The organism is Paenibacillus aurantius, assembly GCF_032268605.1.
In the GTDB taxonomy this organism is placed as follows: Bacteria; Bacillota; Bacilli; order Paenibacillales; family NBRC-103111; genus Paenibacillus_AO; species Paenibacillus_AO aurantius.
The window spans coordinates 4,089,265-4,204,607 of sequence record NZ_CP130318.1 but is presented as its reverse complement, the minus strand read 5'-3'; the positions used below and the strand labels follow the sequence as shown (position 1 = coordinate 4,204,607).

The following is a 115,343-nucleotide window of genomic DNA, read 5'->3' as shown; positions in this document are numbered from 1 at the left end:
CCTCGAGCATGGCGTCCATCGTTTCCTCATTCTCCTGGCGGTTGAAGGTGCAGGTGGAATAAGCGAGCTCTCCTCCGGGCTTAAGCATCTTGACCGCCTCGCGGAGAATATCCCGCTGCCGGGCCGCGCACATGACGACATGATCCGGCGACCATTCGCCGATCGCAGCGGGATCCTTCCGAAACATCCCTTCCCCGGAGCAGGGGGCATCGAGCATAATTTTATCGAAGAAGAGCGGGAATCTTGAGGCCAGCCGGTCGGGGGAAGCGCTGACGACGACTGCGTTCGCCGCTCCCATTCTTTCGATATTTTCCGATAGAATCTTGGCCCGGGCCGGATGAATTTCATTCGCCACGAGCAGGCCCTCCCCGCCGAGCTTCCCGGCGATTTGGGTTGACTTGCCTCCAGGGGCGGCCGCCAAATCCAGCACGATCTCTCCCGGCTTGGGGTCGAGCACCTCGACGGCCGACATGGCCGACGGTTCTTGAATATAGTACAGGCCGCCCGCGTGAAAAGGATGCTTCCCCGGGCGGATCTCCTCGGGATAATAATAGCCGGAGGGGCACCACGGAACCGGGATAAGCCGCCACTCCATTACAAGACGTTCCCTAACGGAATCGGGAACAGCCCTTCTCAGCGGATTGAACCGCAGCCCCTGGGTGCGGGGGTCTTGGTAAGAGGCCAGGAAGGCGTCCGTTTCGGGTCCTAAGAGGCTCCTCATTTGGTCGAGATAGGATTCGGGCAATTGCGTCATGACGGGCAAACTCCTTTGCAGCCAACAATAGTCCTCCTATTATACCCGCTTCCCGCCAGGCCTCCAACCCTCCAAGCCTTAGCCCTCTCATTAGACCGTTCCGGAAAGTTTGGCTATAACGAAGAAGTCACGGGTCCACCCCCGCTTCCTCGGTCTATAATAGTAAAAGATTGGACAGAGCGGAAAGGAAGGGATGCCGAATGATTGATCAGTGGAATCCGAATGCAGGTAATCCGGCAGCAGCCGGCTGGCAGCGAAGAAGAACGAGGAGGAACCGAGTTGGACCTTATTACTTTGGGATGGAACGAAGCCTTTGCGAAAGCCTTTGAGCCCTATGCGGCCAAAGGCCATCAAGCGGGGCGGGTGTATTTGGAGCATAAGCATCTGTATCGGGTGTATACCGAGCAGGGAGACGTGCTGGCTGAGGTGACCGGCCGGCTGAGGCACGAAGCCATAGGACGGGGGGATTTTCCTGCGGTCGGCGATTGGGTAGCCCTGACCGTACGCGAGGGGGAAGGCCGGGCGACGATTCACGGCATTCTCCCCCGCTTCAGTAAATTCTCCCGCAAGACAGCGGGGCAGGTGACCGAGGAACAGATTGTGGCGGCCAACGTCGATACGGTCTTTCTGGTGAATGCCTTGAATCAGGATTTTAACCTCCGCCGGATCGAGCGGTATTTGCTGCTTGCCTGGGAAAGCGGAGCCCGGCCGGTCATCGTGCTGAGCAAAGCGGATCTATGCGCGGGAGTGGAGCAAGCGGCTGCCGAGGTCGAGGCCATTGCGCCCGGCGTTCCGGTGCATGCCGTGAGCTCGCTCAGCCTGGAAGGCGTCCTGGAGCTCGCCGCCTACGTCACGGCGGGCCGGACGGCCGCTCTCCTCGGCTCTTCGGGTGCGGGCAAGTCGACGCTTATCAACCGGATGTTCGGCAGCGAGATAATGGCGACGGGCGGCATCCGGGAGGGAGACGACAAAGGCAAGCACACGACGACTCACCGGGAGCTCGTGGTTCTTCCCCAGGGCGGCCTTCTGATTGACACGCCCGGTATGAGGGAACTGCAGCTGTGGGAAGGAACGGAGGGGCTCGAAACGTCCTTCCGGGACGTGGAAGAGCTCGCCGAAAGCTGCCGCTTCCACGACTGCAGCCACCGGAAGGAGCCGGGCTGCGCCGTACAGGAGGCGCTTCAGGACGGCACCCTGGATCAAGCGAGGTTCGACAGCTACGTCAAGCTTCAGAAGGAGCTCGCTTACCAGCTCCGCAAAGAGGACAAAGCTCTGCAGCTGGCCGAGAAGGACAAGTGGAAGAAGATTCACCAGGCGGCTAAGAGCCAGCGGAACCGCCCTTAGGGCTAAGAAAGCACACCGCATGCAAAGAATAAGGTAAGCGAAACCTACCGACGTCAGGGGTAACCTTGCGCGGTGGGTTTTCTTTTTGTGCCGCTTCGCTAATCGATTTTTGGAACGGGAAGGAACATTATGGGTAATCATTCGTATATCTTTTTAGGAGACGTGTCCGTTTGAGGAGCGCCAAGCAAGCATGCGGCAGACAAGGCCGGCGGGGAAGGAGGCGATGGCAATGAACCGACAACGATTACCCGTCCGCTGGATAGCGGGGACGGCCGTCGCGGCCGCCCTGTTCTTATTCCCGTCCGTCCCGCCCGCTCATGCGGGGGTCATCGACACGGTCAGAGGAATCTTCGAGCTTCCGGCGGAAGTGGACAAGCTTAAAGAGGATTACGACCGGGTGCAGCAGGAATATGCCCGGACGAAGGAAGAGCTTAACGAAGCCAAACAAGCAGCCGAGCAGGTGACACACGACCAGAAAGAGCTGATGGACGCCAACCGCCGCCTTCTGGAGCAGAACCGGCAGCTGAGCGATATGGTCGGGCAGCTGCAGAGTGCGGAGCAGGCGAGAATCCGGAGCATGAAGCAGCTTCGAACCGTTCTTTTCACGCTCATTGGCCTGGTAATCGGGTATTTCTTGTTGTCCCGTATTCTGAGGGTGTATTTGCGAAGCCGCTTGTGACGGCAAGGAGGGGGAAGAACCATTGGAAATCAACTATAACGAGAAGAGGGGAGCCAGCCGGCCTAATGGGGCTCATTTTTCCCTCGCCGAAGGAGAGAGGCTTCATGTGCTGCATCCCAAATCCATCGTTGCTTTTCAGGGCGTACCGGCAAACCGGGAGGACCGTTTGCTGGACTTGAGGGGAATGTACCGCAAAAGAAAATGGATCCGCGCCGATCTGACCGGACCGGCGCATTTTCTTATCGCCCTGCCGACCGGCTACTCCCTCCAAACAATCCCCGTAGACGAGGGGGATGATTTTTTGTATGATATGCGCAACGTGCTCTTCTATTCCCATGGGATCGAGATGAAGCCGGTGTTTCTGAAAATCAAGAACATGCTCATCACCCGCGATATCGTTCGAATGAAATTTACCGGTTCAGGAACGATCGGGCTGCTTTCTCATGGCCCATTGCACGAAATGGCCCTGGAACCGACCATTCCCCTATACGTCGACACGGGAAGCCTGGTGGCCTATCCCCATAATGCGGAACTCGATTTGTCGGTTTACGGCAATCATTTGGCCAGCCAGCATATGAATTACCAATGGAAGATAACGGGGAGGGGCCGCGTCCTGCTTCAATCGAACAAAGCGGACCGTCAGGTGGAGGAAGCGCGGGACGATGGCTTCGTCCGCCGCTTGCTGCGGGAGGCGCTGCCTTTCGGGGGCGTGTTTATCAAATAACAGGAGCCAGCAGGCTCCGGGGAGACGATTCATGGAAAGGGCGACGAGGGTTCCGCTCCCGGTGCGGAGCCGGTTGGTACATAGCTTCATGCAGCTGCTTCATTTTGGTTACCAGCAGGCCGTTTCGTGCCTGTTCGCCGTGTGCGTCTTTGGAACGCTGGCTCTGTCGAAGCTTCTTACGCTTCCGGCCGGGCACCGGTATGATTTTATTTTGGTTGTCCTTCTGCTTGTTCAAGTCATGATGGTGGCAAGCGGATTGGAAACGAAGGATGAGCTGAAGGTCATCTGCGTGTTTCACCTTATCGGTCTCGCTCTGGAGCTGTACAAGACCCATATGGGGTCCTGGACGTATCCGGAGGCCTCCTGGAGCAAAGTCTTCGGGGTTCCGCTTTACAGCGGGTTTATGTATGCGAGCGTGGCCAGTTACCTTTGCCAGGCCTGGCGCCGGTTTAATCTGTCCATGACGGGCTGGCCGGCTAGAGGAAGCGCGGCTGTTCTCGGAACACTGATTTACTTGAATTTCTTCACGCATCACTTTCTGCCCGATTTCCGCTGGGTTCTGATGGTCCTGGTTTTTGTTGTTTTCTGGAAGACCTGGGTAAGCTTCACGGTTCGGGACCGGACCTACCGGATGCCGCTCTCCTTGTCTTTTCTGCTGATCGGTTTCTTTATTTGGGTTGCGGAGAATATCGCCACCTTTTTCGGGGCTTGGCAGTATCCGGATCAAGAGCAGAGCTGGCACCTCGTCGGCATTCAGAAAATCGGATCGTGGTACCTGCTCGTCATCATCAGCATTATTCTCGTGGCTCAATTGAAGCGGGTAAAAGAGGCAAGGGAGCCGTCGCGTCCGTAGGAGCCCAGACAGCCTTTCTTAGGCTCCGATCGGGTCCCGCCGGCATCAGGGGCGCGAATCGGCTTCGACTTTGTGCTTCCAGAACAAGGCCGTCAGCACTCGCTCCACCCATTCTTTGTCCGTATCGCTCAGAACCAAGCCGTCGAATTGAATCTCGTTCTCCCTCAAGAGCCTTCTCAGGTTCACGGGGGCGGCGGGCTTCTCTTCCTCGGCTTTTTCCGGTTCCAGGTAGCCGGCATGCTGCATCAGCTCCGAATAGGAGGCGTTCAGCCCTTCGGACAGCTTCATCAGCACGTCGGGGGACGGAACCCCTCGGTTGCCGTTCTCGAGCTGGGAGATATAGGCGGCGGAAACGCCGGACCGGGTGGCCACCTCGCGGATGGTGAAGCCTTTTTCCTTGCGGAGATCCCTTAATTTATCATAGAACAAGAGGCGATGCTCCTTCCAAAAGCCTACAAAAGTAAGCGATAGTTAACATTTGTATCATAGCTGATTTGCATCTGTAAATACAATCCTGCCGACCCATAACATTCGTTAACAAAAATGATTGCAAAAGTAAAATTTTACCGATATAATGGGAACGAAAAGGCGAACGCAGGAGGGATTACTGTTGAGGATCATGGCGAAGCCGGGCGTATTCTCCCGGTCCAGAATAATGAAGGGGCTCACCCAAAGGGAGCTCGCCAAACAGTGCAAGCTGAGTCATGCGTACGTCAGCCTGCTCGAACGCTCCGTCAAATCGGTAGGACCCGCTGCGGCCAAGCGGCTGAGCGAGGTGCTCGACATGCCCATGGAGGAACTCTTTACCATCGAATAAAAACATCCTTTTCACTGCTTCCCCCACCCGTTACAATAGAATGGAGACTAACACGGCTAAGGCAGGCCAACAGGGGGCAGCAGATGAATATTTTACAGGCGTTGTTTTTCCCTCCCGAACAGCCTGGAGGGGTCTCTTCGATGGTACCGTACATCCAGGAGCGTTTTACGAAGAAGGGATGGGACATGGAGCTCTTCTCCCTGCCGAAGAGGATCAGGGGGAAGGGGACGGAGGAAGTCGCCTTCAGCACCTTCGATTGGAAGCGATATGCCGGAACGCCGGTCGTGGATAAATACATTCAAACATACAAGGACTATCTGTGGTGGACGAGGATGCGCATCAAGAAGCGGTACGACCTGATTCACGCCCACCATCCGATTGCGGCGCTCGTTATGAAGCAGCTGTTTCCGGACACTCCCCTTCTTATGACCATTCACTCCAGCTTCGAGAGAGAGCTGATTCTGAACGGAAGAATCGCCGAAGGCGGGCCGGAGCACTCGTTTCTGACCTCGATCTACCGAGAGCTCGAGGATAAAGCCAACCAGATCATTACCGTATCCGCCTCCTTCAAGCAGTACCTATCGGATTATATGCAGGACCCGGACAAAATCGGGGTTATCCCGAACGGCTTCGACGAAAGACGCTTTAGGCCGTCCAATCATGAGAACGCCGTGCCCCAGCTGATCAGCGTGTGCCGGCTTGTTCCCGCCAAAGGGCTGGATACGCTGCTCCAGGCCTGCTCCGAGCTAAAGCGGAAAGGCCATACCTTCGTCCTTCACCTGATCGGGGACGGCCCGAGCCGGACGGAGCTGGAGCAGATGGCCGTTGATTTGAACATTTACGAGGAGACGATCTTCTACGGCTATATGCTTCATCCGGAGGAGTTTATGCCGTTCTTCGATATTTTCGTGCTCCCTTCCCGTGCGGAAGCGTTCGGCTCGGTTTTTGCCGAGGCGGCTCTGTGCCTGCTGGCGCTGGTCGGAACGAATGTCGGAGGGATTGCCGAGCAGATCGAGAACGGACGCAACGGGCTGCTGGTTCCTCCCGGAGACGCCCACGCGCTAGCCGGAGTGCTCGAGAAGCTGATGCAGGACCCTTCTTACCGCTATAACCTGGCCCGGGCCGCTCGCGACAAAGCGAAGAAGACCTATTCCATGAACCGGGTCATCCAGCAATTGACGAAGGTTTACGAAGCTTACCGGGTTCACGCCTAATCACGTTCTCCTAAGGAGGAAAGAGGAATGGATAGCCTCATCGATCGGCTGACGCAAAAATACCGCCAGATTACCAAGAGGTGGCTCGATGCCGTCTCCCAGCTTACGGAGGAAGAGCTTTATTGGCGCCCGACGCCGGAGAGCAACAGTATCGCGAATCTGATGCTGCATGTGGCAGGAAATGTTCACCAGCGGATTGAAGCGGAGATTCAGGGGCTTCCCGACCACAGGGACCGGGACGGGGAATTCCGCCCGGACATTCCGTACACCCGGGAGGAGCTTATTGAGAAGTTTCAGTGGGCGATGGATCTGATTACCCGAACGGCCGAGGGGCTTTCGGAGGAAGATCTTCACCGGACGATGCGTTCGCAAGGGCGGGACCAATCGTACCTGCACTTCTTCCTGCAAAGCACCAATCATTTCTCGGAGCATTTGGGGCAAGTGCTCTATATCGCCAAAATGAAGCGGGGCCGCGATTATCGCAGCACCTCGATTTAACGCCGGCGTCCCCAAGGAACGAAGTCACCGCAGCTCCCGCTTGCGAGAGCGAGCGCGTCAACGCCCGGTAACCGGGCGTACCGAAAGAAGAAGCTCCCGGCCTTCACCGGCCGGGAGCTTCTTTTTCTTTGGCAGGAGCGGCCTGTCGCATCTTCCGCTACCCGAGCAGCCTTAAGCACAGGACACCGGCAAAGGTGCACAGCACGCCGGTTAATTCGAGGCGCGACAGCTTCTCCTTCAGGAAGACACGGGCATACAGCAGAATCATCAGCACGTTCATCGCAATGACGGCGGAAACAAGCCCGGTAATGCCAAGCCGGAACGCCGGAAGGATGAGGATCATGCCGGCGATGTTGGTGAGGCCCACGGTCATTCCCCAGAAGAAGGTCTTGCCCGGCGGCCAGACGGCTTGCGGGGAGTCCGGCTCCGGCTGAGCGGCCGGACCGGTAGTGCGTTTTCTTCCTTTAAGCCACAGGAGGAGAAAAAGCAGAGAGCCGGTCGTATACATAAGGGCCAGCGTAGGGAACGTGTTGCCGTTCAGCAGGGTAGCCTGCTTGGACGAAACGTCGGTGAACGCAAACGTGAACATTGCGAGAATCCCCCATTGGATGCCGTTCAAGCGGGACAGCGTGAAATCCCCGGACCAGCGCAAGAGGACAAGCCCGGTGAAAATGACGCCGAAGGCCGCCCACTGGCCTCCGCTCAGTTTCTCGCCCCAGAGCAGGTAGCTTAAGGCGACCACGACAATGGGCGGCATCCCGATCAGCATGGCGATCAGGGACGTTTTGCCGACGGCAAAGCCTTTGTACATGGCGGCGTTGGACGTGAAGGAGAACAGGCCCATCAGAAGGCCGAGAAGGGCACCGGCGGTCCAAGCCTGCCCGAGGAACAGATTAATGACGAATGAGATCAGTGCCCCGCATAAATAAACGCCCAGGAGCAGAAGATTGCGGTCGATCGGTCTTCGGGAAGTCCATTGGTAGAGAATGCCGCGGAAGCCGAAACAAACGGCCGCCGCAGCGGCGTATACAAGCCACATAACAGATGATGTCTCCTTTTGCGGGGAAGGGCCCTTTATTCTTCGTAAATCATTTTGACCGTCATGCCTCCGTCGATGACCAGGTTCTGGCCCGTAATGAAGCCGGTTTGGTCGGAGGCGAGGAACAGGCAGGCGTCGGCGATGTCATAGGGGACCCCGACACGCCCGACAGGATGCTGGAGCATGTCCCTCTCGGAATGCTCCGGCTTCTTCGCCCGGGGGGAGTACTGCCAATCGGCCGTTTCGATCCAGCCCGGGCTGATGGCGTTTACCCGGATGCCGTAGCCCCCGAGGCTGACCGCCATGGCATGGGTAAGCGACAGAATGCCGCCCTTGGAGGCCGAATAGGCTTCCGTATCCGGCTCCGACATAAGAGCGCGGGTGGAAGCGATGTTGATAATGGAGCCTTTCCCTAAGCTCTTCATGATGCGGGCGGCCTGCTGCGAGCAGACGAACGTCCCCCGAAGGTTGACGGCGATGACCCGGTCGAATTCCGATACCGGCAGCTCGAGCATGCTTCCGTTTGCCATAATGCCGGCGTTGTTGATAAGCACGTCCACCCGGCCCATGTCCTCATGGGTGAGCTGCATCCAGCGGCCGACGGCTTCTTCATCCGCTACGTCAATGCACATGAACATGGCGTTTCCGCCGTATTGGCGGATGTGGCGGATTACTTCCAGTCCCGCTTCCTTGTCGCGGTCCACCAGGGAGACGGCATAGCCGTCTTGGGCGAACCTTAAGGCGAGCGCGCGTCCGATACCCTGCCCGCCTCCCGTGATCAAAGCCGTTTTCTGCATGCCTATCCCTCCAGGAATTTTCTCTAATTATACCTTATAATGGGCTTGGTTTGAAAACACGCATTGCTCCCTCCGGGAACTTTCGCATAAGATGGGGATAGGCCGTTACGGAGGGGGGAGCCGGTCGGAGGTCCCGGTCCGGTTTCGGACGAGAATCCACCCCAGCCACAGCAGGCTGACCATCCCGAAAAGCGGATAGAGAAAGCTGAGCAGCGGGCGAAACCCCACGAGGCTGAGTCCGTAGGACAAGGCCAGGATGCCGAGTAGAGCGGCCTGCCGGCTGATCCGGAAACGCTGCTCGATCTGCAGAATCAAGCCGAACACATCGGCAATGAAGGTCGTAAAGATTTCCCCAAAGATGACAAGGACATAGAGAAATTGCACAACGGCCCCGAGCCGCCGGATAATATGGCCCATCGGGATCTCATATTGCAGAATGCCGGGCATTTGCGCGGACAGGGCGAAATGAGCCGCCAGTAAGAGAAGCCCGATCCCCGCGCCTCCCAACACGCCTCCCCATATAAGAATGCCCCGGTCCCGGATGGCGGTGCCGAGCGGAACCAGAACCGCCTGCGCCGTCGCGAGGTTAAAGGCCGAATAGAGGAGCGGGGCCGTCCAGATCTGAAGGAGCGGATAATCGCTCGTCAGCCAGAGCCAGTTGGAAGCATTGGGAAGTGACCAGGTGGAGAGGGCAACCACAGCCGTAAACAGGAGCATGAACGGGACCACGACGGTGTTGACCGCAAGAATGCCATGCATGCCTTTGGAGAGGACGAGGTACCCGAGGACAAGGGTGATCCACAGGCCCGTCTGATAGGACAAGCCCAGTTGTTCGGCAAAAAGCGTTCCCGCTCCGGCCAGCATGACCCCGGCCGTGCCAAGCAGAACAATCATCAGGAAGAGGCTGAAGGCCTCCCCGATTCCCGGACCGAACAGCGTCCGGTTCAAATCTTCGTAAGAACGGGCGCCGGTTTTTTGGGCAAGCAGCATGAGCTTGATCCCGAACCCTATAAACAGCACGGTGGCGAGAGCGATGGTGGCTGTGGCGATCCCGCCGTATTGGGTAAAGAATTGAAGGATCTCCTGGCCGGAAGCAAAGCCGGCTCCCACGATCGTTCCGATATAAGTAAAAGCCACTTGAACTATCCTGCCCCATGGTCTCATTGCCGGTTCCGCCTCTCCCGTTTTAATCCTGCCATCCTTATAGCACCTGTGCGGGCAGGAGATAAGGACAGGCGGGCATTAGTACACAGTATGTCCGGGAGGAGCCTTCCATGACTGGGACAGACAGGGAGCGGGTGCCGGGAAAGCGGGAAGACCCATTAACCGAGGGAGGGAGAGGCATGCTTCAGGAAGCTTTGCAGGAATTTATTGTGCGTTACGGGTACTATGCCATGTACGGGCTGCTGGCGGCCGGAATCGTCGGACTCCCCGTTCCGGACGAAATTCTAATGACCTTCGTGGGGTATTTGACCTCCTTAGGACTCTTTAATCCCTATCTCGCGGTAGCCGTAAGTTTCGGTGGGGCCATGACGGGGATGATCGTCAGCTACTACCTGGGCAAGAAAGTTGGGAAGCCGTTCCTATGGAAATACGGCAAATGGGTGAAGCTGACCCCCCGCCGGCTGGAAAGGGCGGAATCCTGGTTTCGGAAGTACGGGTTATGGACCGTCAGCTTCGGTTACTTTGTCCCGGGGGTCCGCCATTTCACCTGTTACCTGGCCGGCGTCAGTCAGGTTAAGCTGTGGAAGTACTTGCTTTTCGCCGGAGGGGGAGCCTTCGTCTGGTGTACGCTGTTCATTACCTTGGGCCGGGTTGTCGGACAGGGGATGGAGCACCTCTTTCACCTGATCCACACGTATGTGGGGTGGGGGCTGTTCGCCGTCATCGCCGTTTCGGCCGCCGTCGTTCTGAGCGCGATCCGGTTCCGCAAAAAGACGCCGCCCGAGCATTCCTGACGGAGCGCCAGATGCGAAGCCAACCCAAAAAAGCCCACTCGGGCTTCTTTGGGTTGAGACGGCTATCGTCGGAATCCTTTCGAAAGGCTATTCGGTCCGGGCAAAAAGCTTAACGGAATGGACCGTTTTGCTTTCGGGATCCAGGTCGAGCTTAAGGATAGTACTCTTCGTCCGGTACGTCAGCACATACCCCGTATCCGAATCCGGCTTGCCAAGCGCATCGACCGCCTTGGCGGCCGTCTGGCCGAGCCGGAAGCCGTGCAGCCCCGGGTCAACCAGGTCCGTGCGCAGCTCGACATATTGAACCTGCTTCTTGGCGTTGAAGCCTACGGAAAAATCCTTATATTCGTACACGGTAATCGGGTCGGTTTCGTCTTTCATGACATATTCGCTGGAGGGTTGTCCATATCGCTTCGTGACTTCCTCGACGGATTGGGTTAAGGTAACGGCCATCAAGGAAGGGCGTTGGGTGCTGTAGGCTTCCGAGGCGTCGATGGTCGTCTGGCTTAACGTTTGGGTGGTCTTGCCGGGTTGAGCCTCACCGTTGTCCCCGTTCTTCAGGGGAGAGGTCACGGCCGGCTTGGCCGGGCTCAGTCCGGAGCTGTTGGGAGCGGGTACGGGAATCCAACCCGTAACGAACCCGATGACGGCGGCCGTACTGACGGCTGCGATGCAGCCCAGGATGACGGTAGGCAGGGATTGCTTCATCTTGGCTTCCTTTCCGTTCCCGCACAGGAAGAGGGACCCTTCCCCGGGAACGTTTCCTCTCGTATTATTATAGACCATTTGGAGCGCCTAAAAGTTTCAACATTTGATGAATTTTTACCTTATCTTTTCCTTAACCCCGTTCTCTGCTATGATATTACACAATGAACCGAGCAAACCGTTGGTTTGACTAAAGCTTTGGAGGTTGATCCGGTCGATGGATATGTTAAAACAGCGGATCCTGCAGGAAGGAATTGTTCTTTCGAACGAAGTGCTTAAGCTTGATGCCATCCTGAACCATCAGGTGGATCCGGAACTGATCATGGAAATGGGAAAAGAATTCGCCAAGCGCTTCGAGAATGAAGGCATTACGAAAGTGGTCACAATCGAATCCTCCGGTATCTCGGTTGCCTTTGCGACCGCCTATGTACTTAAGGTTCCTCTCGTGTTCGCCCGGCGCAAAAAAACGCTGACCACCGACAACGATTCCTACTGCGAAAGGGTGCCCTCGTTTACGAAAGGGATTGTCACCGACATCATGGTGTCCAAGCAGTTTCTTACCCCTCAAGACCGGGTGCTGATCATAGATGATATCATTGCGAACGGGGATGCCGCAAGAGGCATTATTCGCATTATTGAAAGATCGGGGGCCGAGTTGGCCGGATTCGGGATCGCTGTTGAAAAAAGCTTCCAGCAGGGGGCCCAGACGATTCGCGACCTCGGCATCCGGGTGGATTCCCTCGTCCGGATCGGACGGCTGCAGCCCGGCCGAATCGAGCTGGAGGAATAATTCCTGCTTCCCTGGAAAAGGAATTTGGCTTATAATTGAGGTAAGGCTTTAGAGAGAGGAGGCACACCCTATGGGGACCGAGAATATTCCTGTTGATTTCCTAATGACCAAACTCGCCGATGCCAAAACCCATTTCGAGCGCGCCTTGGACTGCAAGCATACGGATTTCGACGATCTGTATCCTTATATGATAGAACATCCCCAGTTTTTCTGGTATAAGCGTTATGTCGCCTGGTCCGAGCTGCTTACAATCGTAAAGCTGTGCCAAGAGCTCGAGGTGGATTGGCATCCTCAGTTCACCCAACCTCAGATCGAATACATTTCGAAGCGGGTCATGTCCAGCACCGTATTGGACTGCTGGTACGAAACGAACGATTCCAAGGAACATGTCAGCTGACCATTTAACGAGGAGTTTCCTTTAGCATATGCACAAGACCCAGCCGCTTGCGGCCGGGTCTTTTTTATGAAAAGCTCAGGTTCCGTTAAACGAGTCCAGGATCTTCATGCTCTCGATGTGAGCCTTGGTTTCGGGGGTGCCCAGCTCGTAAAGCATCCGGTACAGTTCCTTCAGGTTGTGGTCATACAGGTCGTTCTGCTCGTCATGGCCTTTGTCACTGAAGGGGAGCATCGCCCAATGGGCATTGCGGGTTTCCGCTTCATCCGTATCCTCGAACAGCTCCTGCAGCTTATCTAGCTCGTCGTCCGTCGCTTCAATCTCGAAGTTGTATTCCATGGTGCCTTTGTCCGCGATAATGTCTCCCGGACCGACGGCCACATAATAGGTGCGCTTATCCACAGCGATCTCTCCTTACGGGTAGGGAATGGAAATCCGATGTCCAACTTTTTGTAGATTTCCCGGCAATCGCTTAAACTATGTAGGAAAGCAAGGAGGGATGGACCATGATTACCGATGATCAGCTAGACGAGTACCGGCAGGCCGGAACCAAGCTCCGGGTGATCCGGGACGCAGACGTTGCCAACGATGTAAAAGGAATCGTTCTGGCTTGGGATGACCGGCACGTGCTCATCCGCAAGCAGAACCGCCGGGTGCTTAAGCTCGACAGAGCGTATACGTATAAGCCGTGGGAGCAGGAACGATGAGCGGCCTCTGCGGAATAGGAAGCCGAATTGTAGAGAAGGGAGGCGAGAGCTGGCTGGAGGTTACTTCGCCGGAGCCTCTCTATGTATTGAATTCTTCCCTATGGGGCGGAGGCTTCGGCTGGCGAACGGGGCTGGTGAACCGGCAAGTAGACAAAAGCTACTCGTGCGACGACCCCGGTGCCGAAATGGAATGCTTCCTGACGCGGAATGGATACGAGCCGGATCGGACGGCGGGTCTCCTGACGGCGGCCCGCGTCCAAGATGGAGGCTACGCTTCCGCGAGTCTGCAGGTGGAAGAAGGAGGCAGGGCGGATAGGCTCGAAGTGAGGACATGGGTGACGGTTGGCCTGAGCAACAAGGCGAGAGCCGGGTTACCCCAGCTGGAGGATAACTTATTCCCAGGGACGATTAACATCATCGTGCTGCTGGACGGCCAGCCGACCGAGGCGGCCATGGTCAATGCGGTGATCACCGCAACGGAAGCCAAGGCGGCCGTCCTTCAAGACTTGAATATCCGCCTGGAGAGCGGCGAGGGGGCAACCGGCACGACGACCGATGCGGTGCTCATCGCCGCCACCGGGGGAGGCCGCAAACTGTCCTACGCGGGAACTGCCACAAGGCTCGGCTACCTAATCGGACGAACGGTGTATGAAGCGACTAAGGCCTCCGCGCTGCACTACCTCCGTTATATAGAAGAGAGAGCGGGTTCCGGATTTCGCAGCTGAAAAAGAAAAAAGAGACGACAACAGGGTCGTCTCCTTGTCTTACTCTTCGTCGAAAGATCCCGGCTTGGCGCCGATTCTTACGAGGATCGCATGAACCTCCATTTCCGCTTCGCCGGAGGAGCTGCACACCGAGGTGATATATTCGGTGTAGGTTCCGGTCGCTTGATGAACTCCCTCTGCGGATTCCCCTGTGGGATGGATGCGGATCAGCTTGCCGATGACATGGCCATCGTCCGTCTTGAGGAGGTTCAGGAAATGACGTTCGTCGATGACTCTGCTTTCGATGTATACCATAATAAGATCGCCTCCTGGGTTAGTTCGTAGCCGTGCTTACTAAACATGTAACTCAATCCGGCCGATTCGAAACAATTGTTGCCCGGGAGGCGGGAATCTATCCATCTATCCATCCATCGTTAACGGCTGGCCGGTTTAACGGGCATCCACATACTGGCCGGCAAGCAGGCTTACTTCGGCCTTGACCGAATCTCGCGACATCGTGAAGGATTCGTGGTAGCCGCGGCATACATACTTGCATTGGATACCCTTGGCATTCTTTTCCTCGGTGTAGATCCGGATCCCGGCCTTCCCGAGTCCCGAACGGACGCGCGAAAGATCTTCCCGGACCGTATCCATCATCCTCTGCATAATGACGATATAAGGCAGGCTCACCTTCAGAGCGGAACGGGTAACGGCATCGATATCCCTCTGAAGCATGGTGAGCAGAACAGGCAGCAGGACGTACTTGCGGACGAGAGCGGCTTCGGATTCGGTCGGCTGGGGCGGCTTGCGCAGATCAATCGCGTTCATGGCCATGGTATGCGAACCTCCGTTCGTATGTTCTATTCCCATTGTATAACAGTTATTGACATTTGGCAAGCGCAATGATATGACTCCCGCCCCCAAATTATTCCTTCCACCGAAAAAGTTATTTTTGGCGTTTGACATTCCCGTAGGGGACGTGGTATATTATTTTTTGTCCGCTGATGAAGTGCTTGCTAAACGGCATGGAACTCAGGACATTAAGCGGTCGTGGCGGAATTGGCAGACGCGCACGGTTCAGGTCCGTGTGGGCTAACCCCCCGTGGAGGTTCGAGTCCTCTCGACCGCACCACTACATAAACCTAGAGCACCCCAACCGGGGTGCTTTGTTGTATACTGACTCTATAAGCCGAAAGGAAGACCGTAATGATCGACTACAAAAAGCTGATAGCCGGAGCGTTGGCCCCTCACCTGCAGGGCTTGGACGAAGAAGCCGTACTCGGCCTTCTCGAATACCCTCCCAACCCCGAGATGGGGGACCTCTCGCTTCCCTGCTTCAAGCTTAGCAAGACTTTGCGGCAGTCCCCCCAAGCCATCGCGGACAGCCTGAAGGAGAAAGTCTCCCACGAATCGGTGGAGAGGGTCGAATCCGTTTCGGGCTATTTGAACGTTTATCTGGACAAGAAGCGCTATGCGGAGAATATCATTTCGGAGGTTTTGGAATCCGGGGCTTCTTACGGTTCTTCCTCGGACGGCAGCGGGAAGACGATCGTCATCGATTTCTCGTCTCCCAACATTGCCAAGCCGTTTCATATCGGCCATCTTCGTTCCACGATGATCGGGAACGCCCTTTACCACATTCTCCGCTTCCGGGGCTTTGACGTGGTAAGGATCAACCACCTGGGGGACTGGGGTACCCAGTTCGGCAAGCTCATCGTCGCCTATCAGAAATGGGGCAGCGAGAAAGCGGTCGAGGAGGAAGGCATCGAGGAGCTTCTCCGCCTGTATGTCAAATTCCATGACGAGGCCGATTCCGCTCCCGAGCTGGAGGACGAGGCACGCGGCTGGTTCACCCGGCTGGAAAAAGGGGACGAAGAAGCGCATCGTTTATGGAAATGGTTCGTGGAAATCAGCTTGAAGGAATTCAGCAAAATCTACGATCTGCTCGGGGTAAGCTTCGATTCCTATGCCGGCGAAAGCTTCTACATTGACAAAATGGAACCGGTTATCCGGGAACTCAAGGACAAAAACCTGCTCGTCGAGGACCAGGGTTCCCAACTCGTGCGGCTGGACGACTATAACATGCCTCCGGCCCTTATGCTCAAGAAGGACGGAAGCTCGCTTTATCACACCCGTGACGCGGCGGCGGCGGTCTACCGGAAAGAGACCTATAACTTCGAGAAAGCCATCTACGTGACGAGCTACGCTCAGAATCTACATTTCCAGCAGCTGTTCAAAATCATGGAACTGATGGGCTACGAATGGGCGAAGGATCTCGTTCACGTGCCGTTCGGCCAGGTCAGCCTGGAAGGTGCGAGCCTTTCCACCCGTAAAGGCAATGTCGTCAAGCTCGAGGATTTGCTGAGCCAGGCCATTGCCAAGACAAGAGAGATTATCGAACAGAAGAACCCCGCTATGGAGAACAAGGACGAAGTCGCGAGGCAGGTTGGGGTAGGGGCCATCGTATTCAATGACTTGAGCAGCAACCGGATCAAGGACATCGTGTTCTCCTGGGAGGAAGCTCTTAATTTCGACGGGGAAACCGGGCCTTATGTGCAATACACGCACGCCAGAGCCTGCAGCGTCCTCCGCAAGGCAAACGGCTCGGACAGCATAGAGCTCCCCGCGAAAGGCTTCGATGCCTCCTTGCTGCTGGACTCGGCTGCCCTTGGAGTGGCGCGGGAGCTCTACCTGTTCGGCGAGAAAGTCGGACAGGCGGCCGACAAGCTGGAGCCGTCCATCGTCAGCCGGTATCTGGTCGACGTGGCGCAGGCGTTCAACCGGTTCTACCACGAGTGCCCGATACTCGTTGACGATCAAGCGCTTCGGGGCGCCCGTCTCGCTCTCGTCAAGGCGGTCCAGATCACGCTGCGTAACGGCCTGAAGCTGATTGGACTGGAGACACCAGAGAAAATCTAAAAAAACTACAAGCTGGCAGGGGCTGTCCCTCCGGTCCCATCAGGGCCGGGGAGGCGGTCCTTTTTTTGCCTGCGAATCTAAAGGAAACCGTTCTTGGTGAATGCAAGCTTTGGAGGTTAAGGGGAGAGAAAAGGGGGCAAGCTGGTAGAAGAAACGATTGCCGCCTGTTCAAGAATCGGAAGAAGGAGGCTGCGGATGGCCAAAAGCGATGAACTGGTGAAATACATTACTCAGCGTGTCGTTCAATACATGGAAACTCCCAAGGAGCAGCGAAAGCAGGTCCGTCTCGAGAAACGCGCCCGGGAGCCCTGGACCGTTCGCTGGTTCGGAATGCTGCCCATGGCGCTGTCCATGTGGGCGGATACCAAGAAAGCCAAAGGAAAGACGCCGGAGTCCCGCGAGTAGGGGGCCGGCGTCTTTCCTTTGGCTATGAGCATGGAGCAGGATGAGGGCGATGCGGCTTCTCGAAGGAGCCTAATAGAATTTACCCAGCGTGACGAGTACGGAAAGAGGAAGATAACGCGTGCCTTCCTGGTCCAGTGCCACGTATAAGGTGGCGTCCGACCATTCCTGGTAGCCGGTGACGGCAAAGGGATAAAGGGCCTGATTGTTGAAAAGCTTCGCGTTATACGTCATGGAAGAAGAGGCCGTGAGCGTCTTCTTCAAGGAAGCCGGATCCGTGACGGCAAGAGGCTGGCCGCTCACCCAGCGGACCAGGAGGAACGGGTCGAAGGCTTCCAGGCTCAGCCGGCCGGTAACTTGTGCCGGGCGGGAGGACTGGACAAGTCCTCCTTCCGGTGCCTGACGGGCTCCCGGATTCAGCTTGGTCAAGTCCAGAAGGCGGTCGCCCGATTTGGCGTCGAAGTAATAGATCTCGCTGCCGGAGGTAACCTTCCAGAAGCTTTCCGGGCCGAGCAGGTACATTCTTTCTTTGCGGTAACGGGTGCTCCCTGCGAATTCCTCATAGGTAAGGGAAGAAGGTAGAAGGGCATGCTGCATCATGGACTGATACAGCGTTCGCATGCTGAACAAGGGCTTGTCGCCGGTCCCGTATTCCCCGAGAACAAGGGAACCGTCCGCCGCCGCATGGACGACCAGATAACCGGCTTCTCCGTCGGAGCCTAAGACGGTAACCAGCCAGCTGTGCGTTCCGGGGCCCAAGGGAACCCGTTCCCACTTGGCACCGAGCCAAGCTTCGAACCCGGGCTCCGCCGAAAGCGAGCGGATCCATTCCGCCACCTGCTTGTCAAAGTCGGCCGGGGCGGGAGGAAGGAGGCTCGTGGAGGCGGCAGGCTTCTCCGTACCGGGAACCGGAACGGCTGGGGCGGCTCCGCCATTCTTCGCAGCGGAGGCGGCAGGAGCTGCCGGAACGGGGGCCTGCACAGGCTCGGAAGCATCGGTCTCGGCACCCGGGCCGGCCGGAGGAGCCCCGGTGCCGGAATCGGCCGCCGACGGCAAGTCACCTGGAGAAGCGGGAGTCGCCGGCGTTTTGGACGGGGATCCGGCAGTCTCGCTGGAAAGGGCTGAGTCGCCGTCTGCTATTATCGGCTCAGCAGCTGCTTGACGTGTCTTCGCCGCCTCCGGGGACGGAGAAGCGGCAGGAGCGGCGGCAGAAGACGAGGGTTGCTCGGGTTTTATGGTTCCTTGCCGGGCCGCTTGGGCGGGCTCTGGTTCACGGGCTTGTTCGGCGGCCGGCAAGCCTGCGGGGGATGGGGAACCCGCTTCGTTCATCGGCTGGCTGGAAGGGTGTACCTCCGCAGCTGTCCCTGCTTCCGCCGCGGCACGCTGATCCAAGCTTCCTTGTGACGTCCCTAAAGGAGCGCTTAGCAGGCTCATGCCGGCCAGGAGAAGGACGGCAGCCGTCGTCATCGCTTTGATCATAGATCCACCTCGTTAGTAAGTAAGACGTTATTCTCCCATTGTAGCTTTTAGAACAGGCAAAGTTTGTTTCTTTGTGGGAGGCAGGGGAGCGAATTGCTTTCGGAAGCGGAAGGGCTTTTTAGCGAGTTTCGTCGGCTGGCGTCAAACCGTCCCCTTTTAAGTGAAACAGCCCGCAGTTAATGACGGATACGTTGATTTGCGGCCGGTACTGCCATTCGGCTTCCCTCCGTCTCGCTTCGTACTGCTCCTGGATCTCCGGCTTCTTCTCGTCTTCCGAATGGCCGATCAGCTCCGTGTAGTAAGCGTCAATCCGCGCGAGCTCCTCCATCAACCGACGGTGGGCATGATCCGCCCAGGAATGATCGTAGTGCCCCAGCTTGATCTCCAGAAAAGCCTCCAGGAGCTGCACGGCACGCTCGGCGCTCATCCTGGCGGGCTTTACGAAAATGCTCGAAGGCAGGCGCGGGGTAAGCGGCCGGGCGGAGAGCCGGTCATGGAAGCCTTCGACGATTTCCCCGGTTCCGAGATGGATGCCCAAGGAATGCAGCTCATCCCGTTTCATGTCGCAGGCGAGCTCGACCTTGTAATTGATTCCGAGCCAGGTGGTGTATCCCGTCGAGAGGCCTGAGCTCCGGGGGGCCGCCGGTGCCGCGTGCTCTTCAAACAGACGGACGAAGCGGCCCTTTCGGGAAACCGCCCCGATGATCTGGTCGAGCCTGCGGCTTCCGAAGGTGACGTTGTCGGTCGGAATTCTTCCGGCAAGACCGGTCGGGGATACCCCGCTGATGCCAAAATAGCGTCCGAGAATGCTTTCCTGCCCTCCGGGAGACGTCCCCTGTCCCGATGGGGCAGAAGGAGCCGTAACGGAGCCGGAGACGGCTCCGTGCTGGCCCTGGCTGCCGGCGGGGAGGAAAGTCCCCCCCGAAACAGGCTGGCTGCCGAACGGGGCGCCGGGAGCGGAACCCGGCCTGCCGTGGGCGGCCGCTCCCGAGGGAGGAGCCGGAGGGCTGTACGCTTCCTGGTCGAAGACGAAGGTAAAGGTCATCGTCTCAGGAGGGGCTCCGGTCCGCTCGACGAAGTTCCAATAATAGGAGCGGCCGGTCAAGTCCTTATCCGCCTCAGGAGAGAGCTTAACGGTGAGATGCGCGGGACTCCGCTCCAGGATGCGGCAGCCCATCGTTTCCAGGTAATCGGTCACAAAACGGCTGATCTGCTCCGTATTCACTGACTGGCCCCCTTGGTGCCGGCGGAGGCGGTTCCCGTTTCCGGCAGTATATGCAGAAGGGAGGGGGAATCCGTCTCCTGGTCCGCTTCCTCCCGAAGCTCGGCCAGCGTTTCGCCGAAGCTGTCCAGCCGCTCTCGAATTTCCGCGTCGCTTCCGGATTCCAGCACCATTCTCATGAGCGAGGATTCGATGGAATTCTTCTTGTCGAATTTCTCCAGTATCGTATCCAACCCACCGATCACCATCTCGAACATATTAATCTTCTCATGCAGGAGGGAGAGGATATGCTCTTCGATCGTTCCCCGGGTCGACAGGTTGTAGATTTTCACATCATGCGTCTGCCCCAGGCGATGGACCCTTCCGATCCTCTGCTCCACCCGCATAGGGTTCCAGGGAAGGTCGAAGTTGATCATGTGGTGGCAGAACTGAAGGTTGATTCCTTCCCCGCCGGCTTCCGTCGCCACGAGCACTTGAGCCCGGCTGCGGAAGAGATCCATCATCCAGTCCTTCTTGCCTCGGTTCATGCCGCCCCGGTAAGGGACGGCCGATATACCGTGATCCTTAAGAAACTTCAGCAGGTATTCCTGGGAGGCGCGGTATTCCGTAAAGATAATGACCTTATCCCGGATGTCCTGAACGAGCTCCATTACCTTCTCCGCTTTCGTGTTGGCCTGGATGCCCTTGATCAGCTGGACCAGGTCCCAAATCTTCGCCCGGACGGGGGAATCCTCCGCCGTTTTCTTGAACAGGTTGACGAGCGTAAGGAACACGGCATCCCGGCTGGAGCATACTTCCCGCTGAAGCGTGACCAGGGACAGGACGCTCTGCACGTTCCGTCCGGACTCCTCGTATTTATGCTTCACGAAGTCGGTGACGCCGTCATACAGGGCCTTCTCTTCCGGAGATAGGGTGAGGGGGATGTTCTTGACGATCCGTTTCGTAAAATTCACCCCTCCGTCGCTTCGCCGGTTCCGCACCATCACCTTCGACAGCTCCTGCTGGAGGATGCCTTCGTTTTTCGGCACCCTTTTGTCCACTACGAAGTTGCTCTGGAAGCTTCCGTGGCCTCCAAGCTGGCCGGGCTTAAGCAGGGTGATCAAGTTGTAGAGCTCTCCGAGGTCGTTCTGGACGGGTGTAGCCGTAAGGAGAAGGCAGTATTTTTTGCGCAGCTCGTTGACGAACTGGTAGTTGCTCGTTTTCTTGTTCTTCAGCTTATGGGCCTCGTCGATAATCAGCATGTCGTAGTCGATGTTCATCACGATATCGCGATGGGGGGCCCGCTTGGCGGTATCCATGGACGCAACGATCACGTCACAGCCCGCCCACATGTATTCCTTCTTCTGCGCCGCCGCCGGAATCCCGAACTTCTGGTTGAGCTCCCTCACCCACTGGAGGACCAGGGAGGCCGGAACGAGAATAAGCACTTTGCGGATCAAGCCGCGGATCATATATTCCTTCAGCACCAGCCCCGCCTCGATCGTTTTGCCAAGTCCGACCTCATCGGCCAGAATGGCCCGCCCGCGCATCTCGAAAAGCACCTTCTTCGCCGTCTCGATCTGATGGGTCATCGGTTCGAGCTGGGGAATATGGCGCAGGCACTGCAGCTCGTCGAAGCTTTCGACCAGACGGGACTGCTCGGCTTCGAGCGCGAGGCGGTAGAGCGTCCAGTCGTCCCAGGGGCCGTTTTTATCCGAGCGGGTGTTCCATTCCGGTAACCAGCTCCGGTCAAAATGAATGGACAGCCGGTCATGAATGGGCCGCACCAGTATAGGATCTGTTGGCTGCATGGGGCAGACCTCCTGCGGGTGTAGGGTGGTGGATGAGTATAATAGAAGAAAGGGGTATGCCGTTTATCCTTGTAGTATGAACCAAAGGCTGCCATTTCATAACCCGCCGTCCCGCAAGGAGAACGTCCTTAGACGCTGGACCCGAATCGCTTTCCCTAGCAAGAGATTGTTGCTATACTTAAGATTCATGCTTTGCCGCATCCGACTCAAGAAAGAAGGGATACCATGACGGCCCAATGGAGATGGATCCGGTCGGGGAAGGCTTCCCCGGCCTACAATATGGCGTTAGACGAAGCGATTCTCACCGCTCACAGCGAAGGGGCGGCACCGCCCACGGTGCGTTTCTACGGCTGGGAGCCGGCGGGTCTCAGCATCGGCTATTTTCAAAAGTTCTCCGAGGTGGATCGGGAGGAGGTCCGCCGGCGCGGAATCGGCTTTGTCCGACGGGCGACGGGAGGAAGGGCCGTTCTGCATGACCGGGAGCTGACCTACAGCATTATCGTCTCGGAGAAATACCCGGGGCTGCCAAGCGGGGTGACGGACGCCTACCGGGTGCTGAGCGAAGGCCTGCTACAGGGCTTCCGCAACCTGGACCTCGATGCCAAGATGGTTAATCTGGCTACCGAAGAGGAGAAGACCAAATACGCGTCCGCCGGCTCGGCGGCCTGCTTTGATTCGCCTTCTTGGTACGAGCTCGTCGTGGAAGGACGCAAAGTAGCCGGAAGCGCCCAAACGAGGCAGAAGGGCGTGGTGCTGCAGCACGGCTCGATTTTGCTCGATCTTGATGTGCAGGAGCTCTTCTCCCTGCTGAATTTCCGCACGGAGGCCCTCCGGGAGCGGATGATGGCTTCGTTCGTTCAGAAAGCGGTAGCGATCAATGACATCAAGCGGAGCTTGGGCAGAGACCGTGTGGAGCTTCCGGAAGTGGAGGCTGCCTTCGTGAAGGGGATAGCCGCCGGGATGGGCATTGAACTAAAGGAAGAGGAGCTCACCCCCTATGAGCGGGAGCTGGCGGAACGGTTAGCCCGGGAGAAGTATTCGTCGGACGAATGGAATTTGCGGCGATAATTCTCGTAGGACAAGCTTAAGCCCCCGGGCGGCTGCATTAGGCCGGCGGGGGCTGGTAGGGGGAAGGTATTACCGGTTATGAAGAGGCAACACTGTGCTTAGCTTGGGTTAGTCTTTGAAACGTTTAGGCATGGGTGTTTCGGCTTAAGTGGCTAGGCCTGAGTGTTTAGGCTAAGCCTATTCATGCGTGATATCCTTTTCGTATGCCTTTTAGTTAGGGAGCCGGCCGGTTTGACGGGCGATTTCTTGAACGAAGCGTTCCTGGAGGAGGCGGGTGACGGGACCGGGGCGTCCGTTCCCGATCCGCCGTCCGTCCACTTCGATAACAGGCGTAACCTCGACGGTCGTCCCGGTGACGAACGCTTCCTCTGCTGCGAGAAGCTCTTCGATAGAGAACGGTTCCTCTTCGACGGGGAGAGCCAGCTCTTGCGCCAGGCGGAAGACAACCTTCCGGGTAATGCCGTGGAGGATCAAGTTGTTGGCGGGATGGGTTCGGATGGCGCCATCGCGCACGATCATCAGGTTGGAGGCGCTGCACTCCGTGACCGTCCCGTTCCGATGGAGGACGACTTCGTTCACCCCGCGGTCCGCGGCTTCCTGTTTGGCCAGAACGTTCGGCAGAAGATTCAGGGACTTGATGTCACACCTCAGCCAGCGGATATCCGGAACGGTTACGGCGGTGATTCCCCTCTCCATGCCTGCTGCCGGGCGAGCCGCTTCCGTGCAGTAGGCCATGAGGACAGGCGTGCATTCGGCTGGGAAGCCATGAGCCCGGGGGGCGCAGCCACGGGTGATCTGCAGATAGAGCGTGCCTTCGGTGACTCCGGAGGCTTGAACGAGATCGTCCAGACGTCTCGTCAATTTATCGGCCGAATAGGGCAAAGAGAGCCGAATTTCGCGTGCGCTGCGGAGGAGACGCTCCTTATGGGCCTCAGGCTCGAAGAGGCGCCCGTTGTACAGACGAAATACTTCATACACGCCGTCTCCGAAATAATACCCCCGGTCCTCGGGAGAGACGGCAACTTCGTTACGCTCCAAGATGGCGTCATTATACAAGATCATGTGGTGTTTTCCTCCTTATGTACCTATATGTTGATTCTAACAGAGGCTTTTATGTTTAAAATGACATGTAGCCGTACGCTTGTCAAATCGGCCGAGAGTTAACAAATTCTTAAAATCTCTCATTTTCAGCCCCATACGGCCTTCATGAAATAGAGAGAAAGGAGGAGAAAACACAAGAAAAGAGAGACAAGATCCGATATTTTTCGGCTAATTCGCCTTTTCTTCGCTCGAAGCACTAGATGTTGTGTGGTATTATGATTTTCGCACACAATATATTGTGATACCTACATAAAATACATCAGCTGCCATTATGTACGATTATTCGATGTCCTATTATCCGAGGAGGGTGCTTGCAATGAAAACTGCACAACTGAAACGTCTGGAAGGCCTTAGCGAGAAAATATTCCTGGATCGTTATGCCATGAAGGATGCGGATACCAACAATACCAAAGTAGGCGATACGGTTCTGGTTCTGACCAAGGATGATCCTAAATTTCCAGCTAAGGAAGTAGGAGAGATCGTCCGCCGGGAAGGCAAGAACGTAACGGTCAAGCTCCGCAGCGGAGAGCTGTTCGAGTCGACGATCGAGAAGCTTACCTTAAATAAAGAGAGCACGCCGGAGCAGCTGTGGGACCGTTTGGCCAAGGCCATGGCATCCGTAGAAGCTACTCCCGAGAAGCAGAAGGAATGGACGGAGAAGTTCCGTTACCTGCTGGAGGACTGGAAGCTCGTTCCCGGCGGACGGATTGCCGCAGGAGCCGATGCGAGCGACGAGCTGACGCTCTTCAACTGCTATGTCGTTCCGTCTCCGCATGACAGCCGCGGCGGCATTATGGCCACGCTGTCCGAGATGACGGAGATCATGTCCCGCGGCGGCGGGGTGGGCATCAACCTGTCTTCCCTTCGTCCCCGCCGGGCGGTGGTAAAAGGTGTGAACGGGTCCTCCTCCGGTGCCGTTTCCTGGGGCGGTCTGTTCAGCTACACGACGGGGCTCATCGAGCAGGGCGGAAGCCGCCGCGGCGCGCTCATGCTGATGATCAACGACTGGCACCCGGATCTGCTGGACTTCATTACCGTTAAGCAGACCATGGGCCAGATCACCAACGCCAACCTGTCCGTTTGCGTAAGCAACGACTTCATGAAGGCCGTTAAGGAAGATTTGGAATGGGAGCTTGTTTTCCCGGATACGAAGGACGAAACCTATGACGCTACCTGGGACGGAGACCTCGCGAAGTGGAAGGCTGCCGGCAAAGCGGTTGTTCCGTTCCGTACGGTTCGGGCCCGCGAGGTTTGGCATACCATTATCGAGTCTGCCTGGAAATCGGCCGAGCCGGGCGTCGTGTTCATGGAATACTACAACCAGATGTCGAACTCCTGGTACTTCAACCCGATCATCTGCACTAATCCGTGCGGAGAGCAGGGACTTCCGGCTTGGGGCGTCTGCAACCTGTCGGCGGTCAACCTATCGAGATTCTATGACGAAGAAAACCACGATGTGGCCTGGGAGGAGCTGGGACGTGCGGTTCGCTACTCGACCCGCTTCCTGGACAACGTGATCGATAAAACGCCTTACCACTTCGAAGAAAACCGCATCAACCAGCAGGGAGAGCGCCGGATCGGCCTCGGAACGATGGGTCTTGCCGAGCTGATGATCAAGCTCGAGGTCCGTTACGGCAGCCCGGAATCGCTGGACTTCCTGGATAAGCTGTACGGGTTCATGGCGAAGGAAGCCTACCTGGCTTCGGCAGAGATCGCCGAAGAGAAGGGCTCGTTCGAGCACTTCATCGCCGATAAATTCCTGCAGTCCGGCTTCATGAAGAACATGGTCAGCGTGTACCCCGAAGTCGGCGCCGCCGTTCAGAAGAAGGGCATGCGCAACGTGACGGTCATCACCCAGGCGCCTACGGGAAGCACCGGAACGATGGTCGGAACGTCGACGGGGATCGAGCCTTACTTCGCGTTTGAATACTTCCGTCAAAGCCGTCTCGGCTTCGACAAGCAGTATGTGCCGATCGCAAAGGAATGGATGGACCAGCATCCGGGTGAAGAGCTTCCGGCTCACTTCGTCACCTCCATGGATTTGTCGGCGGAGAATCACATCCGCGTGCAGGCCGCTATCCAAAGATGGGTCGACAGCTCCATCTCGAAGACGGCCAACTGCCCGGCCGACTTCACGGTAGAAGAGACCGAGCGTCTCTATGAGCTGGCCTTCGACCTCGGCTGCAAAGGGGTCACGATCTACCGTGACGGCAGCCGCGACGTCCAGGTTCTCTCCACCGAGAAGAAGGAAGAGAAGAAGACGGAAGCCGCCGCTCCTGCCGCTTCGTCCGAAAGCGACGATGCCGCGATCAACAGCCTAACTGAGAGCCTGCCGGTAAACGTGGACGCATCGACGAAGCAGGTCTTCGACAAAGAATACAAGAGCCGTCCGCAGGTTCTGCGCGGCGCCACTTATAAAGTGAATACTCCGTTCGGCATGGCGTACATTACGATCAACGACCTGAACGGCACGCCGGGCGAAATCTTCCTTAATGTGGGCAAAGCCGGCTCCGACGTCTTCGCTATGTCCGAAGCACTGGGCCGCGTCTGCTCCTTGTTCCTCCGCTACGGAGACCACGGCAACAAGGTGAACCTGCTGATCAAGCACCTGAAAGGCATCGGCGGCTCCGGTGCGATCGGCTTCGGCGTCAACCGGGTGGAATCCATTGCGGATGCCGTAGCCAAAGCACTCGAGACGCACATCGAAGCTACCGCCGCCGGCGATACGCAAGCCACAGCGCTTCCGGAGCTGAGCGTGAAGATAACCGAACCGGCTGCACCGGCTCCTGCCGCAGGTCACCAAGGCCACGGGGCAGCGGATACGGGAAGCAAGGATATCTGCCCTTCCTGCGGCTCGATCTCGCTGATCAACTCCGAAGGCTGCAAAAACTGTGCAAACTGCGGATACAGCCGCTGCAGCTAATGAAAAAGACCCCTTAGGGGGTCTTTTTTTGCTTGTGTGGTGTCATATTTGTTGAGAATTTCTTCCACCTTAGTGATAAAAATTAATCATAATTTGTGATAATGCATAAATATACTTGAGTATACATTTTGGATTTTTGGCAAATAAATAATATTGTGTAGGGGCTATTCTTAAAAATAAATTGATTAGCCCTTTTTTGTTAATTTGCATGTCAAATTGAACGATTGCAAGGTGTTATTTCTTAAATGTCTAAATTTCTAATTCGCCCGCGTCCAGAACCTGATGAGAGTATAAGTAGTTTTCTTATAAGAGTCTCTCAAAGCAACCAAATTCAGCCTCAGTTCATCTATAAATTATTGAGCATTTATGATGACTCGAGTATAAGTAGTTATTTTCTTGATACTATTGAAATTTCTAAAAAGGATTTAAGTTTATTAGAAAACTTAGTATGTTATGAAGAAGAAATTCTTAAAAAAATGTTTATATTCCCATTTGATAAGTCGGGTAATGAATATATATACTTCGATGCTAATGTAAATATAAGTTCAATATGTACCAAAAAGTTGAAAGTTTGCTCTTATTGCTTAAAAGAAAACAATTACTTCAGGAAAATATGGAGCTTAATTAATTTAACTTCTTGTCCAGTGCATTCTAGTATGCTTATTGATGATTGCCAACAATGCTTAAAACCTATTACCTGGTGGTCTCCAGATATATTTCGTTGTAGTTGCGGACATGAACATAAAAATTCTAAATTAATAGCCGCAAATGAAGAATGCTTATATTTGTCTGAGGTGATTTTCGAAAAATGTGGCACTAAAACAATTGATTTCTTACATAAAAGATCAAGCGTTTTAGATCAGATGAATTTTCAATCATTAAATAGTAGTATTTTGTTCATTGCAAAGTTCTTGGGTGAATGTAGAAACATCTCTCATTTTTCTAGTTTTAATTACAATCTAGAAGAGTTTTCAAGTTTACAAAGTAAAGTCATCAAAGTATTTTCTGATTGGCCAAATGAATTCTATAAATTTTTAGAGAAAGTAAAAGTAACTAATTCAAATAAGAAATACACTAATATAATGGGGGATTTTGGGCGGTTTTATATTGAGTTATTTGCTTCTAGAAACGATAATTTAGTGATATTAAGGAAAGGATTTATCAATTATCTTTTAGAAAACTTCAACTCCTATTCCAATCCCAATTTCCCTAACATTGTTAATATGTATGAAGAGTTAGTTCTTACGGGGTCTCCGGCAGCGCGATATTTAAAAACATCTAGAGAAAAACTCATTAGGTTAATAGATAATCATGAAATTAAAGGCCAAATTTCCAAAAAATCAACAGGCACTTCCATAATTGTGATTAAAAAGAGTCTTGAGGAGTATAAGACTAATAAAGATAAAAATGATCAGCAATTTCTCAGTTATCAGGAAGTTCAAAAATATTTGAATGTAGGGTTCGGGATAGATGACATCGAAAAATATGGATATATTGAGTATTCATATAAGGACAACTACAACTCGAAATATTTTGAAAAACATTCAATTGATAAACTAATTAACAGTTTGAAAAGTAAGGTGATCTATCAAGTTACAGATGAAAGTTCAATGATTAATTTTCAAAAAGTGGTTAACATTGGGCAGGCGAATAAACTTTGCTCCTCCGGAAGGCTTGTTGAAATGATTGTTAATGAAGAACTTCTACCATGTGCAATTGGGACAGGGATTGGCTTAAATGCATTAATGTTTAATAAAATGGATGTCAAGGATTTTTTTAGACAGAAAATCATTGAGATTCAAGGCGAAGACTTACGAACTGTAGAAGTTGCACGCATGTTTAGTGTGAAGGAGCATTGTGTGAATTTTTGGGTGAAGATTGGGATTTTAGAAGCTACAAACCATGGGAAATTTCCTTTTAAAGTCTTCAATAAGATGTCTATTCAAAGATTCCAAGAAACATATATATCAAAAAATGGAATAAAGAATGAATATTTATCTAATCTGAAAATTTCAATTCGGAAATTAGAGGAATTAGGTTTAAAACCGATAACAGGATATAAAATTGATGGTGGCTTTAAATATATGTATTTGGTGAAAGATGTGAAAACTCTTTTAAATAACGTAGTGAATTAAGTAGCATGTATTGGATAGTTGCCTATCCCTTTTTGTATCGCACGAATTATTTGGCAGTGAGACTAGATGAGTAATAGAACTAGTCACTGCCTTTTTTGTTTTATCCTGAGTAAATCTCATGAAATTGAGCTGAAGATTGCAAACCCATGTTTGTTTAACCTGAAAAAAGTCAATACTTTATCATAAATTATGAAAGGGACAGAGGCGAATGAGAGATGCCATACAAACCAGCTCGAGTAATTAAGCCCAAAAGAAAAGGCTTCCGCGGGAAAGAACCATTTCTTAAAACAGGCGATATGATCCATTGGGAAAGTTTCCTTGAAAGGAATTTCATTAGATTAGCTGACTTTGATCTGCAAGTTGATGAGATTTTTTATCAGCCAGTCTGTATCCATTATTCTCTAAATGGTAAGAAGCATAAGTATTTTCCGGATTTCAAATTAATCCTAAAAGATGGTCGTGTTTTCATTATTGAGGTGAAAGCTCTTCGATTTAAGAATTCCTCCAAAAATGTTATTAAGTATGAAGTTGGCCGTAAATTTTGCGAAGCTCAGGGGTGGCATTATGAAGTTTTCACAGAAGTGGAAATAAATCCAGGGCATTTGCAAACCAACCTTTCATTGCTTCGTCACCTTGGGACTCAAGAAGTGACGGACAAAATTATGGATGATATTTTGGATCAATTAAAGTTAAAAACCGCAATGTATCTTTTTGACTTGCGGGAGTCTTGTGCAGAAATTGATGAGGAGAGCTTCTATAAGGCCGTTTATCAATTGATATATCTACAAGAGATTTCAACAGATCTAATTAATGTAAAGCTTTCTGACGATTCAATATTACGATTTTCAATTGAGGAGGATAGAAGTTCATGTTCATAGATTTCAAGTATGGGACGCAATTTCGAATTGGAACTAACCTATTTGAAGTGCTTCGGCACAGAGATGATGACGTTGAACTGCTTAATATAACGCATGACACGAAGGAATTACTGTCTATTAATGAGATCTTGACTGCTTACAACGAGAAAAAGTTAACTGTTCTGCATGAAGGTCAAGACTCTGATGTTATTGAATACAGTACAAAAGATTATACTGATGCTCAAAACGATATTATGGAGAAACGTTATAGGGCGATTGAGCCTATCATTAAACGAACAATAAGGCCATCACAGTTTCAGGATTATGTTGATAATTATCCTGAGGAATTAAAGCCCAATGGCTCGATTTCTCTCGCGTCGATTTATAGATGGTTAGATTTATGGTATAAGCGGATGAACAAATTTGACTTAATTCCAAAAACGAGGGGACCAAAAGATCATCGAGTCTCTGCAGAAATAATGAACGAAGTTTCTCGTATTATTTTTAAATATGGAAGCAAAGCGGAGTATGTTACGATTAAAGACGAATTTGATGTGCTTGATGCTGAAATAAAAAAAATTAATTTGACAAGGGCGGGCCATGAACAGCTAAAGAATGTTTCGGAATCGACATATAGAAGGATACGGAAAGAAACAGTAGATACATATGAGCGTGATAAAGAGCACATGGGGGCAAACCAAGCGGATTTGAAACACAATGGTGTACATTCAAATGCAAGAGCAACACGTCCACTTGAATGTATGGAATGTGATTGGACGCCAATTGACTGTTTAATCGTAGACTTTGAACTTGACGAGTTATTTCGTCCGGTTATTATGTACGGAATTGACCAGGCAGTGGGCGAGCCGATGGGATTTAATATCATCTTTAAAAAGGAGCCTGATGCCGGTGATTGGAAACAATTAATTTTACATTGCATTCTACCGAAGACTGGATTTAAAGAGTTGTACCCACGGGTTGAAATGAATTGGACGGCATATGGTGTCCCTCAATCGATACTTTTGGATAATGCAAAAGTGAACGACGCGAAAGAAGTAGAAGAGATTTGTTCGGCTCTTCGAATCGGCCTTAGATATTGTGAAGTAGCATCCGGGCATCAAAAAGGTCAGGTTGAACATGCACTAGGAGATCTAAATCACAAAGCATTTCAAGGATTAGTCGGTTCACTCTTTTCAAATCCTACAGAAAAAGGACAATATAACTCAGCAGCGAAAGCGGTGGTCGATATTAAAGGACTGTATCATATCGCACACATAGCAATTGTTGACATGGTCGCTAACAATTTTAATAGAGGGCAGAACATCCAAGGGGTTCCAGAGCATTTATGGTCTAAAGGCTTAAAAGAAATGAAGATACATCCTCAATTACCTGCAAAACGGCAGTATTTAGAGTTACTTTTCTCTTCAAACAGTGATACACGTACGATTGGTCCTCGTGGAATAGAACTCAGGGGTCATCACTTTTTTAGCGATGAATTAAATGAACTAAGAAAGCGATTGGAACGTGAAGGTAGAAGTCGTGAAGTCTTGATTCGCTGGGGCTCTGATTTAAGGGTTATTTATGTAAAAGACGAATTTAATAAACGTTATATTGAAGCCTGTATTAAAAGTGGAGGCCTGGAACGGAAAAAGATGGATAAGAATCACATGATCCATGCGGAGTTGCTGGAATATCTGACAAACAAAGATGGTAGTGCATTTAATGACTACGATTCATCTCTGCAGGGTAGGGCTAGACTAGAAATAGAAGAAATTCAAAAAGAATGTAAATTGGAGTATCAAGGGATTCGTAGAAGAAAAAGTAGGGAAGCAGCAGCTAATGAGACTGTAGCCAGTGCAACTAAAGGTGTTCCTATCGAACAACTTCCTGGACTAGCAGAAGCTATGAATATATCGATGCTGAATCCTGAGGAAAGTCGCGGAGGTATAAAACCATCCAAATCTGCTAATAATCAGAATGAATCTATTATTGAGCAACCTAAACCTGGTGCCTTGCATGTTGACATCGTAGATCTAGATAAAATTGCAGACAGTTGGGGGAGTGGTCGAAAGGAGATAATTTAGTTGGAGTTTGAACGGTTAGAAGGAAAAGCACCTGATTCGAAGGAATTGAAGAGACGTGTTGAACATGTTAAAAAGATCATTGTCCATCACCCAAAGTATGAAATTCTGCTTGAGTAATTGGAAACGATCCTAGACTTGTCAGAAGGCTCAGTAAGTCCAGATGGCCTATTCATTTTTGGGCCAACTGGAGCTGGCAAAAGTACTGTGACTAAGGAATTTACAGCTAGATATCCTCGTGAAGTTAAAGAAACTGATGATCGAAAATATACGCATATACCCGTATTAAGGGTGGTCGTTCCTCCAAAAGCTACACCGAGGATGCTGGCATCGAAAGTACTGGAAGATATGGGGGATCCCTTCAGCCATAAAGGATCCGAATCTGAGTTGACCAGTCGTATCCATCACTTTGTTAAGGAACTTGGGATTAAAGTCATTATTTTTGACGAGTTCCAGCATCTAATTGATGCCGACACCGAATATGTGTTAGCGACAGCATCAAACTGGGTTAAAACATTTACTGAAGAAATTGGAATTTCTGTTATTCTCTGTGGAATGCCAGAATCAGTAAAAGTTTTTATTAGCAATCCCCAATTGGATCGAAGATTTTGTAACAAAGTTGCGTTAGAAGCTTTCGCATATGGTACCGTTGAGGAGATTCTTACTTTTAGGGTATTTCTTCAAAAAGTTGATAAATTACTTCCTTTTGCTGAATTGGCGAATCTAGCTGATCCTCGAATGGCAGATAAACTGTACTTTATTTCGATGGGGATACCTTTTTATGTAATGAAGTTACTTGAATATGCAACCTATATTGCAGCTAAGGCGGGCGCTGATAAAATAACTGAAGCACATCTGGCGAAGGCGCTTATGAAAGTAAAACAAGTGGCTAGACCATTTGTTGCAAATCCCTTTACTGACCCAAATTTTGATTTAGAAACAGCGCTTGGAATTGAGAATGATGCGATGAATAAGTACAAAGAGAAACTGATGATTAAAAGGAAAAAAGGAAGAAAATCAAAGATAGCTCAAGGAACTTCGCTAAATGTATAAAAGGTTAAAAAACGGCGGCCCCCAGGCCGCCGTTTAATTTTTATCAAAAACTTCCATCAATATGTTCTTCGCTTTTTTCAATTCTTTGGGACTAATCGAAAGAAGAAGATCAATGATTTGTTCTAAATCAGAAGATCTCCCTTTTGTTTGGTTGTTTATCCTAGTATAAGAGAAGAGTTCAATTACCCCAACATTTAATGCATGTGCAATCTTTGTAAGATTAAGCACAGAGATATTTGTTTCCGCTCGTTCAACTCCGCCAATATAGGTGTAGTTTAAGTTCGCCAACTCACCTAATTGCTCTTGTGACAATCCCTTTTCTTTTCGTAAGTCCCGTATCCGTTTACCAATTAATTTCAAAATTGATTCAGACATTAGCTACACCTCTAAGTGAAGTGTAGTCAACCAAAATACAGATAAACACGAGAGAAAAATGGTATTTACAAGTCAATACTATATATATGTATTATCAATCTATCATTTGGCAATAATAGGACTAATAGAATAACAGGAGGTGTAACTAGTGTGGAAAAATTAATCGATGTATTTCCAACTGAGCAAGCTGTGATAACAGAGAAAGGAATATTATATAAAGGAAACACTTATACCTGCAGTATTGCAATACGTGAACAGTGGTATGGTAAATTCTCAGGAGATATACCTATTTTCGTTGATAATTTCGACGAAGGTTACATTTTAGTCTTGTTGAGAGATGGAAGTTTAACAATAGCATTACGTATTTCCAATCATATGGATGCCAATGAACAAAGTATCGAAAGTTTTCAAGCGCGAATTCGTTCACTTAAAGACCAATTAAAGAGTCGTAACAATAGAGGCTGGAAACGATGAAAAATGAAATGCATAAACAATTGCTAATTCGACCTTTTATCGTAAGTGATGAGAGTATATCAGGCTTCCTTTACCGAGTATCTATAATGAATAGATACCGATTTTCGTACCTCTATAATTATCTGCACTTATCGATCTATGAAGCACAGAATAATGAATTTAATCAAGAAGCATTACAGATGTTTGCAGCATTAGTAGATAGAGAAAATGGTTTTATTAATGAGAGGAACGGATACAAATTAAAAAGTTTTTTAGGAGCAGAACTATACACGAAAATTATTATGAAAAATAAAGTCAAATACTGTCCTATATGTATCCAAGAAAAATACTATCATCGAACAGCTTGGTGTTTTACTCCATTTCATCTATGTATCGTGCATAAAGTAAAGTTGGTTGATCAATGCCCACAGTGCAGGCAAATGATTAGTTTGTCAGCTTTTATGAATCGCGAGTGTGAAAAGTGTTTCTTTAATTTCGAGATCATACAGCCCGACGTGTGTGATAATTTAATTTTTTTTGAATCACAAACAAATATACAAAATGCCTTATGGGAAAAAGATAGATTTGTTATTGCGAATTGTAATTTTAATAAGTTTTTTCGATTGGCATACTGTAGTTTTCACTTACTTATTGGTGGGATCGATTATACCGCGATGTCTGCAGAACATTTATCGTTTTTTCATAATCAGTTTGAGGGTGTGAGAAGTGGGCTAAAGTTAGCAATTGGACTAGCCAATGTATATTGGATGTATTTAGATTTTCCAAATAACTTCTACATGGTTCTGAATGACTTTTTAAAGCGAAATGTAGGAAGTCAACGATATGAACGACTTAGTGCTTTCGGAATTATACTTGAGGAACCCGAATTTTATATGATTGCTGAGGCATATAACGCTTACTTTATAAAACAAATTGATAATGGGAATGTCCGGAAAGATTTTTCTGTATTCAAAAGAAATCCTAACTTACTAGAGCATAGAGGTAGAGTTCGAAGGGAAGAAGTAAGACAGACTACAGGTATTGCTTATGAAAAATTGCATGAATTGAACGATTATAACGAGTTACACATCGAAACAAAATATACAAACGGCCAGCAAAGATATTTAGTTGATAAATCAAAGTTAGATAGCTACTTGAGCACCAAACAGAATCTGATATCAAAAAAAGAGGTGGGTTTAATTTTTGGAATCATACCAAATTCTGTTCAAAAAATAGTTGATGCTGGCTACCTAACTCCAACGCGTCTGGCAAATTCTCCAAAAGTAAATTATCAATTTCAAGAAGTTAATAAGTTGGTTGAGGATTGTCTTGGTGTGGTCGTGGAAGAAATAAGTCCCTCTATGGTTAAATTCCATCATGTTTTATCTAAATATGCTAAGCATTCATTTACAATTCTAGAGATTATCTCTTTTACATTATCAGGACAACTTATGCCATATAGACTTAATGAAAGTAAAACTTTGGTTGAAAACTACTATGACGAGGAACAGCTTAAGGATTGTATGGAGCTAATTAAAAAAAGAAAGCAAGAAAAAAACGGAGTTTGCTTTAATGATGTAATGAAAATCTTGAAAGTTGGAGAGAAGAAATTATGGAAAGTGTTGAATGATGAAGGGATCAAGGCCGATTTTACATTAATTTGGAAGGACGGTAGGAAAAGGTACTATTTTAAAGAAGAGACCATTTCTAGAATCCAGGAATGCTTAAATTATAGGGGAAGGATTAGCTAAATGGGACTAGAAAAAATTAAGAAATTTATTAATGATGGTCGATATTTGGAACTTAGAATGGAAAAGGAGAAGTTACATATTTTAAAAAACACTATTCGTGAAGAACAAGATCAATTAAATATAAAACGAATGGTTTGGGCTGAATTAGGCGTTGTTGGAGAGTTTCAAATCTATAAGCGATTTGATTATAACTCAATTGAAGTGAAACACATACTTCATAATATAGGATTAATGCCGCTTGTTTCTTACATTAGAGGTAACAATCTAACGGATGAGGAGTTAGATATGATAGATCATATTTTCCCTAGAAAGAAACGATATTTGAGGTTTTATCCAAATCCAAAATTTAAGCAGTGTCAGAATGTTCCGCTGTTCAATACTGAAATTAACGACTTAAACTTAATTGAGAAAGTTGACTTGTGGAGACAAAGTTATCGTAATTTCGAGCAACTAAATAATAGTTGGAATAGAGAAAGAAAAATAGCTCTTACTTCACCAGAGTTAAGTATAAACACTAAATTTCCTTTAGAATGCGGTACATTTTCAATTTTAGAATCTCCTCCGATATATAGAACTGATATTTTGATTGGATTCCTTGATACTGAGACTATCTTGAAAAAGGCAGTTGTAGATATTGTCAAACTTGAAGATTTCGCGGCAAGAGGCTTTATAAATTTTAGCGATTTAAAATTGTTTAGGAAAGTTGTTGATGTTCAAAGGAGATACTGGCTGATAACTTTGCAAAAAGAGAAGGATAAGAAGGTTTATTTGGAAAATAGACTAAAAAGGTTATCCATGCTTAGCCAAATTTAAGAGAGCTCAGCGATTGCAACAAATCGTAGGTTAGATTACATGCGACTGCCTGTATACAATTGCAATAACACCGGAGGCTTTTTAAAGAGCCGGTTGTGGCAGGTTGTTATTCAATGGCAGTAGCAGCGAACTGTAAGCTACGAAGATTACGAGAAAATTGAATCGCAGGTGAAAAGTGATGATAATATCGTGTTAGAGAAAATAAAGCCGTTTATATTCGCCATAAGCTAGAAAATTAATAATTGAAATTTAAAGTTCGGAAAATTTCCATGATATTTGGATTTAACGAGGAAATGAGAAAAAAATAATGCAAGGGGATAGTAGCAAAGCGGTAGATGTGACAAATGCAAAAAAAGCATGAGATGTATGTGGACATGAATTGGATCTTTCAGAGGACTTTTTATAATTGGCTAAGCTAATATTGAATGCGAGCAAGTCTTTTAACTGACGGCACGAGAACTGACAAAACAAACAGTTGCAGATCTGTGCTGAACTCCCTCGGTACAATGTAGTTTTCTCGCGAATGCTCGCTTATTCGCAGGATCTCTCCAATGGATAATTTACTCTCTGGACAAAGAAGGCTTGTACCGTGAAAATGGGCAGCCGAAGGGCATTCGGGAACAGAAGGGGCGAGGTTTCGCTCCTTTTTTGTTGGTCTGCTGCACGCTGCTCCACGTACCTCCGAAGGCTTTCACTCCCATTTCTCGACGGGTCAATGCCCTTTCCTTTCATTCCTTCGTTACGCCTATCCGGTGGCTGGAGGCCGGTTATCGTAACGGTACGGGTCTTGGCCATTTTTGTTCAACGCAATCCGGTACTCCGTGCAATTTGAGATCCTGCGAACAAGCCAGTTTTCGTGCTAACTGAGAAGCGGTTAAGCAGTTTGTTTCATGGGAAGAGATCGATGTAGGCTTCGCCGCTCTGTGCCATGGCAACCAGGAGGCGAGCCAGCTTGGCACAAAGCTTCATCACGGAGCGCATCGGCTTCATGCCTTTCGTCTTTACATTCACTTCGTGCTGTCGTTTAAATGAATGATCGTTCAAGATGAGGGCCATGGTTGCCATGAACAGGGCATGCCGAAGTCTGGGTCGGCCCCGTTTGCTGAGGGACATCTGGCCTTTCCACTTGCCTGAGCTCGCTTCAGCCAGGTTGAGGCCGGCATGCCGCAGCAAAGCATTGCCATGTGCATAGCCGCTGAGGTCGCCAGCTTCACCCAGTATGCCGGCGATTGACAGGATGCCCATGCCCTTCATTGCCAGCAGCGGCTTGGCCAGCGGGATCCGAGCCAGTGCAGCCGCCACTTCATCCTCCATCACTTGCAGTTGCTCAACAGCCAGATAATATTCGGCCAGCAGCTGTTGTAGATGAAGCTTGTAGGCTTTCCCGCCATGCTTGGCACCGACTGAGCGCGTTGCCAGTGCTAGCAATTCGGCAGCTCTCCGTTCACCGCATGCCGTTTCATGACCGTTTTCCAGCCGTCGATTACCTGGCGAACGGTGAGCTTTTGAAGATGCGCAGGCGAAGCTCAATTGGTAGTGCATAGGACTGAAAACCTTAGTGTCTGCGGTTCGATTCCGTCCAAGCTACCAAAAATTCTCTTTACCAATACAGGTGGTAAAATACAATTGCATCTGAAACATGTCTGACAAGATAATTTTGGCCTATCGCGACGCCATAACCGAACTTAAGCAAGTATTTACATCTATGCGAGGGAAGGCAAGATGCTTCCCTCGCCCGAGACGATTTCCTCCATCGAGTTGGTGAGCTGGACACGTACAATCTGGCGAAAGAGTACTCCATCTCCCGCCACTATTGGGAATAGAGCGAACCCTTCCGGGTTATCCGGAAGGGTTTTTTGCGTGGAAACCTCAACCGGACTAAAAGCCTGTGTAAAAATTAATCATTGACATATATAACCAACTAAAGGTAATTTAAAATATATAGTTAAATTTACATTTAATCATTGTGATTGTTATTAAAAATTATTTAAATAGGAGGGATAATTAGTGTGAGCTTCTCAACTTCTTACAAAATAGCTTTTCAATTTAACCCGCTTTTTGAGTTTGCCAGCGCAGCTTCATTTGTCGCTAATAAAGATCAATTCATAAAAATATTCCATGAGTTAGGGGAAGATCTGGATTCCATTGGCTTTATTGAACAGATGGACGGTCAGCTCTCTCGTTTTCTGAGAAGCGAACTAAACTTCTTTTTCGTCCATCCCTTCAAGCAAACGTCTTTAGGATATGAGACGATCGTAAATATGGCTATTATCAATACGTCACCGATAACTGTCACAGAAGGCATAAATACATTAGAACGAATGGCTTCAACTCAGCTTGTTGCCCGAATGGTTAAATCATCATTAAAGGAGCAATTCGATTCCTTTTTATCAGGTCATCAATGGAGTGATGTTCAACGTGACAGGGATCTAATGATTAGACAATTAAACAAAATAGATGGGGCAAACAAAGAAATAATTGAACGATTGCTGGAATGCACGATGTACCCGGACGAAGCCAAGCAGAGATACCACACACTTTGTAAAACTTTTTATAATTCCATATATAGTCCTCTTGAAGAACAGATTGTATCCATTTCAAGAGGAGGGGCAGAAAAATATTCTGAGCAATATAAACAAAACCCATTAAAATTCATTGATAATTATTTAGTAGAAGCTACAGAAGAAAAACTGAAACAACCAACTCAGATTCACGTCAGCATTTTTGATCAGGCATGCAGCACTTGTAATTCAGGCACTTCGAAAGATGAACTATTTAACTGGATACGATTAGGCATCCATCTTGATCGACTGTTAGAAAACAAGCCTTTAAGAAAGCAGGCTGACTTATTTTTAAAATTGCTATCAGATTCAAAGCGAATCTTAATTATTGAAGCGCTCGCCGAACGACCATGGTATGGTCAGGAGTTATCCAAAAAGTTGAATTTGACTCCAGCTGCTATCTCCTATCATATGGGCTTCTTCTTCAGTCTCGATCTGGTGAGAGTATCCAAATCAGACCAAAGACATTATTACTTGTTAGATAAGGAAAAGATGAAAACTTATTTCTCCCAAACACAAGAAATCTTGTTGAAAAAACACGATTAGGAAGATGGGGGAGTACTTGTGAAACGTGAGAAGTCTGTCTTTTATCATTTGCTGCCCTATGTTAAACGTTTTCGATGGATATACATTTGTCTTACCGCCATGCTATTTGCTGGCATTGCCGATGGACTTTTGTTTACGTGGTTTTTGCAGAGCATTACGAATGGCGCAATCGCTGGTGATGTAACAAAAGTACAAATGTTTTTTCTTTTCGGTGCTGGTCTTGTTTTGGTTATGATGATTGTCCAATTTCTAAACGTATACTTCGAATCACTGGCGACTAACAAAGTCAAAACAAGCTTAGCCGATGATTTGTTTGACCACCTCTTAAGGCTGCCGACACGTTATTACACAAGCAATCATTCGGGAGATATGGTCGCTCGAATAACTCAAGATGTTAATAGTATTGGCGGTGCAATCGGAAGCAATTTGATTAATCTAATACGACAACCTTTATGGGCCGCGGCGGCATTTATTTACTTAGTAACAATTCATTGGGTGTTAGCTTTGCTAGCATTAATGCTCGGACCTGCAACTACTTTGTTGGCGAAATTATGCGGCCGGTTGTTACGCCAAAACGGACAATGGATACAACAGTTAACGGGAAAACTTACTGAATTTGTTACCGACTCACTCGCAGGGCATTTAATTATTCGAACGTTTGGACTCGAAAGTGATTCCTCTCAGAATTTCAAAGAACAAAATGGCCGCATTTTGGAACTCCAATTAATGGAGGGAAGGCACAAAGCCGGGCTGCAGGCAGGAACGATAGGGGTCAGCCTCGCAGCTCAAATAGTCGTAATAGGTGTCGGATCCCTTATGGTGATACATAAGCGAATTTCTATAGGTGAACTGATTGCTTTTATTTCGCTTACCCAGGGCTTGATTAGTCCGTTCACAAACATTGCTAATACATGGGGAGGATTTCAACGATCACTTGCTGCGGTAGAACGAGTATTTCAGGTTTTGAAGGAGCCGACAGCCTTACAAACCTTGCCTACTGGAGAGGGAGTGGAGGTTCCGAATATAACGGATGGAATTCGATACAAAAATATTATTTTCTCCTACAAGAATAATCACCCGCTTCTAAATGATTTTAATTTAGAAATCCCTGCCGGCAAAACTGTTGCATTCGTCGGGCCAAGCGGATCCGGAAAAAGTACCATCTTTAATCTGACATTAGGGTTATATGAGCCAAACTCAGGAGAAATTGAAGTGGATGGGAAGAAACTCAATGAAGATGTAAATCAAATGAGAAAATATATGTCTTTAGTGCCACAAGAATCCTTTTTATTTAGTGGCACTATTCGAACAAATATTGCATTAGGCAAGATCGGATCATCCAATCATGACATTATGGAAGCGGCTAAAGCTGCGCAAGCCCATTCATTTATTATGGAGCTTCCATTAGGATATGAAACAGAGGTTGGTGAAAAAGGGATCAGACTATCCGGAGGGCAAAAACAGAGAATATCCATAGCCCGTGCGATTTTGAGGAACGCCCCCATCTTGTTACTAGATGAAGCAACTTCCGCTTTGGACTCTGAATCGGAGATTTCGATACAAATAGCTTTGAAAGCGTTAATGCATAACCGGACAACGTTAGTCATAGCACACCGTTTGTCTACTATTCTCGACTCCGATCTTATTGTAGTAATGGATAAAGGGCGAATAGTTGAAATGGGGGAGCATCAAGAGTTGATACAAAGAGATGGTCTGTACTCAAAAATGTTTGCTATTCAATTTAAAGAATATACAAAATTTCAAAAATTGAAGGATGTGTAGCCAATTGTAAACGCGCCTATGGAGTCGGCCGCAGACCGATAGAGGATTCAAGCTCTTGCACATAGATTAAAAACGACGCCAGTCCCTCGAGGTTGTGCTCGAATCGAAAGGTCTTGCCGCGCGGCATGCCTCGATCTGTGAAAGCCTGAGCATGACTTTCTCCTTTGGAAACATCCAGCCCAATGACAGGATTCATTGAATCACTCCTAAACGGTATTAGCCGGAACCCCTAACCTTCTTGTCGTCCACATCATCGCATGTGATTCAGGGTCTGGCCCCAATTAGCCTAATCATGGTGTAACAAGTAGGGGGGATGAACGGAATAGCTCTCGGGATCTGCGTCCCACGGGCACGTTGGTTTGATCCCCGGCTACCGCCATCTTACGACCATACAAAAACGGTCGACCAGTAAGTTCTGGTGACCTCATAATACGAACGATAGCTCAATAAACTATCAGCATAGTCTGCAGCCGTAAAGGGGCCTCTGTGCTGCCGGCAAATTAGAGACGACTAGATTCATTGAGTCAGTGGGAACAGAATGCAAGAGAGTCAGTGTTTAGGTTGCCAGCTTGCAAATAAAGAACTTGAAACGCACACAGTATATGAGAATGATTTTGTTACCTGCATTCTTGATATCGCGCCCTTAAATGAAGGGCGCATGCTAATACTTCCTAAACAACATTACCATGATGTCGATGATTTGGACGAAATCACTGCTAATGAGATCATTAAAGCATCGGCAATGTTAGCTAGGGTCTTAAAAGCAGAATTTCATCCAGATGGAATAACGGTTATACAAAATGGTGGTAAATTCAATGATTTAACTCATTATCACGTGCATGTCTTCCCACGGTATGATTTCGACGGGTTTGCATGGGTGGAACCACTTGATATCGTAAACGCAAAAGGCCGTCTAGACAACCTCGAAAGAAGTTAAGAAAGATAACCGGGACCGATTTCTTAATGACATACATCATGAGTCACCGCAGCATTGCCAGGGCAGCCTCGCTGCGTTATCGGTAATATTAGCAGAACCTACTCTTAGTGAGACCATGAATGCAATAAATTGCGGACTCGTCCTTACAGTAGTGAATTTATAATCAACGCAGGCGAGTTTCACGGACGCGAAGTCTGCTAGTGTAATTAGTTTTTGATAAATGATCCCTTTAAGTCATCTAACCATTCAAATTGAGTACCCTTTAAATTTTAAATAAGTAGCCCAGTCGCTGATGACGTTCGCCGCGATTTCACTTGTTTCAATTAGGTTTACAGCATTTATTATTAGATTCATAATTTCTTCTAAACTGTTCAGCGTTACTACATCAATTCCTAATGTAGAATATCCCTCAAATGGAGTTAACGACAAATCAGTGGTAAATGTACATCTGGCACGATTAATTTCCTGGATCTTAAGGTTATCTGTCGTTACTTGTCCTCTTTCATTTAGGTCTATATTTTCATAATCATCACCATAATAAACTTCAAATAATTTACCTCCGAACACTATGAGAGGTATCCAATAAGTTAATTCTTCAGAAGAGGGATCATCGAAAAAGATTCTATCGTCCTCTTTATTAAATCCCGACAATGATTTTATCGCGGAAAGTGCAGATAATCCTGCATTTCTTATTTGCGCATCATCGCTCTCTTTTCTGTTCAAAACAGATTGAAAGATGGATATTCTTTCTGGAGCCCAATACTCTCGGAACTGCTCAAAATTTACATCATGTTCCTCTAGTAAATCTTTCTCATCTTCCTTCAAAACCTCTAAGTCCTCATGTAGATAAGACCATATCTCCCTGTGTGATTCACGTATGAAGTAAGAATGGACCTCGGTGGGTTCTATTATGAAGGGAATTTCCATAAAAGCAGACACTTGGCTCTTTTTTTCGTCAAAGTATGGATAACGTGACATTGGATTTTGTATTGAATGCAGTATCCAATGGTTATCTTTAGATTGCTTGCACGAAACTACTACTCGTATATTTTTATGACCTGGTGGCGTACAGACAAGATCAATTTCCCGTAAAGGACTAGAAGCATCATCTTCTTTATAATGGGTGAGATGATTAACCTCCCAGCCATTCTTAGTAAAAATTTTAGAACAGTACATTTCAACCGGCATGCCAGACTTATTCACAGTTTCAATGACTTTGTTTAACAATTCATCGCTCATCATTCATAACTCCTTCACAATTAAGCCAGTCCGCATGATGTAAGGGTTTGTCCATATGGTAATTCTATCTACTTACTTAATTTTCCTTCCGCAGTAGATCGAATAATTGGCTTATTGTGATGATTTGTTTTTTGGGTACAATGTTTTTACATCCTAAAGAAAAATAATACTTGATGCAAGGAATTTGCCTCAAACATCGGATTAAACTAGCGCGGCGCGCACTATAACACAATAAACTACTCCATGAGGTTGCCTCGGCGGGTACCTGATTCCATCCTTGGGCAGAAAACACTGCACAAGTTTGATTAACGTTTATCGGATCGCAAGATAATGATCTCCAAACGTCGATAATCGATATTATTAACCCGCAGCTTTTAAACTGATCGGAACATCCGGGGGACTCGCTCCGGATGTTTTTTATTGCTGGTCGAAAAAACAATGCTTTGATTGTCATATTCCGGACTTCCGGTTATGATGGTAAAGTTAAATTTTTCATAAAAAGGGGCAAGCAACATCATGAACAAAAGGTTTTGCACGACGCTTGGAATTATGATTCTTTTATTGGTTGGCTGCGGAAATAAGCTGGACGAGAGGAGATTGGCTGACATAACGAGTGAGTTGGAAAAATCCACTCTGTCTAAATACGTCGGCGGTAATCTTAAATCTTCGGTGGTAGACAAATTAAAATTAGACGACTATAAATTTTATCGATATCAATATAGCGCAGAAGCGAACAGCGATTTTGAGGCATTGCCAAAGACTGAAAAGTACAAAATACTAAAAGATTCCTTGGATACCGCCAGGTCAGTGAGATTCGACTGTGGTGAAAAAAACATTTGTACTATTGAGGGAATAGAGCTAAAGAACGGGACCTCCAATTATTTAATGGCCACGGATCCGTTAGATAAGTATGAATTTAAAATTAACAATGCAACCTATGAACCCGAAACTACTACTGTACAACCCTCCAAAACACAAAGCAGTCCTTCTACATACACAAAAGAACAACTGCAGAAGGACCCGAAAGCTCCTTCAAAGGATCCAGCCGACTATAATAAAAATGGTGAGTATGTTCCCAAAAATGGAATATCGAATAACCCTAATGACTACAATGCTAAAGGTGAGTACAAGCCAGTCGAATCAATGACTAAGGAAGAAATTAAAAAAGAGTTAGAAGACATGCTGAAGAAATCTATAAAATAACAAAAATGAAAATGACTGTCCTAATCTAAGGACGGTCATTTTTGTTACCCTGGAAACGGACCACAAAATTCCTTTGATAAAAAACCGGTTCATTCCAAATAGGAGGAGAAAGTCTGCGTATGCGTTTTGGAAGCAGGTAATTTAATTGGATATTCAAAAAGCGTTAGAGCGTCATTGAAAATGTCATTGCTACTATTTGTAGTTGATGTGTTGCGCTAACGGGCACGAGAGTTGAATAACACCATGAAGGCTGCCGAAGCACCGATCGGAGCCGTACTTTATTCACGCGCAAATCACCGTCAGAAGACAACTACCTGGTACGTTAAGTTTAACAACGGCTGCACATTTCCCAACAGCAGGATGATGCAGCTCTCCAACCGATGGAAGGAGAATGAAGGATACGAGGACAATGAAAATGTTGTTCTTTGCAAATATGTGAAGCGATATCTGACTTAACCCAGTCTATTCCAACGCGGATAATTATCTATTGCATAGATACCTGGTTTAAACGTTATTTTACGTAATCCCAAAGGAGCTGATTTGTTGCGAAAAATTACTAACTTGCTACTCATGGTGCTATTCACGACATTTGTGATGGTTGGTTGCTCTCGTGACGTAATAAATGAAAAAGAGCCCGAATTAAAGGATGTTGTAATGGCTTTGCTTGAAAAAGAGAATGTGAAAGGCAATGTTTTTTTGATAAAAGATACAGAAAATTATCTTGTAGCATTTTTTACCGACAACTCCCTAGGAGTCGTTGGCGCAAGAAAAATAAATGGACGATGGCAAGTTGTTAAACGATCTCATACAAATTGGCAGGAGTTTGGTTTTAATGTTGCGATTGGTGACAGATTGGCACAAAATGAGAACCCGCCATATATTTATTTCGGAACAATCACTGATCCGGCAATTTCTAAGGTGACAGTCGGGGAGAATGAAGCACAGTTTTTCCGAGTTGAAGAAAACAAGAAAATTTGGTATTACATTGATGAATCTTCGCACAGCGAAGAAATAAAGGCTTTTAATCAAGAAGGACGCAAGGTATTTCCAGGTAGCTGAAATTTATTCTTTGTATTACGCTAACGGGTACGATAGTTGAACATTCCATTAAGGCTGCCGAAGCATATCGGCGGTCTTTCTGTATTTTCAAGTATTTCGTTCGATTACCGTTAGAAGGCAGCTAACTGCCACGTTAAAGTTAAAAAGCCAGCATTAGTGATGCGCAAGGGAGGATAATAAATGGATGAAACTCTTCATAGTTAAGTTTAATAATCAATCACTTATTACCTTTGCTACAGTGGTATCATTCATCAATTATTATTGTATCGTTCTATTTTTTGCTATTAGTTATGATACTAGGTATGAATTAGCAGGTGGACCAGCTTCAATGTTTTCCTTCTTTTTGGGAGGACCTGTCGTAGCCTGTCTTCTTAGCCCATTAACCTTCTTGCTTATATGGTACCTGAAGTACAAGAAGATTATATTGATCTCTGGATTGATTGTAATGTTTCATTTATTGATATTTACTTTATTGATTTTAGGAATTGGTGTTGCAATATTGATGTACGGTCATTTATTACGCTAACGGGTACGATAGTTCAACTGCATGAGGGTAGCTGAGACATATGAATCGGCTGCCTTTTCTACGTCAACGGGCAGATTTCTTTCACGAAATCCTGCGCAAATGTGGTACTATTGGGGCAAATTACAACTACGGAGGAGACTCTAGTGAAATACAAAAAACAACATTGGATTCCTCGTTCTTATCTCTCAGCGTGGTGTGATAATGATATTCCGGTGGGCTATGATCCGTACGTTTGGCTTATTTCAAAAGACTGGAGCCAGATTAAAAGAAAAGCCCCTGAAAATATCTTTTATGAAAATGACATGTATACTATTCATTTAGCAAACGGTGAAAGAAACCTTTCAATTGAGCACGGTCTATCGGGCCTCGAAGACGCAGTTTCAAAAGTTGTCCAAAACGTCATAATTAAAAATAAACGATTAAGCTTAGATGATCATATAATTCTCTGCGCCTTTGTAGCCGCCATGCACGAAAGAACACCATCACACAGAGATCATTTAAAAAAACAATGGGGTAAGGTGCTCTCAAAAATGGAAAGCATGCGTTATCAGTTTGAGAGGGCTACTCCTGAACAACAGAACGCTATGATGAGCATTGGACCGGTATCCGAAGGACCGACCTATTCAACCGAAGATGTTCGGCAGATGGCCGAAACTCCGCTTCAAACAATGCTGATGCCCTCTATTCAAACTCAGACCTCTTTGCTGTTAAAAATGAATTTATCAATTTTGTACTCAATAAGCAAAGCTAGATTTCTCACATCCGATAACCCGTGTGTATGGTTTGATCCAGAGGCAAAACATAGACCCCCGATGTTCAGAAGTGTGGGGCTAGGATATGAGACTGTCGAAATCACATTGCCCTTGTCACCTCGGCATGCGATAATCCTGAGTTGGAATAGTGCCCCAGCTTATATCGAGTTTCCAAGAAGGAAAGTAGAAGCGCTAAATTATAAAACCTGGCTTTATTCAGAGGACTATGTGGTTTCTAATGCCAACATTGAAAAACCTCACTGGCTGGGTAATTAAAAGATAAAAATAACTAAATCATGCTCTGCATAATCCCGGTTATTGTATAGTTAACTTGCATTTTACGCTATCTAAACATATATGAGTTAAGCTAACGGATACAAGAGCGGAGGCGTTACATTGCCAAATTCAAAGTGTAAATTACTTCATGTGGCTTGCCTTTTTGCCATTGTCCTATCAACATGTTTATCCGGCTGTTCGAACAATGCTAAAGGACCGGAACAAGTCATCATGAAACTAATTTTTTACTCCAGCAACAAAGAAGGAATTGAAGTGTTATTCCATTTCACGGAAGGGGGCGGTTATAGAATGTATGGCATCACAAAGCATACGGCGGAGGGTAAAGAGGAGTGGCAATTTACGGCCGTTAAACTTATCCCTATTACCGAAAAAACGACAGAAATAGAAAAGATAAAAAAACTTGCTGTTCAATATCATGTGAATGTTAACGAAGAGGAGCTTCCTCCTGAGCAATGGGGGGGGACTGAATGATTTGACAAGAACATTATCTCATTCCCAAAGTTCAGCAAAGTTAGTGGCAGCATGTGGAGGCATTCAAATAACGATTTCATTTACTCATGTTGGCAAGGAGGAATGGCCAGCTCGGCAGATGGCAGCGAGTACGATGTAAAAGCGGAAAAATCAATTCGAAAGAGGTGGTCGGTAAGGAGGGCGCCATTGTTTGATAGGGATGGAGTTTCCTAGATGATTGGAGTCCTCTTTGTACATTGGCGAAACCACAGCAGGACCTATGAAGAGGTGACTATTAAACGAGCTGACCACTGCGGCAGTCTGCTTTTTTCATTAAAGTAACGGGCAGGTTAACACAATAAACCTCTCAAATTACTTGTATGGTATCTATTAGTGTTAACTGGAAGTTAGTGAGAAATTAAAGTGGAAGATTGATACTTCAGATCAAATTGATGGAGTACTTCGTCGCAAAAGAGGAAGATCGGCCCGCCGCTCATTCCGCAAACTCCGCCAGCCCGGTTACTTCCCGCTCAAACATACGCTTTACCCAATCCTCCCGTGACAGCCTCAAGACCAGCCTTTGGTCGGTCACTTCTATTATTATGCCATGTTCTAATCCTGTCTTGAAGGATAAGGAATAGTAGAAAACGAAATTGATACCAAGTGAAATATCTATTATTGAGTAGGAAGTGAAAAATATGGACGCTATTGCCCAAAGAATCCAAAATGCGAATAGCTTCAATGAAGCGTTTACGATCTATTCTTCTAACAAAGGAAACGACCCTAAATCCAATCTTATCAATTCGGTTATCAATAAGGCCAAGTCTACAGATGATTTACTGTTCATCATGAACGAAATAAAAATGAAGCGATCTCTCTTCAACGATAATACGATGCGTGCGATTATCACAAAAACCAAATCGATGCAAGAAATGTCGTTGTTTTTAACCGAGATGATTGCAGCGAATATAGAAATCAGTGAAAAAACATTTCGGGCTATTTTGATGAAAGCCCGGAACGACCAGGATATTTTGTCTATGTTAAAGGTAATTGATTTTCAAAATCGACGATTCAACAAAACGACTTATCGTGAATTACTCTTAGGGTTAAAAAATTTCGATAATGTTCTAAAGGTTTTTGAAGAAATCAAACAAAAAACCCTACCTAACGTTGATCTATATCAAGTGGCCATATATAAATCAAAGACTTTTGATGATGTAATCCCTTTAATCAATGAGATGAAAGAAACGCAAATCCAACTTGATGATCGGATATGTAGTACGATTATCAACAAGACCCAACACTTTTCTGATGCCATTCTATTTGTATACGATATGATCGATCAAGAAATCAAGGTAAGAACTAAGGTGTATGAGACTTTGATGAAGTTGGCATCTGATCCAAATCAGTGGGCCGAGTTAAATGGTTTATATCGAAAAATGGATGTTTTCGTAAACATTGACGATGATGATGTTGAGTTCCTAACTAAATTCAGGAATAAAGACAGGGAAATGAAAGCACTCGAAAAAGTAAACAAAGTCGAGGCATTTCCGGAGCACAATAATGAGGTTTTGATACCAACTGTTCGAAATTCTATATCGAAAGTTGATCCTGAAACATTAAAGAGCCGGTATCAAGCTTTATACTCTGATGGAGCCAATGAATCTATGTACTTTATAAATTCAGATGAACCGCTGCAGGATCATATAAATTTCTTATCCGAGGAAATCAGTGTCCGCAGCATTCATATCGCCACAGGTTTTTTGTATAAGAGTGGACTGAATTTACTCGAGCCAAGTTTCAATATGGTACTAAGCAATGATGGATCTGTTCAGTTGCTTATTGGCAGCCTTCAAAAGTACTGTCAGACCTTAAAAAATGATTCAATTAAAATTTCGTCTATGGATAAACAAACTGCGGTGTTTCTAGAGGACTGGCGAGCACTTAACAAAGCGGAGATAAAAACGATTGAAGATCGGTTCTTCCACGGAAAGTTTTATCTTCATGAGGGTAAGCAAAAAAGCTGTGCTATCATTGGATCCTCGAACGTAAGCGGTTCTGGATTTATGGTAAACTACGAATTCAACCTGCTTTATATCTTTGATACGGACTCTTCCCTTCATACTCAATTTAAAGAACAATTCGATCGAATTTGGGGTAACGGAGTGCATATCGACCATATCCAAAGTGAAAAGTTTGTGGAGATGGTTACGGAACAGGATGATTTGACCGTTGTGAAAGCACTAACCAAGATGGCCGAGTCCCAGGTTCGAAGTCGAATTGAGGATCTGACAGAAGAACAAGTAAAAAAGAGGCTGCGAATGTGGGTCCAGCGTAACCCTACGAGTATCTATTCTGACCTTGGGATCGAGGCATTGAAAGGATATATACTTTTCGAGTATAAAGAATACAACCTCTGGGTCTTTGAATCCTTTGATTCTGGGAATGCGTATTATTATTTTAGAAATGTAGAATTAGAAAATTTGCTGGAGATGATCAGAAACCTTTCTAAGACAGAGATATTTCGTATGAGCGATATGCAGAAACGAGGATATCACATCAATAACGAATCAATCCTTGAGCTTGCGATTTCAAGCCTATTTATAAAACGGTATATTATACCTAGTGCTGTTTGAATGACAGTTCTTTATTCATGATGGTGTTTATGAAACGATATGATGGAATGGATCAGCAGAACACTTCTAGAATGTTAAGCTAACGTAAGAACGAGAGCTAAATATCAGAAGGGTTGCCGCGTGGCAGCCCTTCGCTCCGTTAACGGGGCAGTTTGTTACAATAATTTCCATCAGAAATAGTTAGATTGACCTCGGCGTACATTGCCCGTTTTATTCTTGAGAAAAGGGTGTTTTTCATGGGACTTGGAGTACGGATTGGCAGAGGTAACACTGCGGATATTTATGTACTAGGGTCGGAGCAGATCCTTAAAGTATTTCGCAACCCGAAACTCCTGGACCTAGAGCGGGGGATCAGCACCATTATTGAGGAGTTGGTGGCATGTGCCCCAAAATTTTATGGTATTGTAGAAACGGACGGTCTTACCGGACTTGCTTATGAGAGGATCCTGGGGACTTCCATGCTGGAGATTCTGATTGGTAATCCGGACATAGCTGCGGAATACGGTCGTCAACTGGCTCAGCTTCACGCCAGATTGCACAGCATTAAGGCAACCGGTCGTCTGCAATCCTTAAAAACTCGACTGGCTTATACAATCAGCGGCATTCATCACGCCGAATTCGAGCCGTTACGAGAGGCGATCTTAAACCGTCTGTCTGAGCTTCCAGAGGGTGATCATCTTTGCCATGGTGACTTCCATCCTGGCAATGTGCTGTTAAGTCAGCGGGGTCCTGTCGTCATCGACTGGATGACCGCAGTATGTGGTCCGGCACAAGCCGATGTAGCTAGGACGATAATGATACTTCGTCACGCCGTCTTGCCGTCAGATTTTTCAGAGGTTGTTATCCAATCATTTGATCAGCTTCGAACCGTATTATTGCAAACATACGAGGCCACATATCTTGAACTGACCGGCTGCAACCGGCAGGAACTTGCTAAATGGGAGCTTCCGTTGATGGCGGCGCGCCTAACTGAGAGCATTCCAGAGGAAGAGCAGCGCATACTGCTCGATATATTACACCGGCAGCTAAACTAGTTTTTAGAGCTAAGCTCCCTAACGGGTAATGAAAGCTCGGCGATGGAACCGACCCATCGCCGAGCTTTCATTGCAATAGTGGCTGCTCCACTAACGGGCAGGATACTTTTATAAGAACTCTCCCTCACATTCAAAAAAAAGGTGTGTGCTACAATTCAGCGTATAAATTAGAGGGGAAGGTGGTAAAAAGATGAACAAGAATAATTCTTATGCTTTCGATTGGAACTATAATTCAAACGTTGAAAAACTAAATAAGTTATTACCATTATTTAAGAAAGTGTTCGGTTTTGAAGAGTCGCTTTTAAAAGAATTTTTTGTGAGTGGATTTCATAATTCAACATATACACCATTTACCCTTTTTAATGATGAAGTTCCGATAGCTAATGTTTCAATGTTCGATATGCCTTTGCTAATAAATCATCAAAAAGTAATTATAGCTGGTATACAATCCGTTATGACTGAACCACAATATAGGGGGAAAGGGTTATTTAAGAAATTGTTTGAATTGATGTTATTTGAAATAGATAGTAGGTTCGATTCAAGTTTTTTATTTACTAGTATACCTGAGTTATACAGACCTTTTGGTTTCCGCGAAGTGAAGGAAACTTTCTTTGTAGCTTCCCTATAACTGCATCTTTTTAAATTTAATGGTTTATGTAGAAGCAGATTACTGGATTATTGCGATTCTTTTGAGTTAACGGGCACGAGAGCACAGCGATGGATTCCGGTCCATCGCCTTTACTGCGTTCCGCGCGGCAACTCGGGTAACTGGCAGGATTATGGATTAGTATTACAGAATTTCTTAATAAACCATGGAGGTGGCTAGAATGAACAATGTAATACCGATAATTGCAAGCTTTTCGGGGGCATTCTGTTGTATTATTGCGGCGATCGCTATTCGGAAAAAGAAAAAGAGAAACCACTAGACAAAATTCACAATAAAACCGTTTCACTAACGAGGAAGGCAATGCAACGACAACAAGCGGCCTACATCATGGGCCGCTTGTTACGCTCCCTCGGTACAATGTAGTTTTCTCACGAATGCTCGCTTATTCGCAGGATCTCACCAATGGAAATTCGTTTTCTGGACAGAGAAGGCTTTGTACCGTCAAAATGGGCAACCAAAAGGCATGCGGGAACAGAAGGGGCGAGGTTTCGCTCCTTTTTTGTTGGTCTGCTGCACACTGCTCCACGTACCTCCGGAGGCTTTCACTCCCATTTCTCGACGGGTCCATGCCCTTTCATTCCTCCCTCAGGATCATGTGTTTTTCTTACGTATGCTCGCTTGTTCGCAGGATTTCGCATCCCCATTAAGAGGTGAACGATAGAATCAGTTAGTGGTGGGAGTCCCCCAGAAATATGAGGGTATACGGAAACAGAGGAATAGATAATTATCCCCATATCGTTCCATATTCTGCACACTGCTCCATACTACCCTTGGCGGTTCTCCCTCCCACGACTCAACGGGTCATGTTACCCTGTCATTCCATCGTTATACCTGTCCAAGGGGGGGAGGCTGATCTGCTTCGTTCACGGGTCTGTGCCCTTAAGGAATGAAGATTCAGTACTCGGGTGCTTTCTTTGTCCGAAATCCTGCGAACAAGCCAACCTACGTCTTTTATTATCGAACTGAGCTTACTTTAGTCAAGCTGCGGGGATAGCAGTAATAACTTTCTCGGGAGTATAATCATATTCTTGGTGAACAAGTCCGACCAGAATACGCGCCAACTTTCCGCATAGTTTTATAATCGAATGTATTTTCTTCATCTTTCTTGTTAGCGTATAGTGGTGGTGAAGCGCACGAAATTCCTCATTATTCACTACTAGGTGCAGCACAGCCAAGTAGAGGTACTTTCGAAGACCGGGCCGACCACGTTTGGTAATCCGAACCTGACCTTTATGCTTGCCGGAACTTTCTTCACCTAAATGCAGCCCTGCAAGTCGCAGCACTTGTCGTCCATGGCGATAGGTACCTAAATCCCCAGTCTCCGCTAAAATACCGGCTACTGTAATTTTACCGATGCCTGGAATGGTCAGTAGGCGCTGGGCTTGTGGAATATCTTTCAAAAGGGAAATGGCCTCTTGTTCAAGCTGCGCCAAATGTGTTGATAATGTTTCATACTGATCCAGGAGAAACAAAAGGGATCGTTTAACTTGCTCTGGTGCAACATCCTGAGCAATGGATTGCTGCGCCTGTTCCACTAGTGCTCTTGCGAACGATATACTTGCCCTACGTTTCATATGGGGTCTCCATTTGTCATAGATTTCTTCTGGGGAAAGGATCTTCAGTTCGGATGGTAATGGGAATAATCGCAGCGTTACCAAAGAGGTTTTGCAGCTCCAATCTTTGAATACTCGATGGTATTCTGGAAACCAGATATCCAGCCAGCGATGAATTTGGTTCTGAATCGTGATGAATTGCTTTATGACAAACTCACGGTCGCTCATCAAAACACGGAGAGCTTGGTAATTTCCCGTGGGTAATCGCAGAGGAGAGTAATAACCATTCTTGACCATATCGGCGATGACCAGTGCATCTTTTGTATCATTTTTGGTGGGAGAATTATCTCGATTCTCCTTATTGTTTTTAACCTGGTAAGGATTAACGACTACCACTTCAAGGTGCTTTTCTAAAAGCCAACAAGCAAGGTTAAGCCAATAATGCCCCGTGGGTTCCATCCCGATAATAACCCCGGTCTTGTTGTGTTGCTTTTGTATCGATTTAATCCAACTGAGAAGTTTTTGAAAGCACAAAACGTCATTTTTAAACGAGCAGGCCCTACCTAATTCGATGCCGCGGTAAGTCACTGCCCGAGCAATTTGGGTCTCCTTGGCAATGTCGATACCGATAACAAGGTGATGACTGGTAATACGTTCGATCCGTTGATTTTGAGCGTCATGTTGTTTAAACTTCATAGTAGAGCGTCCTCCAGATAGGGATTTTAGGGCAACGACCCTGTGCATAATTCCATCTTACGAGGGCGCTTCTCTTTTTTCAAAGCGTGATATTAACGCTCTACAGGAATGCTTCGTTACGCCTATCCGGTGGGTGGAGGCCGGATATCCTAACGGTACGGGTCTGGGCCCTTTTGCTGAACGCAATCCGGTACTCCGTGCAATCTTGAGATCCTGCGAATAAGCCAGTTTTCGTGCCAATTGAGAAGCGGTTAAGCAGCTTGTTTCATAGGAAGAGCCCGATCTGGATCGTAGGCTTCACCGCTCTGTGCCATGGCAACCAGGAGGCGAGCCAGCTTGCCGCAAAGCTTCATCACGGAGCGCATCGGCTTCATGCTTTTCATCTTTACATTCACTTCGTGCTGTCGTTTAAACGCTTCATCGTTCAAGATAAGAGCCATGGTTGCCATGAACAAGGCATGCCGAAGTCTGGGCCGGCCCCGTTTGCTGATGGACATTTGGCCTTTCCACTTGCCTGAGCTCGCTTCAGCCAGGTTGAGGCCGGCATGCCGCAGCAAAGCATTGCCATGTGCATAGCCGCTGAGGTCACCAGCTTCACCCAGTATGCCGGCGACTGACAGGATGCTCATGCCCTTCATCGCCAGCAGCGGCTTAGCCAGCGGGATTCGCGCCAGTGCAGCAGCCACTTCATTCTCGTTCACTTGCAGCTGCTCAAAAGCCAGATCATATTCGGCCAGCAGCTGTTGCAGATGAAGCTTGTAGGCTTTCTTGGCATGCTTGGCGCCGACTGAGCGCGTTGCCAGTGCTAGTAGTTCAGCAGCTCTCCGTTCTAAGCTACATGACCGTCTTCCAGCCGTCGATTACCTGGCGAACGGTGAGCTTTTGAAGATCGGCAGGCGTAGGAAAGAGGCGCAGTGTGGCAAGCGATCCGGTGCCCATGAGATGCTTGTATACCTGCCGCAGTCCGGGGAACACAATGTCGACCCAGCGGTGAATCTGGTTCTTCACGCTGACCAGACGATGGACGATGGTCTCCCGGTTGGCCATAAGCACACGCAGTTCCATGAACACTTCACCGGTTTCTTTGATGAAGGTGTAGTAGCCGTTTTTGACCATGTCGGCGATAACAAAAGCATCCTTAACGTCGCTTTTGGAGGGCGTATTGTCGCGGTTTTCCTTGTTCTTTTTGACGAGATGGGGATTTACCAACACGACCTCAAGGCTTCGGTCTTTGAGCCAGTATTGGCCGGTTGGTTCCATGCCGATGATGGTGTCGTTAAGTTGGTGCGTCTTCTGCAGATCTTTCATCCACTGCAGCAGTTGATTGAAGCCGGCATCGTCGTTGGAGAAATGAAGAGGAGTGCCAAGCAGGATCCCACGGAAGTTAACTGCGCGTGCAACATGGGACTGCTGGGCAATGTCAATGCCGACGACAAGGTGCTGGGTTGAAATGCGTTCAAGTAGTTGATTTTGTTTGGCCTGAGCTTTAAACTTCAAGATTGAGCGACCTCCTTAAGATGGCTAAAGGGCTATGACCCGTGACTAACCCCATCGTACCGGAGTCGCTCGTTTTTGTGCAAAGTGCAAAATTAACGCTCTACAGGAATCCTAACGGGCAGCATTCCTATAATGCATAAATATCAGGTTTGAGAAAGAAAAAGACTCCTTGGTAAGATTGTTGGGGACTCCAGTAGCTGGCCAGCGAACGGATCCCAAAACAAAACCAAGGAGACTACAAAATGAATTCTACCCAAAACGAGCGAATAACTCAAATCACTTCTACGACTCTCATCGTCGGGGTGGACATCGCCAAGTTTAAGCACGTGGCTCGGGCCAAGGACTCCCGGGGAGTTGAAGTAGGGAAGCCGGTAACCTTCGAGAACACGTTGAATGGGTTTGAGCACTTCACGCATTGGTTTCGTAAACTCATGGCCCAGCAAGGATATACAGACGTCATCGTCGGCATGGAACCGACAGGCCATTACTGGCTGAATCTCGTTCATCATTTAAAGCGGCAAGATATTACGTGTGGTGTGGTAAATCCGCTGCATGTGAAGCGGACGAAAGAGCTCAACGACAATTCACCGACGAAGAATGACGTCAAGGATGCACGCGTCATTGCCCAACTGGTCAAAGACGAACGGTACGCCGTACCCAGCCTGCCGCAGGACGTTTACGCCGAACTGCGAGAGGCGACGAAGATTCGCGACCATCTGTCGACCGACCTGCGCGTGGTGCAAGGGCGCATGCATAACTTGCTGGACCGCTACTTTCCCGAGTTCCTGACGGTGTTCAAGGATTGGGGATGCAAATCGGCGATACAGCTTATTAAGCTCAAACCTCCGCCGGCTGAGATCGTCCACGTACCAGACGAGTATCTGAACCTTAGAGAGACTGCAAGCCGCTCTTTAGGCATTGAACAAGGCAAGGAACTGGCCAAGATGGAACTGCAGCTGCTACTTACGCAGTACGAGCTTCTTGATGGTGTCGCGTTATCTCGGATCTTGCTAAGTGGGGAAAGACATTTTGATGATATGACTCTTAAGGGGATGAGGTCAAACGTATGTATCTAACACGAAATCGAAGGAGAAGGTTGCGGGAGTTATTCCCGGCAGCCTTTTTATTTTCTCAAAGAAGTAATACTAAATGGATCAAGTAAGAATCGGTCTTGTCCGCAGTATAAGTTTTCATATACCAAGTGTGGACCCAGTGGCATCCGAACATCATTAATCAATTGCTTCACGATGATTAGGAAGTGATAATGAACCTGGCCCATCAAGGCTATGTTCCATCAAACGACGGTAATTAACCTTTAGAAGTACAAATTGGCACATTGTACCGCCCCCACTCTAATTTATCTCCACAAGAATCGTAAAGCCTGCTGACTGATGTGCTGTGTAGCAAATAGATTTGGACAGGTTACCAATTGATCCATCCTTTTTTTTACACTTCAAGTAATAAAATTCTTGATATACTTATAAATGTAAAATATAATCATATATGTACGATACTTGTTCTATCTATTCTATACAGGTTTTTGATTTTTTGGTTATAAAAGGGGGATTATAATAAAAATTATATTAGTTCTCATTCTTGCGAATATGAGGCGAGTTAAAATTAGGGAAGGAATGAGATCTGTTATTAATTGCTTCCCGTGCCTGTTTTATCTTTCAGAAAAATTTAGTTGACGGATCTATTTTATTGAAAAAATTTGTTGAAGGAATGAAGCGTTAGTTTTGATCTTAGTTTTTTATAAATTTCATTTGCATAAAATATTTTATATGAATTTGGTGAATTGTAATGCTTACATTCATAATGATCAAGCCAGATGCAGTGGAACGTAAATTAATTTACCCTATTTTGAATGTGATTTTTGAAGAAGGATTATGTGTTTGTTTCATTAGTGAAAGGATCGCCTCGTCAGATCTAATTTTCAAACACTATCAAGAACACCTAATTGCTAATAATGATATTGAAAAGAGATTACGAGAGTACTATGTGGATAAAACAGTAGTTTTAGCTATTATCAAAGGAGACAATGCTATCAATCGAGTAAGAAAACTAATCGGATCAACAGATCCAAGTTTATCCAGTAAAGAATCGATCCGTGGAAAATGGGGAATGGATTCTTTTTTACAAGCAGAGAAAGAAAATAGAAGCTGCAGAAATTTAATACATAGTGCGGATTCGTTGTCTAATGCAATTCGAGAAATTAAAATATGGTTTCCTGAATTCAACATTCATAATTTTATTGCATAAATCTGTTAGGACGTGAAGAGATGAAGATTGAATTATGTCTTCCTGACGATAGGAAGGTCGAATACATAAATCATATTTCTAATTATCTTATGAGAACGCAAAAAGAATGTAACACAAATATAAATCATCGCTACTTCCAGATTACAAACGAGTATCTCAATGAAATCCGTCTCTGCCTCGGGGAAATTATTTTCCCTGACGCCAATGAGGAGAGTATAAAAAGTTTTTCAGGTGATAGTAAAGCTCTAAAATATCTCAACATTACTGAAGCCTATCGGTTAATTAGGTATCAATATTCAAGATATAGTCAACATAAACAATCCTATACTGATGGAGTGTACTCCTCATTCATCGCTGAGATTTTACGTTACATGCATAGAAATATTGAGAAGTCAATTTCAATTTTAGATGCCGGCAGTGGCCCCTCAAGATTAGCCTATGAATTATCCAGTATTTTTACAAACTCAAAAATTGATTTAATTGACTACTCAATATTTAACCTTTTTTTCGCATGGAAGCTTATATGCAGCGGAGAAGATGTTCGAATACCTTATCGTATTTTTAGAGATATATGGGAAGTTGGAGAGGATTATAGTGATACTGAAGTTATGACTATTACATCTAAAGCAAATAACAACATATTTTTTAAGGTTAATGACTTGAACGATATTCAATGGGATAACGAGGATGGTTTTTATGATTTAATTGTCTCGAATCATGCTTTAAATCTAACCGTCAATCCGAAGAGGGTTTCTGAAAAATTAATCGATGTAACTCGACAGGATGGCTTTATATTAATCTCCGACCTGCTTGGTTGGAAAGAAAATAGACCTATTAGTCGCAGGGATTTTCCTGACGGTGCTGAGATGTTGAATTATTTTAAATTGAATAAACGAGTAAGAGTTGTTGATTATTTTTCAGGTGGACCGTACCTGGAGGAAGTCAGTGCAGAAAGATATAACTTTTATAAGAACCATCTAATAATCTTACAAAAAAGATAAAATGGGAGGATTACAAATGATTGAAACAATGAGGTTAAGTGATACTAAAATGACGAAAACTCCAACGCTTACTTTCGTGTGGCCGCAAGAACCATGGAATCCAACTAGTCTTTTCAAACACATAGTATATTTGTGCGAAACTGCAGGATATATGAGGAACTATGCTAATGTGCATATTGTTGATTTAAGCGTAACTCAAATGTTGAAAAAAGAAATTTCGAAATTATTTAACGAAAGTGACTACGTCTGCATCCCTTTAGAAGCATATACCGTAAGAGCAGCTATAAAGTTAAGAAATTTGATACGACAGACAGGCAATGCAAAGGTAGTGGTATACGGTACAATTGTACCTATGAATCCAGAGCTATTTTCCAAAGATTTCGATATTGTAGTTGCTACAGGCCACTGGTACAGAGCACTTAAAAAGCTTGTACTTGAACCGGAGGAGTTTGAAACATACGCCGTCAATGGAATATACCGTAAAGCAGAACCAATGGAGACGGATGAATGGGCTTTACCTCCTCAAGATATAATGCCAATGAATCAGTATTTAAGAATTGCTTCAAACCAATTTGATATCGGTGTACAAATTGGTTGTACGTTTAACTGTTCTTTTTGTGCTGAAAAGTCTCTTATTCCGGAGCCGAAAATATATGCTCGATCACCAGAGCAAATTCGCGATTTTATTGCGAAAAATCCTGAGGATGCTATTTATTATATTGATGCAACAACATTTACTCAGGATAAGAAATGGGCTAGAAAGGTTTGTGAATTGCTTTTAGATTTTAATCCTATTCGGAAATGGAGAACAGTAACAAGGATAGACACACTTGATCATGAAATGGTTAAACTTATGAAGCAATCAGGTTGTTACAAGATTGGATTTGGAATTGAGACACTTTCTAGACCGGTCCAAAGGTCTATTCGGAAAGTATATGATGAGAATAAGTTAAGAGAGTCTCTACTTATGGTAAAAGAATCAGGTATTATTCCAAGATGTTTTTTAATATTGGGACTGCCCGGTCAAACTGCCGATGATGTGCGTTACACACAAGAATTTATTAAAGATCTCGGCGTAGAGTATAGATGGAAGGAATATGTTCCCTTTGAGAAAATATCAAAAATAAAAGACCCCGAAGAATTTGAGTTGTTCGAGAGAACGGAATATTTCATGTACGATATACCAGGATTGAGTAAGGAAGAATATATTGAATTACTTTCTGTCGAAAGGTAATTAACTAACAATGAAAGCGTTAACTAAATACCTAGATGTGAAGAAAACTCATTTTATAGCACTTGGTGATTTTGTGGTGGAAATTCTTACAAATCGCTCTGAAGACGTTTTTGGTGAATATTTTTCTGTAGCTCAGTATCTAGAAAAAGATAGTGTCAACAGAGTTGATTATTCAATTTACGCGATGGAAATGCCATCCATCCCAGTGGAAATTTTTGAATTCGTTGGTCAGGATTGGAGAAGTGGCGTAATGAAGAAAGGATATTACGTTACGCAATATTTTGGTAAGCCTGTCGCTATGATTCATTATGACCAAACAGCATACCTTTTTGGAGAAAACTTAGATAAAATCGTCTGGCGGTACCATATCAAAATGATCCTTACCGTACTCGGTTATCAGAATAATCAACTACATTTGAAAGCAAGTACTGTAGAGTGTAATGGACATGGGTATTTGTTTGTTAGCCCTGGAGGACAAGGGAAAACAACGATTATTCATCAATTAATGGAATTAGGTGCAAAGTTCAATTGTAATACACATGTCATAGTAGATAGTAAACTATTTGCAACAGGGATAAAATCTAATATGCGATTTAGGGGTATTCCAAAAGACTCAATATTTTCATTTGAAAAAGCTATAGTGGGTAATATTGAAAAAAACGAAACCAATGTCGATCCGTACTTGTTATATGAACCTAGAAACATGCTTAACAATACTAAGATTGATGCAATCATTTTAAATCGAAAGAATTCAGATGGAAAATTTAAATTATCTGAATGTGATCGCAAAACTGCTTCTACTATTCTTTTACAATTTGCTGCCCCAATTCCAACCTATAACCTGAAACATGACTTTTATGACCATGTAGAATGTGATTATGATGCTTTTTCTGACATCGTCAATTGGACAGAAGACTATATTAAAGAGATAGTTGGCAAACTTCCTTGCTTTATTATGGATGTTGATGTATACGAAAAACGTGTCTGCGATCAACTCTTCCAAACTTTATTTTATATGAAAGGTGTGAATTAGATTGGAAAAAGTTTTATGGAACGGTAGGGATTACACGATAGAATATTTGAAAACGTCAATCTCCATTAATGCGTATGTTGGATGTTATTTGGGATGTGAATATTGTATTCTTTCTTCACTTGAGTTTCCTGAGAGACCATTGAAAATATTCGATGAAGAATCGTTAGTAGAACAATTGCTGCAAAATCAGTATTTCACTCATGACATTACCCCAATCAGTATTAATAATAAATCAGACCCCTTGTTACGCGAAGTTAAACAAAGCACAATGAATATTTTAAAAATTTTGGAGAGGTATAGACTCCAAAATCCCATCTATTTAATAAGTAAATTGGAATTGACCGATGAAGATCTGGAATATTTAGACTCATTAAATCTAAATATTTATGTTTTCTTTTCGTTCTCTGGATTGGATACACAACTAGAAAAAGTGACAATCTCATACCAAGAAAGAAGGATAAGACGTCTCGCTCAGGCGAAAAATATCAAAAAAATACATTACTGGAGACCCTTGATCGCTGGAGAGAATGACAGTGAAGAGCAGATTAGGCATATGTTAGAGGTCGTGTCTCCCGTTTTCAATGTCTCTATTGTTTCTGGTCTAAGGGTTAACGAAACTGTTAACGAAAGGTTTTCAAACTTAAATAAAAATGTGCCTTTTAATGAGTATACGAAAAAGCATAAATATGTAGAAAAAGAAGTTTTTGAACGGGTTAATCGGATACGAAATGATATATGTCCAGACTATTTACTTTTCCGACATACTTCTTGCATAACAAGTTATTGGTTGGGAAAGCCTGATTTTCTACATAATGATCGTAAACCTTTGAACTGTACCGTTTTCAACTGTCCAAATCATTTTAGGTGTTCAAATAGACAAAAACCTCCCGAATCACACATAAATGAAATGTTATTCAAAATTAGTCGGGATAATGAGTATGAAATACGGGACGATCACATTATGTTTAGTGGAGCGATGAGTCAAGAGGATTTATCGTTTCTTAACCTGAACTTAGGATTTAAAGCATTAAGTGAAAAAAAGCTTCCTACTGTTTCAGAAAGTGTAATTGAAGTAGTTTAAATCTAATAGTTCGGAGGGTCTAAAATGGAACACCTTGTTGAATTTTGCCAAAGTAATTTACATGTGTCAGGTACTAAAAAAGTAATGGATATTTTACGTTCGAAGGGTGGATTTAAAATTAAAGAGTATGACTGCATGGGCTACTGTTTTGATTGTTCTGAAAAACCATATGCCGTTTTGAACCAGAAAGTCCTGCAAGAGGAAAATGTTGACGATTTAATTAACAGAATAATGGAAAGCGTAGATAAATAATGAAATTTAATGCGGTTATTTTTGATAAAGATGGCGTTATCGTAAATACCCAGCCTATTCACTACAAAGTATTTAAAGACTTCTGCAGTGAATATGGTTGGGAATTCACTAGAGACGATTATGAATCATTCAATGGTACTACTTCCATGGAGATGTTTCATAGAATTAACACTTATTATCCGTCGGATATAACTATTGATAAGTGGGTAGAATTATTTCAGAATAGATATCTTAAAGAAATTTATAATTCGGATAAACTAGAACTGATAACTGGTGTTAAAGAGTTAATTGTTACACTTTCAAATCATGGGATTCATTTGGCAGTTGCTTCTTCTGCTAGAAAAGAAAAAATCAACTTTATTTTAAACAAATTCGATTTATCTCCTTATTTTGATGTTATTGTTAGTGGATATGAGGTGGCGAGATCCAAACCGTCACCAGATATTTTTTTAACAGCAGCTGAACGATTAGGTGTCCCTTCCAAAGAATGTATTGTGATTGAAGATTCAACAAATGGAGTGGTGGCTGCGAAGCAAGCAGGTATATATTGCATTGGTTATCAGAACGAACTCGGGAAACAAGATTTATCTCTCGCTAACTATGTAGTAAAAGACTTAAATTTATTAACCAATAGTTCATTTGCTAGGGGCATCGTTAAGGATTAGGTACATAATGAAGCTGTATTTTATTGATAAATCCTTTGTGAGGATGTTCAGGAAGGCGTGTTAAGTCAAGCACGAGCCATTGTTCTACAATCCTCGCGAGATCTACAAAGGCAATTTATAAAAGTAACTTTCAAATTGTTATTCGACTATTAAACTGTAAAAATACTTCTGAAAGAGAGGTGAGAACGGTGGTTACTTCATTGTTTCTAACCCGTCACGGGGAGACAGAATGGAATCTGGATGGAAAGATACAAGGTCACAAGGACTCCCCATTGACAATGTTAGGAAAACAACAAGCAGGGTGGTTATGTGATGCACTTGGCAGTATACAAATTAATGCCATCTACTCTAGCACAAGCCAAAGGGCGTATGAAACAGCGGAAATATTGCGGGGCCAACGGGAGATCAACATTGTCAAAAATGAAAGATTGATGGAAATAAATATGGGAACCTGGGAAGGACATGAAAGAAAACATATTGAGACGATTTATCCTGACGAATATTATGTCTTTTCAAATACTCCACATTTATATAAACCTCAGAATGGTGGGGAATCATTTATACAGCTACAAAACAGAATTATTCCAACTATAAGGGACATCATTCTTGAACATATTGGAAAAAATGTTTTAATCATAACACATGCCATCTCCCTTAAGGTTATAATGGCCTACTTTAGAGGGGAATCTCTTGAAAATTTATGGGCCCCCCCGTTTATGAGGCATACTGCACTGAACAAGGTGGTCATGGACGGTAGTTCAGTTCACATTGAACTCTATGGCGATCTCTCGCATTGTATTTCTTTGGAGGCTTAAAGAAGTATTAATTTAAAACCTGATTCTATAGGGGCGAAGGGAAAGAGAAGATCAGCGTGGCCGTTTTCATGTGGTAATCGACTGAAGCGTTAGCTAAAGGATGAGCATTAAGGTGAATATTCGTATGTTTAAGTAGTAGGCGATGTCTCCGATTATATATCTTATTCTCACAAATGAATTTACCGTTCTTCTTTATACTCTTCATTGTACCTTTTGCTGTTGTTCAGCATATGAACACCTTCATTATCTGAGCTCCGTTTCCAGGTGTACACTAATATATATTTGAAAGGTGAGATATGCCTTGTCAAAAGCAATAGAAGAATTAAAAAATTATATAAAAGAGAATTCAGGAAGCGCCAATGAGTTCCTATTGAATTTAAATCATTTTGGGTTAGAAAATATATATTTTCAGGAATATAAAAATAAAGATGAGTATCTCAATTTATCAAAGTTTAACAAGCATATGAAAGGTTTTGGTGAGACTGTAGAAAAAGAGTTGGAGCAGTTAGCTTTTAAGTTTGAAGAGGCTGGTATAAAACTTGTTCATTTTAAAGGGGTTTTACTTGCAAAGGAATTATATAGCCCTCCCGAATTGAGAAAATTTAGTGATATTGATGTTCTTATAGACACCAATTATCTAGCAGAAGCCTTAGATATATTTCGGGAGCTAGGCTATGTTTTTTCTGAAGGCAATAAGGTCCCTAGTATAAACACTAAATTAAATTTCCCTTTTTTTGATTATCTTACTAGAACGTGTCATATACAAGAATTGGTAAAGACTATATATGTAGATGAGGAACCTGTGAAACTGTTCGTGGATTTACATGCTCGTATTTTCAACGATTTAGTTACAGAGTGGAGTTATGTTAAAAGTATTATATTAAGGGCTCTGAAGTCAGATAAATATTGGCTACTAGAACATAATGATAGACTAATCCACCTCCTATGTAATTTTACAAAAGATTATATTGATACTGGGATTATGCATACATTCCTCGGACAACCAGTTAAAAAGAAATTAGTGTCATTACTAGACAGTGCTTTACTTATTGATAAATATACTTCTTTAATTCATTGGGACACTATTATTAGCCGGAGCATGGGGTGGGGAAAACAAGGGGAACTCCTATTTGCATTAAAAATATTTAACGAAATATTTAAGCAACGGGTACCATCAGAAGTGTTTACTAAATTAGAAGAGAATCTTGGAAACTACAAAAATGAAGTAGGTTACAAAGTTCGTGCTTTGCCATATTACTTAAGAAAAGACCCTAATTCTATATTGTGGGCAGAGAGACTAACACTATATAGGGAATCAATTAATGAAATGGACTGGAAGGGACCAATACTGCGAATTTCTGAGGCTGAACGCATTATCGTAAATAGGGAATGCATAAAACTAGGAAATTCGTCAGATGAAGAAAGAAAGATCTCATTTAGGTTTGATCTTAAAATTGAGGACAAATATTTAATTGTACAAACATTGGTTCATGATGAATGGTTTACTCACAGTAAAATTAATAATTCCAACTCAAACTTTATCTCCCTATATTTCGGTACTAGTGGTATTGATGATCAAGGGAATAGGGTTCCATTAGTACAAATATTGAATTTTTATCCTAAATATAACACTGGTGACGTTAACTTGCTGTATATTTGGAATTCTATAAAAGAGAAAGATACCACTGATTCATATACTGGTGATAAAAATACTATCCCTTTTACTCATCCATACAAATTAAATGCTAAAGCAAATGGATATGAGTTAACAATTTATTTGCCACTCAACGAACTTTTATTCTATCGAGAAGGAGATTCAGCCTGCTGGTTTGATATTAATGTTTCATACAGTAATGAAGATGGAAAAGGGCGCGAATGTATATTGGCCTATGCTAATCGAAATGGACAAAGGTGGTATGATCCGTCTTGTTACGCAAAACTTATTCTAAATGAATGAGTAATTTTCCCAAACTAAAATTGTTGAAGAGTGGCTCTGGTGGAACATCCGGGCCTTTTTTTAGATTTTTAAATATTTATTTTATTTTATATTTCTATGGATTGGGAAGTATGAAACTTAGGTGCTTTGGAACATCTCTCAACAATATTCAAAATCACAAACCTTCAAAATATGGTGGTTCTGATTTAAATGATTAGTCTCAGAAAAAACAAACATTTAAAACGTCTAAATAATTAAATGATTCAACCAAATGATTTACATATACAATGAAAGGTGATGTTATCTCTTAAATGAAAGATATAGGTGAAGATTTAAATTCCTCCCCATCAAAGTTACTTATCTACTCATGGATAATTTCTTTTATAAAACCATATTGGCGTACACTAGCTTTACTTGTACTTTGTGGAATTATTGTCGGCGGTATCGAAGTAGTCATTCCAAAGTTTATTCAATACTTTATTGATTCTATTCTTCCGCAGAATAATACTGGTCTTTATATCAAATTGTTGATGGGGCTTGCTTTGCTAATTGTAATAATGATCGTTTTTATGTCCGTAAGGAACATGTTAGAAAGACAACTAAGAGAAAAGGCAGCGAAGGATTTGCAGTTTAAAGTTTTTCAACACCTACGGTTTCTTGGCTACCCTTATTTTGAAAACACTTCGATTGGAGAAAATGTAACACTAATGAACACGGATGTCACAGCTGTACAAGACATTTATCGTAAGTTTCTTCCTGGAGTACTCTGGAGGTCCTTATTCGCTCTAGTTAGTCTCGGAATCATGTTTAGTATGAATGCCATACTTACTATCATTACACTAGCATCCTTCATTCTTTATTACTTTGTTGGACCTGTTCTTGAGAAGAAGGTCGCTAAAGTTAATAAGGTTGCATCAGACACACTTGGAGTTTATGAAAAACATATTTACGACTCCGTTGTCTCGGTAACCGAAGTGCGCGCATTTTACAGTCAGAACTGGATTCTCCGTCAATATCATGACAAATATAATAATTACGCCAAGCAATGGCTGAGAAGGTCGACATATATTTATACATCTGAATCACTTCGCTATCTGTCTTTTAATATTGGAGCGGTTGCTCTCTTCTCATACGGAATCGTACTTGTTCAGAGCGGTAGTCTTATGATCGGTGAGTTTATTGCTTTTATCCTCTACTTCTTTAGTGTATTAGGCATATTGGCTAATGTTGTCTCGGATATTACCCAGCAAAAAATATTAATGATCCAGGGAGAGAGGTTATACAAATTTTGTTCGCAAAATCCAATGATCCACAATATTAAAACACCAGTACATGTCAGTCATATAGAAGGTCAGATTGATTTTGAAAATGTATCCTTTCACTATCCTACTAAAGCGGGGATCCTAAACCAACTTAATCTGAGAATACTTTCAGGGGAGAAGGTGGCTATCGTCGGGTTCAGTGGAGGTGGGAAATCTTCATTGCTGAAGCTCATAAACCGATTTTACGATACTTCCTCGGGTGTTATTAAGTTGGATGGGATTCCGATAAAAAACCTGGACATTGGTCAATTGAGAGAATCAATAGGTTATGTATTTCAGGAGAATTATTTATTTTCATCGTCTATTAAAGAAAATATCCGCTTCGGAAACCCGGAAGCGAGCGATGAACAAGTCATAAATGCGGCAAAAGCTGCGTTTATACACGATTCTATATTGAGTTTACCTGAAGGATACGACACATTTGTAGGTGATCGGGGAAACAGGCTCTCAGGAGGGCAAAAACAAAGAATTGCAATAGCTCGAATGCTTGTCAAAGATCCGAAGATCGTACTGCTGGATGAAGCTACCTCTGCACTGGATCAAGTGACTGAACGAGAAGTTCAGTTTGCGTTGGCTAATTTGCTTAAAGGTAGAACTACTATAGCAATTGCACACCGCTTATCTACAATACGTGACTATGATCGCATCCTCTTCATGGATAAGGGGTCAATTATTGAAATGGGTACTTGGGAAGAACTTGTGGGAAAGAAAGGTGCATTTTATAGATTACTGAAGGGAACTGAGTTAGATGAGCGGAATTGCGTATAGAGTAAAATGGTTATGGGAATTTGTTGCCCCGTTTAAAGGCTGGTATATCTTTTGCGTTGTGCTAATGTTTTCTCAATCCATCGTTACGTTAGGATTGACGGGAATTCAAAAGATGATGATTGATAATGTGCTTCTTCAAAGGCAATATTCAGAACTACCTAAAATTATTACTTTGTTTATAGCCTCATTTCTTGCATTTTCTGCACTTTATGTAATTGTATCTCGGGTTATGTTTAAATGTAGACTAGATACAGCTCATAGAATTTCCAAAAAACTGCTAAATGTTATTCTGTACATGCCCCAATCGCTTTTCCAAAAGGAAAGAACAGCTACCTACATTTACTACATGACAAGAGATGCAGATGGTTTGGCAATAGTAACAGCAGCTAGAGTGACACGCGCATTTCAGCACTTGTTTTATATTATCCTAATTTTTCTAATTATGAAGCAAATGGGCTGGATAGTAGTGATCGCTAGTACGATATTAATTTTGATTTATTTTATTTTAGGTAAAGTGTTGGCCCCTTTATTAAAGAAATCTGCTCAAGAGGTTCATGAGGAAAAATCTAAGTTGACAGTTATTGTCGAAGAAGGTATTTCATCTACGAGAGAAGTTTTAGCTTATAATCGGCAGAGTTGGGAAAAAAAACGTTTTGATCAACAGTTCTATCATTACTATGACAAGGTAATAAACGAAGGTAAAAGAACTAATTTACAAATTGTATTAAGCGAGCCGGTTAAATGGGGGATTCATCTTTTAATTCTGGGAATTGGAGGATACGCAGTTATACAGAAGACGATAAGCTTAGGAACGTTTATTATTTCTTACCAGTTTATCGCTCAACTTATAAACTCATTCCAAAACTTATTTAATTTTAGTCTTGATTTTTCTAAAGCTATATCGTCCGTTGACCGCCTTGACGCGGTAATGAAAAATCAATCAAATGACAATGCTTATGAAAAACTTGAAGGAAAGATCCAAAACATCCGTTTTAATGATATTTATTTTTCCTATACTGCCGATCAGCTAAGCGTGCTCAAGGGTCTTAATTTTTCTATTCCTGTTGGGAAAAAAGTAGCTTTTGTTGGAGAGAGCGGAAGTGGAAAGTCAACAATCGCTCAGCTTTTAATCAGAAGTTATTCTGCTAACAACGGTCAAATATATATTAACAGCCACCGCTTGGCTGATATAAAGATGGGTGACTGGATGAGTCGTATCTCCATAGTATTTCAAGAACCTTATTTTTTTGCTGATACTATTCGTACCAACCTTGAGTTTGGTCTAGAAGTAGCGGAAGAAAAACTGCAGATGGCATGTCGATATGCACAGATTGAGGAAACGATACTTAGTCTCCCAGAAGGCTTCAATACTGTGATTGGTGATCGAGGTATTACTCTGTCAGGAGGTCAGAGACAAAGGTTGGCTATCGCACGTGCTATACTTCGTGATTCTGAGATTCTTATATTGGACGAAGCGACGTCGGCCCTCGACCTTGAGACAGAACGACGGGTACAACAAGCGTTGGATGAGGTGCGTGCTGGTAGAACAACGATATTGATTGCACATCGGTTATCCACTATTCGAAATGCTGATGTTATTTATGTCATTGATAAGGGGCAGCTAGTAGGGCAAGGCTCCTACGATCAATTGATAGCTACGAGTGCGCATTTTAAAAGGTTAGTGCAACAGCAAGAAGTCGTTGATAATTATTCGGAAGTAGAGCAAAAACTACCAATTTAGAAATTGAAATTAAGATAGAGGCTGCCGGCTGATTGAACTTACCCCCGTCAAGTAGACAGTAAATATCAAGCCACTAAGCGACCTTGGTCCGGTATTCAACTGGACTAAGGTTGTTTAGTTTCTGTTGAAAACGTTCGTTATTGTAAAAGTGAATATAGCTTCCAATGGCCTCTGTTAGTTCATCTTCAGATGCAAAGGATTGTAGACGAACACACTCCGACTTGAGGTGCCCGAAGAAGCTTTCAATGCAGGCATTGTCCCAACAGTTGCCCTTGCGCGACATACTTGGCTTTATCTTCTTGCGCTTCAACAGCGTATGGTAATGCTTGTGGGTGTATTGAAACCCTTGATCGCTGTGAAGCAAAAGCTTCTTCACATTGCGCTTGTGTATAGCTGCTTCGACGGTATCCAGTACAAGCTTTAAGTTGTTGTGGCGGCCGATTTGGTAGGACACCACTTCGTTGTTATAGAGATCAACAATAACCGATAGGTATAGGAATCGGGAACCGATCGGCAGATAGGTAACATCGGTTGCCCACTTTTGGTTCGGGGCTGTTGCGCTGAACTTCCGGTTAAGCACGTTCTTAGACACAACGGTGGCTTCCCGGGAGCCGAAGTAGGGCTTCTTGCGCCTAATCCGTGATCGGATGCCGAGTTCCCTCATGAGCCGGTAAACTCGCTTGTGATTGACTTGGAGATTATGAGTCTTCTTCAGCCATGTGCGAACACGGGGATACCCGTAGATACCCTTTACATGCGTGTGGCATTCCATGATCTTCGCCTTCAGCTCGTCGTCCTGGATCTGTTTGGCTGTAGGGTGTTGCTTGCGCGCTGCCCACTTGTAGTAACTGCTTCGGGCTACGCCTGCCAGCCGGCAAAGCAGCGTGATCGGATAGGACGGAGCTAGTTCTTCAATGGCTTGGTACGTTTGACGTTGTTCTTCTCTTCCCCCCTTTGCAGTTCGATAAGCTTTTTTAGCAACGCGTTCTCCGCTCGGAGCTGCAAAAGTTCTTCTTCCACCGTTGCCGGTTTCTTGGGTCTCCCAGTACTTGATGTACCTCTTTTTTCCTTAAGCCCCTCGAGTCCTTCTCGTTCATAATGCGCTACCCATCTTCGAACCATTTTATCGTTGATGCCCAAAGCCTTTGCTACGGTTTTGTGGCCCATACCCTCTACAACGAACATTTCCACTGCTCGCCGCTTGAATTCTATGTCATACGTCTTCCGAATTTCGCCCAAGAAAAATCCCCTCCAAGTAAACCATAGTGTGCTTTTTCCACACTGTCTACTTAAAGGGGATAATATCAAAACAGAGTTAACCCCGGGATTGGTAACTAGGGAGATGTCCCAACTACTCGGACGGCCCGTCATAGCGTTCCGTTATGTCCGGATTCATCATGATAGTCATAGCGGAAGGAAAGAAGCGTTCTTTCTGTTGGAAAGCTTTGAGTCCTCACTAGGGGGGCTACAACCTAATGAAAAGTGGGTTGGCATCGAGGAAATATCGGGGCTGAAGCTGGATCACTACGGAATTATCCAAGATTATTTGCTAGAAGTGGAAAAAGAGGCTGAACCGGAGCACCGACAACCTTGGGAGCGTAGCGGATGGTACACGAAGGCCGCGACTTGGATCGGGGATTCGCTTCGAAAACTCGGAATCCAACTTACCGAACCTCCCGAACAGGTGAAGTGGTGGAGCCTCTCCTGTGTACTGCGGCTCGTCACCACTCACGGAAACGTATATTTCAAAACGAACGCCCAGCAGCCGTTATTCACTCAGGAACTCGCTTTTCTGACTTACATGGCGGGTATATTTCCCAACCGTGTTCCGATTATAATGGCTTCTGAACCGGCCGAAGGATGGATGCTACTTGCTGATGCCGGTGACAAACTAAGCCGGGACATTTCCGTAGAGCAAAGGATCGAACTGTTACGTGCGTTCGGTGAAATTCAACTTGGGATGGTAGATCGTACCGCAGAATTACTAGGGCTAGGATGTGCAGATCGAAGGCCCGAGAGGGTCCTTCCGTTGGTGGAGCCACTATTAGAGGACAAGCTTGTCGTTTCCAAACTAACGCCGGAAGAGCTCGGAGACCTTTATGGGCATCTGCCTGTTATTATCGACATGTGCAAGCGAATATCTGCTTATGCGGTACCCACTACACTTGTTCACGGCGACCTACATATGGGGAATGCCGCAATAAGCAACGGACGCATTACCTTTTTCGACTGGACGGATGCCTGCCTCGCGCATCCCTTCATGGATATGATCCTGATTTACCAGGAGAAGGATTTGTTAGTCCGACCTCGACTGCGCGATGCGTACTTGGAGCTGTGGACAGGATTTGAATCGATGGAAAGACTGCAGGAGCTTTGGTCCATATGCGAGATCGTCCATGCGATCCACCACACGATCAGTTACCAATCAATACTGCACCATACAGAGGTTAGAGCCCGGAGTGAGTTGGGCGGCGCACCATCTTTCCATCTCCGTACTGCGCTTCGCTATCTTAGTAAAGGCTAGGGATAGAAGCATTTGCAATTGTTGCCGCTCCACTAACAGTGTTGGTTTTCAGGTAGTTCGCGACCCAGATTTCCAAGATTGATACGAGGAGTAGTAGAACGCTTTGGGTCGATAAGCGGTTTAGTGCTCCTTTTTTCACGAATATTTGAGATAGACGTTTTTGAGCATTATTGCATTTTACCAAATCCCCTCGTTTTCGGCTTCAATTCATTTTTTATTGAGACAAACCTGCACGGTTAAAAAATTCATTAAATTTTTTTCTCTTGCGCATACCATGCAAATCCCATCTTCAGCTATCGTAATAAGCGGACCCTACTTTTCGAGAAAAGGTGCGTTATTTAATTTTTTGTTGCGACAGCAAATATCCATAATTAATTAAATAAATTTTTGAGGCAAAGATCTGCAGTAAACTGAATAGACCCTCGCGGTAATATCACATTTTTTTGTGATGCAATCATCAATGCCGCTTGATATACTAGTGCTATACATACACGGTCAAGCGGAGGGAACAATGAACATAGTCCAATTTCCCGATAAGTATACATTGCCTTTTTTTCCAGATGTGTGCGAGTTTATAGCGTCAAAAGAGTCTACAATTATTTCAGTTGGTAGTATGGTACTTGATTTAAGCGCTACAACATTTGTAGATCCCTTTGGAATGGTTACATTAATTGGACTATGTCGCCATATGTATAACTCGCACGGCGTTACATCCACCATCGTATTACCAAATGGTGATGCTGGTTCGTACATGGAGAGGGCAGGGTTTACCCAAAATTCGCTTATTGATAATTTCATAGTGATTGAAAGAAGAAACAGTCTGCTTAAATATTTTAGGAAAAGCAATAAAAACATGGGTGTTCTTTGGTTTTTTGAAGGGGAAAGTGACATTCAAACAATAAACGGAGAAATTGAAGGCTGGATGGAAGCCAATGGTTTTTCCGAGGAAGAAATAAATAGCATAACCACATTTATCTCGGAAATGGTGCAGAATGTTTGTCAGCACAGCAACACACCACAGAAGGGGGTGCTTTGCTTTCAGGCATATAAGACGATAAATGGCGAGTCCTTTTTATCCTGGGCAATCGGCGATGCTGGAATTGGGATTCGGCAAAGCTTGATCGACTCCGGCGTTCAGGATATTGTGGGCTATGATGATGAACGTGTCATTCGGGAGGTTATCACGAAAGGCATATCTCGATTTCAGGATGATAAGACGCGCGGAAACGGACTGTCTAGACTCTACAAAGCAGCTCAAAAACGTCGGGCGATGCTTTTTATCCAGTCACACGCTGGTTTGTTTGGGTTGCACATTGATGTCGGTCAACTTAAAAAAATTGAACGTAAGGTACCCTTAGTCACGGGGACCAATATCGGCTTTCATCTTTCGAGGGCGTAGTTGACAAGCCTAGCGTTATTTTGTAATATAAGAGTACAGGTTCACGGAATCAGATGAAGGAGAATGAGTGTGGATCGTTTTGAAGTTAACATTGCTGAAATGTTTGGAGAACAACTTTGGGGAAGGGAACAGGGCAGGACCGTGAGAGATCAGATAATCGGTTCCTTCTTAAGCCAAGAGAAATCTGTGTTATTGTTAGATTTCACGGGAGTGTCTCGGATTGATTTCTCATGTGCCAGTGAAATCATATCCGTGTTCATTTTGCGAATTTCAGGTGAGCTCAAAGGCAGGCATCTGCTGATAACCGGCTTAAGCCAGTTTGTTGAAGAGAATGTGGACGCCGCGCTAAGTAAAGCCGAATTATGTTGCTTGTTTGTTGAGTCTGACGGTTCCTGGAAATTGATTGGCAGATATAGTGACACATTGTTTAACACACTAAAAAAATTAAAAGAACTTAAACAAGCTGACACCCCAATCCTGTCCAATGCTTTGGATATTGCTATTACCAGCTGCAACAACCGTCTAAAAACGCTGGTTAATCTGGGACTGGTAAAACGAGTTGAACTCACAGCTCCTTCGGGTGGGTTAATCTATTTGTATTACTCAATTATATAATTTTTTTTTAACGATATTTCATCTGTTTAAGTGAAGCAGATGTATGCTTAAAAAGCTCATTCTAAGGTGACATGTCGCCAAGGAATTTTATATATATTTTTTTGTCATTCCTTCATCCGGTTTAGTGAATCAGATGTGGAAAAGTTTTCGGGGGTCGATACTATTGATTTCTTTTATCTCAGCATTACCACTTTTATTCGAAGGAGTGATTATCAATGAAAGATAAGACAATTACATTAACGGTAGAAACAGGAAAAGGACCCATTACCATGGATTTCGAAAAAACGATAAAAGTAGTGGAGGCTGCAAAAAAGGCAGCCGCGGAAAAAGGTTATCCAGATGGGAATTATGTTTTTGTTCATAACGGAGGGCAGATGCAACCAGAACGTCCACTCGTGAGTTATCACTTGGAAGATGGCGCTAAAGTGGTTCTGTCGGCAACAGGGGACAACTATTGATGGACAGGCAGTTGAGTGCAACGATCGTCCAAGCTGAATTGCAGCATGCAAGAAAGATGGGAGAAGGGCTTTGGGCAATTCAGCAAACTCAGGAGGAGCCATTAAAATTTTGCGTTGTTATGGACAATCGTTCGGATGGTGAGAAGTACGTGTTGGATTTTAACTGTGAGGAGTACAAGGAGAAGCCGCCATTTATTGAAATGATTGATGTAAGAAGCGGTCAGCGGGGTACGCCATCGGCGTATCCTGCTGGCAATTCATTTTTTAACAGTAGCCAATACTTTATTTGCAATTATTTTAATCGGAAATCGTACAGGGATCATACTTCATTGCATACGGATTGGCAGTATGACAATTGGATTGCAAATGCGAAAGGCTACTCGACTATTGGGGACATGCTCTCCAAGATATATATCGAATTACAATCCTGTAAGGGCAGGCTTGGATAAAGGAGGGATGAGGGATGCTCCCCATCAAAAAAATCATTATTCCGGAACTGTTAACAAAAGAAACAGTCAGGGCTCTGTTATCGTTTCATCCAAGTCCATTTAAAAATCACGAAGGGATTTTATATTGGGGAGGGTACGACTTCAATGATACCGTTATTGTGGCAACTTGTGTTGTGCCGAAGGCAACCTCTGGTCCACAAGAGGTACACACAACTCCGGAAGCGAATGCGGAGGTAATCAGTTATTTAAATAAACACGGAATGACACTAATTGCGCAGGTGCATAGCCATCCCAAAGACCTCAAAAGACATTCAGCTGGGGATGACAAATTCACTTTTATGCCTTATGACGGTTACTTTTCGGTAGTGGTTCCCTTTTACGCAAGAAAGGCGATGAGTCCACTCACCATGTGTGGGTTCCATATGTACCATCGAGGAAAATTCCACGTTATGCCTGATAACTGGACGATGCAAAATGTAAAAATGATTCCAGGTTATGTGGATTTGAGGGGGAACAAAAATGGGCTTACTCATTTCAAATGATGATTTTTACAACCAGCGCGACGACCGCACCAATCGGTATTTGAATTCGAATGTCACGTTTCAAAACGGCAAGGTGTTAGTGAAAGTTGCACCGGGGAAAAATGACACATACAATATTCAACTCATGTTACTGGCTGCCTGCAATACATTAAGCCGGTTTTGTAGAAACATCACAGTCCTAGCCCAGAATGTCCCGCTTCACCATAATCTTTGTGATGATCAAGTTTTGCTGCTGGATCAACTGAAATCCACGATGCAAAATGCAGACCCCTTCGGTAATTTTTTCTTCGCGCAAGATCCAGCTGAACTGAGTGCAGGAGACTGGGACTGTGTTCTTCATATCGGAGCAATAAACAAAAGCGACAGTCAAAAGGGGCTTATAAACATTGATGGAGATGGATGGATAGCATGTATGGGAGATGGTTTAAAAAATTTTGACCTGCCCATGACAAATCAGCTCAATCCTGTGGGACCCGGTCTTGCTGCCGCTTTGGGTGTTGCTGAAGTTTTTAAGAGACTTATTGGTCAGCCTAACAACCTTACAGCGACCTGTTTTTCAGCATTCAATCTAGAGGAAAGTAATAATCCGGAAACTCTCGCTAACCCGCCACTCCCAAGTCCAATGGATTTAGGCAACTGCTTGATGGTAGGCGTTGGGATGGTTGGTTCTTCAGCTTTATACTTTATAAAAAAAACGGGAATCAAAATGAACCTGACGCTGGTAGACGACGACGTCGTGAAAATTGTTAACCTAAATCGTTCGCCGATCTTTGGTGTGAAAGATTGTGGCACTCATAAAGTCTCAGTGGGTGCCGCGTATTTACAGAAAAGCGGGATAAACGTTACCAGTATCCCTGAAAAATTTGCGATAGGGAACGTTAGTCAATTTGACTTTATATTACCACTTGCTAATGAAGATGGTATTCGAAACAAATTACAAAACGCGCTGCCACCGTTATCCTTGCATGCCGCCACAGCTCCAGGCTGGGGGGTTACACTGTATCGACATATCCCTTTCACAGATAATTGTTTGCAGTGCTATCCAGCCGAAGAAAGGAAAAAAGCAAATTTGGCATGTGCGGAAGAAGAAATACAAATTCTCGCAGAGCGGGTGGATGCAGCTCTACCATTTCTTCCAATGATAGCCGGTGTTTTTCTGGTTGGGGAAATGATGAAGTTGCAGTATAGAGAGCTTTACCCAAATGTTCCCAATACAGTTTCGATTGAACTGGGCGAAAGATTATGGGTAAATCCTTTTCACAGAAACAAAACACAAAACGATTGTTTGTGTAAACAGGACGTAATAGAGGAAATTCATCGAGCTCGGATAAAGTCTTCTAAATATTTTTATTTGTCAAAAGGATGAATCTTATGAGTGATAAAGCTAAATTCATTGTTACCTGTCTTGTATTTGGATTTTGTGTTGTGTCAGTTCAATCACCCGTTCAATCATCACACATCGTTTCCTCGTTCATTACTAGTATGTTAAACATGATAATAATTGCAATTGAAAGGTGATATCCAACTGAAATATTGCACATTGAAATATCCAAACTGTGCCCGGGTCTTTTCTGCAGGAATTTTTCAGGCGCTCCTTATATCCGATTGTTAGGCAGCTTCTTTACGCTAACGGGCAGGATAGTTATAATAGTACTCTTCCCATAATTAGGAACTATATCTGATATAATTATGTAGAATGTGGAAGCTTAATGAGCTATTTAAAACAGGAAAGGGAGAATGTTATGGTAGAGGTTTATGAATTAAAAAATAAGCCCGATTATTTTGAAAGAGCTGTACAAATTTTTTGGAATCAATGGGGCACTGAAAAGAACTTTAAGTTTTATCACGACTGTATGCTGCATTCATTAAATACTAATAGTGAATTACCAAGCTTTTATATAGCGATAGAAAACGAATCAATTATTGGTACATACGCTTTATTGCGTAATGATTTGATTTCTCGGCAAGATATATTTCCGTGGCTTGCTTGTTTATACGTATCCCCAGAACAAAGAGGACGGAAAATCGGGTCCCAATTAATGAAGCATGCTCTTCAAGAAACGGAAAAAAAGGGTCACAGCAAACTTTATCTTTGTACAAGTTTAAACGGATATTATGAGAAATACGGCTGGATTCATATTACTAATGCATTCATCTTTACTGGTGATGAGACAAAGGTGTATGAAGCCTCGACGTTAAACTAACGGGCACATGTTTCAATATCAAGGAGAACTCATGGACCCAAAAATAAAATTAATGTTCCTGGACGAACATGCCGCTGAAGGCGCTGTGCTGTTTGGGGTCAGCCCAAAGGATCTTACTTTCATTGGAGGCTTTCAAAACTTTATTTATTCCTATAATCGCGATGAATTGAAATATATTCTCCGTTTCACTCCGAGCACTCTCCGCACGTTTGAAGGAGTTGCAGCTGAAATAGAATGGATTCGTTACCTTTCGGAGAATGGTTTGTCGGTTTCAAACCCGGTTTCTTCGGTTGAGGGAAAGGATTTTGAACGTATCCAAGGAAATACAATGGATTTCTACGTGACCTCCTTTAAACACGCACCAGGGAGAAAAATCGGATATCCAGAATGCCTAGTTAATTCTATACTTTATGAACAATGCGGACGCATAACGGGCCGTCTTCATGAACTGGCCAAGCTTTACAAACCTATGGCCAAAAGACACACTTGGGAATTTAATGAATACCTCTTGCGAGCCAAAGATTATTTACCGTCAGAGTTTCAACCAATTCTTAATGCCCTTGATGAACTAAAAGCACATTTGGATAATCTGCCTGTTAATGCTGATAATTTTGGTTTAATTCACGGAGATATCAATGTAGGTAATTTCACGGTCGATGAATCAGGGCAAATAACGCTCTTCGACTTCGACGAGTGTCAGTACAGCTGGTATGTTGAGGACATTGCTATCCAACTCTATTACTTGCTGTATGTATTCGGGGAAGATTCGAAGTCTGAACGTAAGGTTCAATACGAACTGTTCATTAAACATTTCGAGTTGGGCTACACAGAGGGTGGCCGACAAATGCCTGACGGCTGGAAGGAGCAGCTGAAGCTTTTCCTTAGACTACGCGAAATTATCGTAGTCGTCGGTATGCACCGGAGCTGGGATTTAAGTCAACCAGACAAATGGACCCGCGACTTCTTGCAAGATAGTAGAATGCGGATTATGAAAGGTATTTCTTTGATCGATGAGTTCTAGCCCCCCTAATACGGAGGTTACTCATTACGCTAACGGGCAGGATTGTTTAACAGTATATGGAATATATAGGCTATAACCTGTGTCTGTAGGAGGAGAGTTATGAAGGTTAGATTAAGTGAATATAGCGAGGATTGGGTTAGGCTTTTCCAAGAAGAAGCTGACTTCTTGAAGACGATATTTAAGGATGAGATCCTACAATTTGAGCATTTCGGAAGCACCTCAGTTCCTGGTTTAAAAGCTAAGCCTGTAATTGACATGATATGTATTGTGAAGAACATCAATAATATTGATTCGTTTAATGATAAAATGCACTCCCTCGGTTATGATGTCGCTGGAGACTGGGGTATTCCTGGAAGAAGGTTATTCCGCAAAGGTGGGGCAAACAGGACACACCACATACATTTTTATCAAGCCGATAATTCCCAGATCGCACGGCATCTAATATTCAGAGATTACTTGAGAAGTCATCCTGAAGAGGTTGCAAGATACAGTCGATTCAAGGAAGAATTAGTTCAACGCTTTGAAAACACAAGCGAATATAGTCCTGCAAAGAAAGCCTTTGTAACAGAAATGGAACAGCTTGCACTTACATGGTTCGAAGAAACCCAACCAAGAAAATAGCCCTTGTTGTTCAACTAACGGAGACTTTAGTTGAAGAAAAATAAAATTGGACCACACATCTTAGACATATCTAATATGTGTGGTCCTTTCAATTTCAACTGTTTAACTTACCTAACCTAAATATAACATTGGTTATACAAATACATGGATGATCGTGATGGTGACGGCATGGTTGGTGAATAAACCTAATTAGCCAAAGTAATAGTAAACCCGCTCCTAGCTACTGCAGCTGGGAGCGTTTTTCATGTTCTTATACGGCTTGTAATTTGTCCTAATAGAAGGATGATGGGATGGAACGGGAACCTTGTACCAATCTATGCTTCTCAGGCCTCTCAGAAAGCCCGTAGAACGATTCAAGAAATAGAATGCCTTGCAATATTGAAATAATACAAGAGGGATTATGAGAAGGAGAGAGGAGGCGTATTATGTGGATCCAAGGAGCGGGTAGCAATAGACATATGCCTTGTCCGAACATGAATGATTGTTAAACCGATCCCACGTTGGCCTAAATATAGTCTTTCCATTTTGTGGTATAATATAGCTAAATATTTCACTAGGAGGAATGACGGTTGCCATTTGAATAAGCGTCAGAAGTATCCTCAATCGAGGCTCGCGTAACGCAGGAATCACCGAAAGATGTTGTGCCGGCAAAGCCAAAGGACAAGCAGGATCGGATCGCACGAGAAGTAGAGCGCCTAAAAGACGCACTAGCATCTGGCAATCTCGTTACGCTTATTTCGAGGGTGGCATACATCTTGAATCACTACGGCGAAACCCGTAACTCTGATATGGCGCTGAAGCTTAAATATTGGCACATCTTTCAGGGATTTACCGGTAGCGTAATAGATGTTGAGCGGATGTTTTCCTTGGAGCGAGATACATCGATCGCCCGTGCGCGCGCGAAGATCCAAAATGAATACAAGCTTTTCCTTGCGGATGATCGTATAACGCAAATTCGTAAGGGTAAGGAAGAAACCGAAAAGGAAATACAAATTGCTAATAAGCCAGCTGTCCCGACGATTAACATTTTTTGCGACGAAAGCGGTAAAACCGGTGGCGACAAATTCATGGTCATCGGAGGACTGTGAGTGCTTAGCGTCGAACGGCTCGAAGAGCTTCGTAGACACTTTATTATGTGGCGGGAGCTACAACAAAACTCCGGCATTAACGTGCCGAAGGAATTTCACTTTACCGAAATGAAACGACAACAGTTGGACATCTATAAAGAACTGATAAAGGAAGCCGTTTCCGTTATGGACATGATGGGCTTCAAAGCGGTCGTTGTAGAATTTCGCGGAAGCAGCCGCCCTATTGATGAAGCAGTATACGCCATGTACTACCAGCACGTTCATCATGGCATCGTGCACGAAGTTGGTTCTGGCAGAATCACCTTGCCAAGGCGAGTCAACTTTTGGAAGGACAAAGAAGATGGCAATGACAAGTTGTTTCTTAATGAGCTGGAGCAGCACTTGGTCGGCAACTTTAGGACTTACTTCGAAGATAACTTGATGCTAAACATCTTTTCTTCCGTCAGTTCGATTGCCAATATCTTCATCCAACTCGCGGACCTGTTCACTGGTAGCATCAGTCGAACCTTAAATCAATCCGGAACGAGTACGAACCACAAGGACGATTTCGCGCAATTCGTCGTCGAGTTGTTGGGATTAAACTTGCACGATTACCGTAACCAAGAGCACGACGCCGCGATTGTACATTTCATTTAAAGTCTTAGCCTCGTTAATAACCACTCTTTTTGGGTGGTTTTCTTTTGGTCGAAAATCAACGACAAGATCGCCAAACTGAGAGATCCCTGAGCCTGTTGTAAAAGGAGTGGGGCTTTTGGGAACAGTTCCAACTCCTATATCTAAAAAAGTGACAAATGACCATTATAGTGTTTCACTGTCGTTGAGCTAACGGGAAACGAGGGCACAGCGATGGAACCGATCCATCGCTTATTTTAATCACCGTTCTTCTGCTCAATTATTGGCAGTCGCAAATTAGGGGGTAAACCACTATGACCATGTTCTATTTAATTCGTCATGGAGAGCCGAATTGGACATTAAAGGAGCAACGAAATTTGAAAGGAGCACTAAGAGATTTTGTTCCTTTGACAGATGCCGGCGTGTATCAGGCTCAAGAGATAATAGCAAACCATAATCATTTGTCAGAGTGCGATTTGATCCTATCGTCACCGTACACACGTTCTTTACAAACCGCCGCCATTATTAACAGGAATATAGGATTGCCTATTAAAGTGGAATTTGATTTACATGAATGGACCCCGGATAATTGGCAAGCAACATGTGTTCAGCAAATCACAGAACTATGGAACGACTACATGAAACATGACGGAGTCCACCCTCCTGGGGAGCGTAAATTATGGGAATCGAAGGAAAGTGTCAATGAACGGGTAAGGAACGTTTTATGCCAATATCTTGATAAGTCTAAGGTAATTGTCGTTTGTCACGGTATGGTCATTGCAACGTTATTACAACTTGTCTCAGAAGAAGTACAGCTATGCGGGGTATATGAGTATGAAATTACTTAGTAGACATGAATAAGTGCTACAGTAAGAGGCACGAGAGCGAGCACACGTGAGAAAGCCTGATCATACCTAGGGAGTTTGAGGCTGCCGAGAAGATGATTGGCAGTCTTGCTGCGCTAACGGGCAGTTTTGTGTACAAATGTATGGTAAAATATGGTTTGAGTAAATTGTGTAAGGAAAAAACTCTTTAAGAAATGGAGTGTTTTTAATGGGTTGGGGTGAGTTAAAGGCAATTCCAAATGAATACAATGATAAGTTTAAATCGATCGATGAATCAATAATGACATTGATTCAAGACAGAAAAGGTCTTTCTAGAGGCAAACGGATTTTTCCGCCTCAGGAAATGATTCAAGAGTGGGCAAATCGGTATGAGATGGACATCCCTCAAATCAACTGGCTTATGCATAGCTTAAATCATCCCGAGCAACCCTTTATTCGAAATGAGCCGGGGGAACTATTGAGTGTGGTTCCTATTATGAAGAAGACGATTCATGATAGCTTTGAATATTTCATCACTCATGCCATGCAGCATGAGAACGCGAGCGTGGTGAACCTCGAGATTAGGAGTGGAAATGTCGACCATGCAGGGCATATTCGCCCTAAGTTGCTTTTGGAGGTAAAAGGTAAAGACGAATTTTTCGTTCGTTCGCATGGATCCCATGGCGGCGGTGGACAAGCACACCTAAGTTTCTTGGTTAGACCGCGATTGCCCGATGATATAAGAGAAGTTCTATTTGCTCTTATTCCATTCTCTAGCCCTATGGGGACCCCCCCGAAAGAAATCATTTTGGATCAGGAAGTACAGTTCGAATAGGTGTTATTGAAAAAGAGTGCAACGATGAAACAATACGTTTCACTGCTGCGATAACAGGCAGAAATGCAGTAACGTCAACAGGTGAAAGGAGATAGGTAGCAATGCCGTTCACCCTATTACGCTTATTATTTGGTGTCTTATGTATGCTTCTGGGTGCTAAAGGTTACATGTGGTGGAACAAGATCTTAGAAGAAAGCGGAGGACCTGACCAAGGAAGTGGGATAATGATGGTCTTACCGAATTTCGTGGCAATATTATTGGTAGTCTTAGGATTATTATTTATAGGACAAGTAATGATTAGACTTCTAAGGAATAAATCGTTTGACTAAGCTAACGGGTACGATACTTCAATGACAAGGCTGCCGGCAAAAACCGACAGCCTGTCTAACTAGAACAATACTGGAATTTAGAAAATAACCTGGATACAGTTGCAATGATGAGAAAAGTGTGTAACTTTGTTCAAGCCAATGCTGAAAAGCGTTGTGGGAACTGAGGGAGGATAGAATGAAAATCGCGACATTCGAAACCACCCTCTATTTGATTCCCTTATTGTAGATATAATCCTGCGGCACGTCGCCGGCCGCAGTCTTTTGCCCCGTTTCCAGATCGATTACCCACAGCTTGCGGCCGACCAGCACATCACTGTCCATACCCCGGTATAGCACGTAACGCCCGTCTTTCGACAGAGCTTCGAGATGACTGTTTACTTCATGCTTGCGAATGGCGCCCGTTACGACGTCGATATCGAGTACCGATCGATCTTCGCTCTCTGCGACGAGCCTGCTTCCTAAGCTATCCAGCAGTACCGCATAGCCGTACTTGGCGCCGTCGACAAGTACTTTCTCGCCCGTCCCGTCGGCATTGACGAGATGGATGCTGAACGTTTGCTTCTTGGTTAGAACAGCATTCTTGTTCGACTCGAACGCAATGGCTCTGCCGTCATTGACCGGCGTCGGTCGGGACGCCCAGTAAAGGATCGTCTTTGACTCTCCACTGCCTGGGTTCTCCAACTGCACGCGTTTGAGCAGATTATCGTAAGCTTCAGCCGGAAATACATATCGCTCTGTTTTCCCATCTCGCGACAAAACTGTAATATTGTTCGTCGAACCGTCCTGCTTGATCTGTTCTCCTGTCGCCAGCGTTAAAGAGCTGCGCGGCAGCGTAAATTCGATATCGCCCACCCGGAACACTGGTCTACGCGGTTCCGCAAAGTAATAGGCAAATTCGCTAGGCAGTAGCTTGGTGTTCCGGTCTTGCCAATAAAAGCTTACTCCATCGTCAAGGACGATATTCGAGTAGCCGATCGATTTTCCCGTATCGATTACAAATCGGTACATTTTCGGATCACCGTTCGTTCGGCTCGGCGTGTAGCTTTCCCGATCCTCGCTGCGCTTTAGGAGCGAAACAAAGAACGAAGCGCTCACGCCCTGGACATCCACAATCGGCTTATCGTCTGAAGACTCCTTATAAATAATCGCCCTTTTCACGGTTTGCTCTACTGGCTCAAGCGATGCGGACAGCTCCTGAATTTTTTGGTCGTTCGCATACAGCCGATAGCCGTTGAAGGCTTTCGGATCCTTGACGGCTACGACGGAATGATCAGAATAACCCTCTACTGCATAAACGACGGTTCCTTTGGCCAGGAATGCGGCATCCCCATTCTTCGTCTTATAACCCGGATTGTGGACATTGTCCGCGACTTGGAACGCAACCTCACCAACTTTACCACCTATTTTCGCTGGATCCGTCAAGGCAGCATACCAGTAATGGCTGTACGAAATCCCGTTCAGCTTCAGGAAATCGGCCCAATCAATGATCGCTTGCCCGCCAATGCCCCGGCATCCGGACAATAACACGATCGTTAACAACATTACGCATACTGCATTCGAAAGCCGTCTGATAGCCGCCACTCCTTCATTCTGTTCTTGCTACAATAGACGAGAAATATCCCCAAAGGTTTCATCCCTGTGGGCAAGAAAGAAGTATAAAAGATACGGGAAACCTTATTGTGCTTAGCTTTTTCGATGGTGATTTATTCTTGTCTTTGACGAGAAGGTTCTCTGCTTGCTCTCGTCCAAATTCTAATATGTCTTGAATTTCATCCTGAATCTTCACATGGGGCGTCTTTCGCCTACATCTTGAGGAAATCTGATTGTTAAAATAAAGTATAGGACTGGAAGGCGGGAGGCATTAAGCTAAAGGGCAGGATAATTTAATGGTAAGATAAGGGAAAAAGGCAGTGGGAGGTACTTTAAATGGGGAATTGGATTCCATTGACTGATGAGCAATATCGCATTGTTTGGATAAGTTCTACGAGGTTTTCAATTTTAACCCAAGTATTCACAGTATGATGAGAAGTGTGTCAACTCTCTAAAAGCAATAACTGAACCAGATGAATATGTCTTTGCTTTGGACTGGCAGCAAGAGTCCTTTTTGTATAATCCCCACTTGGAAAAAGGATCGGCGAATTGGACAATATCCTTTTACCCAGACGGTGATTATTATTTTTACTTACATAAAGAATTCAAATGGGGATACTTAGGACACCCATGGGAAAACACAATTTCTGTTTTTGGAGCGGAACTATTACAGCAGTTTGAAAACAACATGCCATCTATATTGGGGGAAGTTGTACGACGAAGTTAAATCAGTGCGGTGATTCCGCTAACGGGTACGTTAGTTCAAAGTTCCATGGAGTAGTTTGCCGCCGCGGCAGCTGCTCCTTTTTTCGTTAAGGCAGGATAACGTAATTGTCTCATAGAACATGTACATTACTTGTATGGAAGAAGTTGGTGGGAAGGTGAATATAGAATGGACCCTCGTCAAATTGAGATTCTATGTAATGAATTAGGGCTTGGTGATTTAGAAATTGCCCCTCATGCGTTATCAGGCGGTTTATTACATCGTATGTATGCAATACAAACCACCTCAGGTAGATATGTAGTCAAGGCATTAAATCCTGAAATTATGGCCAGACCAACGGCCATGGAAAACTTCATAAGATCAGAACTCATCGCTAATCGTGCTGCAAATTTTGTACCTGCTCTTCCGGCTAAGACTTTTAATGGTGCCTCTATTCAACAAGTGGATCAGCAATTCTGTCTCGTATTTGAATGGCTGGATGGCAAAAGCCTTAAGCATAGTGAAATAAATTCGGGTCATTGCAAAACAATGGGCAGCATTCTTTCTTCTCTACATATGGGGGATTTTTCAGACCTCGGGATAGTTAATAATTCGTCTGAAGAACGTCGACTAACTGACTGGAACTTCTATCTGAAAAAAGGACAAGAGAGTAATGCCGAATGGACAAGTTTATTATTTGAAAACAGTCAAATGCTTAACGATTGGAATGTCGAAGCTATAAATTCAGCCATGCAAATTTCAACGGATATGGTCATCAGTCATGGCGACCTAGACCCTAAAAATGTCTTGTGGAATGATAGCCCAGTCCTAATTGATTGGGAATGTGCAGGGTATAGAAACCCTAAACAAGACCTAATTGAAACGGCTATTTATTGGTCTGAAAATGGAGCGGGCGAGATTGACCAAGACAAGTTCTTATCTTTCATAGATGGCTATAAAGGAACAGTACAAAACGAGATCCACGCAAACTGGAGAATGATACTAGCAAGTGGATTTTTGGGGAAGTTAGACTGGTTAGAATATTGTCTAAAGCGGTCTTTATGGATTGATTGCACGGATCAAGATGAACAGAAAGCGGGGACGCAACAAGTTTCTGGTACCATACTAAATATTAAGCGTTATGCGGAGAAAATTAATGAAATTGAAGGATGGCTGAATGAGATTTAGAATCTTGATGGGTTATGCTAACTGGGAACATTAACGCAACGACAATTAGGGCCGACATCATCGACCGCTTGTTCCAGTTGATGCGTCCCCTGCAGATCTTTCATCCACTGCAGCAGTTGATTGAAGCCGGCATCGTCGTTAGAGAAATGGAGAGGAGTGCCAAGCAGGATCCCACGGAAGTTGACGGCGCGAGCAACATGGGACTGCTGGGCGATGTCAATGCCGACGACAAGGTGCCGAGTTGAAATGTGTTCGAGCAGTTGATTTTGTTTGGCTTGAGCTTTAAACTTCAAGCTAGAGCGACCTCCTTAAGATGGCTAAAGGGCTATGAACCCGTGACTACCCCATCGTACCGGAGTCGCTCGTTTTTGTGCAAAGCGCAAAATTAACGCTCTCCAGGAATCCTAACGGGCACGAGAGTTTGAAATTATCGATCGGCTACTGGCTTTCTCAGAAAGAGGATAAAGGGTAAGAGTTTAATAACCAGAACAAAGGATGATGAGGGTGGAGAATAAGTCGGGTGCAAAACTAAAAAAACAGCAAGAAAGAGAACTTCTAGATGAGTATCATAAAATGGTTACGGAACAAGCCCTGGAACCGTTGTATCAGTCGTTTTTGGAATGGAAGCAGGGGACATTGCCATATTTCGAGCTTACTGAACTGATTCACCTATTCCATAAAAAGAATCAAGAAATATACAAGGACTTTGAGTATACAAATCGGAGAGAACTCGTACTTCTGGCCAAGATGAAATTGGGCAAGCTCACGGATGATGATATATTAGAAAATGGCTGGCTTTTGGAACGATGGGGAAACCTGGGCAACGATAGTTAGACGAATACACATTAGCCCCTCCTACGGTAATATGTCACGAGTTATCTATTTGAAAGGCTATGGGCAAGACCGTTAGCCTTATTTGTGCTAACGGGCACGATACTTCAATGACAAGGCTGCCGGAAAAAACCGACAGCCTGTCTAATTAGGAACAATACTGGAATTTAGAAAATAACCTGGATACAGTTGCAATGATGATAAAAGTGTGTAACTTTGTTCAAGCCAATGCTGAAAAGCGTTGTGGGAACTGAGGGAGGATAGAATGAAAATCGCGACATTCGAAACCACCCTCTATTTGATTCCCTTATTGTAGATATAATCCTGTGGCACGTCGCCGGCCGCAGTCTTTTGCCCCGTTTCCAGATCGATTACCCACAGCTTGCGGCCGACCAGCACATCACTGTCCATACCCCGGTATAGCACGTAACGCCCGTCTTTCGACAGAGCATCGAGATGACCGTTTACTTCATGCTTGCGAATGGCGCCCGTTACGACGTCGATATCGAGTACCGATCGATCTTCGCTCTCTGCGACGAGCCTGCTTCCGAAGCTATCCAGCAGTACCGCATAGCCGTACTTGGCGCCGTCGACAAGTACTTTCTCGCCCGTCCCGTCGGCATTGACGAGATGGATGCTGAACGTTTGCTTCTTGGTTAGAACAGCATTCTTGTTCGACTCGAACGCAATGGCTCTGCCGTCATTGACCGGCGTCGGTCGGGACGCCCAGTAAAGGATCGTCTTTGACTCTCCACTGCCTGGGTTCTCCAACTGCACGCGTTTGAGCAGATTATCGTAAGCTTCAGCCGGAAATACATATCGCTCTGTTTTCCCATCTCGCGACAAAACTGTAATATTGTTCGTCGAACCGTCCTGCTTGATCTGTTCTCCTGTCGCCAGCGTTAAAGAGCTGCGCGGCAGCGTAAATTCGATATCGCCCACCGGAACACTGGTCTACGCGGTTCCGCAAAGTAATAGGCAAATTCGCTAGGCAGTAGCTTGGTGTTCCGGTCTTGCCAATAAAAGCTTACTCCATCGTCAAGGACGATATTCGAGTAGCCGATCGATTTTCCCGTATCGATTACAAATCGGTACATTTTCGGATCACCGTTCGTTCGGCTCGGCGTGTAGCTTTCCCGATCCTCGCTGCGCTTTAGGAGCGAAACAAAGAACGAAGCGCTCACGCCCTGGACATCCACAATCGGCTTATCGTCTGAAGACTCCTTATAAATAATCGCCCTTTTCACGGTTTGCTCTACTGGCTCAAGCGATGCGGACAGCTCCTGAATTTTTTGGTCGTTCGCATACAGCCGATAGCCGTTGAAGGCTTTCGGATCCTTGACGGCTACGACGGAATGATCAGAATAACCCTCTACTGCATAAACGACGGTTCCTTTGGCCAGGAATGCGGCATCCCCATTCTTCGTCTTATAACCCGGATTGTGGACATTGTCCGCGACTTGGAACGCAACCTCACCAACTTTACCACCTATTTTCGCTGGATCCGTCAAGGCAGCATACCAGTAATGGCTGTACGAAATCCCGTTCAGCTTCAGGAAATCGGCCCAATCAATGATCGCTTGCCCGCCAATGCCCCGGCATCCGGACAATAACACGATCGTTAACAACATTACGCATACTGCATTCGAAAGCCGTCTGATAGCCGCCACTCCTTCATTCTGTTCTTGCTACAATAGACGAGAAATATCCCCAAAGGTTTCATCCCTGTGGGCAAGAAAGAAGTATAAAAGATACGGGAAACCTTATTGTGCTTAGCTTTTTCGATGGTGATTTATTCTTGTCTTTGACGAGAAGGTTCTCTGCTTGCTCTCGTCCAAATTCTAATATGTCTTGAATTTCATCCTGAATCTTCACATGGGGCGTCTTTCGCCTACATCTTGAGGAAATCTGATTGTTAAAATAAAGTATAGGACTGGAAGGCGGGAGGCATTAAGCTAAAGGGCAGGATAGCTTGGTGCTATGAAGAATATAAATCGTAATAAATAATTTCACGGGAGAAGAGACATGATTGATATCTTAAAGCTTTTTGTGGCCTTAGCTTTAGGCTACCTGCTAGGGAGCCTTAATACAGCGGTGATTGTAGGGAAAATATATGGCAAGGATATAAGAAGCCATGGAAGCAAAAACGCCGGGCTTACCAATACTCTTAGGGTACTTGGGAAATCTGCCGCGGTGTTTGTTCTTGCGGGAGATATATTAAAAGGGATAATTGCCTGTTATATAGGATTTTTTATTGGCGTTTACTTTTATACGGGAGACGCTAAAGATTGTGTAAGTCTTTTAGTGGCAGGAGCAGGTGTAGTTATAGGGCATAACTGGCCGTTATATTTTGGGTTTAAAGGGGGCAAGGGAGCACTCACAGCAGTGGCTGTGCTGTTTATGGTTAACTGGGTTATGGCCCTTTTATGCCTTGTTTTTTTTGTGATAATAGTAGCTTTAACCCGTTATGTTTCTTTAGGCACAATATGTGCTACATTGCTTTTTGCGGCTATTTCATTTATTCCTGTTTTCGGGAATACCTTTTATTTTTATTTATTTGCATGCTTAATGGCGGTTATGACTATTTTCAGGCATAGGGGAAATATAATAAGACTGCTTTCAGGAAAAGAAAGTAAACTTATTCTTTGATACTATTTTATTTGTGCCAAAGAAGATGATTGGGTTAAGCTATTCTAGCTAATAGCTTGTCAATATTTAATTCTTAATGGTTAAAGTCAACGGTGTTATACTGAAAAAAGAACATGACAAATAACCGTCCCTTAAGGCTTGGGAAGGTTTTCCTAAGAAGGTTAGTGTTTCTTGCTCAACTTAGACGAAATGCTTCCTTTTTGGTCAAGACCGCATAAAGCCATTGGATTAGCTTGTTTACACAAGCAATAACCGCTACTTTAAAGGGTTTGCCTTCAGCACGCTTTTTATTATCGTAATAAGCCCGCAGCTTCTGGTTTCGTGAGCTGCGCAGACCACACCGTACAGCCAGATATAAGGCCGTTCTGAGCCTTCTGATTAAGCTAACGGATACGATAGTTTGGTGGCCAAAAAATTGGTATCATCTAATCAAATCAAGTGCAAAGCTGCCGATTGGGTAGCTTTGTTTGTTTTTTGGACAAGATGTTTGTATGAATGGAAAGGGGCTTATAGACAAATGAAGAATAACGAACCAGTAAAATTGGATGATCTAGTCGGTGAAATTGAACTTCAAATTGAAGATACTTTTACTTTTATAAACAGCAAAACAGGCGAAGTTATTACATTAATGAGAGAAGAAATTGGGGCTGCAGAAGATGAAAAACCACTTGAAAATTTTCCTGAATGGCAAAGAGAGAACATAGAAAAAGCAATAAGCATTATTGAGGATGAAGACGGGGTTTACGTTGACTTCACGTTAAGAAACGATTACAACGAATATGAAATCATACAGGATTTTATCGGGACTCTAGAGGATGAAGACATTAGAGAAGAACTGAATGATGCCATTCAAGGAAGAGGAGCGTTTAGGAGATTTAAAGATGGAGTAATAGAACATGGTGTTGATAAACATTGGAACAAGTACAAAGAAAGTAAGATAAAGGAATTAGTAATTGAATGGTGTAAGGAACACGATATTGAAATCCAGGAGTAAGAAAGGGCCATATTTTTACACTGGGTGAATAAACAACTTGATTGAGCTAAAGGGCAGTTTAGCGATAAAGTAGAAATCTAATATATTGTGCTTATCCAGTTGAATGGAGGGTCTAACCATGGGCAATAGGAATTATCTGATTGGAGGCGTTTCCGGCGCCGGCAAAACTACGGTCTGCAACGAATTGCAGCGGCGCGGCTACCATGCCATTCATGGTGACCGTGAATTGGTTTATCAAGGCGATCCGGAAACTGGTACCCCGACGGAAGGCTTTAAACCCGAAAACCACATTTGGCATGTAGATAAAGTAAAATCTTTGGTCGCCAATCAGGATGAGGGGGTAACATTTTTCTGCGGTGGTTCGCGGAATTTTCCCAAATTCATCGATCTCTTCGACGGCGTGTTTGTCCTTGAGGTCGACTTGGAAACCAGTCTCCGGCGGATTGATGAGCGAGTGGCACTGGACCCAACTGACTGGGGAGGCAGACCAGAGGAACGGGAAATCAGTGCGCGAATGTATCAAACGAAAGAAGGCGTTCCCAAAAAGGGGATTATAATCGATGCCACCGCACCGATCGCGCGCGTCGTTAACGAAATCCTCCATCAAATCGAAGCAAATGAACGCCAATGACAGTAACTTACGGGACGCTCAATGACAGCCCAATACATCATTGCACCTGGATACGAATAGGACCATCCACTGCGCTAACGGGTACGAGAGAGCAGCGGTGGACCCGATCCATCGCTTTTATTACCTGTAGGCCAATCATTAAGTATGGGCTGGATAGGTACATTAAATCGTTCTATACAACAGAGATATAGAAGCTGAAAAGGAGACCTAAAAAGGAGACCTTAAAAAATGTTCGCTGTTATAACCGACATACACGGTAATTACCCAGCACTGAGAGCTGCCCTCCAAGCAATTGATCAATCAGGGGTTCATCGTATATTTTGTCTTGGTGACATGATAGGTATTGGTCCCGATAGTAATGAAGTGCTCCACATGCTGTTCGCCAGGAATGATATTTCTATGATAACAGGTAACCATGATGAGGCAGTGTTAGCACTTCTTAATGGAGAAGAATACCCAAATAGTCATTTGCATGTAAGAAGCCATCACGAATGGATAGCAAGTAGACTGGAGTATTCCTTTATTCAAAAGCTGAACAATTTGCCTAGGGCTATAAAATTTACGCATGAAGCTTTAGACGTATTGATGATTCATTACCATATAAATCAAGAAAGATTTAAAGACCACATCAGTAAAGATCCCTTTAGTTCTGTTGTTGAACCAAGCTTGCCCAATCTCGTTGAACTATTTTCTGACCGTCAAGAAAACCTTATTTGTTTCGGCCATCATCATCCCAGCCATTACTTTGCGAATCATGATCATACGTTTCTGAACCCAGGTTCACTTGGTTGTTACGAGAAACCTGCCGCTCGTTTTGCACTTGTACAGATTGCTGAAGGGCAATCAAGGATAGAGTTGAAAGAGGTTAAGTATGACAATACAGAGTTCCTAAAATCTTATTCCAAATTAGAGGTTCCTGATCGCGATTTTATTCTCAAGATATTTCATGGTAATCAACTCCGGTAAATGATTATGCTAACGGATACGATAGTAAAATAAAGGGAATTGGCAATGCTGTCGCGAAGATGTATGGCAGCCTTGTTATGCTAACGGGCAGATTCGGGGGAAACGCAGTGAAATCCTATTCTTACTGGATTGCGCTTGTCGTGCTTGTGTTGGACCAGATTACGAAGAAAATTGTCTCCGGCAGCATGGAGGTCGGCGATCAGCTTTCTGTGATCGGCGAGTTTTTCAAAATTCATCTATATAAGAACAACGGCGCAGCATTCAGCATGCTGCCCAACCAGCGGCTGTTCTTCATCGTCATAACGACCGCTGTCGTGACCGGCCTCCTATGGTATATTCAGAGAAGCCGGAGTTCGGGCAAAGCTCTTCTTCTGTCCGCGCTGGGTTTGATTCTCGGCGGCGCGATCGGAAACCTGCTCGATAGGGCGCTGTACGGCGAGGTTGTCGACTTCTTCCAGCTGACATTCGGGAGCTATATCTTCCCGATCTTCAACGTTGCAGACATCGGCATCACCATCGGTGTGGCACTCATCCTTCTCGATACGATGCGCGACACGAAAAATCAAGGGGCCGAGGCTACAGGGATCGGCTGAGACCAATTGGGTAATTTGATGAGTCTGAATAGTTACGCCAACGGGTTAAAATAGTAAAATAAAAAAAATCAACGAGGCTCCTGCGAAGAAATACGGCTCGTTAAGCTAATGGGTACGATAGTTCAAAAAATGATAGGCAGCCGAGTATAAGGTGGATCGGCTGTCTTTCTTGTATATAACGAGGTTCAAAAGAACACCGTTACACGTATGGTTTTTTTTGTATTTTGGGAAAAAGAAGGCGGTGTTCGTCAAATTCAACCCTGATATCGCGTTTATAATGTGGGAGGCTAAGTTAGAATTTAAGCTGTTTGGTTCCTGTCTGCCGTCGAAGGACATGGAAATCACAGATGTAGCAGTTGGTCTGTCAATGGGGATCAATTTAGATTCATGAGCCAGCTCACTACATATGTTTGGCTCATGTGATGCTACTTAAATCTGGAGGGGACTATGAAACATTGCGCAATCCTAATGGTGTCGCTTCTGTTGTTGTTCACCGCTTGTAAAGAAAAGTTGGAAGTAGTAGACAACACCAATTTGGATCCAAACAACCCTGATATCGTAGTAATTGGTTCAGAAATAGAAGGAATCTATCTGGCGAGGGCCGCAAAAGATGAGGGTTTATCAATTGTTGTTTTGGATCCGAGAGACCTATCAGGCGGTCAGCTGATTCAAGGTGAAATGCACTATTTAGATGAAGCAATCGCGGACGGAGGTAGGTCGTTGCTGCAAGGAAGGGTCAAAGAACTTTTTGATCGATACAAAAAAGGCGACATACGCAAGGCAGGCGAATTTTCGGACTATTACAAGACCTTAATCGAGGGAATACCTGTGGAGACAGCCATCACGATAACAACATTGGACATAAAAAGAGATGCAAAGACTTCGAATAAAACATTACATTCCATCAGCTACCGTACAAAAGAGGGAGAGGAGAAGAAAATAACGGCAAAATACTGGGTAGAAAACACGGATTTTTCCGCCATCACAAGTCGCCTAGGCATAAGCAGGATTCCAGGAATTGAGACGGTTTTTAATGAAACGGGGAAAACCAAGGACTACATGGCAGCCTCAATGATGATGAAGTTCCGAAATGTTGATTGGGATAAGTTCAAACGAGAAATAAATCGCCTCAGCAAAGACGATATAACCAAAAAATATGGCGGTGAGTCAACAGTAACCGATAAGTTCACTTGGGGATTTGGCAATGTTGGCGGCAGTTATAAAGCCAGCAGCAAAGAAGTATTCTTACGCGGCTTAAATACGATTAACCAACGCGATGGTGAGGTATTGATCAACGCACTCCTATTATACAACGTCGATCCCGCCCGTGAAGAGAGTATTCGGAATGCAATAGAACTTGGCAAACGGGAGACGGAACGTATATTGCCGCACCTACGAAAAGAACTGCCAGGATGGGAAAATGCTGAGGTTAACGGTTTCCCTAATTATTTATATATCCGTGATTTTGATCGATACGAAACCGAGTATATTCTGCAGGCTTCTGATCAGATGAGCGGGAAAATGTTTTGGGACAATGTAAGCATTGCAGGTTATCCCATTGATCTTCAGGGAACGATGGATCATCCATGGGGCGAGAGAAAGGGAGATCCGGACCAATATGGTATCCCGCTACGTGCGTTTATACCCAAAGGATATACGAACATTATCACTGCTGGTAAAAATATAGGAGCTTCAGCAGTGGCATATGGCAGCGCTCGAATTCAGCCAAATACTTCGTTGGCAGCAGAAGTTATCGGGATAATCCTAGCGAGGATGGACGATGGACAGCAGTTGACGGAAGTTACAGAAAAAAACATGAAAGAGTTTCATGATTACATCAATAAGAAATATGGTATCACATTGAGGGGAGCAGAAGGCAAAAATAAAATAAAGTACATGTCGGAAGAACAGATAAGGCAGCTTAACGAAGGCAGGTTAACACTTCATTAAAAATTCCTGCCCTCCATCTGAGTTTAGTCGAATAAACCAAGGCATTTCCTGCACGACCGCGAAGTAACTTGGTTATCGTAACGAGAAACGAACAAAGATAAGGCTGTAGGCGTGTATCGACAGCCTTGTGCTATGTCTAGGACATATATCGATGGAAAAGATCGTCCCATGAAATAGACGAAAAAAAGTTTTAGAGGTAACTGGCTTGATTTTTTAGATCAGCTTCGGGATTGAGCTAACGGGTACGTTAGTTCAGCGATCCAGGGAGCAGCTTACCGCCGCGGCAGCTGCTCCTTCTGTCGTTGAGCTAAAGGGCAGATTTGCGTAGCAATAAAGGAATAATGTTTTAATTGATCGAATCTTCCTAGTGCTAGGAATTAAGTGGTAAGTGCATAGGGGGTATCAATTGATAAATTTATTTCGATATAACTGGATGGTCAGAGATGAATGGTTTGAATTATCCGAACAAATTTCAAGAGATGAATTGATGCGAAAACGCATTGGCGGTGTAGGTGGCATCCTTTCTACACTTATTCATATTGTAGATGTAGAAAATAGCTGGATTCGCGGTATCCAGGGGAAACCAGACATTCAATTGCAATTCGATAAATACAATTCCATACAGCAAATACGGAATCTTTCAAATTCTTTGAGAACCGAAATTAGGCCCTTCCTTGAGACTTGGAAAAATGATTTTGAACATGACATAGTGACTATCCCATGGACAGAAGGACTTTATACCAAAGGTGAAATTTTACGTCATGTGATTGCTCATGAAATTCATCATATAGGCCAGCTATCCGTATGGGTAAGAGACATTGGGCTTCAACCAGTTTCGGCCAACTATATTGGTAGAGGATTACTTTAAGAATAGATCTCTCAACAAACAGGCAACATAGTACAGCGACGGAATGCATCACATATTTTGGTTCGTTAACGCCTTAGATCACTAGTTGCAGGATATTTTGGGAGTTAAACGAATAATAGGTATTAGTAAAACTTGGGTGACTATAGGAACTCGCTAAGTGGGAGCTTCCGCTGATGGCGGCGCGCCTAACTGAGAGCGTTCCGCAGGAAGAGCAGCGCACATTGCTCGCTATAATACAGCGGCAGCTCAGCTAGTTTACTATCATTTAGAGTTAAGCTAACGGATTACGAGAGTTAAGCAATTACTGAGTTTTATGATATCATGAGAATTCAACATCAGGATGATTGGACGGAAGGAGCCAATTAGGGGGAATTCCGTCTTATTTGCGTCAGCAAATAACTCGTCTTAAATGTGCAGATTGAGTCGTGGGCGATGGGTCTGTTTAGAATAAGAAGATAAATAAAAATATTACGGGGGAATAAAAGTGGCAAAGGTGAAGGTAGCGAAGCGACCAACGAGGGATGAATTTGTTTTAGAGGAGATTGGAAACCAAATAACGGAAGCGAAACAGGAGAGTGCTGAAATCCTGCTGACGGTATGGGGATGGGAAGAACCGGTACGCGGGTACATTGTGGAGATGGATTCAAGATCCGGAAAGGTCCATGTCCAGCGGTCCGAAGAGACAGTAAAAGTACCCTTCATGGATATAATGAGAGTAGATTATCCACGGGATTAGTTTCGTGGTTTTTTTTGACTCACATTAAAGGGGCGGTTATATTTTTGGCTGAAAATCAACATTGAGAATTAACGTAGCCTTAAATAAAATAAGATCCTTTGGAATATTCCAAAGGATCTTTGTGGGAAGCGGTTATGGTTACTCCTTATTGTTCGAGATCTTCATCTCTAGGGTGATTCGTAAACTTTCTAGTGTTCATGGTAAATCAACAACCTTTCCGGATTTGACAGAATCCAAAGGAATCATGTTTTTTCCGTACTGCTGTTTGATTCTTAATACCACTTCCCACGTGCTAATTATTACCCCTTTTAATTCAGTTGAATCACCTAGTCACTTGACAGCAAGATTTAATGGAATGAGTTTGGTACACGGAGGCATTTTTGTTTTACGTGAGCGGCTGTCTTAGTAAAAAATTAATAAAAAAACCTTTAGACCTCGCGGACGTGATGGGTTAAGCTAACTGGCAGTTTTTTGAGTGAGATTTTGTTGAATACAAAAGAGAGGGGAATGCTAATTGCTGCAAAGGTACATTAGATCAGACCAGGATCAATTGGAAGAGTTTATGAAAGTTATGTATGTTTCCAGAGGGTATGTCTTTGATCCTGAAGGATTGCATTCAGATATTAGAAGTATTGAACGGCTATATTTCGAAACGGGAGGCGGATTCTGGTTATTAAAGAAAGAACAGAGTGTTATTGGGACTGTTGGTTTGAAAGGTATTGATTCTGAATACAAAATTGGGGAAATAAAGAGGTTTTTCATCTTACCTGAATATCAAGATAAGGGTTACGGTAAAAGCATGATGAGCCAAATAATAGAATTTGCAAGACAAGCTGGATTAATAAAGATGAGGTTGGACACTGAGAAACACTCTTATAAAGCGATGTCTGTATTTCGAAGTTTTGGCTTTTATGAGATACCAAAATACAATGATAATGATATTGCTGAAATATTTATGGAATTATCCATTGTGACATAACGAATTCAATCAATATACGTTCAGCTAACGGGTACGAAAGAGCAACGGTGGATCCGATCCATCGCTCTTACTGCGTCTAAGCCAATCATTAAGCTATAGGGCAGATTTCTTTAGTTACAACATTGACGTTCGGAAAAATACAAGTTCTACTGCTACTCCAAACCGATACTTTCTTATCTAATCAAAACTTTCCCTATACCCTTGGCAAGGCATCATGTTACCATGTGTTATCCGAAAATTTACCAGTACCGGGGGTGTCTTAATATATGAGCATCAACTTACAAGATTGGATTCAGGAAGCCGATTTGGCGAGCATGCAAAAGGCAATGTCTTCGGGTGAATGTACATCCGAAGACCTCGTACTTGCCTATATCGAACGCATTCAAAGGTATAATCCTTTGATCAATGCCGTATTAGAGATCAATCCAGATGCGCTTGAAATAGCAAGAAATCTTGACCTTGAGCGAAATACAACAAGTAGTCGGGGTCCGCTGCACGGAATTCCCATCCTGCTCAAGGATAATATCGATACGCATGACCGAATGCATACGAGCGCTGGTTCAATCGCATTGGCTGAGTCGTTTGCTGCTGAAGATTCGTTCATAGCGGCAAAGCTCCGCGCTGCCGGCGCAGTTCTTCTAGGTAAGGTAAATATGACCGAGTGGTCGAATTTTATGTCCAACCGTATGCCAGCTGGATACAGTTCCAGAGGCGGATATGTATTGAATCCCTATGGGCCTGGCAAGCTCTTCGTCAGCGGATCAAGTTCAGGATCGGCTGCAGCCGTAGCGGCAAACCTGGCAGCAGCAGCAATCGGAACAGAAACCGCGGGTTCGATTATTGGGCCGGCTAGCCAACATTTTCTCGTCGGAATAAAGCCTACTGTAGGGCTTGCGAGCCGTAGCGGCATTATCCCGATCTCCATAAGTCAGGATACACCAGGCCCAATATCAAGGACAGTCACTGATGCAGCGACTCTACTAGGGGTGATCGTTGGGATTGACGAAAATGATAAGGCAACATGGACTAGAAGCCCACATAGTACTTTTCATGACTACACAACTTATCTTGACAGAGACTTTCTACGTAAAGCTCGTATTGGGATTCCCAGACATTACTATCGGTCGTTGGATGAAGAAAGACTTTCCATCATGGAATCCGCCATCGAAGTTCTACGTGAGCAAGGTGCGACAGTTATCGATCCTGTGGACCTCCATTTGGAACAGCATCCATGGAACAATGATGTTATCTGCTACGAATTCAAAACAGGTCTGAATTGCTATTTATCGAAGTTGAATCCGGATATGCCCGTGCATTCTCTTCAAGATCTGATAGCGTATAATCAAAAACACGCTGTTTCCGCATTGAAGTTTGGCCAAGACAATCTGATTCGCTCGGAACAAAATGCGCTAAACGAGACAACTTATCAACTTAAACGTCAGGAATATAACCATCCGGCTTTAACGCAAGGGATTGACTATGTACTCGATCAACACGGCTTAGATGCATTAATGTTACCCGGTGACATTGATGGTATGTACATTGCTGCCCGGTTAGGATATCCCCTTATTACAGTGCCTGCTGGTTATTCAGCCAAAGGAACAATTGATGCGGATGGCGATTCGACGCAGGGTCCATTTGGAGTTGTCTTTTCCGGGAAGGCTTTTAGTGAACCCACGCTAATCAGCATAGCCTATAGTTTTGAGCAGGCGACACTTTTCCGTCTTCCGCCAGATTTGGACTAAGCTAACGGGTACGATAGCTTAATAAAGACATCAAGAAGCTGCCGTGGGAAATGATCGGTAGCTTCTTTACGCTAACGGGTTACTGCGACGGAATACATCACATATTTTGGTTCGTTAATGCCTTTAGCTCACTAGTTGCAGGATATTTTTGGGAGTTAAACGAATATAAAGTATTAGTAAAAGTTGGCAACGATCCGGAGGGAATTAGATGTTTAAAGAGGAAGAAAGAATAAAAATCAATAAGGATGCATGGAATATAGTAGCTCCTCAATTCTTTGAAGGTTCATTTACAAATTTGGAATACGGAATGTACGCCCCAAGTGAAGAAGAACTGAACTTTTTGGGAGACCTAAAGGGGAAAGTTATTTTAGAAGTTGGTTGTGGGAGTGGCCACACCCTTGAGTACATGGCAAGAGCTGGAGCTGGCGAGTTATTTGGGGTTGATTTGTCTACAGCCCAACTCGAATCCGCAAAAAAAGTCAATTCCCAATTCAATATACCTATTACTTTGATTGAGTCCCCAATGGAGGAGCTCAAAGGGGTCCCCCGAAATTATTTTGATATTGCCATATCTATCTATGCTTTAGGGTGGACAGTCAATCTTAGTAAAACACTAAGTAATATCTTTGATGCATTAAAGCCCGGTGGTGTCTTTGTATTTAGCTGGGAGCATCCAGTTCACAGTTTATTGGAGTATAGAGATGGCAAGTTGGTGTTCAAGCGATCGTATGTTGAAGAAGGATATGAAAAACATGAATCATGGAGAACTGTTTCGATTGTGATGCACTATCGAAAACTCAGTACATACATTAATGGTCTTATCAAAGCTGGATTTATTATTGACCAAGTAGTAGAGGAAACTAGAATCCCTGAAAATGACACGGGTGAACCTAACCAATGGTATTCTGCAGAAAAAGCCAGAACACTCCCCCCGGACCTTATAATTAAAAGTCATAAACCAGATTTTAACATAGGATAATTGACAACAGACACGGCTAGCTCTACATAACATCACACGGTCACTAGGCTAAAGGAGACTTAAAAAATAGTTCGGCTAAAAAGAAGAAGAAATACTTCCCTTCACCCGAAATAACAGCAGGCACGAGATATAAATCATCAATATGGACTTTTTAGGGGGCAATCATGGACTTGTCAATAAATACTTATGAGAGACCAGCAAAAAAGAAAGTCCTATACTATCTCAGATCGATCAAATTATACAGACCTTGACCGGTGTTTGGTTTACTGAGGAAGTGTTAGAAGAAACACGAAGAGATTTATTATTTCAGGATTTAATGTGTGCAGAGATTGATGGACAAGTGACATCCTTTATCGTTTATACAAGCTCAGAAGGATCAATGATTATTTCATTGATGGGTACTCAACCAATGCACCATCGTAAGGGATATGGCTCCCTTTTACTGCAGAGTTTGTTTCAATACGGAAAGCAACTTGGATTTAAGAAAGTTGTTGCTATGACGGTACCCCCTCAAGCAAAGCCGGTCTATGAGCAAACCGTCAGCTTTTATAAAAAGCATGGATTTACAATCGAAAAGGAATACACAGAATTATGGCAAAGCGGCACAATTCAGTTGGTGAAGCTTCTTCGTTGAACTAACGGGCGAGAGTTTAAAAACATAGGAGGGAATTGAGATATGAAAAAGTTTTTTCTCGGATTAGTATGCGGTATTGTATTAACCGCTACGACTGCTGCTTATGCTTCTGATACCATACAAGCATACTTATTTCCTGCAAAATTTGTTATTAACGGTGAAACGAAAAATCCTAGTGATTCGGGATACCAAACCCTCAATTACGACGGACACGCATATGTTCCTATTCGTTATATCGCAGAAAATATGGGTTCCAAGGTGGCTTATGATGAAGTGTCCCAAACCATTACGGTAGATAATGGATTTAATGTTATAGACATCAATAATCGTGAAATAAGTGCTGGACATTTAGCAGTAACAAAGGAAGGCAATCATTCAGTCATTAATGGCAAACTTTATATTGGTTATTTTGCATGGAATCATAAATATATAGATGGTTATCAGTCCATGACTAAATATTCTAACCCAGAAATTGATGTGACTAAAACGGACGTGAAAGGTAACCTTCTTTTTTGGGATAATGAAGGTGAACTCATGGAAAGAGTGCCTTACGAAGTAAAAAATGCTTCACTTGGAGAGGAACAAATCTTAGCCTTACAAACATCAAGCCAAACGGATGTTTCAGAATATGCCGTCGTTACATTGGAAAGCAAACAGCCAACTCCTACTCAAGTATTTGGTGGGTTAGGACCAAATTACATAGATGCTGAAAACAAGGTTAATTTTGCCGTACAAGATATAGTGAAAACAGGCGACTACAGTATTGTAAGGGGTGGTCTTTATTCGGTTAAATCAAACGAAGTATCGGATGAAGCACCTATTACGATTACATTCTTAGATGCATCTGGAAAAAGTATTGGGGAAGCTAAAACTACATTGGCTGCCACTAAAACGGCTCAGTTACAATTCGCTGTATTAGTTGGAAAAGGTGACTTTACTAATTATAAATCCATAACAGTTAAAGTAGGCAATTAATAAAAAAAATTTTATTGCCTGCAATGTACTCCACTAACGGGCACAAGAGCTTGATATACACATCATAAAGAAGCTGCCGCGGGAAAATGAACTTACCCCCGTCAAGTAGACAGTAAATATCAAGCCACTAAGCGACCTTGGTCCGGTATTCAACCGGACTAAGGTTGTTTAGTTTCTGTTGAAAACGTTCGTTATTGTAAAAGTGAATATAGCTTCTAATGGCCTCTGTTAGTTCATCTTCAGATGCAAAGGATTGTAGGCGAACACACTCCGACTTGAGGTGCCCGAAGAAGCTTTCAATGCAGGCATTGTCCCAACAGTTGCCCTTGCGCGACATACTTGGCTTTATCTTCTTGCGCTTCAACAGCGTATGGTAATGCTTGTGGGTGTATTGAAACCCTTGGTCGCTGTGAAGCAAAAGCTTCTTCACATTGCGCTTGTGTACAGCTGCTTCGACGGTATCCAGTACAAGCTTTAAGTTGTTGTGGCGGCCGATTTGGTAGGACACCACTTCGTTGTTATAGAGATCAACAATAACCGATAGGTATAGGAATCGGGAACCGATCGGCAGATAGGTAACATCGGTTGCCCACTTTTGGTTCGGGGCTGTTGCGCTGAACTTCCGGTTAAGCACGTTCTTAGACACAACGGTGGCTTCCCGGGAGCCGAAGTAGGGCTTCTTGCGCCTAATCCGTGATCGGATGCCGAGTTCCCTCATGAGCCGGTAAACTCGCTTGTGATTGACTTGGAGATTATAGGTCTTCTTCAGCCATGTGCGAACACGGGGATACCCGTAGATCCCCTTTACATGCATGTGGCATTCCATGATCTTCGCCTTCAGCTCGTCGTCCTGGATCTGTTTGGCTGTAGGGTGTTGCTTGCGCGCTGCCCACTTGTAGTAACTGCTTCGGGCTACGCCTGCCAGTCGGCAAAGCAGCGTGATCGGATAGGACGGAGCTAGTTCTTCAATGGCTTGGTACGTTTGACGTTGTTCTTCTCTTCCCCCCTTTGCAGTTCGATAAGCTTTTTTAGCAACGCATTCTCCGCTCGGAGCTGCAATAGTTCTTCTTCCACCGTTGCCGGTTTCTTAGGTCTCCCTGTACTTGATGTGCCTCTTTTTTCCTTAAGCCCCTCGAGTCCTTCTCGTTCATAATGCGCTACCCATCTTCGAACCATTTTGTCGTTGATGCCCAAAGCCTTTGCTACGGTTTTGTGGCCCATACCCTCTACAACGAACATTTCCACTGCTCGCCGTTTGAATTCTATGTCATACGTCTTCCGAATTTCGCCCAAGAAAAATCCCCTCCAAGTAAACCATAGTGTGCTTTTTCCACACTGTCTACTTAAAGGGGATAATATCAAAAGATCGGCAGCTTCTTTACGCTAACGGGCAGGATAGTTTAAGCACTTTCACGAATACTTAGCCACGGCGAACTTACGAAGTGTTCGCTAAAAAGGCGTTATCGGAAATATCATTACTCAAGGAGAGAGCCTTGTGAAACAATATTCTTTAGATATTCTTTTACCCTTTAAACTTCCAATTGAGGATGATATTAAATTTGTTAGTGGGTACTTTTTCGGAGAATTTATTACAACATTTCATACCTACGGAAAAGAGATTAAATATAGTGGTGACGATACTCCTGTTATTGAAGAGAGCACTTGTATGTCTATTGTTTTTGTTCCAAAAGATGATTTCTTTAAAGACGAGGTAACTAAAGAGGATAGCTACAGAGTTTTAGTTCTTAAATGTATAGAATATATTAATAAATTTATTGACGCACTTAGAACCTGTTTTGGTCTAGATTATCTATACAATATTACCATAGCGGATTTACCCCAATATTTAATTATAGATTTGAACGGAGAAAGTTGTCTGTACTTAACAAAACCACAGGAAGTATTAAGAAAAGAGATACTATTGAGCACAGAAGGTATGAAGAGGTTAGGGAATACTCTTCATACTTGGGAACTTTACCCGGAGCAATTCTTAGTGGACAAGTTCTTTGATTCTGCAAAGTCGCATCTTTATAGAGAACAACATCTTGATGCTATTATTGATCTTCAAACTTCTTTTGAAATTTTTATACGAAATACCCATAGGTTAATACTGACAAAGCAAGGTGTAAGTACTGAAGAAATTGAAAAGGTAAGTTCATACGCTTTCCGTAATGTTATTGAACAGCATCTTGCTAAGCAACTAGGAGTAGATTTGAGATTTAACACTCTAGGGCCTATAAAAAATTGGTATGAAATACTTTATAACTTGCGAAATCAGATTGTCCATCAAGGTAGGACTTATGTTACTGGGAATGAAGCTTATGATGCATATGACGTGTATGTTGCTGCACGTAATTACATTTCTGATGCGCTAGTTGCAAAGGGTTATTTAGATCACAATGGGAAGGTGGACTTGAACCTTTTTCAAAAAAATGTTAATGGAAGTATTGATATAAATGAAATCGTTAAAAGCCTGAAGGAAAGAGGACTAATTGATAATGACTTGAAGTTAGAGTAAGAACTTAAAGGTGGATACGGGGAAGAATGATACTTCCGATAACAGAGCATTCACTCGTCGGGGGGCAAGTCCTCTCGGTCCGCCACGAGCATCTCAAGCTTTGGTGGAACGTGGATCGATGGACCTGCAGGTTACATCGTGTGTTATGCGTTTGCAGTTAAACCCAGCCATCAGAAACAAGGTGTTGGGGGAGCGCATATCCGCGAAGGTTTGCGTCTTGCGGCGAAGAACGGTAACTCGCATGTGTTACTAATAGGATACATTGACATTAAAAAATATGCTACAAATAAAGGGACTCATCTTAACGATGGGTCTTTTTGTTTGCTGCATATTGAATTGGACGAACTTATCCTTGAATAAAATATAATATGGAGGGGATGAAAATTGAAGATATTAACTCAGGTTGATTGGAAACTTATTGGATTTGTTGGAGTAAGTTTGTTGAACGAGTATATACTCATCTTCCGTTATCCCCGAATATATTATTGGAATGGGTATCGTGATAATCAAATTAAGATGAAACAAATAAAGCCAGTGATTATCCCAGATGATAAGAATAAAGCCGCATAGAAATTAAGTTGACTTGTCCTTAGGATGGGTCTTTTTGTTTCTTGCATAACTTAAGCCATCCAGAATATAATAAGAACAAATGTTCTTATAGGTGGTGCGATTAAATATGGGAAAGAAACTCGTAGGGAATGGGATTTGGGAAGCGTCACGCATGATGCTGCCGGAACATCGAGATCGCATTATTACATATAGGCGAGACTTGAACATCAAAGAGAAACCTATCCTGGACGAGCAGAGAATTATGGAACTAGTAAGAGTGATATCCGAAGCAATTTTCACAGACAATGAAGTAAAGGTTTCGGTTTTCGATGATTATGAGGATCATATACATATCGGCTGCATTGATAAAATAGACACATTAAATAAGCAAATCAAACTCATACATAATAGTGATTTCGTTTGGATTAAATTGCAGGATATCCTTGAAATACAATTAATCTGAGCAAAGCAACCTTATTATTGTTGGTTATTTTTTGATGTGGTACTATAGTCTTGTTCCAAGTTTTGTAAAGTCGGTAGATTCATTGAGGAGATAACAATGATCACTTTTTTGAAGCGGCTTTTGAGTTCGCCTAAACAAGTCGAGAAAATAAAAGAAGTAGTTGTTGAACCGGCACGGACTAGGGACTCAGAAAAAATGAAGGTTGAGAGAAATCTTAAGGGATCTGAGTATGAAAAGGAAGGCAAAATTGAACTTGCTATTGAGTTGTATGAAAAAAATGTAGAAAAGGGTTTTGACGGAAGTCACCCTTATGACAGTTTGTGTGATATCTATAGAAAGCAAAAAAGGATCAATGATGAAATAAGGGTGCTTAGAAAAGCTATTAAGGTTTTCGAGAAGATTAGTGATTTGCGCTCAGACAAGCGTCCAAAACTAGAGCGCTATAAAGAGAGATTGAAAAAGGTAATTGAACTGCGTGATAAGAGGTGAAGGTGAGTGAGACTAAAATTTTCTTTGAAAAAGAAGAGTGCTTACTTTAGCCAAGAACAACTAATTTTTCTAGAACACTATATTGATGATCCTTCGAACTGGAAAGGACTAAAACAGGATTTCATTTCATTAGCACTTATCGAAGTTGGAGCGAATCATATTATAGTTGATGTTGAGGATACTGGTAATCGGTGGCGAAAGCATTTTGCCAGGAATTTATGCTTAAAAGGAAAATTAGATGATCTCTGTGTTCCTTATGGTAAGAGTAGTAGAGAGCTATTTGAAGTTCAGACTTTGTAAGTAACAAGATATTGTCCCGTAAGGAGTTCCCATTGTAACATTTACCTGCTGCTGGACTTTTTCTATTTTTTAATGTCCATAGAGGAGATAAATATGAAAAGCGCTATAAATCATACTCTGGGAGCCAAGCAAAAGAGATTTGAATGGTACATAGACTCAAGTAACAATGTAAGTGTCAAAAGGGACTTTCACGAATATTCATTTTCGGCTGAATTGATTTCTGCAATACATAATTTTGTAAAGAGTCATCCAGATACACCTCTTGCTAATAACGTAAGCAAACTTGGTAATGGTACAGAAGTTGAAGGAATAGGAAAATTCATATTGGAATCACTAGAATTGACTGTTGCAGAAGCTCAACTTGCTAGTCAATTAGCAGCAATCTTTTGTAAGTCTGGTGTCTGGATAAGCAATGGAAAAGTCAGAGGAATGAGATTTAGTAGTTTAAAAGCGTGTGGCCACCCTCACTTCATGACTATTATAGTCAGACGATGATGAATTAATATTTAATGAAGGATCATTAAACTAAAGTCCCAGGGAGCAGTTACCATTAAATTCAGTATAGTAATATTTGCATCGGGGGTTGGTAGTTATTAATAAAAAGAAGTTGTCCAAGGAATATGTGGGTGATTTTTTAGCATCAGAGAATTTGTTAATGAATTTGACCCTAGAATTCGACTAGGAAGGGCCTACGGTGAAAGACTCGGCTAGACTGTTTGATTTTCAAACGGTTAACGAAGACATGGTCAGGAGGCTGTTCGCTGCTTTCGACTCCAAGGCAAGCATTACCCAAGTCTCGCCCTTGACGAAAGGCATGAGCACCAGCAATTATGCCTTACGGACAGACAGCGGTAGCAAGTATGTGTTAAGGATTTATCCCGCTAACAACGACCACAGCGGGATTGAGGCGGCAGCCTATCAGTATGCAAAAGCAAAGATTCGCGCCCCAGAGATTTTCTATTTCGATGATAGCAAGCAGATTACCCCTTTTTCTTACCTAATCATGGTGTTTATTGAAGGCTCGACGCTAGGGGACTTTATTACCGAGAACGAGGGATGTCCCGACGATGTCGTGCATCGAATCAGCAGCTCGCTTGCCTTGCTGCATCAAACCGAATATTCTCATATGGCGCTGTTAGACGAGCATTTGCAGATCGCGGAACAGCTTGAATCCTTCGCGAGCCAATATTACACCTTACTAAACGGCCTTGCAGGAACCCATATTCAACCTTCAACTAAAGAGAAGTGCATGCAATTCCTGGTGAATCACGCCGCATTGGTAGAGAGGATTGCAGACAAGCATGTGTTCTCGCATGGCGATTTCATTTTCTCCAATATTATGGTCACGCCTTCATTGGAGCCTTGTTTCATCGACTACGAGTACTGTTTCGCGGCGCCTGTCTTTTATGACATAGGCAAATTCTTCAGGACAAGGACGCAAGTCGAGCGCTATATCGGCGCAGATACCATTGCCGCCTTCCAGGAAGGCTACAACCGTAAGGCGAGAGAGCCTTTGCCTGAGGAGTGGTACGCGCTGTCCAAGCTTGCCGACATATCCACTATGCTCCACCTCATTAATAAACCGCAAATTCCTGATGGTTGGGGATCGGCGATTGACGGTGAGATCGAGAAGAATTTGAAGCTGCTGGCCGGGGAAGCCGGGCCGTTATCGAATAAATGAAGTGGGATTTCAGTATTTGATTGCTAACATGAATCATTGAGCTAAACGGGTACGAGAGAGCAGCTGTGGATCCCATCGCTTTTATTGCCTCTAGGCCAATCATTAAGTATGAGGCTGGATAGCTACATATATAAAGGCTGAAAAGGAGACCTAAAAAGATGTTTGCTGTTATAACCGATATACACGGTAATTACCCAGCATTGAGAGCTGCTCTTCAAGCAATTGATGAATCAGGGGTTGACCGTATATTTTGTCTTGGTGACATGATCGGTATCGGTCCTGATAGTAATGAAGTGTTACACATGCTGTTCGCCAGGAATGATATTTCTATGATAACAGGTAACCATGATGAGGCAGTTTTAGCACTTCTTAACGGAGACGAATACCCAATTAGCCATTTGCATGTAAGAAGCCATCATGAATGGATAGCAAGTAGACTGGAGGAATCACTTATTCAAAAGCTGAACACTCTGCCCAGGGCTATAAAATTTAGGCAGGAAGCCTTAGACGTATTGATGATTCATTACCATATAAATCAAGAAAAATCTAAAGAGCACATTAGTAAAGACCCCTTTAGTTCTGTTGTTGAACCCAGCTTACCCAATCTCGTTGAGCTATTTTCTGACCGTCAAGAAAACCTAATTTGTTTCGGCCATCATCATCCCAGCCATTACTTTGCGAATCATGATCATACGTTTCTGAACCCAGGTTCACTTGGTTGTTACGATAAACCTGCCGCTCGGTTTGCACTTGTACATATTGCTGAAGGGCAATCAAGGATTGAGTTGAAGGAGGTTAAGTATGACAATACAGAGTTCCTAAAATCTTATTCCAAATTAGAGGTTCCTGATCGTGATTTCATTCTCAAGATTTTTCATGGTAATCAACTCCGGTAATTGATTTTGCTAACGAGAGACGATAGTAAAATAAAGGAAATTAACGAGGCTGCCGCGAATAAGTACGGCAGCCTCGTTAAGCTAACGGGCAGCATTGCGTAGTAAACACTTCTTGAAGGAAATCTTAACGAATTGGAATAAGCTGAACAACGGAATTTGTTCATCTTATGGAGATAGATGTTGCTGCTTAGGAATTTTCACTCACTTATTTTCTTGGTCGGACACGATATGTCAGGGGATCCTTCCTATACTGGAATGGCAAGACATCTTAAGGAGGCGAAAGGAATGAAGCTTACCATCGCGACGCATGACGATCAACGGATGGCGGTCATTCAGGAAGCGGTCAAGCAATTCCGCAAGGAGAACCCGGACGTATCCGTAGTACTGGAACTCGTGCCGAACAAGGCAGAGTTGATCCGTAGGCTCACGAGCGGTGAAGGCCCGGACATTGTGGAGTGGGAAGGCACCAACATGGGGCAATGCCTGGATGCCGGGATCTTGTCCGATCTGCGGGAATTTATCCTGCGAGACAAGGTCGACATGGGCAACTATTTTCCGCGCATCGCACAGTCCGTAGAATCGAACGGACGGATCGGGGCGTTGCCGGTCATGACTGAGACGCTCGGGGTCTTCTACAACAAGCAGCATTTTGAGGAAGCGGGGTTACCGTATCCGCAAGACGGATGGACGTGGGAGGACTTCAAAGATACGGCAAGGAAATTGACGATGCGGGATGAGAGCGGGAACGTGATCCGACACGGTGCCTTTACGAGCTTCGGATATATGCTCTACGTCGAACCGGTTGTCTGGAATTGCGGTGGATCTTTCATATCGGAAGACGGCGTCGAACTGGAAGGTTATCTGAACCATCCGTCGACCATAGAAGGGTTCCGGCAATACTTGTCCTTGTTCGACGAGGACGTGTCGCCGAGAATGGGGGTTGGGCAGGATTCTTGGATGGCTTGCTTTATTCATGAGAAAATGTCCATGTATCTGGATGCGAACTGGGCGATCAAACCCATGTCTAAAGAACAGAAGGAAAAGTTCGGAGTCGTGGGTTTCCCGGGCGGCAAAAAGCATCCTAAATCGAACATTTTTCAAGTGTATGGGTATGGTATCTCTACGACTTGCAGCAATCGCGAACTTGCCTGGGCTTTTCTCCGCAAACTTGCTCTTCCGGGGGAAGGCGTCGACAAGCTGTGGACCGTTCTAAACCTGGCGGCAAACCGGAAGACGGCGGATCAGAGCGGCCACAAGGCGGACCCTATGTATGCCGTTTTCTACAAGGAACTGCAATACGGCCAAGATGGCGCGTACCAGTACCCAAACTTCATTCCCGCCTTCCATCACAACGAGACCTTCGACAGGCTTGTTCATGCCGAGGATGCGGAACATGTCCTTCAAGAGGCGGTTCGCCGTACTCCCAAGATCACGCCTTTTGATTTTAAGTCCCCGGGATGGTGGTGATTCCCCATGAGCAACATGCATCGGATTCTGTGGTTTGACGAACAAATTCGCAGCCGCCGCTATCCGAATGCCCGGTCGCTGTCTGAACGGTTCGAGATCTCGGTCCGACAGGCCGGTCGGGACATCGAGTATATGCAGAACTCCCTACTCGCTCCGATGAGTTACAATGCCAAAGAGCGAGGGTATGAATACTCGAATCAAGCTTACATTTTGCCTTCCGTGTTTCTGTCTGAGACCGATCTTCGGATCTTGAGCTTCCTCATCTACAAATACGAGGAAGCCGCGAAATCCATAGGATACGTCGAAGGTCTCGACCGCGTCGTCCAGACACTGAAACGATTCGTACCGTATCAACCGGAGAACAGCGACTTGCCGATATTTCGTGCGGATTCCGCACTTGCCGACCGGAAGCATGAGGTGGACGAAGCCATCCGGCAGAGCCATAAGCTTCGTATTGCATATACGGACGAGGAAGAGGAGTATGAGGTGGTGGTGCATCCCTTTCGCACGTATTCCCAAGCGAATGGGGTCTATCTAATAGCCTTGTGCGAGCAGTCCGGCGAGGTCGAGTATTACCGGTTGGAACGGATGACGAGGGTCGTCGACACGGGGGAAGAATACCGCAAGAAAGCCGCAGGCAAAGACTAAGGTTCCTAGATGAGTGAGAAAAGGGCCGTCCATACCTTTGACTCGTGGACAGTAATGTACGGTAAAATGTGTAAAAGCCCAAAGGCGGATGAACCAAGGTCACGCTGGAAAGACGTGAGTTCATTCCGCTAACGGGTGTACAAGAGCTTAATAAACCCATCAAGAAGCTGCCGCGGGAAAAGATCGGCAGCTTCTTTACGCTAAGGGGAAGAAGAGTTTAATTCCATATTGTGTTAAAATTTAGTGAAAATGAAAATAGGAGTGATATGATCATTAGCGGCGAGATGCTGGGAGAAGATCTACTACTTGATGCCTTAGATAAGATATACAGTCTTTCAAGTCCAATAAAGTGTAAATTCCTAAGAGGAAGTTTTAATGATCATTACTCCATTGATGCGAATGGAAGTAAATTTATTTTAAGGATTTATAAAAATAAAAAAAGATACATAAGAAATATTACAGATATTCGTTTTGAACTGGATTTCCTGGAGTATCTACACAGTAATGGGGTATCTGTAGCTTTTCCAATTCGAAGTATTAAAAATGAAACCCTAAACACTGTACATTGTAAAAATGAGCTTCGATATATAGCCTTATTTGATCATGCTGAAGGTAGTCATATAGGAAATATTAATCCCAGCGATGCAATGTTCTTCGGGAAATTAGTCGCTTCTCTTCATAAGAAAGCCGATGAGTTTAAAAGCGAACATTCTCGAATTAAAATTGATCAAGGATATTTGATAAATGAGCCATTAGAAACTTTGGAAAAGTATATCGGAACCCTAAATTTATCCGATATATCCTTTTTTAAAACTCGTGCAAACATCATGTATGAGCAGATTAATCAACTTCCTACAACTAATGAGGCATTTGGCTTAATTCATGGAGACTTAAACCCGTCTAACGTTCACTATAGTCCAGTACATGGTTTTAAAATTTTCGATTTCGATCATTGCGCGTATGGATGGAGGATACATGATTTAGCGGTGATAAGGCTTTGTTTTGATAATATCGTATATAAAGCAGTCTTAAACGGTTATCAATCAGTCAGACCACTTAGCTCAATTGAAGAGAAAAGCATCGATATGTACTCTGATGTGTTGTTACTTAGGAAGAGCAAGGATATATTAGACATGTTAGAAGTCAATAAAAATTCCAAAGAGGAAAAGACAAAGGTTGTTATTAAAACCATTGAGACCTTACGTATTCTAAACAATAAACCATTCAGCTAACGGGTACGATAACACAATCACAACAAGCGGCCGACATCATCAGCCGCTTGTTCCGCTTACGGGCAGTAGAGTAAGGTATTATCCAGATGGTAACTTCGATTAAAATCAAATTATCCATTGTATCTTTCCTGGGAAACAGATTATGTTAATAGATAAAATGCGTGGAAAGTGAGTGGTGGGTATGCCATATTTCGCACTCTAGGTCTGATACATGATCAAAAACAAATATATAGACAAGAGGAGAAACAAGATGAAAACCGAATTATCTGGGATGCGATTGGAAACAGAGCGTCTAATCATTCGTCCTTACAACGAAAGTGATTTGGTGGAATCGTTTGAGCTGATGCAAAACCCAGAATTGTTCACTTATATGCATATGGGAGTTTTATCGTTCGAAGAATATAAAGGACTATTCAAGTGGCTAATCGACAGTTACAATACACCCTTTAACATGCCATTTAAATACTCATTTGCGATTCGAAGCAAAGCAACAGGCAATTTCATCGGCTGGTGTGGTGTGGGCGTACTTGATTTAAGTGCACCTGATAAAGAACTGTATTATTTAATTGGCCGTGACTATTGGGGTAATGGTTATGCAACTGAAGCAGCCGCCGCGTTGACAGCCTATGCCTTCAATGTTATTGGATTAGACCGATTGTTCGCTAAGGCCAATTCACAGAATACTGCGTCAATAGGAGTAATTAAGAAACTGGGTTTTGTGTTTGGACGCGAACTAATGGGTTTGACAGGTGATTACGAGGAGTGTAACGGTGAGTTATTGCATGTTCTCACAAAGGAACAGTTTCACAAGCAGGCAGAAATATGATTTGAGTAAAGTCCATCCTATGAGGGATGGACTTTTTATGAAACTTGCCTTGAGAACGGTTCATTCCGCTAACGGGTACGAGAGTACAGCGATGGAACCGATCCATCGCTTTTACTGCGTTCCGCGCGGAAACTCAGCTAGCCGGAAACGAGAACTCGTGGCCTATTACAGAAAATTGAAAGTAAAAAAGAGCCATGCATAAGCATGGCTCGAAATTCAGTTAGCCTTATTCAACGTGCCCATTTCTTTTGCGCGAAGGATTATATGCATGAGACTATCCAGATCTTCACTTGCAATTTTCCCGGATTTTTCTTCTGCCAGTTTGTTATTTAAATCCTCAATCTCTTCTTGTTGAAGTTTGATTGTATGTTCCAGTTTCTCGATGTAATGAATTACTTCTTGTATATGCTTCTTGATAACATTCTCGCCCGTTCCTACTGCGTCGTCCTTCCTCATCGGAATAACACTAGCTATTTTGACCTTCTTCTGAGCAGACCGTTGAATCTTCGCTTCTTTAACGGTATCCTCATATTGTTTTCTAACTGTAGAGTTCCAACGAAATCCACAAGCCGCTGCTGTACGGTCTAAACGCGCTCCAACCTCTTCAAATGCAGCTAGTTGCGTACTCCCAGTTTTAATGTGATCAATCACTGTTTCAGCAAGCAATAAGTCGTCTTCTACAGTCCAGCTATCTTTCCGATCCATTTTGCACCTCCAAGATTAGATACCAGTCTATCCATTTGTGCTTATTTATATGCAATTATCTATGCAAATGAGACATGTAAATAATAATTATCCACGTAATTCCCGTATTTTGATGGCGGTAGGTTTCTTTGTTGGCTATGCATTAAGCAATCATTTTGAATTGCCTTTTCCACTAACGGCCAAGCTAACTTGGCAACAAAATTAAACAAAATAGATTAAACCCTCCTAAATGATGCGAAGCTAAGGATAATAAATAAATTGGGGGGCAGCTTAAAGTGCTGATACGAGAAATTGGAAACCTTGAAATCGAAGAAGTTTCTCTAACTTTGCTCAAAGATTATCTGGCGAGACAGTCGGAGAGATTGAAACCAAGCAGTTTGGGGCATCGTATTCGGTTCGTAAGGTCCATTTTCCGATTTGCATTTGAGGAAGGGCTCATTGCTAAAAATCCAACTTTGAAACTGAGAGAACCAAACGTGGATAAACGGATCCCGAAGTTTTTGATAGAGGAAGATGTTATTCTTCTTAAAATTACCTGTGAAACTCCACGTGAGCATGCACTATTAGAATTCCTCTACTGTACGGGTTGCCGTGTTGGTGAAGTCCACCGATTAAATGTGGAAGATATCAACTGGGAAAACTGCTCCGTAATTGTGAATGGGAAAGGTTCTAAACAATGAGAAGTTTATTTTACGACAGAGTGCAAGGTTTGGTTAAAGAGATACCTTGAGAACCGACAGGATTCATGCAAAGCTCTCTTTGCGACTGGTTCTCTTCCTGTTCGACGAATGACCATATCCACAATACGATATTCTTTAAAAAAGCTTGCACGTCGCGGAGAGGTCGCTGCTAACGTGTACCCCCATCGGTTTCGCCATACATATGCCTGCCACTTGCTTGATAACGGTGCACCATTGGATTTTATTCAGGGGATGCTAGGGCATGAGAAGGCATCCACTACTCAGATATACGCCCAGTTACGTGGAGAACGTAACGTCGAAGAGAATTGTATCGTCGTTACTTTTAGGGGCTTAAGGTACCTTATGACTCAACATTATATTGGGAACTGCTTTATTTCTTAAATGATGCACCA

Annotated in this window: 110 protein-coding genes, 1 tRNA gene and 6 pseudogenes (1 of these 117 running past the window's edge); 88 read left to right on the top strand and 29 right to left on the bottom strand. The window is 44.6% G+C overall.

Annotated features, from left to right (window positions below):
• On the bottom strand, nt 1–754 hold the 5' portion of the coding sequence (locus tag MJA45_RS19055; RefSeq protein WP_315603485.1) for an RsmF rRNA methyltransferase first C-terminal domain-containing protein. Its footprint begins 617 nt before the window's first position; the window shows 754 of its 1,371 coding nt (coding positions 1–754); it begins with the start codon at nt 752–754; the stop codon falls past the left edge of the window.
• A gap of 279 nt (nt 755–1,033) precedes the next feature.
• Here MJA45_RS19055 and rsgA point away from each other — a divergent pair, with 279 nt between their 5' ends.
• From rsgA to MJA45_RS19035, 4 genes are all read left to right on the top strand, one after another.
• Nucleotides 1,034–2,098 (top strand): ribosome small subunit-dependent GTPase A, encoded by a 1,065-nt coding sequence (rsgA, locus tag MJA45_RS19050; RefSeq protein WP_315603484.1) that lies wholly within the window; start codon nt 1,034–1,036, stop codon nt 2,096–2,098.
• A 229-nt stretch (nt 2,099–2,327) separates the two neighbouring features.
• A complete protein-coding gene (locus tag MJA45_RS19045) occupies nt 2,328–2,777 on the top strand; it encodes a hypothetical protein (RefSeq protein WP_315603483.1) in 450 nt (149 codons plus the stop codon).
• A gap of 22 nt (nt 2,778–2,799) precedes the next feature.
• Nucleotides 2,800–3,501 (top strand): AIM24 family protein, encoded by a 702-nt coding sequence (locus MJA45_RS19040; protein ID WP_315603482.1) that lies wholly within the window; start codon nt 2,800–2,802, stop codon nt 3,499–3,501.
• An 88-nt stretch (nt 3,502–3,589) separates the two neighbouring features.
• Entirely contained in the window at nt 3,590–4,354 is a 765-nt protein-coding gene (locus MJA45_RS19035) for a DUF817 domain-containing protein (protein ID WP_315608060.1), read from the top strand.
• A gap of 45 nt (nt 4,355–4,399) precedes the next feature.
• Here MJA45_RS19035 and MJA45_RS19030 read toward each other — a convergent pair whose 3' ends face one another.
• A complete protein-coding gene (locus tag MJA45_RS19030; protein WP_315603481.1) occupies nt 4,400–4,783 on the bottom strand; it encodes a helix-turn-helix domain-containing protein in 384 nt (127 codons plus the stop codon).
• A 190-nt stretch (nt 4,784–4,973) separates the two neighbouring features.
• Between MJA45_RS19030 and MJA45_RS19025 the strand changes: the two genes are divergently transcribed.
• From MJA45_RS19025 to MJA45_RS19015, 3 genes are all read left to right on the top strand, one after another.
• Complete coding sequence (locus MJA45_RS19025; protein WP_315608059.1) at nt 4,974–5,171, top strand: helix-turn-helix domain-containing protein; 198 nt, start codon at nt 4,974–4,976, stop codon at nt 5,169–5,171.
• Between the two features lie 83 nt (nt 5,172–5,254).
• A complete protein-coding gene (locus MJA45_RS19020) occupies nt 5,255–6,385 on the top strand; it encodes a glycosyltransferase family 4 protein (RefSeq protein WP_315603480.1) in 1,131 nt (376 codons plus the stop codon).
• A 27-nt stretch (nt 6,386–6,412) separates the two neighbouring features.
• Complete coding sequence (locus MJA45_RS19015; protein WP_315603479.1) at nt 6,413–6,883, top strand: DUF1572 family protein; 471 nt, start codon at nt 6,413–6,415, stop codon at nt 6,881–6,883.
• A 157-nt stretch (nt 6,884–7,040) separates the two neighbouring features.
• Here the strand turns inward: MJA45_RS19015 and MJA45_RS19010 are convergent, their stop codons facing one another.
• From MJA45_RS19010 to MJA45_RS19000, 3 genes are all read right to left on the bottom strand, one after another.
• Entirely contained in the window at nt 7,041–7,922 is an 882-nt protein-coding gene (locus MJA45_RS19010) for an EamA family transporter (protein ID WP_315603478.1), read from the bottom strand.
• Between the two features lie 35 nt (nt 7,923–7,957).
• Nucleotides 7,958–8,719, bottom strand: coding sequence for a glucose 1-dehydrogenase (locus MJA45_RS19005; protein ID WP_315603477.1), 762 nt, complete (start codon nt 8,717–8,719; stop codon nt 7,958–7,960).
• A 105-nt stretch (nt 8,720–8,824) separates the two neighbouring features.
• Complete coding sequence (locus MJA45_RS19000) at nt 8,825–9,883, bottom strand: YkvI family membrane protein (protein ID WP_315603476.1); 1,059 nt, start codon at nt 9,881–9,883, stop codon at nt 8,825–8,827.
• Nucleotides 9,884–9,993: 110 nt separating this feature from the next.
• Between MJA45_RS19000 and MJA45_RS18995 the strand changes: the two genes are divergently transcribed.
• Nucleotides 9,994–10,677, top strand: coding sequence for a DedA family protein (locus MJA45_RS18995; protein ID WP_315603475.1), 684 nt, complete (start codon nt 9,994–9,996; stop codon nt 10,675–10,677).
• Nucleotides 10,678–10,764: 87 nt separating this feature from the next.
• Here MJA45_RS18995 and MJA45_RS18990 read toward each other — a convergent pair whose 3' ends face one another.
• Nucleotides 10,765–11,385: a DUF4309 domain-containing protein gene (locus MJA45_RS18990; protein WP_315603474.1), complete on the bottom strand. Its 621-nt coding sequence runs from the start codon at nt 11,383–11,385 to the stop codon at nt 10,765–10,767.
• A 214-nt stretch (nt 11,386–11,599) separates the two neighbouring features.
• On the opposite strand from MJA45_RS18990, the gene MJA45_RS18985 reads away from it, so the two are divergent.
• Both MJA45_RS18985 and MJA45_RS18980 read left to right on the top strand, forming a co-directional pair.
• Entirely contained in the window at nt 11,600–12,172 is a 573-nt protein-coding gene (locus MJA45_RS18985) for a xanthine phosphoribosyltransferase (RefSeq protein ID WP_315603473.1), read from the top strand.
• Nucleotides 12,173–12,242: 70 nt separating this feature from the next.
• The gene (locus tag MJA45_RS18980; RefSeq protein WP_315603472.1) at nt 12,243–12,569 is read left to right on the top strand and encodes a hypothetical protein; all 327 of its coding nucleotides are present in this window, start codon (nt 12,243–12,245) and stop codon (nt 12,567–12,569) included.
• A 75-nt stretch (nt 12,570–12,644) separates the two neighbouring features.
• Here MJA45_RS18980 and MJA45_RS18975 read toward each other — a convergent pair whose 3' ends face one another.
• Nucleotides 12,645–12,968 (bottom strand): hypothetical protein, encoded by a 324-nt coding sequence (locus MJA45_RS18975; RefSeq protein WP_315603471.1) that lies wholly within the window; start codon nt 12,966–12,968, stop codon nt 12,645–12,647.
• Nucleotides 12,969–13,072: 104 nt separating this feature from the next.
• Here MJA45_RS18975 and MJA45_RS18970 point away from each other — a divergent pair, with 104 nt between their 5' ends.
• Nucleotides 13,073–13,273: a hypothetical protein gene (locus MJA45_RS18970; protein WP_315603470.1), complete on the top strand. Its 201-nt coding sequence runs from the start codon at nt 13,073–13,075 to the stop codon at nt 13,271–13,273.
• Nucleotides 13,255–13,998, top strand: a complete 744-nt coding sequence (locus MJA45_RS18965) for an adenosylcobinamide amidohydrolase (protein ID WP_315603469.1) — start codon at nt 13,255–13,257, stop codon at nt 13,996–13,998. Before MJA45_RS18970 ends, MJA45_RS18965 begins: the two co-directional genes overlap by 19 nt.
• Before the next feature lie 39 nt (nt 13,999–14,037).
• On the opposite strand, the gene MJA45_RS18960 is transcribed toward MJA45_RS18965, so the two are convergent.
• On the bottom strand, nt 14,038–14,292 hold the full coding sequence (locus tag MJA45_RS18960; protein ID WP_315603468.1) for a hypothetical protein: 255 nt from the start codon (nt 14,290–14,292) through the stop codon (nt 14,038–14,040).
• A 135-nt stretch (nt 14,293–14,427) separates the two neighbouring features.
• A complete protein-coding gene (locus MJA45_RS18955; RefSeq protein WP_315603467.1) occupies nt 14,428–14,811 on the bottom strand; it encodes a YhjD family protein in 384 nt (127 codons plus the stop codon).
• A gap of 210 nt (nt 14,812–15,021) precedes the next feature.
• On the opposite strand from MJA45_RS18955, the gene MJA45_RS18950 reads away from it, so the two are divergent.
• The 3 genes from MJA45_RS18950 (at nt 15,022) to MJA45_RS18940 (ending at nt 17,301) form a co-directional block, all read left to right on the top strand.
• Nucleotides 15,022–15,109 (top strand) — tRNA-Leu (locus MJA45_RS18950).
• 74 nt (nt 15,110–15,183) lie between these two features.
• Entirely contained in the window at nt 15,184–16,896 is a 1,713-nt protein-coding gene (argS, locus tag MJA45_RS18945) for an arginine--tRNA ligase (RefSeq protein ID WP_315603466.1), read from the top strand.
• 195 nt (nt 16,897–17,091) lie between these two features.
• On the top strand, nt 17,092–17,301 hold the full coding sequence (locus MJA45_RS18940; protein ID WP_315603465.1) for a YqzE family protein: 210 nt from the start codon (nt 17,092–17,094) through the stop codon (nt 17,299–17,301).
• 69 nt (nt 17,302–17,370) lie between these two features.
• On the opposite strand, the gene MJA45_RS18935 is transcribed toward MJA45_RS18940, so the two are convergent.
• From MJA45_RS18935 to MJA45_RS18925, 3 genes are all read right to left on the bottom strand, one after another.
• Nucleotides 17,371–18,777: a hypothetical protein gene (locus MJA45_RS18935; RefSeq protein WP_315603464.1), complete on the bottom strand. Its 1,407-nt coding sequence runs from the start codon at nt 18,775–18,777 to the stop codon at nt 17,371–17,373.
• A 118-nt stretch (nt 18,778–18,895) separates the two neighbouring features.
• Entirely contained in the window at nt 18,896–20,002 is a 1,107-nt protein-coding gene (locus MJA45_RS18930) for a YqhG family protein (RefSeq protein WP_315603463.1), read from the bottom strand.
• On the bottom strand, nt 19,999–21,789 hold the full coding sequence (locus tag MJA45_RS18925; protein WP_315603462.1) for a DEAD/DEAH box helicase: 1,791 nt from the start codon (nt 21,787–21,789) through the stop codon (nt 19,999–20,001). Before MJA45_RS18925 ends, MJA45_RS18930 begins: the two co-directional genes overlap by 4 nt.
• A gap of 225 nt (nt 21,790–22,014) precedes the next feature.
• On the opposite strand from MJA45_RS18925, the gene MJA45_RS18920 reads away from it, so the two are divergent.
• Nucleotides 22,015–22,857 (top strand): lipoate--protein ligase family protein, encoded by an 843-nt coding sequence (locus MJA45_RS18920; RefSeq protein ID WP_315603461.1) that lies wholly within the window; start codon nt 22,015–22,017, stop codon nt 22,855–22,857.
• A 210-nt stretch (nt 22,858–23,067) separates the two neighbouring features.
• Here MJA45_RS18920 and dat read toward each other — a convergent pair whose 3' ends face one another.
• Nucleotides 23,068–23,919 carry a D-amino-acid transaminase gene (gene dat / locus MJA45_RS18915; RefSeq protein ID WP_315603460.1) on the bottom strand — a complete coding sequence of 284 codons (852 nt, stop codon included), beginning with the start codon at nt 23,917–23,919 and terminating at the stop codon, nt 23,068–23,070.
• A 355-nt stretch (nt 23,920–24,274) separates the two neighbouring features.
• On the opposite strand from dat, the gene MJA45_RS18910 reads away from it, so the two are divergent.
• The 5 genes from MJA45_RS18910 (at nt 24,275) to MJA45_RS18890 (ending at nt 33,007) form a co-directional block, all read left to right on the top strand.
• Nucleotides 24,275–26,881, top strand: a complete 2,607-nt coding sequence (locus tag MJA45_RS18910; RefSeq protein ID WP_315603459.1) for an adenosylcobalamin-dependent ribonucleoside-diphosphate reductase — start codon at nt 24,275–24,277, stop codon at nt 26,879–26,881.
• Nucleotides 26,882–27,126: 245 nt separating this feature from the next.
• A complete protein-coding gene (locus MJA45_RS18905; RefSeq protein WP_315603458.1) occupies nt 27,127–29,016 on the top strand; it encodes a TniQ family protein in 1,890 nt (629 codons plus the stop codon).
• 215 nt (nt 29,017–29,231) lie between these two features.
• A complete protein-coding gene (locus MJA45_RS18900; RefSeq protein WP_315603457.1) occupies nt 29,232–29,894 on the top strand; it encodes a TnsA endonuclease N-terminal domain-containing protein in 663 nt (220 codons plus the stop codon).
• Nucleotides 29,885–31,957 (top strand): hypothetical protein, encoded by a 2,073-nt coding sequence (locus MJA45_RS18895; protein ID WP_315603456.1) that lies wholly within the window; start codon nt 29,885–29,887, stop codon nt 31,955–31,957. Before MJA45_RS18900 ends, MJA45_RS18895 begins: the two co-directional genes overlap by 10 nt.
• Before the next feature lie 135 nt (nt 31,958–32,092).
• Entirely contained in the window at nt 32,093–33,007 is a 915-nt protein-coding gene (locus tag MJA45_RS18890; RefSeq protein WP_315603455.1) for a TniB family NTP-binding protein, read from the top strand.
• Nucleotides 33,008–33,040: 33 nt separating this feature from the next.
• Here the strand turns inward: MJA45_RS18890 and MJA45_RS18885 are convergent, their stop codons facing one another.
• The gene (locus MJA45_RS18885; protein WP_315603454.1) at nt 33,041–33,382 is read right to left on the bottom strand and encodes a helix-turn-helix domain-containing protein; all 342 of its coding nucleotides are present in this window, start codon (nt 33,380–33,382) and stop codon (nt 33,041–33,043) included.
• Nucleotides 33,383–33,532: 150 nt separating this feature from the next.
• On the opposite strand from MJA45_RS18885, the gene MJA45_RS18880 reads away from it, so the two are divergent.
• Genes MJA45_RS18880 through MJA45_RS18870 form a run of 3 tightly spaced genes read left to right on the top strand, consistent with a single transcriptional unit; the run spans nt 33,533 to nt 36,399 of the window.
• Nucleotides 33,533–33,856 carry a hypothetical protein gene (locus tag MJA45_RS18880; RefSeq protein WP_315603453.1) on the top strand — a complete coding sequence of 108 codons (324 nt, stop codon included), beginning with the start codon at nt 33,533–33,535 and terminating at the stop codon, nt 33,854–33,856.
• Nucleotides 33,853–35,586, top strand: coding sequence for a TniQ family protein (locus MJA45_RS18875; protein WP_315603452.1), 1,734 nt, complete (start codon nt 33,853–33,855; stop codon nt 35,584–35,586). Before MJA45_RS18880 ends, MJA45_RS18875 begins: the two co-directional genes overlap by 4 nt.
• Entirely contained in the window at nt 35,587–36,399 is an 813-nt protein-coding gene (locus MJA45_RS18870) for a hypothetical protein (protein ID WP_315603451.1), read from the top strand.
• Between the two features lie 888 nt (nt 36,400–37,287).
• Here the strand turns inward: MJA45_RS18870 and MJA45_RS18865 are convergent.
• Nucleotides 37,288–37,941, bottom strand: coding sequence for a transposase (locus tag MJA45_RS18865; RefSeq protein WP_315603450.1), 654 nt, complete (start codon nt 37,939–37,941; stop codon nt 37,288–37,290).
• 467 nt (nt 37,942–38,408) lie between these two features.
• Here MJA45_RS18865 and MJA45_RS18860 point away from each other — a divergent pair, with 467 nt between their 5' ends.
• A complete protein-coding gene (locus tag MJA45_RS18860) occupies nt 38,409–39,506 on the top strand; it encodes an ArsR/SmtB family transcription factor (protein WP_315603449.1) in 1,098 nt (365 codons plus the stop codon).
• An 18-nt stretch (nt 39,507–39,524) separates the two neighbouring features.
• On the top strand, nt 39,525–41,288 hold the full coding sequence (locus MJA45_RS18855) for an ABC transporter ATP-binding protein (RefSeq protein WP_315603448.1): 1,764 nt from the start codon (nt 39,525–39,527) through the stop codon (nt 41,286–41,288).
• A gap of 16 nt (nt 41,289–41,304) precedes the next feature.
• Here MJA45_RS18855 and MJA45_RS18850 read toward each other — a convergent pair whose 3' ends face one another.
• Entirely contained in the window at nt 41,305–41,484 is a 180-nt protein-coding gene (locus tag MJA45_RS18850; protein ID WP_315603447.1) for a hypothetical protein, read from the bottom strand.
• A 342-nt stretch (nt 41,485–41,826) separates the two neighbouring features.
• On the opposite strand from MJA45_RS18850, the gene MJA45_RS18845 reads away from it, so the two are divergent.
• Nucleotides 41,827–42,225, top strand: a complete 399-nt coding sequence (locus tag MJA45_RS18845) for an HIT family protein (protein WP_315603446.1) — start codon at nt 41,827–41,829, stop codon at nt 42,223–42,225.
• A 246-nt stretch (nt 42,226–42,471) separates the two neighbouring features.
• Here the strand turns inward: MJA45_RS18845 and MJA45_RS18840 are convergent, their stop codons facing one another.
• Nucleotides 42,472–43,464: a hypothetical protein gene (locus MJA45_RS18840; RefSeq protein ID WP_315603445.1), complete on the bottom strand. Its 993-nt coding sequence runs from the start codon at nt 43,462–43,464 to the stop codon at nt 42,472–42,474.
• Between the two features lie 516 nt (nt 43,465–43,980).
• On the opposite strand from MJA45_RS18840, the gene MJA45_RS18835 reads away from it, so the two are divergent.
• The 7 genes from MJA45_RS18835 to MJA45_RS18805 all read left to right on the top strand — a co-directional run bounded on the left by MJA45_RS18835 (nt 43,981) and on the right by MJA45_RS18805 (nt 52,049).
• The gene (locus MJA45_RS18835; protein ID WP_315603444.1) at nt 43,981–44,667 is read left to right on the top strand and encodes a hypothetical protein; all 687 of its coding nucleotides are present in this window, start codon (nt 43,981–43,983) and stop codon (nt 44,665–44,667) included.
• A gap of 570 nt (nt 44,668–45,237) precedes the next feature.
• Nucleotides 45,238–45,726, top strand: a complete 489-nt coding sequence (locus tag MJA45_RS18830) for a hypothetical protein (protein WP_315603443.1) — start codon at nt 45,238–45,240, stop codon at nt 45,724–45,726.
• A gap of 669 nt (nt 45,727–46,395) precedes the next feature.
• Nucleotides 46,396–47,280, top strand: coding sequence for a DUF4238 domain-containing protein (locus MJA45_RS18825; RefSeq protein WP_315603442.1), 885 nt, complete (start codon nt 46,396–46,398; stop codon nt 47,278–47,280).
• Between the two features lie 120 nt (nt 47,281–47,400).
• A complete protein-coding gene (locus MJA45_RS18820; protein ID WP_315603441.1) occupies nt 47,401–47,772 on the top strand; it encodes a hypothetical protein in 372 nt (123 codons plus the stop codon).
• A 677-nt stretch (nt 47,773–48,449) separates the two neighbouring features.
• Complete coding sequence (locus MJA45_RS18815) at nt 48,450–50,387, top strand: phospholipase D-like domain-containing protein (protein WP_315603440.1); 1,938 nt, start codon at nt 48,450–48,452, stop codon at nt 50,385–50,387.
• 236 nt (nt 50,388–50,623) lie between these two features.
• Nucleotides 50,624–51,421, top strand: a complete 798-nt coding sequence (locus tag MJA45_RS18810; RefSeq protein ID WP_315603439.1) for an aminoglycoside phosphotransferase family protein — start codon at nt 50,624–50,626, stop codon at nt 51,419–51,421.
• A gap of 190 nt (nt 51,422–51,611) precedes the next feature.
• The gene (locus tag MJA45_RS18805) at nt 51,612–52,049 is read left to right on the top strand and encodes a GNAT family N-acetyltransferase (protein ID WP_315603438.1); all 438 of its coding nucleotides are present in this window, start codon (nt 51,612–51,614) and stop codon (nt 52,047–52,049) included.
• Nucleotides 52,050–53,065: 1,016 nt separating this feature from the next.
• Here the strand turns inward: MJA45_RS18805 and MJA45_RS18800 are convergent.
• Both MJA45_RS18800 and MJA45_RS18795 read right to left on the bottom strand, forming a co-directional pair.
• Entirely contained in the window at nt 53,066–54,337 is a 1,272-nt protein-coding gene (locus MJA45_RS18800; RefSeq protein ID WP_315603437.1) for an IS110 family RNA-guided transposase, read from the bottom strand.
• Between the two features lie 251 nt (nt 54,338–54,588).
• A pseudogene (locus MJA45_RS18795) lies at nt 54,589–55,834 on the bottom strand (IS110 family RNA-guided transposase).
• Between the two features lie 242 nt (nt 55,835–56,076).
• Here MJA45_RS18795 and MJA45_RS18790 point away from each other — a divergent pair.
• From MJA45_RS18790 to MJA45_RS18735, 12 genes and pseudogenes are all read left to right on the top strand, one after another.
• Nucleotides 56,077–56,817, top strand: a pseudogene (locus tag MJA45_RS18790) (IS110 family transposase); the annotation flags it as partial.
• An 835-nt stretch (nt 56,818–57,652) separates the two neighbouring features.
• Nucleotides 57,653–58,096: a nucleoside-diphosphate kinase gene (locus tag MJA45_RS18785; protein ID WP_315603435.1), complete on the top strand. Its 444-nt coding sequence runs from the start codon at nt 57,653–57,655 to the stop codon at nt 58,094–58,096.
• 20 nt (nt 58,097–58,116) lie between these two features.
• A complete protein-coding gene (locus tag MJA45_RS18780) occupies nt 58,117–59,097 on the top strand; it encodes a methyltransferase domain-containing protein (RefSeq protein ID WP_315603434.1) in 981 nt (326 codons plus the stop codon).
• Between the two features lie 16 nt (nt 59,098–59,113).
• On the top strand, nt 59,114–60,331 hold the full coding sequence (locus MJA45_RS18775; RefSeq protein ID WP_315603433.1) for a B12-binding domain-containing radical SAM protein: 1,218 nt from the start codon (nt 59,114–59,116) through the stop codon (nt 60,329–60,331).
• 10 nt (nt 60,332–60,341) lie between these two features.
• Entirely contained in the window at nt 60,342–61,364 is a 1,023-nt protein-coding gene (locus MJA45_RS18770; protein WP_315603432.1) for a hypothetical protein, read from the top strand.
• Between the two features lies 1 nt (nt 61,365).
• On the top strand, nt 61,366–62,445 hold the full coding sequence (locus tag MJA45_RS18765; RefSeq protein ID WP_315603431.1) for a radical SAM family protein: 1,080 nt from the start codon (nt 61,366–61,368) through the stop codon (nt 62,443–62,445).
• Nucleotides 62,446–62,469: 24 nt separating this feature from the next.
• Entirely contained in the window at nt 62,470–62,697 is a 228-nt protein-coding gene (locus MJA45_RS18760) for a DUF1450 domain-containing protein (RefSeq protein WP_315603430.1), read from the top strand.
• Nucleotides 62,697–63,362 (top strand): HAD family hydrolase, encoded by a 666-nt coding sequence (locus tag MJA45_RS18755; RefSeq protein ID WP_315603429.1) that lies wholly within the window; start codon nt 62,697–62,699, stop codon nt 63,360–63,362. Before MJA45_RS18760 ends, MJA45_RS18755 begins: the two co-directional genes overlap by 1 nt.
• 179 nt (nt 63,363–63,541) lie before the next feature.
• On the top strand, nt 63,542–64,177 hold the full coding sequence (locus tag MJA45_RS18750) for a histidine phosphatase family protein (protein WP_315603428.1): 636 nt from the start codon (nt 63,542–63,544) through the stop codon (nt 64,175–64,177).
• Between the two features lie 301 nt (nt 64,178–64,478).
• Nucleotides 64,479–66,134, top strand: coding sequence for a nucleotidyltransferase family protein (locus tag MJA45_RS18745; protein WP_315603427.1), 1,656 nt, complete (start codon nt 64,479–64,481; stop codon nt 66,132–66,134).
• 290 nt (nt 66,135–66,424) lie between these two features.
• Nucleotides 66,425–68,203: an ABC transporter ATP-binding protein gene (locus MJA45_RS18740; RefSeq protein ID WP_315603426.1), complete on the top strand. Its 1,779-nt coding sequence runs from the start codon at nt 66,425–66,427 to the stop codon at nt 68,201–68,203.
• Nucleotides 68,184–69,944 (top strand): ABC transporter ATP-binding protein, encoded by a 1,761-nt coding sequence (locus MJA45_RS18735; RefSeq protein ID WP_315603425.1) that lies wholly within the window; start codon nt 68,184–68,186, stop codon nt 69,942–69,944. Before MJA45_RS18740 ends, MJA45_RS18735 begins: the two co-directional genes overlap by 20 nt.
• 73 nt (nt 69,945–70,017) lie before the next feature.
• Here the strand turns inward: MJA45_RS18735 and MJA45_RS18730 are convergent, their stop codons facing one another.
• Both MJA45_RS18730 and MJA45_RS28665 read right to left on the bottom strand, forming a co-directional pair.
• A complete protein-coding gene (locus MJA45_RS18730; RefSeq protein ID WP_315608058.1) occupies nt 70,018–70,998 on the bottom strand; it encodes an IS3 family transposase in 981 nt (326 codons plus the stop codon).
• Nucleotides 70,938–71,315: pseudogene (locus MJA45_RS28665) on the bottom strand (transposase); the annotation flags it as partial. The pseudogene MJA45_RS28665 and the gene MJA45_RS18730, both read right to left, overlap by 61 nt.
• On the opposite strand from MJA45_RS28665, the gene MJA45_RS18720 reads away from it, so the two are divergent.
• The 14 genes from MJA45_RS18720 (at nt 71,287) to MJA45_RS18655 (ending at nt 83,136) form a co-directional block, all read left to right on the top strand.
• Complete coding sequence (locus MJA45_RS18720) at nt 71,287–72,468, top strand: aminoglycoside phosphotransferase family protein (protein WP_315603424.1); 1,182 nt, start codon at nt 71,287–71,289, stop codon at nt 72,466–72,468. The pseudogene MJA45_RS28665 and the gene MJA45_RS18720 overlap by 29 nt on opposite strands.
• A 511-nt stretch (nt 72,469–72,979) precedes the next feature.
• The gene (locus MJA45_RS18715; protein WP_315603423.1) at nt 72,980–73,867 is read left to right on the top strand and encodes a hypothetical protein; all 888 of its coding nucleotides are present in this window, start codon (nt 72,980–72,982) and stop codon (nt 73,865–73,867) included.
• A gap of 63 nt (nt 73,868–73,930) precedes the next feature.
• Nucleotides 73,931–74,482 carry a hypothetical protein gene (locus tag MJA45_RS18710; protein ID WP_315603422.1) on the top strand — a complete coding sequence of 184 codons (552 nt, stop codon included), beginning with the start codon at nt 73,931–73,933 and terminating at the stop codon, nt 74,480–74,482.
• A 215-nt stretch (nt 74,483–74,697) separates the two neighbouring features.
• The gene (locus MJA45_RS18705) at nt 74,698–74,940 is read left to right on the top strand and encodes a ubiquitin-like protein (protein WP_315603421.1); all 243 of its coding nucleotides are present in this window, start codon (nt 74,698–74,700) and stop codon (nt 74,938–74,940) included.
• Complete coding sequence (locus MJA45_RS18700) at nt 74,940–75,389, top strand: hypothetical protein (protein WP_315603420.1); 450 nt, start codon at nt 74,940–74,942, stop codon at nt 75,387–75,389. The genes MJA45_RS18705 and MJA45_RS18700 overlap by 1 nt, the downstream gene beginning before the upstream one ends.
• Before the next feature lie 14 nt (nt 75,390–75,403).
• Nucleotides 75,404–75,931 carry a Mov34/MPN/PAD-1 family protein gene (locus MJA45_RS18695; RefSeq protein ID WP_315603419.1) on the top strand — a complete coding sequence of 176 codons (528 nt, stop codon included), beginning with the start codon at nt 75,404–75,406 and terminating at the stop codon, nt 75,929–75,931.
• Nucleotides 75,909–77,297, top strand: coding sequence for a ThiF family adenylyltransferase (locus MJA45_RS18690; RefSeq protein WP_315603418.1), 1,389 nt, complete (start codon nt 75,909–75,911; stop codon nt 77,295–77,297). Before MJA45_RS18695 ends, MJA45_RS18690 begins: the two co-directional genes overlap by 23 nt.
• 343 nt (nt 77,298–77,640) lie before the next feature.
• On the top strand, nt 77,641–78,135 hold the full coding sequence (locus MJA45_RS18685) for a GNAT family N-acetyltransferase (protein WP_315603417.1): 495 nt from the start codon (nt 77,641–77,643) through the stop codon (nt 78,133–78,135).
• Between the two features lie 31 nt (nt 78,136–78,166).
• Complete coding sequence (locus tag MJA45_RS18680) at nt 78,167–79,156, top strand: phosphotransferase enzyme family protein (RefSeq protein WP_315603416.1); 990 nt, start codon at nt 78,167–78,169, stop codon at nt 79,154–79,156.
• Nucleotides 79,157–79,255: 99 nt separating this feature from the next.
• Nucleotides 79,256–79,777 carry a GrpB family protein gene (locus tag MJA45_RS18675; RefSeq protein ID WP_315603415.1) on the top strand — a complete coding sequence of 174 codons (522 nt, stop codon included), beginning with the start codon at nt 79,256–79,258 and terminating at the stop codon, nt 79,775–79,777.
• 755 nt (nt 79,778–80,532) lie between these two features.
• A complete protein-coding gene (locus MJA45_RS18670; protein ID WP_315603414.1) occupies nt 80,533–80,865 on the top strand; it encodes a hypothetical protein in 333 nt (110 codons plus the stop codon).
• A complete protein-coding gene (locus MJA45_RS18665; RefSeq protein ID WP_315603413.1) occupies nt 80,866–81,501 on the top strand; it encodes a hypothetical protein in 636 nt (211 codons plus the stop codon).
• Between the two features lie 290 nt (nt 81,502–81,791).
• Nucleotides 81,792–82,325, top strand: coding sequence for a histidine phosphatase family protein (locus MJA45_RS18660; RefSeq protein ID WP_315603412.1), 534 nt, complete (start codon nt 81,792–81,794; stop codon nt 82,323–82,325).
• A gap of 205 nt (nt 82,326–82,530) precedes the next feature.
• Nucleotides 82,531–83,136: a hypothetical protein gene (locus MJA45_RS18655; RefSeq protein WP_315608057.1), complete on the top strand. Its 606-nt coding sequence runs from the start codon at nt 82,531–82,533 to the stop codon at nt 83,134–83,136.
• Nucleotides 83,137–83,669: 533 nt separating this feature from the next.
• Here the strand turns inward: MJA45_RS18655 and MJA45_RS18650 are convergent.
• On the bottom strand, nt 83,670–85,007 hold the full coding sequence (locus MJA45_RS18650; protein WP_315603411.1) for a TolB-like translocation protein: 1,338 nt from the start codon (nt 85,005–85,007) through the stop codon (nt 83,670–83,672).
• A gap of 508 nt (nt 85,008–85,515) precedes the next feature.
• Between MJA45_RS18650 and MJA45_RS18645 the strand changes: the two genes are divergently transcribed.
• Both MJA45_RS18645 and MJA45_RS18640 read left to right on the top strand, forming a co-directional pair.
• Complete coding sequence (locus MJA45_RS18645) at nt 85,516–85,782, top strand: DUF2716 domain-containing protein (RefSeq protein WP_315608056.1); 267 nt, start codon at nt 85,516–85,518, stop codon at nt 85,780–85,782.
• A 165-nt stretch (nt 85,783–85,947) separates the two neighbouring features.
• Complete coding sequence (locus MJA45_RS18640) at nt 85,948–86,946, top strand: phosphotransferase (RefSeq protein WP_315603410.1); 999 nt, start codon at nt 85,948–85,950, stop codon at nt 86,944–86,946.
• Nucleotides 86,947–86,993: 47 nt separating this feature from the next.
• On the opposite strand, the pseudogene MJA45_RS18635 reads toward MJA45_RS18640, so the two are convergent.
• Nucleotides 86,994–87,239: pseudogene (locus MJA45_RS18635) on the bottom strand (IS110 family transposase); the annotation flags it as partial.
• A 202-nt stretch (nt 87,240–87,441) separates the two neighbouring features.
• Between MJA45_RS18635 and MJA45_RS18630 the strand changes: the two are divergent.
• On the top strand, nt 87,442–87,780 hold the full coding sequence (locus tag MJA45_RS18630; RefSeq protein WP_315603408.1) for a hypothetical protein: 339 nt from the start codon (nt 87,442–87,444) through the stop codon (nt 87,778–87,780).
• A gap of 291 nt (nt 87,781–88,071) precedes the next feature.
• Here MJA45_RS18630 and MJA45_RS18625 read toward each other — a convergent pair whose 3' ends face one another.
• On the bottom strand, nt 88,072–88,554 hold the full coding sequence (locus MJA45_RS18625) for a TolB family protein (RefSeq protein WP_315603407.1): 483 nt from the start codon (nt 88,552–88,554) through the stop codon (nt 88,072–88,074).
• A 125-nt stretch (nt 88,555–88,679) separates the two neighbouring features.
• Nucleotides 88,680–89,408 (bottom strand): hypothetical protein, encoded by a 729-nt coding sequence (locus MJA45_RS18620; RefSeq protein ID WP_315603406.1) that lies wholly within the window; start codon nt 89,406–89,408, stop codon nt 88,680–88,682.
• A 394-nt stretch (nt 89,409–89,802) separates the two neighbouring features.
• Between MJA45_RS18620 and plsY the strand changes: the two genes are divergently transcribed.
• Nucleotides 89,803–90,426, top strand: a complete 624-nt coding sequence (gene plsY, locus MJA45_RS18615) for a glycerol-3-phosphate 1-O-acyltransferase PlsY (RefSeq protein ID WP_315603405.1) — start codon at nt 89,803–89,805, stop codon at nt 90,424–90,426.
• Nucleotides 90,427–90,601: 175 nt separating this feature from the next.
• Here the strand turns inward: plsY and MJA45_RS18610 are convergent.
• Nucleotides 90,602–90,799: pseudogene (locus MJA45_RS18610) on the bottom strand (IS110 family transposase); the annotation flags it as partial.
• A gap of 144 nt (nt 90,800–90,943) precedes the next feature.
• On the opposite strand from MJA45_RS18610, the gene MJA45_RS18605 reads away from it, so the two are divergent.
• The 12 genes from MJA45_RS18605 (at nt 90,944) to MJA45_RS18550 (ending at nt 102,476) form a co-directional block, all read left to right on the top strand.
• On the top strand, nt 90,944–91,420 hold the full coding sequence (locus tag MJA45_RS18605; RefSeq protein ID WP_315603404.1) for a UPF0158 family protein: 477 nt from the start codon (nt 90,944–90,946) through the stop codon (nt 91,418–91,420).
• 118 nt (nt 91,421–91,538) lie between these two features.
• Nucleotides 91,539–92,051 carry an AAA family ATPase gene (locus MJA45_RS18600; protein WP_315603403.1) on the top strand — a complete coding sequence of 171 codons (513 nt, stop codon included), beginning with the start codon at nt 91,539–91,541 and terminating at the stop codon, nt 92,049–92,051.
• Between the two features lie 228 nt (nt 92,052–92,279).
• Nucleotides 92,280–93,017 (top strand): metallophosphoesterase family protein, encoded by a 738-nt coding sequence (locus MJA45_RS18595; protein ID WP_315603402.1) that lies wholly within the window; start codon nt 92,280–92,282, stop codon nt 93,015–93,017.
• Nucleotides 93,018–93,124: 107 nt separating this feature from the next.
• Nucleotides 93,125–93,610, top strand: a complete 486-nt coding sequence (lspA, locus tag MJA45_RS18590; protein ID WP_315603401.1) for a signal peptidase II — start codon at nt 93,125–93,127, stop codon at nt 93,608–93,610.
• Nucleotides 93,611–94,078: 468 nt separating this feature from the next.
• Complete coding sequence (locus MJA45_RS18585; protein WP_315603400.1) at nt 94,079–95,560, top strand: FAD-dependent oxidoreductase; 1,482 nt, start codon at nt 94,079–94,081, stop codon at nt 95,558–95,560.
• A gap of 406 nt (nt 95,561–95,966) precedes the next feature.
• Nucleotides 95,967–96,428, top strand: a complete 462-nt coding sequence (locus MJA45_RS18580; RefSeq protein ID WP_407083058.1) for a DinB family protein — start codon at nt 95,967–95,969, stop codon at nt 96,426–96,428.
• Between the two features lie 484 nt (nt 96,429–96,912).
• Nucleotides 96,913–97,164 carry a YolD-like family protein gene (locus tag MJA45_RS18575; protein ID WP_315603398.1) on the top strand — a complete coding sequence of 84 codons (252 nt, stop codon included), beginning with the start codon at nt 96,913–96,915 and terminating at the stop codon, nt 97,162–97,164.
• A gap of 514 nt (nt 97,165–97,678) precedes the next feature.
• Entirely contained in the window at nt 97,679–98,143 is a 465-nt protein-coding gene (locus tag MJA45_RS18570) for a GNAT family N-acetyltransferase (RefSeq protein WP_315603397.1), read from the top strand.
• A 266-nt stretch (nt 98,144–98,409) separates the two neighbouring features.
• Complete coding sequence (locus MJA45_RS18565) at nt 98,410–99,888, top strand: amidase family protein (protein ID WP_315603396.1); 1,479 nt, start codon at nt 98,410–98,412, stop codon at nt 99,886–99,888.
• Nucleotides 99,889–100,096: 208 nt separating this feature from the next.
• Nucleotides 100,097–100,867 carry a class I SAM-dependent methyltransferase gene (locus MJA45_RS18560; RefSeq protein ID WP_315603395.1) on the top strand — a complete coding sequence of 257 codons (771 nt, stop codon included), beginning with the start codon at nt 100,097–100,099 and terminating at the stop codon, nt 100,865–100,867.
• Nucleotides 100,868–101,114: 247 nt separating this feature from the next.
• Nucleotides 101,115–101,501 carry a GNAT family N-acetyltransferase gene (locus MJA45_RS18555; protein WP_315603394.1) on the top strand — a complete coding sequence of 129 codons (387 nt, stop codon included), beginning with the start codon at nt 101,115–101,117 and terminating at the stop codon, nt 101,499–101,501.
• Nucleotides 101,502–101,543: 42 nt separating this feature from the next.
• Nucleotides 101,544–102,476 carry a stalk domain-containing protein gene (locus tag MJA45_RS18550; RefSeq protein ID WP_315603393.1) on the top strand — a complete coding sequence of 311 codons (933 nt, stop codon included), beginning with the start codon at nt 101,544–101,546 and terminating at the stop codon, nt 102,474–102,476.
• Between the two features lie 127 nt (nt 102,477–102,603).
• On the opposite strand, the gene MJA45_RS18545 is transcribed toward MJA45_RS18550, so the two are convergent.
• Nucleotides 102,604–103,446: an IS3 family transposase gene (locus MJA45_RS18545; RefSeq protein ID WP_315608055.1), complete on the bottom strand. Its 843-nt coding sequence runs from the start codon at nt 103,444–103,446 to the stop codon at nt 102,604–102,606.
• Nucleotides 103,434–103,769 carry a transposase gene (locus MJA45_RS18540; RefSeq protein WP_315603392.1) on the bottom strand — a complete coding sequence of 112 codons (336 nt, stop codon included), beginning with the start codon at nt 103,767–103,769 and terminating at the stop codon, nt 103,434–103,436. Before MJA45_RS18540 ends, MJA45_RS18545 begins: the two co-directional genes overlap by 13 nt.
• A 202-nt stretch (nt 103,770–103,971) precedes the next feature.
• Between MJA45_RS18540 and MJA45_RS18535 the strand changes: the two genes are divergently transcribed.
• The 11 genes from MJA45_RS18535 to MJA45_RS18485 all read left to right on the top strand — a co-directional run bounded on the left by MJA45_RS18535 (nt 103,972) and on the right by MJA45_RS18485 (nt 113,545).
• Nucleotides 103,972–104,994 carry a HEPN domain-containing protein gene (locus MJA45_RS18535; RefSeq protein ID WP_315603391.1) on the top strand — a complete coding sequence of 341 codons (1,023 nt, stop codon included), beginning with the start codon at nt 103,972–103,974 and terminating at the stop codon, nt 104,992–104,994.
• 676 nt (nt 104,995–105,670) lie between these two features.
• Nucleotides 105,671–106,006, top strand: coding sequence for a YolD-like family protein (locus MJA45_RS18530; RefSeq protein ID WP_315603390.1), 336 nt, complete (start codon nt 105,671–105,673; stop codon nt 106,004–106,006).
• A gap of 96 nt (nt 106,007–106,102) precedes the next feature.
• On the top strand, nt 106,103–106,495 hold the full coding sequence (locus tag MJA45_RS18525) for a tetratricopeptide repeat protein (RefSeq protein ID WP_315603389.1): 393 nt from the start codon (nt 106,103–106,105) through the stop codon (nt 106,493–106,495).
• Between the two features lie 6 nt (nt 106,496–106,501).
• On the top strand, nt 106,502–106,795 hold the full coding sequence (locus MJA45_RS18520; protein WP_315603388.1) for a hypothetical protein: 294 nt from the start codon (nt 106,502–106,504) through the stop codon (nt 106,793–106,795).
• Nucleotides 106,796–106,888: 93 nt separating this feature from the next.
• Nucleotides 106,889–107,290 (top strand): hypothetical protein, encoded by a 402-nt coding sequence (locus MJA45_RS18515; protein ID WP_315603387.1) that lies wholly within the window; start codon nt 106,889–106,891, stop codon nt 107,288–107,290.
• Nucleotides 107,291–107,489: 199 nt separating this feature from the next.
• Nucleotides 107,490–108,476, top strand: a complete 987-nt coding sequence (locus tag MJA45_RS18510) for a phosphotransferase family protein (RefSeq protein ID WP_315603386.1) — start codon at nt 107,490–107,492, stop codon at nt 108,474–108,476.
• A gap of 158 nt (nt 108,477–108,634) precedes the next feature.
• On the top strand, nt 108,635–109,372 hold the full coding sequence (locus MJA45_RS18505; RefSeq protein ID WP_315603385.1) for a metallophosphoesterase family protein: 738 nt from the start codon (nt 108,635–108,637) through the stop codon (nt 109,370–109,372).
• Nucleotides 109,373–109,657: 285 nt separating this feature from the next.
• Nucleotides 109,658–110,839: an ABC transporter substrate-binding protein gene (locus tag MJA45_RS18500; RefSeq protein ID WP_315603384.1), complete on the top strand. Its 1,182-nt coding sequence runs from the start codon at nt 109,658–109,660 to the stop codon at nt 110,837–110,839.
• 6 nt (nt 110,840–110,845) lie between these two features.
• Nucleotides 110,846–111,487, top strand: a complete 642-nt coding sequence (locus MJA45_RS18495) for a helix-turn-helix transcriptional regulator (protein WP_315603383.1) — start codon at nt 110,846–110,848, stop codon at nt 111,485–111,487.
• Between the two features lie 230 nt (nt 111,488–111,717).
• Nucleotides 111,718–112,719 carry a phosphotransferase gene (locus MJA45_RS18490; RefSeq protein WP_315603382.1) on the top strand — a complete coding sequence of 334 codons (1,002 nt, stop codon included), beginning with the start codon at nt 111,718–111,720 and terminating at the stop codon, nt 112,717–112,719.
• Nucleotides 112,720–112,930: 211 nt separating this feature from the next.
• Complete coding sequence (locus MJA45_RS18485) at nt 112,931–113,545, top strand: GNAT family N-acetyltransferase (RefSeq protein WP_315603381.1); 615 nt, start codon at nt 112,931–112,933, stop codon at nt 113,543–113,545.
• A 216-nt stretch (nt 113,546–113,761) separates the two neighbouring features.
• Here the strand turns inward: MJA45_RS18485 and MJA45_RS18480 are convergent, their stop codons facing one another.
• Nucleotides 113,762–114,250 carry an RsfA family transcriptional regulator gene (locus tag MJA45_RS18480; RefSeq protein ID WP_315603380.1) on the bottom strand — a complete coding sequence of 163 codons (489 nt, stop codon included), beginning with the start codon at nt 114,248–114,250 and terminating at the stop codon, nt 113,762–113,764.
• Nucleotides 114,251–114,525: 275 nt separating this feature from the next.
• Here MJA45_RS18480 and MJA45_RS18475 point away from each other — a divergent pair.
• A pseudogene (locus tag MJA45_RS18475) lies at nt 114,526–115,332 on the top strand (tyrosine-type recombinase/integrase).
• Nucleotides 115,333–115,343 lie beyond the last annotated feature (11 nt).

Bases quoted from the DNA above. Each gene is read 5' to 3' on its own strand.
- MJA45_RS18800 (WP_315603437.1), bottom strand. From the start codon at position 54,337: ATGAAGTTTAAACAACATGACGCTCAAAATCAACGGATCGAACGTATT.
- MJA45_RS18560 (WP_315603395.1), top strand. From the start codon at position 100,097: ATGTTTAAAGAGGAAGAAAGAATAAAAATCAATAAGGATGCATGGAAT.
- MJA45_RS18710 (WP_315603422.1), top strand. From the start codon at position 73,931: ATGAGTGTGGATCGTTTTGAAGTTAACATTGCTGAAATGTTTGGAGAA.
- MJA45_RS18885 (WP_315603454.1), bottom strand. From the start codon at position 33,382: ATGTCTGAATCAATTTTGAAATTAATTGGTAAACGGATACGGGACTTA.
- MJA45_RS18755 (WP_315603429.1), top strand. From the start codon at position 62,697: ATGAAATTTAATGCGGTTATTTTTGATAAAGATGGCGTTATCGTAAAT.
- MJA45_RS18995 (WP_315603475.1), top strand. From the start codon at position 9,994: ATGACTGGGACAGACAGGGAGCGGGTGCCGGGAAAGCGGGAAGACCCA.
- MJA45_RS18805 (WP_315603438.1), top strand. From the start codon at position 51,612: ATGAACAAGAATAATTCTTATGCTTTCGATTGGAACTATAATTCAAAC.
- MJA45_RS18605 (WP_315603404.1), top strand. From the start codon at position 90,944: ATGAAGAATAACGAACCAGTAAAATTGGATGATCTAGTCGGTGAAATT.
- MJA45_RS18845 (WP_315603446.1), top strand. From the start codon at position 41,827: ATGCAAGAGAGTCAGTGTTTAGGTTGCCAGCTTGCAAATAAAGAACTT.
- MJA45_RS18485 (WP_315603381.1), top strand. From the start codon at position 112,931: ATGATCAAAAACAAATATATAGACAAGAGGAGAAACAAGATGAAAACC.
- argS (WP_315603466.1), top strand. From the start codon at position 15,184: ATGATCGACTACAAAAAGCTGATAGCCGGAGCGTTGGCCCCTCACCTG.
- MJA45_RS18905 (WP_315603458.1), top strand. From the start codon at position 27,127: ATGTCTAAATTTCTAATTCGCCCGCGTCCAGAACCTGATGAGAGTATA.
- MJA45_RS18815 (WP_315603440.1), top strand. From the start codon at position 48,450: ATGGACGCTATTGCCCAAAGAATCCAAAATGCGAATAGCTTCAATGAA.
- MJA45_RS18990 (WP_315603474.1), bottom strand. From the start codon at position 11,385: ATGAAGCAATCCCTGCCTACCGTCATCCTGGGCTGCATCGCAGCCGTC.
- MJA45_RS18595 (WP_315603402.1), top strand. From the start codon at position 92,280: ATGTTCGCTGTTATAACCGACATACACGGTAATTACCCAGCACTGAGA.
- MJA45_RS18835 (WP_315603444.1), top strand. From the start codon at position 43,981: ATGAACAAAAGGTTTTGCACGACGCTTGGAATTATGATTCTTTTATTG.
- MJA45_RS18550 (WP_315603393.1), top strand. From the start codon at position 101,544: ATGAAAAAGTTTTTTCTCGGATTAGTATGCGGTATTGTATTAACCGCT.
- MJA45_RS18940 (WP_315603465.1), top strand. From the start codon at position 17,092: ATGGCCAAAAGCGATGAACTGGTGAAATACATTACTCAGCGTGTCGTT.
- MJA45_RS18785 (WP_315603435.1), top strand. From the start codon at position 57,653: ATGATCAAGCCAGATGCAGTGGAACGTAAATTAATTTACCCTATTTTG.
- MJA45_RS18695 (WP_315603419.1), top strand. From the start codon at position 75,404: ATGCTCCCCATCAAAAAAATCATTATTCCGGAACTGTTAACAAAAGAA.
- MJA45_RS18740 (WP_315603426.1), top strand. From the start codon at position 66,425: ATGAAAGATATAGGTGAAGATTTAAATTCCTCCCCATCAAAGTTACTT.
- MJA45_RS19045 (WP_315603483.1), top strand. From the start codon at position 2,328: ATGAACCGACAACGATTACCCGTCCGCTGGATAGCGGGGACGGCCGTC.
- MJA45_RS18500 (WP_315603384.1), top strand. From the start codon at position 109,658: ATGAAGCTTACCATCGCGACGCATGACGATCAACGGATGGCGGTCATT.
- MJA45_RS18970 (WP_315603470.1), top strand. From the start codon at position 13,073: ATGATTACCGATGATCAGCTAGACGAGTACCGGCAGGCCGGAACCAAG.
- MJA45_RS18850 (WP_315603447.1), bottom strand. From the start codon at position 41,484: ATGAATCCTGTCATTGGGCTGGATGTTTCCAAAGGAGAAAGTCATGCT.
- MJA45_RS18700 (WP_315603420.1), top strand. From the start codon at position 74,940: ATGGACAGGCAGTTGAGTGCAACGATCGTCCAAGCTGAATTGCAGCAT.
- MJA45_RS18565 (WP_315603396.1), top strand. From the start codon at position 98,410: ATGAGCATCAACTTACAAGATTGGATTCAGGAAGCCGATTTGGCGAGC.
- MJA45_RS18720 (WP_315603424.1), top strand. From the start codon at position 71,287: ATGTCCCAACTACTCGGACGGCCCGTCATAGCGTTCCGTTATGTCCGG.
- MJA45_RS18870 (WP_315603451.1), top strand. From the start codon at position 35,587: ATGGGACTAGAAAAAATTAAGAAATTTATTAATGATGGTCGATATTTG.
- MJA45_RS18505 (WP_315603385.1), top strand. From the start codon at position 108,635: ATGTTTGCTGTTATAACCGATATACACGGTAATTACCCAGCATTGAGA.
- MJA45_RS19010 (WP_315603478.1), bottom strand. From the start codon at position 7,922: ATGTGGCTTGTATACGCCGCTGCGGCGGCCGTTTGTTTCGGCTTCCGC.
- MJA45_RS18655 (WP_315608057.1), top strand. From the start codon at position 82,531: ATGGGTTGGGGTGAGTTAAAGGCAATTCCAAATGAATACAATGATAAG.
- MJA45_RS18770 (WP_315603432.1), top strand. From the start codon at position 60,342: ATGAAAGCGTTAACTAAATACCTAGATGTGAAGAAAACTCATTTTATA.
- MJA45_RS18690 (WP_315603418.1), top strand. From the start codon at position 75,909: ATGGGCTTACTCATTTCAAATGATGATTTTTACAACCAGCGCGACGAC.
- MJA45_RS18650 (WP_315603411.1), bottom strand. From the start codon at position 85,007: ATGTTGTTAACGATCGTGTTATTGTCCGGATGCCGGGGCATTGGCGGG.
- MJA45_RS18910 (WP_315603459.1), top strand. From the start codon at position 24,275: ATGAAAACTGCACAACTGAAACGTCTGGAAGGCCTTAGCGAGAAAATA.
- MJA45_RS18515 (WP_315603387.1), top strand. From the start codon at position 106,889: ATGAAAAGCGCTATAAATCATACTCTGGGAGCCAAGCAAAAGAGATTT.
- MJA45_RS18925 (WP_315603462.1), bottom strand. From the start codon at position 21,789: ATGCAGCCAACAGATCCTATACTGGTGCGGCCCATTCATGACCGGCTG.
- MJA45_RS18830 (WP_315603443.1), top strand. From the start codon at position 45,238: ATGGTGCTATTCACGACATTTGTGATGGTTGGTTGCTCTCGTGACGTA.
- MJA45_RS19000 (WP_315603476.1), bottom strand. From the start codon at position 9,883: ATGAGACCATGGGGCAGGATAGTTCAAGTGGCTTTTACTTATATCGGA.
- MJA45_RS18680 (WP_315603416.1), top strand. From the start codon at position 78,167: ATGGACCCAAAAATAAAATTAATGTTCCTGGACGAACATGCCGCTGAA.
- MJA45_RS18715 (WP_315603423.1), top strand. From the start codon at position 72,980: ATGAACATAGTCCAATTTCCCGATAAGTATACATTGCCTTTTTTTCCA.
- MJA45_RS18705 (WP_315603421.1), top strand. From the start codon at position 74,698: ATGAAAGATAAGACAATTACATTAACGGTAGAAACAGGAAAAGGACCC.
- MJA45_RS18935 (WP_315603464.1), bottom strand. From the start codon at position 18,777: ATGATCAAAGCGATGACGACGGCTGCCGTCCTTCTCCTGGCCGGCATG.
- MJA45_RS18630 (WP_315603408.1), top strand. From the start codon at position 87,442: ATGATGAGGGTGGAGAATAAGTCGGGTGCAAAACTAAAAAAACAGCAA.
- dat (WP_315603460.1), bottom strand. From the start codon at position 23,919: ATGATCTTGTATAATGACGCCATCTTGGAGCGTAACGAAGTTGCCGTC.
- MJA45_RS18675 (WP_315603415.1), top strand. From the start codon at position 79,256: ATGAAGGTTAGATTAAGTGAATATAGCGAGGATTGGGTTAGGCTTTTC.
- plsY (WP_315603405.1), top strand. From the start codon at position 89,803: ATGATTGATATCTTAAAGCTTTTTGTGGCCTTAGCTTTAGGCTACCTG.
- MJA45_RS18480 (WP_315603380.1), bottom strand. From the start codon at position 114,250: ATGGATCGGAAAGATAGCTGGACTGTAGAAGACGACTTATTGCTTGCT.
- MJA45_RS18495 (WP_315603383.1), top strand. From the start codon at position 110,846: ATGAGCAACATGCATCGGATTCTGTGGTTTGACGAACAAATTCGCAGC.
- MJA45_RS18640 (WP_315603410.1), top strand. From the start codon at position 85,948: ATGGACCCTCGTCAAATTGAGATTCTATGTAATGAATTAGGGCTTGGT.
- MJA45_RS18985 (WP_315603473.1), top strand. From the start codon at position 11,600: ATGGATATGTTAAAACAGCGGATCCTGCAGGAAGGAATTGTTCTTTCG.
- MJA45_RS18840 (WP_315603445.1), bottom strand. From the start codon at position 43,464: ATGAGCGATGAATTGTTAAACAAAGTCATTGAAACTGTGAATAAGTCT.
- MJA45_RS19015 (WP_315603479.1), top strand. From the start codon at position 6,413: ATGGATAGCCTCATCGATCGGCTGACGCAAAAATACCGCCAGATTACC.
- MJA45_RS18900 (WP_315603457.1), top strand. From the start codon at position 29,232: ATGCCATACAAACCAGCTCGAGTAATTAAGCCCAAAAGAAAAGGCTTC.
- MJA45_RS18920 (WP_315603461.1), top strand. From the start codon at position 22,015: ATGACGGCCCAATGGAGATGGATCCGGTCGGGGAAGGCTTCCCCGGCC.
- MJA45_RS18585 (WP_315603400.1), top strand. From the start codon at position 94,079: ATGGTGTCGCTTCTGTTGTTGTTCACCGCTTGTAAAGAAAAGTTGGAA.
- MJA45_RS19005 (WP_315603477.1), bottom strand. From the start codon at position 8,719: ATGCAGAAAACGGCTTTGATCACGGGAGGCGGGCAGGGTATCGGACGC.
- MJA45_RS18600 (WP_315603403.1), top strand. From the start codon at position 91,539: ATGGGCAATAGGAATTATCTGATTGGAGGCGTTTCCGGCGCCGGCAAA.
- MJA45_RS18875 (WP_315603452.1), top strand. From the start codon at position 33,853: ATGAAAAATGAAATGCATAAACAATTGCTAATTCGACCTTTTATCGTA.
- MJA45_RS18895 (WP_315603456.1), top strand. From the start codon at position 29,885: ATGTTCATAGATTTCAAGTATGGGACGCAATTTCGAATTGGAACTAAC.
- MJA45_RS18865 (WP_315603450.1), bottom strand. From the start codon at position 37,941: ATGCACTACCAATTGAGCTTCGCCTGCGCATCTTCAAAAGCTCACCGT.
- MJA45_RS19035 (WP_315608060.1), top strand. From the start codon at position 3,590: ATGCAGCTGCTTCATTTTGGTTACCAGCAGGCCGTTTCGTGCCTGTTC.
- MJA45_RS18660 (WP_315603412.1), top strand. From the start codon at position 81,792: ATGACCATGTTCTATTTAATTCGTCATGGAGAGCCGAATTGGACATTA.
- MJA45_RS18780 (WP_315603434.1), top strand. From the start codon at position 58,117: ATGAAGATTGAATTATGTCTTCCTGACGATAGGAAGGTCGAATACATA.
- MJA45_RS18530 (WP_315603390.1), top strand. From the start codon at position 105,671: ATGGGAAAGAAACTCGTAGGGAATGGGATTTGGGAAGCGTCACGCATG.
- MJA45_RS18775 (WP_315603433.1), top strand. From the start codon at position 59,114: ATGATTGAAACAATGAGGTTAAGTGATACTAAAATGACGAAAACTCCA.
- MJA45_RS18980 (WP_315603472.1), top strand. From the start codon at position 12,243: ATGGGGACCGAGAATATTCCTGTTGATTTCCTAATGACCAAACTCGCC.
- MJA45_RS18760 (WP_315603430.1), top strand. From the start codon at position 62,470: ATGGAACACCTTGTTGAATTTTGCCAAAGTAATTTACATGTGTCAGGT.
- MJA45_RS18620 (WP_315603406.1), bottom strand. From the start codon at position 89,408: ATGTTGTTAACGATCGTGTTATTGTCCGGATGCCGGGGCATTGGCGGG.
- MJA45_RS18810 (WP_315603439.1), top strand. From the start codon at position 50,624: ATGGGACTTGGAGTACGGATTGGCAGAGGTAACACTGCGGATATTTAT.
- MJA45_RS18955 (WP_315603467.1), bottom strand. From the start codon at position 14,811: ATGGCCATGAACGCGATTGATCTGCGCAAGCCGCCCCAGCCGACCGAA.
- MJA45_RS19020 (WP_315603480.1), top strand. From the start codon at position 5,255: ATGAATATTTTACAGGCGTTGTTTTTCCCTCCCGAACAGCCTGGAGGG.
- MJA45_RS19025 (WP_315608059.1), top strand. From the start codon at position 4,974: ATGGCGAAGCCGGGCGTATTCTCCCGGTCCAGAATAATGAAGGGGCTC.
- MJA45_RS18525 (WP_315603389.1), top strand. From the start codon at position 106,103: ATGATCACTTTTTTGAAGCGGCTTTTGAGTTCGCCTAAACAAGTCGAG.
- MJA45_RS18960 (WP_315603468.1), bottom strand. From the start codon at position 14,292: ATGGTATACATCGAAAGCAGAGTCATCGACGAACGTCATTTCCTGAAC.
- MJA45_RS18685 (WP_315603417.1), top strand. From the start codon at position 77,641: ATGAGCTATTTAAAACAGGAAAGGGAGAATGTTATGGTAGAGGTTTAT.
- MJA45_RS18735 (WP_315603425.1), top strand. From the start codon at position 68,184: ATGAGCGGAATTGCGTATAGAGTAAAATGGTTATGGGAATTTGTTGCC.